This window comes from Pirellulales bacterium, assembly GCA_035939775.1.
In the GTDB taxonomy this organism is placed as follows: domain Bacteria; phylum Planctomycetota; class Planctomycetia; order Pirellulales; family DATAWG01; genus DASZFO01.
In genome coordinates, this window is sequence record DASZFO010000380.1 from 1 (window position 1) to 94,267 (window position 94,267).

At 61.8% G+C, this 94,267-nt stretch carries 58 protein-coding genes and 1 tRNA gene; 39 read left to right on the forward strand and 20 right to left on the reverse strand.

Annotated elements, in window-relative coordinates; translation table 11 throughout:
- From VGY55_25165 to VGY55_25175, 3 genes are all read left to right on the forward strand, one after another.
- Positions 1-686 (forward strand): ThiF family adenylyltransferase (locus tag VGY55_25165; GenBank protein ID HEV2973282.1); only part of this gene is annotated, 686 nt, incomplete at its 5' end.
- A 9-nt stretch (positions 687-695) separates the two neighbouring features.
- Positions 696-1,409 carry a PTS sugar transporter subunit IIA gene (locus VGY55_25170; GenBank protein ID HEV2973283.1) on the forward strand — a complete coding sequence of 238 codons (714 nt, stop codon included), beginning with the start codon at positions 696-698 and terminating at the stop codon, positions 1,407-1,409.
- A gap of 120 nt (positions 1,410-1,529) precedes the next feature.
- The gene (locus tag VGY55_25175) at positions 1,530-2,384 is read left to right on the forward strand and encodes a hypothetical protein (protein HEV2973284.1); all 855 of its coding nucleotides are present in this window, start codon (positions 1,530-1,532) and stop codon (positions 2,382-2,384) included.
- An 18-nt stretch (positions 2,385-2,402) separates the two neighbouring features.
- On the opposite strand, the gene VGY55_25180 is transcribed toward VGY55_25175, so the two are convergent.
- Both VGY55_25180 and VGY55_25185 read right to left on the reverse strand, forming a co-directional pair.
- On the reverse strand, positions 2,403-3,608 hold the full coding sequence (locus tag VGY55_25180; protein HEV2973285.1) for a 2,3-bisphosphoglycerate-independent phosphoglycerate mutase: 1,206 nt from the start codon (positions 3,606-3,608) through the stop codon (positions 2,403-2,405).
- 94 nt (positions 3,609-3,702) lie between these two features.
- Positions 3,703-5,247 (reverse strand): hypothetical protein, encoded by a 1,545-nt coding sequence (locus VGY55_25185; protein ID HEV2973286.1) that lies wholly within the window; start codon positions 5,245-5,247, stop codon positions 3,703-3,705.
- A gap of 70 nt (positions 5,248-5,317) precedes the next feature.
- On the opposite strand from VGY55_25185, the gene VGY55_25190 reads away from it, so the two are divergent.
- Positions 5,318-6,736 carry a hypothetical protein gene (locus tag VGY55_25190; GenBank protein HEV2973287.1) on the forward strand — a complete coding sequence of 473 codons (1,419 nt, stop codon included), beginning with the start codon at positions 5,318-5,320 and terminating at the stop codon, positions 6,734-6,736.
- Here the strand turns inward: VGY55_25190 and VGY55_25195 are convergent.
- On the reverse strand, positions 6,703-7,050 hold the full coding sequence (locus VGY55_25195) for a Rieske 2Fe-2S domain-containing protein (GenBank protein HEV2973288.1): 348 nt from the start codon (positions 7,048-7,050) through the stop codon (positions 6,703-6,705). The genes VGY55_25190 and VGY55_25195 overlap by 34 nt on opposite strands.
- A 125-nt stretch (positions 7,051-7,175) precedes the next feature.
- Between VGY55_25195 and VGY55_25200 the strand changes: the two genes are divergently transcribed.
- The 4 genes from VGY55_25200 to VGY55_25215 all read left to right on the forward strand — a co-directional run bounded on the left by VGY55_25200 (position 7,176) and on the right by VGY55_25215 (position 12,740).
- A complete protein-coding gene (locus VGY55_25200; protein HEV2973289.1) occupies positions 7,176-9,026 on the forward strand; it encodes a TIGR03960 family B12-binding radical SAM protein in 1,851 nt (616 codons plus the stop codon).
- A gap of 3 nt (positions 9,027-9,029) precedes the next feature.
- Complete coding sequence (locus VGY55_25205) at positions 9,030-9,869, forward strand: Cof-type HAD-IIB family hydrolase (GenBank protein ID HEV2973290.1); 840 nt, start codon at positions 9,030-9,032, stop codon at positions 9,867-9,869.
- Between the two features lie 19 nt (positions 9,870-9,888).
- The gene (locus tag VGY55_25210) at positions 9,889-12,378 is read left to right on the forward strand and encodes a tetratricopeptide repeat protein (protein ID HEV2973291.1); all 2,490 of its coding nucleotides are present in this window, start codon (positions 9,889-9,891) and stop codon (positions 12,376-12,378) included.
- 98 nt (positions 12,379-12,476) lie between these two features.
- A complete protein-coding gene (locus VGY55_25215; protein HEV2973292.1) occupies positions 12,477-12,740 on the forward strand; it encodes a MazG nucleotide pyrophosphohydrolase domain-containing protein in 264 nt (87 codons plus the stop codon).
- Between the two features lie 74 nt (positions 12,741-12,814).
- Here VGY55_25215 and VGY55_25220 read toward each other — a convergent pair whose 3' ends face one another.
- The gene (locus VGY55_25220; GenBank protein ID HEV2973293.1) at positions 12,815-13,096 is read right to left on the reverse strand and encodes a hypothetical protein; all 282 of its coding nucleotides are present in this window, start codon (positions 13,094-13,096) and stop codon (positions 12,815-12,817) included.
- 277 nt (positions 13,097-13,373) lie between these two features.
- Here VGY55_25220 and VGY55_25225 point away from each other — a divergent pair, with 277 nt between their 5' ends.
- The 6 genes from VGY55_25225 (at position 13,374) to VGY55_25250 (ending at position 19,333) form a co-directional block, all read left to right on the forward strand.
- Positions 13,374-13,598 carry a hypothetical protein gene (locus VGY55_25225; GenBank protein ID HEV2973294.1) on the forward strand — a complete coding sequence of 75 codons (225 nt, stop codon included), beginning with the start codon at positions 13,374-13,376 and terminating at the stop codon, positions 13,596-13,598.
- Positions 13,576-13,701, forward strand: coding sequence for a hypothetical protein (locus tag VGY55_25230; protein HEV2973295.1), 126 nt, complete (start codon positions 13,576-13,578; stop codon positions 13,699-13,701). The genes VGY55_25225 and VGY55_25230 overlap by 23 nt, the downstream gene beginning before the upstream one ends.
- Before the next feature lie 212 nt (positions 13,702-13,913).
- Complete coding sequence (locus VGY55_25235) at positions 13,914-16,127, forward strand: hypothetical protein (GenBank protein HEV2973296.1); 2,214 nt, start codon at positions 13,914-13,916, stop codon at positions 16,125-16,127.
- 73 nt (positions 16,128-16,200) lie between these two features.
- Positions 16,201-17,127 (forward strand): ABC transporter ATP-binding protein, encoded by a 927-nt coding sequence (locus VGY55_25240; GenBank protein ID HEV2973297.1) that lies wholly within the window; start codon positions 16,201-16,203, stop codon positions 17,125-17,127.
- A 119-nt stretch (positions 17,128-17,246) separates the two neighbouring features.
- Positions 17,247-18,035, forward strand: a complete 789-nt coding sequence (locus tag VGY55_25245) for an FKBP-type peptidyl-prolyl cis-trans isomerase (GenBank protein HEV2973298.1) — start codon at positions 17,247-17,249, stop codon at positions 18,033-18,035.
- Between the two features lie 41 nt (positions 18,036-18,076).
- Positions 18,077-19,333, forward strand: a complete 1,257-nt coding sequence (locus VGY55_25250; protein ID HEV2973299.1) for a protein-L-isoaspartate(D-aspartate) O-methyltransferase — start codon at positions 18,077-18,079, stop codon at positions 19,331-19,333.
- Positions 19,334-19,486: 153 nt separating this feature from the next.
- On the opposite strand, the gene VGY55_25255 is transcribed toward VGY55_25250, so the two are convergent.
- Positions 19,487-20,539: an FtsW/RodA/SpoVE family cell cycle protein gene (locus tag VGY55_25255; GenBank protein ID HEV2973300.1), complete on the reverse strand. Its 1,053-nt coding sequence runs from the start codon at positions 20,537-20,539 to the stop codon at positions 19,487-19,489.
- Positions 20,540-20,849: 310 nt separating this feature from the next.
- Between VGY55_25255 and VGY55_25260 the strand changes: the two genes are divergently transcribed.
- A complete protein-coding gene (locus VGY55_25260; protein ID HEV2973301.1) occupies positions 20,850-21,797 on the forward strand; it encodes a TIGR03000 domain-containing protein in 948 nt (315 codons plus the stop codon).
- A gap of 76 nt (positions 21,798-21,873) precedes the next feature.
- On the opposite strand, the gene VGY55_25265 is transcribed toward VGY55_25260, so the two are convergent.
- Positions 21,874-22,224: a hypothetical protein gene (locus VGY55_25265; protein ID HEV2973302.1), complete on the reverse strand. Its 351-nt coding sequence runs from the start codon at positions 22,222-22,224 to the stop codon at positions 21,874-21,876.
- A 1-nt stretch (position 22,225) separates the two neighbouring features.
- On the opposite strand from VGY55_25265, the gene VGY55_25270 reads away from it, so the two are divergent.
- From VGY55_25270 to VGY55_25300, 7 genes are all read left to right on the forward strand, one after another.
- The gene (locus VGY55_25270; protein ID HEV2973303.1) at positions 22,226-22,837 is read left to right on the forward strand and encodes a hypothetical protein; all 612 of its coding nucleotides are present in this window, start codon (positions 22,226-22,228) and stop codon (positions 22,835-22,837) included.
- A complete protein-coding gene (locus tag VGY55_25275) occupies positions 22,834-23,811 on the forward strand; it encodes an HTTM domain-containing protein (protein ID HEV2973304.1) in 978 nt (325 codons plus the stop codon). Before VGY55_25270 ends, VGY55_25275 begins: the two co-directional genes overlap by 4 nt.
- Positions 23,812-23,930: 119 nt before the next feature.
- Complete coding sequence (locus tag VGY55_25280; protein HEV2973305.1) at positions 23,931-24,980, forward strand: aspartate-semialdehyde dehydrogenase; 1,050 nt, start codon at positions 23,931-23,933, stop codon at positions 24,978-24,980.
- Between the two features lie 56 nt (positions 24,981-25,036).
- A complete protein-coding gene (gene truA, locus VGY55_25285; protein ID HEV2973306.1) occupies positions 25,037-25,855 on the forward strand; it encodes a tRNA pseudouridine(38-40) synthase TruA in 819 nt (272 codons plus the stop codon).
- A 120-nt stretch (positions 25,856-25,975) separates the two neighbouring features.
- Positions 25,976-27,133 (forward strand): glycosyltransferase family 4 protein, encoded by a 1,158-nt coding sequence (locus VGY55_25290; protein HEV2973307.1) that lies wholly within the window; start codon positions 25,976-25,978, stop codon positions 27,131-27,133.
- 170 nt (positions 27,134-27,303) lie between these two features.
- The gene (locus VGY55_25295) at positions 27,304-28,161 is read left to right on the forward strand and encodes a serine/threonine-protein kinase (GenBank protein ID HEV2973308.1); all 858 of its coding nucleotides are present in this window, start codon (positions 27,304-27,306) and stop codon (positions 28,159-28,161) included.
- 246 nt (positions 28,162-28,407) lie between these two features.
- A complete protein-coding gene (locus VGY55_25300) occupies positions 28,408-29,403 on the forward strand; it encodes an acetyl-CoA carboxylase carboxyltransferase subunit alpha (GenBank protein ID HEV2973309.1) in 996 nt (331 codons plus the stop codon).
- Positions 29,404-29,653: 250 nt separating this feature from the next.
- Here VGY55_25300 and VGY55_25305 read toward each other — a convergent pair whose 3' ends face one another.
- Positions 29,654-30,220 carry a CvpA family protein gene (locus VGY55_25305; GenBank protein HEV2973310.1) on the reverse strand — a complete coding sequence of 189 codons (567 nt, stop codon included), beginning with the start codon at positions 30,218-30,220 and terminating at the stop codon, positions 29,654-29,656.
- Between the two features lie 237 nt (positions 30,221-30,457).
- On the opposite strand from VGY55_25305, the gene VGY55_25310 reads away from it, so the two are divergent.
- Positions 30,458-31,171: a metal-dependent hydrolase gene (locus VGY55_25310; GenBank protein HEV2973311.1), complete on the forward strand. Its 714-nt coding sequence runs from the start codon at positions 30,458-30,460 to the stop codon at positions 31,169-31,171.
- Between the two features lie 4 nt (positions 31,172-31,175).
- Here the strand turns inward: VGY55_25310 and dtd are convergent, their stop codons facing one another.
- Positions 31,176-31,625, reverse strand: a complete 450-nt coding sequence (gene dtd, locus VGY55_25315; GenBank protein ID HEV2973312.1) for a D-aminoacyl-tRNA deacylase — start codon at positions 31,623-31,625, stop codon at positions 31,176-31,178.
- Positions 31,626-32,189, reverse strand: a complete 564-nt coding sequence (locus tag VGY55_25320) for a hypothetical protein (GenBank protein ID HEV2973313.1) — start codon at positions 32,187-32,189, stop codon at positions 31,626-31,628. It lies immediately after the preceding gene.
- A 169-nt stretch (positions 32,190-32,358) separates the two neighbouring features.
- Here VGY55_25320 and pdxA point away from each other — a divergent pair, with 169 nt between their 5' ends.
- Positions 32,359-33,402 carry a 4-hydroxythreonine-4-phosphate dehydrogenase PdxA gene (gene pdxA / locus VGY55_25325; protein ID HEV2973314.1) on the forward strand — a complete coding sequence of 348 codons (1,044 nt, stop codon included), beginning with the start codon at positions 32,359-32,361 and terminating at the stop codon, positions 33,400-33,402.
- A gap of 67 nt (positions 33,403-33,469) precedes the next feature.
- On the opposite strand, the gene VGY55_25330 is transcribed toward pdxA, so the two are convergent.
- Positions 33,470-34,432 carry a hypothetical protein gene (locus tag VGY55_25330; GenBank protein HEV2973315.1) on the reverse strand — a complete coding sequence of 321 codons (963 nt, stop codon included), beginning with the start codon at positions 34,430-34,432 and terminating at the stop codon, positions 33,470-33,472.
- A 330-nt stretch (positions 34,433-34,762) separates the two neighbouring features.
- Between VGY55_25330 and VGY55_25335 the strand changes: the two genes are divergently transcribed.
- From VGY55_25335 to VGY55_25345, 3 genes are all read left to right on the forward strand, one after another.
- A complete protein-coding gene (locus VGY55_25335) occupies positions 34,763-35,956 on the forward strand; it encodes a hypothetical protein (protein HEV2973316.1) in 1,194 nt (397 codons plus the stop codon).
- Positions 35,957-36,123: 167 nt separating this feature from the next.
- Positions 36,124-36,888, forward strand: coding sequence for a hypothetical protein (locus VGY55_25340; GenBank protein ID HEV2973317.1), 765 nt, complete (start codon positions 36,124-36,126; stop codon positions 36,886-36,888).
- Positions 36,885-38,123, forward strand: a complete 1,239-nt coding sequence (locus VGY55_25345; GenBank protein HEV2973318.1) for a hypothetical protein — start codon at positions 36,885-36,887, stop codon at positions 38,121-38,123. The genes VGY55_25340 and VGY55_25345 overlap by 4 nt, the downstream gene beginning before the upstream one ends.
- Positions 38,124-38,469: 346 nt before the next feature.
- Here VGY55_25345 and VGY55_25350 read toward each other — a convergent pair whose 3' ends face one another.
- A complete protein-coding gene (locus tag VGY55_25350) occupies positions 38,470-38,634 on the reverse strand; it encodes a hypothetical protein (GenBank protein ID HEV2973319.1) in 165 nt (54 codons plus the stop codon).
- A 604-nt stretch (positions 38,635-39,238) separates the two neighbouring features.
- Here VGY55_25350 and VGY55_25355 point away from each other — a divergent pair.
- Complete coding sequence (locus VGY55_25355) at positions 39,239-39,856, forward strand: DUF922 domain-containing protein (GenBank protein HEV2973320.1); 618 nt, start codon at positions 39,239-39,241, stop codon at positions 39,854-39,856.
- A gap of 54 nt (positions 39,857-39,910) precedes the next feature.
- Here VGY55_25355 and VGY55_25360 read toward each other — a convergent pair whose 3' ends face one another.
- Positions 39,911-41,275, reverse strand: a complete 1,365-nt coding sequence (locus VGY55_25360) for a C2 family cysteine protease (GenBank protein HEV2973321.1) — start codon at positions 41,273-41,275, stop codon at positions 39,911-39,913.
- A gap of 174 nt (positions 41,276-41,449) precedes the next feature.
- On the opposite strand from VGY55_25360, the gene VGY55_25365 reads away from it, so the two are divergent.
- Both VGY55_25365 and VGY55_25370 read left to right on the forward strand, forming a co-directional pair.
- A complete protein-coding gene (locus VGY55_25365; protein ID HEV2973322.1) occupies positions 41,450-42,667 on the forward strand; it encodes a hypothetical protein in 1,218 nt (405 codons plus the stop codon).
- A gap of 76 nt (positions 42,668-42,743) precedes the next feature.
- Positions 42,744-43,850 carry an aminotransferase class I/II-fold pyridoxal phosphate-dependent enzyme gene (locus VGY55_25370; protein ID HEV2973323.1) on the forward strand — a complete coding sequence of 369 codons (1,107 nt, stop codon included), beginning with the start codon at positions 42,744-42,746 and terminating at the stop codon, positions 43,848-43,850.
- Between the two features lie 133 nt (positions 43,851-43,983).
- Here the strand turns inward: VGY55_25370 and clpX are convergent, their stop codons facing one another.
- Together clpX and VGY55_25380 are read right to left on the reverse strand one after the other, a co-directional pair.
- Positions 43,984-45,267, reverse strand: coding sequence for an ATP-dependent Clp protease ATP-binding subunit ClpX (clpX, locus tag VGY55_25375; protein HEV2973324.1), 1,284 nt, complete (start codon positions 45,265-45,267; stop codon positions 43,984-43,986).
- A gap of 176 nt (positions 45,268-45,443) precedes the next feature.
- Entirely contained in the window at positions 45,444-45,647 is a 204-nt protein-coding gene (locus VGY55_25380) for a hypothetical protein (GenBank protein HEV2973325.1), read from the reverse strand.
- 404 nt (positions 45,648-46,051) lie between these two features.
- Between VGY55_25380 and VGY55_25385 the strand changes: the two genes are divergently transcribed.
- The 3 genes from VGY55_25385 to purB all read left to right on the forward strand — a co-directional run bounded on the left by VGY55_25385 (position 46,052) and on the right by purB (position 50,611).
- Positions 46,052-47,824, forward strand: coding sequence for a hypothetical protein (locus tag VGY55_25385; GenBank protein ID HEV2973326.1), 1,773 nt, complete (start codon positions 46,052-46,054; stop codon positions 47,822-47,824).
- A gap of 146 nt (positions 47,825-47,970) precedes the next feature.
- On the forward strand, positions 47,971-49,170 hold the full coding sequence (locus VGY55_25390; protein ID HEV2973327.1) for a hypothetical protein: 1,200 nt from the start codon (positions 47,971-47,973) through the stop codon (positions 49,168-49,170).
- Between the two features lie 13 nt (positions 49,171-49,183).
- Positions 49,184-50,611, forward strand: coding sequence for an adenylosuccinate lyase (purB, locus tag VGY55_25395; protein ID HEV2973328.1), 1,428 nt, complete (start codon positions 49,184-49,186; stop codon positions 50,609-50,611).
- 65 nt (positions 50,612-50,676) lie between these two features.
- Here the strand turns inward: purB and VGY55_25400 are convergent, their stop codons facing one another.
- Positions 50,677-51,177 (reverse strand): transcriptional repressor, encoded by a 501-nt coding sequence (locus tag VGY55_25400; GenBank protein HEV2973329.1) that lies wholly within the window; start codon positions 51,175-51,177, stop codon positions 50,677-50,679.
- Positions 51,178-51,579: 402 nt separating this feature from the next.
- Here VGY55_25400 and VGY55_25405 point away from each other — a divergent pair.
- Positions 51,580-51,652: transfer RNA gene (locus VGY55_25405), tRNA-Gly, on the forward strand.
- Positions 51,653-52,425: 773 nt separating this feature from the next.
- Entirely contained in the window at positions 52,426-75,060 is a 22,635-nt protein-coding gene (locus VGY55_25410; GenBank protein ID HEV2973330.1) for an autotransporter-associated beta strand repeat-containing protein, read from the forward strand.
- A 168-nt stretch (positions 75,061-75,228) separates the two neighbouring features.
- On the opposite strand, the gene VGY55_25415 is transcribed toward VGY55_25410, so the two are convergent.
- From VGY55_25415 to VGY55_25430, 4 genes are all read right to left on the reverse strand, one after another.
- Complete coding sequence (locus VGY55_25415; GenBank protein HEV2973331.1) at positions 75,229-75,744, reverse strand: CBS domain-containing protein; 516 nt, start codon at positions 75,742-75,744, stop codon at positions 75,229-75,231.
- A gap of 35 nt (positions 75,745-75,779) precedes the next feature.
- Positions 75,780-76,253 carry a CBS domain-containing protein gene (locus VGY55_25420; GenBank protein ID HEV2973332.1) on the reverse strand — a complete coding sequence of 158 codons (474 nt, stop codon included), beginning with the start codon at positions 76,251-76,253 and terminating at the stop codon, positions 75,780-75,782.
- A 175-nt stretch (positions 76,254-76,428) separates the two neighbouring features.
- Positions 76,429-77,517, reverse strand: coding sequence for a hypothetical protein (locus VGY55_25425; protein ID HEV2973333.1), 1,089 nt, complete (start codon positions 77,515-77,517; stop codon positions 76,429-76,431).
- 83 nt (positions 77,518-77,600) lie between these two features.
- The gene (locus VGY55_25430) at positions 77,601-79,202 is read right to left on the reverse strand and encodes a PQQ-binding-like beta-propeller repeat protein (protein HEV2973334.1); all 1,602 of its coding nucleotides are present in this window, start codon (positions 79,200-79,202) and stop codon (positions 77,601-77,603) included.
- A gap of 202 nt (positions 79,203-79,404) precedes the next feature.
- Here VGY55_25430 and VGY55_25435 point away from each other — a divergent pair, with 202 nt between their 5' ends.
- The gene (locus VGY55_25435; protein ID HEV2973335.1) at positions 79,405-79,848 is read left to right on the forward strand and encodes a hypothetical protein; all 444 of its coding nucleotides are present in this window, start codon (positions 79,405-79,407) and stop codon (positions 79,846-79,848) included.
- A 124-nt stretch (positions 79,849-79,972) separates the two neighbouring features.
- Positions 79,973-80,692: a hypothetical protein gene (locus tag VGY55_25440; GenBank protein HEV2973336.1), complete on the forward strand. Its 720-nt coding sequence runs from the start codon at positions 79,973-79,975 to the stop codon at positions 80,690-80,692.
- A 46-nt stretch (positions 80,693-80,738) separates the two neighbouring features.
- Here the strand turns inward: VGY55_25440 and VGY55_25445 are convergent, their stop codons facing one another.
- Positions 80,739-81,347, reverse strand: coding sequence for an XRE family transcriptional regulator (locus tag VGY55_25445; protein ID HEV2973337.1), 609 nt, complete (start codon positions 81,345-81,347; stop codon positions 80,739-80,741).
- A gap of 320 nt (positions 81,348-81,667) precedes the next feature.
- Between VGY55_25445 and VGY55_25450 the strand changes: the two genes are divergently transcribed.
- Together VGY55_25450 and VGY55_25455 are read left to right on the forward strand one after the other, a co-directional pair.
- Positions 81,668-92,596 carry an autotransporter-associated beta strand repeat-containing protein gene (locus VGY55_25450; protein ID HEV2973338.1) on the forward strand — a complete coding sequence of 3,643 codons (10,929 nt, stop codon included), beginning with the start codon at positions 81,668-81,670 and terminating at the stop codon, positions 92,594-92,596.
- 378 nt (positions 92,597-92,974) lie between these two features.
- A partial coding sequence (locus VGY55_25455; protein ID HEV2973339.1) for a hypothetical protein occupies positions 92,975-94,267 on the forward strand: 1,293 nt, incomplete at its 3' end.

The window sequence follows — 94,267 nt, forward strand, 5'->3', positions numbered from 1 at the left end:
AATTATGCGCCGGCGTCGATCTAGTGCTCGACGGGACCGATAATTTCGAGACCCGGTTTCTCGTGAACGAAGCGGCGCTCAAGCGCAGATTGCCGTGGGTCTACGGCGGAGCGATCGGGGCCTCGGGACAGACGATGACGATCTTGCCCGGCGAAACGCCCTGCCTGCGATGCCTCATTTCAGAGTCTCCGCCGCCGGGGACAATGCCGACTTGCGACACAGCCGGCGTGCTGGGGCCGATCATCGGAGTCGTCGCATCGATTCAGGCTTGCGAGGCGATCAAGATCCTGAGCGGCAACCGCGCCGCGACGAGCCGCTCCCTGACGGTGATCGATCTCTGGGAGAACCGCATCCGGCATGTCGGTCTCGATCGGCTCCGCGAGCGCGGCTGCCCGACCTGCCGCGACGGAGATTATCCTTGGCTTGCCGGCCGCAGCGGCAGCCAAACGGCCATCCTCTGCGGCCGCAACGCGGTGCAAATCCGTCCCGCCGCCGGAAATATCTCGCTCGAGGCGTTGGCGGAAAAGCTATCCGCAGCGGGCCAGGTGATGCGCAATCCGTACTTGTTGCGACTCGCCGTCGACGATTACCTTCTAACCATCTTCCCCGATGGCCGCGCGATCATCGGCGGCACCGACGACATTTCGACTGCCCGAACACTGTATGCAAAATACGTCGGGCTGTGAGGACGGACGATGGCCGACTACGATTTCGATATCGAAAGTCTCGCTGTCTATTTGCACCTTGCGCCGCCGCAGGTCGCGCGGCTGACAGAGCGCGGGAAGCTGCCGGGCCGCAAGGTGCAGGGGGTTTGGCGATTCTCGCAAGCTGAGATTCACCACTGGCTTGAGAACCGGATCGGGTTGTCCGACGAAGAAGGGCTGACCGAATTGGAAGGCTTCTTGCGCCCCGCTGTTGCCGACGAGGAGGCGCTGCCATCAATCGCCGACTGTCTACCGGTCGAGGCCATTGTCGTGCCTCTCGGTGCGCGCACGCGCGGCTCGGTCGTCAAGGAAATGGTCGACGCGGCCGCCCGCACGGGGCTTGTCTGGGATCCTGCGCGGATGACCGACGCCGTTCAAGCGCGGGAAGAATTGCACTCGACGGCGCTCGAGAACGGCGTGGCGCTGCTACATCCGCGGCGGCCGCTGGCGAGCATCTTGGGTGGGCCAGTGCTCGCCTTCGGCCGAACGGATCGCGGCATCCCCTTCGGCGGCAGCGTGCTAACTGACCTGTTTTTTTTGATCTGTTCGGTGGAAGATCGGGGCCACTTGCAAACGCTGGCCCGGCTCAGTCGTTTGGTTGGCAATGCAGAGTTCTTGACCGACCTTCGCGCCGCGGCCGATGCGCTGGCTGTGCATGAATTGCTCGAACGAGCTGAAGAGGGACTGCCGGAGAGTGGCAAGTGACAAGTGGCGAGTGGCAGGCGGGAATGTAGGGCGTACTGTGCATGCCGAATCCAGCGGGATGTTATGATCGTCGTGGTTCCGGCACGCACAGCATGCCCCACGTCGCATGGAGGACACTAGATGGATCGCACGGCTGTGTTGTTCATCGGCGACGCCGATTGGGCGGAGTTCCGCGAGGTGCGTAGCTGGCTTGAAGCGCACGCGGAGCTGCGTACCGCCGCGGAAATCCAAGGCGCGATCGAGTCGCTGCACGGCGGCTTCGATCCGGCTTTGATCGCCTTGGCCGATAGATGGCCGGGCGAGTTTCCTGAGCGCCAGGTGGACGGATTGCGGCGGATGGCGCCGCTGGCACGGATCAGCGAGGTCCTGGGAAGTTGGTGCGAGGGACAGACCTGTTCGGGCGAGCCGCTCGCCGGAACGCTGCGGCATTACTGGCATCAATGGATTGCCCGCATGGCCCCCGAGTTTGCCCGCGCGGCGGCGGGCGAATGTCCCGTCTGGGGATTGGCACCGACGGCGACCGACGAGGACCGGTTGCTCGCGCTGCCCGGAGTTCTGCTCCCTCTACCTCTGGGAGAGGGGACCTCGCATGCGAGTCGGCGGCGCGATCGGCCGAATTCGGCGCACATCTCTAATCGAGGCCTGCTCGCAATTCACACCCGTAACGCGGAAACCGCCTCGGCGCTCTGCGACGCAGCAGCTCGCCGTGGATTTGGCGCGGTGTGGGTTCGCAGCCGGCCGATGCCGTTTATCTCGGGCGTTCGCGCCGCGATCTGGGAAGCTACCCGCGGAACGCTGGACGAAGCTCGCGAGCTTGCCGCGTGGCGATCGGCGCTGGGGGGCGTTCCGCTGGTAGCGCTCTTGGATTTTCCACGCCTCGAGGATCGCGATCTCGCTCGTGCGGCCGGAGCGACGCTCATCGTATCCAAACCGTTCTGGCTCGACGATCTCTTCGGCCAAATCGAGCGAATGTGACCCCGACGGCGAATACCCTCACGCGCCATACTTCGCCAGGCGTCCAGCATTTGCCAGCGCGAGCGGCATGAGATACTTGGCCTCGAATTGTCCGAGGCCGCCCCGCAGTGCATCGCGTTCGCCGAATTTCGTCGAGCCGTCCGAGCGGCAGCAGTCGGAGACCAATAGCGTCGGCACGGGATGCCAACTGTGGCTCTTCAAGAAGCTCGGCGTGCTATGGTCGCCGGTTACGATGAGCACAGTCGGGCCGAGGGCCGAGATGCCCGGCATGGCCGCATCGAGTTCTTCGATCCGCTTCACTTTGGCGGCGAAGTTGCCATCCTCGCCAGTCGAATCGGTGTACTTGTAATGGAGGAAGAAGAAATCGAACGAGTCCCAGTTTTCCTTGAGAACCGCTACTTGCTCGGCGAGCGTTTGGGCCTGCCCGACGATCTGCATCCCGACCAGTCTGGCCAGCCCCTTGTACATCGGATAGACGGCGATCGCGGCCGCTCGCAGGCCATAGACCTCCTCGTAACTCGGCAACGCCGGCTTGGCGGAGAAACCGCGGAGCGTCACGCCATTGGCCTTCTTCTCGCTCGCCAGCAGCCTGCGGGCCTGGGCGATCAACTGCTTCGCGACCTCGACCGTTTTCTCGCTGCCCGGTTTGGCCGCGACCGGATCGAGCGGCGGCACGCCAGTCGCCTGCGGATCGGTGTCATGCACGTCGCCACCGAGTCCCGCTGCTCGGAGCACAACCACGAACCGATGCTCCTTGACCGGCTCGACGAACACCTCGACCCCCTGAATCTTCACTTCGCGCAAACGGATCGCCAACGGCTTGCTTTCCTCGGACGAAATCCGTCCGGCGCGGCGATCGGTGATCCGCCCCTCGGCATCGAGCGTGCAGAAATTGCCGCGGATCGCCACGTCGTGCGGGCCAAGATCGAAGCCGATCCCGGTGGCCTCGAGCGCCCCGCGGCCGATCACATACTTCAGCGGATCGTAACCGAACAGTCCCAAATGCCCCGGCCCGCTGCCGGGCGCGATCCCCGGCTTGACCGGAATGCTCAGCCCCAGCACGCCGCGCGCGGCCAGCGCATCGAGATTCGGCGTTTGGGCCGTCTCCAACTCCGTCAATCCGCCCGGCTGCATCGGCAACCCGCCAAGCCCATCGGCCACGATCATCACGATCTTGGAATCGTTCTTATGCTGCAACTCGCGGGTCAGTTCGTGCATGTCCATAATCCGTCTCCGCTTTCCTAATCTGCGTCAATCTGCGAAATCGGTGGATGAACTTCGCGGACATCAGCGACGGACACGTTCCGCGATCCAAAGTTTACGGTTTTTTCACGGCGCTGTCAGGGGGCTGCTGCCGCGATACGCGCACGACGACATCGTCGCCCGGCGGATTGGAAGCGTCGTCGCGCCCGTTTTCGTCGGTTCCATTCGGGCCGACGCTGTAGAGCAAGTAATCGCGATCGGTTGATTGGTAATGCAAATCGTCATCGGAGAAAATGTCCTTCGGTATCTCGGAGACGTACTTGGGTGCGAGATCGGCGAGTTTTGGTGGGAATCGGCCATGGTCGGCACGGTAAGCACCAAGTGCGAACGCGACATATACCAAGTCGATACTCTGTCGATCCTTGTTCACGGCTTGCACGGCGATTCCGGCCGCAGGAAAGAGCAGTCCCACGGTTTTATCGCCCATCCTTTTCGACGCTTCGCCGTTAGCGACGTCCGCCACTCCGGACGGCGCATTTGCATCTGAGTCCATCTGTCGTAAATCGCGATCGAATGCCGCACAAGCTTCACGGCACCTCAGCCAAGTCGGCTGACTGGCGGCCTCGGCCATTCGATCAAACCATTTATTTCCGCTCCGAAGCGCGTCGTTTGGATCGATGAAGGCGTCAGCCGCGAATAAGTCAAGCTTCTGGAAAAAGCCCGATCGCTTGCCACCCGGCCTGCCCGCCAGCCCTTCCGCGATATTTTGATCAATCGCGGCCACTGCGTCGAGAAATAACAGCCTTTCGGCCCACGTGACTTTCTCGTAGACATTCGGTAACGGAGGCAGATTCTTCAGTTCGGCAGTAAACCGCTGCGCCTGGTCCGCCGTAAGGCTCTCGTTTTCCGCAATCGCAAGATCGACGCGCCTGGCGATTTCGTCCAAGCTTATCGCGACCAACAATTCACAGAACGACGGGCCTTGCCCGACCAGTCGCCCCAAGCGATGGCAAGCCAGCGAATCTTGGAATGCGTCGTCAACCTTCCCGCCGTGAATTCTTAACATCGCTCGCGCGGAGAGCGAGTACGCCAACTCTCGCGAACTCTGTGCGGCCGGCAAGGGTGAACTCATCACGCGAGGTCGCATTTCGCCAGGGACAAGCGGCGAAAAATATCGCGTGCGGCGCGAACACTCGTGAAAGTTTTCGATGTACTTATCGTTCGCTGTGAGCCATGCCGCCAGTTCCGGAAAGTCGGTTTCCGACCAGGGACGCTTCATTGCCTCCTTCCGCTGATTGTCCAGGGCGTCGGACGGAGGATTATAGTAATCTCCATTCTCCGGCAACATCGCCGTCCCCAGCAGACTAAAATACGGATCGCGAATCGTCAGCGGCACGTCTCTCGGACCCAAGGTCTGCCAGAGCAACACGACCGCGTTGTTCTCGGTCGTAACGCCTTTGCGTGCCGCCTCATTAATTGCGGAGACGTAGTCGATGTAGCCATGGCTGTCCAATGGTGCGAGTAGGTACGTCGTTTCCTTCGAGACGATGATTTTGGTGTGCGCGCGTCCGCGTTTTTCGAGAAGATGATCAACAAAGACCAACCCGCAAACGAGCAAGGGCAGTAAAGAGACGATTAACACGATAAGCTTTTTTCGCATTGATCTGTCGCGTAAAGTTTCAAACGATCCGCGCGATAGTAAGCCGCCATTTTCGCCCACGGTGAGCCGCGTGTCGAGTAATAAGTTCGATCCAAAGTCTGCGCCAATTCGGTTTGACCCGGCGGCAGCGTTCGTTTCCGCGGGACTGAGCCGGGACAATCAGGTTGCGCTGGTACCGCGGTTGGAAGCTGCGCGGCGCGAGGTTTTGGCGGAATTGGATCAGGCGCGATCAAAGTCGGCGATTGGCGCGGAAGGGCAGGGGGGCGCGGCGGAGATTATCGATTTGCCGGAGCGGATGCTTGGTGATTATCGGCAGCGGCGCGGCAAGAGCGAGTTGGGGCGGATATTGGCAACCGCGAAACGGCTGCGGGAGACGGTGGATCGCGTAGTAACCGTTGGGAGCGAGAGCGATTGTCTGGCAGCTCGCGCGTTGTTCGAGGCTTGCTGCCATCCGTATCACAATGAGCAAGGGCGCGGTGACCGCGGCGGGCGGCCGCGGATTTATTTTGCGGGGAGCGAGTTCGACAACGATGCGCTGCAAGGGTTGCTCGACTTGCTCGGGCACGGCAGGACGGCTTCGACGATCGACGATCGATGGGGTGTGATCGCGATCGGGGCGGACGGTCCGGCAACTGAATTAGCCGTACGACCGGCGGAAGTTTCCACCGACGAGCCGGGCGGCGTCAGCCCCCGGACTGCGGCAACTGAACCAATCGCGCGACCGGTGGGGCAGATTGGAAACGCGGAGGACGCGGAGATCGCGGAGAACCTGGAGGCGAGTGCAACTCTGAAAGTGCTTCTCGATGCGCTGCGGCAATCGTGCGGCGGCGAGGATGAGGCGCAGGCGCGGCTGTTCGTGCCGGTGAGCAGGGCAGGGGGGCCGGCGGTTTTTTCGGCAGTTGGCCTGTTGCCCGGTTCGGTGATGGGATTGGACGTTGTGCGGCTTCTGGAAGGAGCGGCCGCGATGAACGAGCGATTTCGGACCGCGCCGATCGGTGACAACCCGCCGCTCGACTTCGCGATGGTTGGCCAGTTGATGCGAAATGCTCACGGGACGGCGGCGAGGCGGTTCGCCATGTGGGGCAGGGGGCTGATGACGCTCGTTACATGGTGCGAGCGGATGCGCGAATCTCGAATCTCGGATTTCAAACCTCAGATTTCAGATTTCAAATCGGAGATTCACGGATTGAGAATCAACCTTGTAGTCGAATCGGTGCGCCGCGATCGAATCGTCGTCGGCGCGACCCAGCATGACGACGATCAGGTCGACAATCTCGCTGGAAAGACGCTGCCCGAATTAAACGCGGCGGCAATTCAAGCGGCCAAGGCGGCCGACAAAGCCGCCGGCCGACCGAGCGTAGATATCCGACTCCCCGCGCTTGATGAGGGCGCGCTCGGCCAGTTATTCCAAATGCTGATACTGACTACCGCGATCGAGCGACGCTTAGCGGGCGTTCAAGAGCGCGCGCCATTATCGGGCCGCGGTTGAACGTCGCGCGGGCGGACTTGGATTTCGTCGCCGACCACGCGCGTCTCGAAGCTGTCGATCTTGATCCGCGGGTTGTCGCACCAGGTGCCGTCGGCCACCTTGAATCGCCAAGCGTGCCACGGACAGGTCACGACTCCTTCATCGACCTCGCCCGCTCCGAGCGAGGCGCCCATGTGCGGGCACAGATCGTCAATGGCGAAATACTCGCCACCGGAGTTGAAAACCGCCACCAGCCGATCGCCGAGCACGACCGTGATGCCTTGGCCTTCCGGGATCGATCCGGTTTTGGCAACGGTGGTGAATTCAGATGACAAGGTGGCCGGGTGACAGGTGACAAGGTGACCGACGCGGGCGTCATATTCTATTCAGCGATGGTTGCTAGCGGCCAGGGGGCCGTTATCCTCTGTCCTTTGGCCACCGCATTCGGCATACTATGGTGATGTTAAATTCACAACTCAAAGAACGCATCACCAGCCGCACCTTGCCGCGCGTGCAGACGCCGGCTCAGTACGTCGGTGGTGAGTTGAACATGGTCCGCAAGGACCATCGCGCCGTGCGCGGCAAGCTCTGTTTGGCGTTTCCCGATACTTATTCGATCGGGATGAGCCATCACGGGCTGCAAGTGCTCTATACGCTGATGAACAATCGGGCCGATTGGGTCTGCGAGCGGGCGTTCACGCCGTGGGACGATATGGAGCGAGCGCTCCGTGAAGCCGGCCTGCCGCTTTACAGCCTCGAGACGTTCACGCCCCTTTCGGATTTCGACATCTTCGGTTTCACGCTTCAATACGAAATCTGCACGAGCAACATCCTCACGATGCTCGACCTGGGCGGCATCCCGCTCCGCGGCGCCGAGCGGACGATGGAGCATCCGCTGGTGATCGCCGGCGGGCCCTGCGCCCAGAACCCCGAGCCGCTCGCCCCGTTCATCGATCTGTTTGTCACGGGTGACGGCGAGCCGAGCTTGCCGCTCTTATGCGACGAGTGGCTGCGATTGAAAGACGAATGCCGTGCAAGTGGCGGCTTCGCTCGTGGCGAGGCGGGCGCACGGCAGCGAGAAGAGATGTTGGCCCAAATGGCCGCGCGGCTGCCGTTTGCGTATGTGCCGCGTTTTTACGAGCCGGAATACTATGCCGACGGCCGGCTAGCGGCGCTGAACCGAACGCGGTCCGACGTGCCCGAGACGATCGAGCCTTCGATCATCGGCGATTTCGACGGGACGCCGCTGCCGGCCGCGCCGATCGTGCCGTTTGTCGAATGCGTTCATGACCGGATCGCGATCGAGATTATGCGCGGCTGCCCGTGGCAATGCCGCTTTTGCCAGAGCACGGTGATCAAGCGGCCGCTGCGGGTGCGTGAGGTCGAGACGATCGTCAAGGCAGCGCTTGAGGCGCATCGCAATACGGGCTTCAACGAGGTTTCGCTCCTTTCACTTTCGACGAGCGATTATCCGAATTTCGAGCAGCTCATCCGGCGGATGCAGGAAGTGTTCCGGCCGCTGGGGGTGAGCATTTCGGTGCCGAGCCTCCGCGTGAACGAGATCTTGAAGAGCGTTGCCGCCCTGATCGGCACCGATCGACATTCGAGCCTCACGCTGGCCCCCGAAGTCGCCCGCGACGACATGCGGGAGCAAATTCGCAAGAAAATCAAGAACGAGGACCTTTACGAAGGATGCCGCGAGGCGTTTGCCAACGGGTTCGACAAGGTGAAGCTCTATTTCCTCTGCGGGCTGCCGGGAGAGCGCGAGGTCGATCTCGACGGCATCGTCGACATGGCCGAGACGATCGCCCAGATCGGCCGCGAAGTCCGTGGACGGTTCCCCAAGGTGACGGCGAGCGTTTCGAACTTCGTACCCAAGGCCCACACTCCCTATCAATGGAACGGGATGCAGACTCGCGAGTATTTCCATTGGGCCCATCAGCACATGCGGCGGCGGCTGAAGATTCGCAGCGTGCAGTTGAAATGCCATCCGGTCGAGACGAGCTTGCTCGAAGGCTTGCTCAGCCGCGGCGATCGGCGACTGGCCGACGTGGTCGAGCTGGCCTGGCGACGCGGGGCGCGGCTCGATAGCTGGGCCGAGCGGCTTGATGCGGATTTGTGGTGGAAAGCGCTGGCCGATGTGGGGCAGGGGAGGGCAGGGATGGATTTCGCATCGCTCGTGCATCGCGCGTCGCCGATTGGGGATCGCTTGCCCTGGGACCACATCAATGTGAAGAAAGGGCGGACGTATTTGGAGAAAGAGCAGCTTCGCGCGGTCGTGCAACTCGAGGCGATGGCCGGGGCGGTGTGAGCAATGCCGGCATTTCGCCTTTTGGCCCTCGACATCGACGGTACGCTGATCAATAGCCGCGAGGAACTCACGCCGGCCACGCGGGAAGCGATTCGGCGGGCGCGGCAGGCCGAGATTCAAGTGGTGCTCGCCACTGGCCGGCGCTATAGTCGATCACTCCAATTCGTCGACCGTCTCGAACTCGATCTGCCGCTGGTGACGGCCAGTGGGGCGCTCGTCAAACGGCCACTCGATCATCAGACGCTCTATCGCGCCGAGTTTCACCCCGCAGCGCTTCGCGGCACGCTCGCGCATTTAATGCGATCCGGTTACGACGCCGTGCTTTATACCGATAGCTATGCCGAAGGGTTCGATTTCTACTGTCCGCGACTGGAAGTGGAGCAAGCGGAATTGGCGGAGTTTTATCGACTCAATCCGGAATGTGGCCGTGTCCTGCCCGAACTGATGACCGCGCCTCCCGCCGCCGTTTTCGCCGGCTTCGCAATGGGAACGAAATCGCAAATGCTTCGCGTGGCCGACGAATTGCAGGCCAAGTGGAACGAAGACCTGACGATCCACGTGCTCCGTAGCCCGCGATATACGGGCTTCATGTGCGAGATCGCCCCGGCGGGCGTGAGCAAATGGTCTGGCGTGCTGCACGTGGCCGAGCAAAGCGGAATCGCCCGCGAGGAAATCTGTGCCGTCGGCGATGACGTGAACGACATTCCGATGATCCTCGGCGCCGGCTTAGGCGTGGCGATGGGCAATGCCTTGGACGAAGTCAAGGCAGCAGCCGACCGAGTGGCGCCGGGGCACGACAGCGATGGGCTGGTGGCCGTGGTCGATTGGCTGCTGTTAGACTAGAGACAGGATAAGTCTCTCAATGGAAATGCGCAAAGCTCATCAACTCTCAGCAGCGGCGCTGTTACTGGCCGCGATAACCGCCACCGCTCGCGCGGCCGACCCGTCGCTAGCCGATGCGCAGCGACTATTTCTCAGAGGCGCGTACGCCGAGGCTGGTGAGATGTTCGGCCAATTGGCGGAGAAGGAGCCGGCGGCGGTGGTTGGAGCCGCTCGCTGCCTATCGTCCGTCGGTAAGACGGACGAGGCGGTGACGCTCCTTGAAGCAGCAGCGAAAAAGCGTAACGCAAACGGCGAGATTCATGCCGAGTTGGCCCGATTGGCCTTGGAGCGAGGGGATTACAGGGAAGCCGAAGATCGGGCGCTCTTCACGATTTGCGGGTGGCCCAATGAGATGCCTGCCGCCGCCCAAGCGAAATGGACCCTTGCGGAACTGCGTTGTCGCGAAGGTCGGCTCGATGAGGCTCAGAGAATCTACAAGCGGCTCGTGGATTTCCACAATTCTGCGGATGAGATCAAGGACCCAGACGCGCTGCGGTACATTGGCTTGTGCGCCGCTCAATACGCCCGCTGGACTCGGCAGAGCGACCAATTCCATTTTCTTGTCAACGAACTGTATCCCGACATTCTCAAGCTCGACAAAGACTATTGGCCGGTCCATTACGAGGCGGGGCTGCTCTATTTGGAGAAGTTCAATCAGGCCGACGCTGCCGCAGAATTCAAAGCGGCGTTGGCGATCAATCCGCAGGCGGCCGAAGTCCACGCCGCCCTCGCCAGCCTCGCTTTGCAGAATTTCGAACTGTCCGAGGCGCACGCATCGATCAAGCGAGCGCTGGAAATCAATCCGCGGCTCCTCTGGGCGCGGCAGCTTCAGGCCGATGTGCAACTTGCCAATTTCGAGCCGGCGGAAGCAGTCGAATCACTCAAGGAAACGCTCAAGCTCAATCCGCTCGACGAGCGAACGCTCGGCCGGCTCGCGGCTGCGTACGCCGGAATGGACGGCGTGCCCGAGAAAGTCGCCGGCACTCGGCTCGGCCGGCTGATCGACGAAGTTTCCACCCACAATCCGCACGCCGGAGAGTTCTTCACGGCGCTGGCCGACGGGCTGGATCGACTCAGCCGCTATCCGGACGCCGCCCGTTTCTATCGCGCGGCGATCGAGCACATGCCGCAGCTTGTCGCTCCGCGCGGGCAATTGGGGCTGGTCACCATGAGACTCGGCAATGAGATCGAGGCCGACAAGCTGCTCCGCGAATCGTTCGATATCGACCCGTTCAATGTCCGCGTGAGCAACACGCTCAAGGTACTCGACGTGCTTGCCGGCTACGCCACGATCGAGACGGACCATTTCGTCATCAAGTTCGACCGCGCTCAGGACGAATTCCTGGCGCACAATGCGGCGAAATACCTCGAAGGCGAGGTCTATCCGCAGTTGGTCAAGAAATTCGGTTTTCAGCCCGAGGGGAAGTCGCTGTTCGAGATTTTCAGCCGCGCGAAGAATACTAACGGACACGGCTGGTTCAGCGCTCGGATGGTCGGCCTGCCGTACATTGGCACGGTCGGGGCCTGCGCCGGGCGAATGGTGGCCATGCAATCGCCGAACGACGGGCCGCACAAGTTCAATTGGGCGCGTGTGCTGCGGCATGAATTCGTGCACGTCGTGAACCTCCAGCAAACGAACTTCAACATCCCGCATTGGTTCACGGAGGCCCTGGCGGTGCAGAACGAGGGCTTTCCGCGGCCGCCGCAGTGGGATAGTCTGCTCGTCGATCGGATGGCGAAAGGAAAGCTCTACAACCTCGAAACAATCGACTCGGGGTTCATTCGTCCGAAATCGAGCGACGACTGGGCGATGGCCTATTGCCAGGCGGAGTTGTATGCCGACTACATGCTCGACCGCTTCGGGCCCGACGCACTGGCCAAGATGCTCGCCGGCTATTCCGACAATGTGAACACGCGCACTGCCATCCGCCGTTCGTTCGGATTCGAGCCGGCCGATTTCGAGAAGGGATACGTCGAGTATCTGAAAAAGATTGTCGCGGGCATTGGGCAAAGCCGGCGAGGCGTCCAGTCGCTCAAGGCACTCGCGCGGGAGTATCTGAAGGCGGGCGAAGATCAGAAGCTATTCAACGTGCTCGTCAAGCTGGTGGAATTGGATCCCGACGATTTGCCGATGCGGAAGAAGCTGGCGCAATTGGCTCTCGCGGAGAAAAACTACGATTCAGCCGCCTGCTGGGCCAAACAAAGCCTGTTTATCGACGTACAAGATGTGGATTCGCACGAGACGCTTGCCGAGGCGCTGCTCGGTCGGCAAGAATATGCAGCCGCCGTGGAAGAACTCGAAGCGGCGGTCAAGCTGGAGCCGAAGACCCTCAGCCTGCAACTCTCCCTGGCCGACGCATACGTCCGCGCCGGTCAAACTGAAAAGGGCAGGGGAGCGCTCAACGCGATCCTGGCAGTGGACGCAAACTTTCCCGGCGCCGCCGAAATGTTGGAGAAACTGAAACCGTGAGCGGCGCATCATTCGGCGATTCTGCCCCTGGAAGCGCAGCGCGCGGCGACTCGCCGCATGCCTTCACGCTGTCGAGCTTTCAGCAATTGATCCGCGACATGTACCTGAAAAAGGACCTCGCTCGCGGCGTGGACGGCACCTTCATGTGGCTGATCGAAGAGGTCGGCGAGTTGGCCGGGGCACTGCGCAGCGGCACCCACGAAGAGCGGCTCGGCGAATTCGCCGACGTGCTCGCCTGGCTGGCCACGATCGCCAATGTCGTCGGAGTCGATCTGAGCGAAGCCGTCGCTCTAAAGTACGGCACGGGCTGCCCCGGCTGTGGCCAATTGGTCTGCACCTGCGCCGATGCGGAGAAGCCATGAACTCGCCGGTTGTGGCGTCCGTCGGCCAGTAGTGGGTGAATCTTGTGTGCAGGCCATACCAACGCGTAAATACATTAAGCGGACTTGCCCGGCCCCCATTCATCGCGCCGCACCCCAAAGCTCTCCTCGGCTGAAGCGTAAGCCTCGGCGAGTGTCTCGTGCCACGTGTCTGCAACATACACGCGGTCGGACGAATAGTAGACCAGCAGATAATTGCCCGCCCCGTCGTCCGTGATGTCGAATCCGAACGGCAGTTGCTTGGCCTCGGCATCAGTTGGGTCTGCACCCCGCCAGCCACTATGGGGCCAGCCGGTGATCCTCGTTGGTCGATCCCGAATTGACGCGAATACTTTCATGGCACTTCGGCTGCGGCGGTTAAGGTGCCCCACGGCGTGACGCCGATCAGCAGTGTCGGCAGGCTGAATCGGAAGCGGCTGGGAGTCATTTTAGGATCCCATACAACTCCGAGCCGCCTGAACACACAGACACTTAAACCTCACCCCCCTCTATAAGACTGCCCGATGGCCGCTTGAGTTGCTGCGGTCCGTTTTCGCCGGTAGAATTTGAGGGTACTCGTGGTCAATGCGTCTCCGATCCCGTGCCATCCGATTGCGATTCTGAGAGATTCTAGAAATGATAACGATCACTTTTCCCGACCGCGAAACTGAGAAGCGTGCGTTGGCGTTCTTGATCGGCCGCTTTTCCGGCCGCGCGAATCGCGCGGGCGACCATTTCGTGCCCGAGGCGGCGCTGGAAGCGTTAGCCGACCAGAATATCCCATTTACTGTCAAGGGCAAGACAACCTATGAGCAACAGGTGGCGGCGGTACGAGGTGATGCTTCCGCTCCGATTCAATGACGGCCGCGAAGTGCCGGGCGAATGGTGGGCCGAGGCGTTCATCGAAGTGGTGGAGCATTTCGGGGCCGGCAGTTATGAAACACAAGTGGTTGAAGGGCGTTGAAGACAAAGCGGCGTGACGTATCGTGACGATTTGACGCGACTTGTGGTGGACGTCCCAGACACCGCCGTGAACCGAGCCTGGGTTCGTGAGTTCAAAGAGCGGTGGAAGATCCGGCTCGAACAACTCGAACTTTGGGTAGTGAGTTATCGGATTGAAATCGAATGAGTGCGAGACCGCGAAATGGAAATATGCGCCTCGCTGCTCCACATCTGATGTTCACGTTGTTGGCGGTGACATCGCAAATATCACTTGCGCGAGCCGCCGAGCCCGCGCCGGCAACGATTGAATCCATTCGCGTCGGATTCGCTGGGCACTACAAAGTCGGCTTTTGGACGCCGATTGAGGTGATCCTCTCGGCTGGCTCTCAGGGCATTCATGGCGATCTCGAGGTCGTCGTTCCCGACGGCGATGGGGCGCCGACGCGAGTCGTCGAGCGCGGAGTTTCGCTGAAGGCGGGTGAAAAAAAGGGGACGCGACTCTTTATCAAACCCGGTCGGCCGCACGCGCCGATCGTGGTCGCGCTGCGGGCGACTGAATACGGCGCGGCCATAGCCGAGCGGACGTTTTCGGGTGATGAAGTGCCGGCGGCGCTCGGGTCGAAGAGCAAATCAGGCGCGGCCAAGCTGATTCTCGAGCTGGGATCACCACTGCAACTGGGCCCCTCGGTCCGCTTTAGCGAGGAGGGAGACCCCGAGGACACAGCGGTCGTTTATCTCGATGATCCGAACCAATGGCCCGACCGTTGGTTCGCCTACGACGGCGTCGATCTCATCGTGATGACGACCGGAAAGGCAGGGGTTTTCCATGGGCTTTCCGCGGCAACGCTCGACGCGCTCGGGCGCTGGCTGCGACTGGGAGGGCGGATGCTGATCTCGGTGGGCGCCAATGGGTCCGATCTGCTGACCACCGGAAAGCCGCTCGCGCGCTTCGCGCCCGGGAAGTTTATCACGACGATCCAACGACGACCGTTCGCCGCGCTGGAGAATTTCGCCGGCACGTCGGCGCCGTTGGCGGCCGAGGAAGGCGGCGATCACGCAACGATCGACGTTGCAAAGTTGGAAGCCATTCGTGGCGAAGTCGAGGCTTCGGACGATATTCCCCTCGTGGTGCGATCGGGAGTTGGCTTTGGCTTGTCGACTTTCGTGGCGGTCGATCTCGATGAGCCGCCAATTAGTCGCTGGAAGGCGCGGTCCGAGTTCCTTGACGCGCTGCTCGGGCGATCGTCGGGCGGCTCGTCGGCGCCGGCGGCACGAGAACCGAGAGGGCAGGGGATGCAGTACGGTTATGACGATCTAATCGGGCAGCTTCGTGCCGCACTCGATCAGTTTCCCAATGTGCAACTGGTTCCGTTTTGGCTGGTGGCCTCGCTGGCGGTCGGATATGTGCTTCTGCTCTTCCCGCTCGATTATCTCCTGGGCGTCAAGCTGTTGGGGCGCCATTCGCCCGGCGGCGCGACGTGGCCTTGGATTCGACTAGGAATCATTGTCGGATCGGTTTCACTTGGCGCTTGCCTGCTTGGATCGCGCTGGAAAGGGGATCGGCCGCACGGCAGCGAAGCGGACGTGCTCGACGTCGATGTCGAAACCGGATTGGCTCGCGGCAACAGTTGGCTCAGCGTCTACAGCCCTTCAAGCCAAACCTATTCCCTCGATCTTCGCCCGAGCTGGCCTGGTCCGCACGGCGAGCCCGTCGAAACACAATTGAGCTGGCTCGGCTTGCCCGGCAACGGGCTGGGCGGAATGAATTCGCCGCCGACGGAGTTGCCGCTGTTCACTCAGCCGTATCAACTTTCGCCCAGATCCGGCGCCCTCGGGCCGGTGCCACTGGCCACCTGGTCGAGCAAATGCTTTGCCGCCCGCTGGACCTCGCCAGGCAATTGGATCGTCACGGGCGATCTTCACGAGAACGCTGATCGGCAGTTAACTGGCACAATTCGGCTGGCCGAGAGTGCCGCCAATCCATTCGAGCTGACCCATTGCGTTCTGTTCTACGACCGGTGGGCTTACGTGTTCGATTCGTTTTCCGCCGCCAAGCCGATTGATGTCGAACGGCTCGATCCGCGCACCGCCGAGACCTACCTCACCGAACGCCACGTCGTCAACGAAAAGGACCAGACCAATCCCTACGATCGCAATAGCTTGGATCGCGCGCGGATCCTTCAAATCATGATGTTCTACAAGATGGCTGGAGGGCGGAAGTACGCGGGGCTTTTGAATCGAAATCAGCACGAATTGGATTTCAGCGACGAACTGGCGCTGGGGCGGGCCGTGCTGGTGGGGTTCGGTCCGCCGGCGGCAGTGCTAAGCGTCGACGGCCAGCCGCTCCCGCACGATTCCTCCGCCGAGCACCTCGCGATCTACCGCTTCCTATTGCCCGTACAGAAAGTGATGCCGGCGCAGACTCTGGGCGAGCGATTAAATCCGTAACTGCCGTCCGCGCTCCGCCGGCGCGTCTCGGCTAAACAGACTTGCTCCGGCCTCCGACCTCCGGCTTCCCCCGATGATTGAAACTCGCGATCTGACGAAAAAATACGGCGAGCTGTTCGCCGTCAAGTCGCTCGACATCAAGCTCGAGCCGGGGGACGTGTTCGGCTTCATCGGACCCAACGGGGCCGGCAAGACCACGGCGATGAAGATTCTGGCCACGCTCTTGAACCCCACCTGGGGCGAGGCCTACATCTGCGGCAACTCGATCTACACGCGGCCGAAAGAGATTCGCCGGCTGATTGGCTTCATGCCCGATTTCTTCGGCGTCTACGACGACATGAAGGTGATCGAGTATCTGGAGTTCTTTGCCGCCGCCTATCGCATCAGCGGCCCAAAGCGGCGAAAGATTTGCAACGAGGTGCTCGATCTGGTGGGACTGGACTACAAGCGCGACGCGCTGGCCACGAGTCTCTCGCGCGGCATGACGCAAAGGCTCGGGCTGGCCCGCGTGTTGCTGCATGATCCGCAAGTGCTCCTGCTCGACGAGCCGGCCAGCGGGCTCGATCCGCGGGTGCGGATCGAGATTCGCCGAGTGATCAAGCACCTCGGTCAGTCGGGCAAGACGATCATGGTCTCCAGCCACATCTTGCCCGAGCTGGCCGACATGTGCAATAAGATCGGGATCATCGAAAAGGGAGAACTGTTGGTGAACGCGGACGTGGGCGAGGTGATGAAGCTAGTCCGCCGCCAGGTGGTGCTGCAAATCTCGATCGCGGGCGACCAGCAGCCCGCCGCCCGCTTGCTCGAGCAACATCCGCACGTCCAGCAGATCGAGCTGCGCGACGGCCTGGTTTCCGTCACTCTTCGCGAAGGAATCACGGACTACAGCGATTTCGCCGGCTTGTTGATCTCCGCCGGGCACAAGCTGACACTCTTGCGCGAAGACGAATTGAACCTTGAGACCGCCTTCATGGCGCTTACCAAGGGAATCACGGCCTAGTTTTGCCCATATCCCCCAATCCGCATACCCCGAACCGTGGGCGATACGCTAGAATTCGATGTGGAGCGATCGTGGCTCCGAACAGAGGCAAGCGGCCTATTTCTCAAAGGAAACGAACCATGCAGTTACGCTGGATTTTAGGATTTGCAATAGCGTTGTCGACGATCGCGGGAGTGACCAAGGCTCAGCAGCCCCAAAGGTCCGGACCAGCCGATACGGCGGCACCTTCTGGCGGCGCGGACAGCACCGCCCCGAAAACTGGCAAAGAACGTTCCAGTTACGCTGTCGGCATCGATATTGGCCGCGGTCTGAAGGCTCAGGGCCTGGAAGTCGATGCCAATTCGCTGGTCAGGGGACTCACCGACGCCTTGGGGGGAAGCAAGCCGATGCTCTCCGACAAGGAATTGGCCGCGGCGATGGCCGACCTTCAGAAGACGGCCACCGCGCGGGCACAAGAAATGATGACAAGGCTGGCCGAGAGGAATAAGAAAGACGGCGATGCCTTTCTCGCCGACAACAAAAAGAAGGAAGGGGTGAAGACGCTCCCCAGCGGACTTCAGTACAAAGTGGTCAAGGAAGGGAACGGGGCGACGCCGCGAAAGACCGACATCGTCACGACGCATTATCGGGGCACTTTCCTCGACGGCACCGAGTTCGACAGCTCCTATCGCCGCAACGAGCCGGCCAAGTTTCCCGTCAATCGCGTAATCAAAGGCTGGACGGAAGCGTTGCAGTTGATGAAGGTCGGAGATAAGTGGCAGCTATTCATCCCGTCGGATTTGGCCTACGGCGAACAAGGGATGGGCCAAGACATCCCGCCGAATGCCACGCTGATCTTCGACATCGAATTGTTGGACGTGAAGCCAGCCGCCGCCAACGGGGAGACATTGCCCGGACAGAACCAATGAAAAAAGTAGAAAGTAGACCGCCGATTGACGCTCGCGTGGGCATGGCACCCGTGCGTTGGCCTTTCGTTCTTGCCGTCGCGGCTGCCATCGCGTTGCCGCCGAATCTCTCGCGCGCGCAAGTCAAGCCGACGGCCAAGCTTTCCAAGCAGGGATTGGAGGAAGCCCGTAACCGGATGGTCGATGAGGAGGTGATTGCCGCGGGGGTCAAGGATCCACGCGTAGTGCAGTCGATGCGGGCGACGCCGCGGCACGAGTTCGTTACCCAATCGCAATGGCCGCTGGCCTATTACGACATGTCGTTGCCGATCGGCGACGGGCAGACGATCTCGCCCCCCGTGATCGTGGCCTATATGACCGAGCAGCTCGATCCCCAGCCAAACGACAAAGTGCTTGAAATCGGCACTGGCAGCGGCTATCAGGCGGCGGTGCTCAGCCCGTTGGTCAAGGACGTCTACTCGATCGAGATAGTCGAGCGACTCGGCAAGCATGCCGAGGCGACGCTCAAGCGGCTCAAATACGCGAACGTTCACACCAAGATCGGCGACGGCTATCTCGGTTGGCCCGATCAAGCCCCTTTCGACAAGATCATCGTCACTTGCTCTCCGGAAAAGGTGCCGCAGGCGCTAGTCGATCAACTCAAGGAAGGGGGCCGGATGCTCGTTCCGGTCGGCGAGCGATACGAGCAGGTGCTGTATCTGTTCAAGAAGGAGGAGGGCAAGCTCAAATCAGAAGCGCTGCTTCCGACGCTCTTTGTTCCGATGACCGGCAAGGCGGAAGATCAGCGGCAGGTGAAGCCCGATCCGCTTCATCCGAAGCTCGTCAACGGCAGCTTCGAGGAAATCACGGGAACGGCCGGGGAGCCGGTCGGCTGGTATTACTGCCGGCAAATGAAGGTCGTGACCGACAAAGCCGCCCCCGACGGCCAGCGCTACGTGACTTTCTCGAACACAGAGCCAGGACGCGGCTGCCGAGCTATGCAAGGTTTTGCGATCGACGGTCGCCAGGTTCGCGAGATCGAGGTTTCGAGCATGGTCCGCGGCAGAAACATTCGCTATGGACCGTCGCGAGAAAACGATCAGCCGCAGGTATCCGTCACTTATTACGACGAGAATCGCAAAATCCTGGGGCGCGATTTCATCGGCGATTTCCCCGCCAATTTCGGGTGGCAGAAGAAACAGGCTCGATTCAAGGTGCCGGCCGCGGCGCGCGAGGCGCTCATCCACATCGGCCTCTTAGGGGCGACGGGGGAAGTCTCCTACGACGATGTTCAGCTCCACGCGATCAGTAGCGCCAAATGAAGCGCGCGGGCTGACGAAAGAGGTAGGATGTGTCAAGCGAAGCGCCGACGCACCGATGTTGACCGCGCAATCGAGCCCACGGTGCCTCTGCGCGGAGGACCGCTTGACACACCCTGACGAAGTGAATTCGCTTCTGACGGTTCCGTTCATGGTTCATTGATATCCGGGCCGCGAGCCGACGTTGACCACTAACCCCAGCCCGAGCGCATTGGCGATCAACCCCGATCCACCATAGCTGATGAGCGGCAGGGGCAACCCGGTAATTGGAAAAAGTCCAGCGAGCATCCCGGTGTTGACTGCCGCCTGGAACGCGATCATCGCCATCACTCCCACCACGAGGAGCCGGCCGAACGCTTCTCGTGTCTCTTGCGCGATTGCCAGTCCGCGCCAAACCAATAGAAAGTAGAGCAGGAGAACGATTCCGCAGCCGATGATCCCATATCGTTCGCCAAGCACGCTGAAGATCGAGTCGGTGTGCGGTTCGGGAACCCGGCGGTCGATCGCTGCGTCGTCCACGTCGGTTTCAATCGCGCTTCCCCGCCAGCCCCCCAACGCAAACATCCGCTTTGCCTGATGCAGATGATAGCCGGCCGGGGTCGGCGACTGCCGGGGGAGGTTCTGTTCCCAAAGCGCCGTCACCCGCGACCGCTGATCGCCGCTCATTTGCGACCAGAGCGCAGGAATCGTTGCCACGCCGAGCAAGATAATGGCAACCAGATGCGGCAGCCGCGCACCGGCCGCAAGCGTCATGGCCAGCAGCACCGGCACGAAGACGAGCGAAGTTCCTAGATCGGGTTCTTTGAGAATCAGCCACAGCGGCACGAGCGTCATCGCCAGCGGCGCGACCAGACCGCTAAACTGCCGACCCGTGTCGCGATACGCCAAATAGCGCGCCAGCGCCACCACGAACGCGATCTTCGCGAACTCGGATGGCTGGAATCCAACGCCGCCGGCGCGAATCCAGCGATGAGCGCCGTTAACCGGCGCGAAAAAGTAAACTGCGGTCAGGAGCAAAAGCATCGTGACGAACCCAGCATAGCTCCAGCGACTTGCCAGCCGATAGTTCGGGACCGCCACAGCGAACATGACCGTTAGCGCCAGGATTGACCAGACCGTCTGATGGCATACGGTTCCCGGCGCCACTTCGGCGATTTCTTCGCAGCGGGCGACCCCAAGCCAGCCGCACGCCATAATCAAGCCAGCCACGAGTGGAATTGCCCACGGGATCCGTCGCCAGGAAACCATTGCTAACCAGGGTGTTTGAGCCGTAAATCAAGAAACGATCGCGGCGACCGGTCGTGCGGATTATAGGAGCGCAAGCGAGCGGGCCCAATCGCAATCGCTTATGACGCTTGAGATTGCGCCGTGCTAGTCAAAGTTTATGTAGAATTTCCAGACTTTCCCTGCGGAAAAAAACCCCCAAACTACTTGAATTAAGAAAAGTCCTCTGTATCTTTGCTTGTAGGCCCGTGGGACTATGGATTCCGTTTTACCTTTACAGGGGGAGCGAGACACGATGTTGCGACTGAAACTGACAAAGTGGCTGGTTGGATTTGCGGTATTGGCCGGCACGCTCGCGCTGGGCGCGGGCCGGGCCGATGCTCATCTCCACCATGGAAGTTGGGGATCCTGCGGTTCGTCTGGCGGAAGCTGGGGATCGCACGGCTCCTGGGGAAGTTGCGGTAGCTGCGGGTACGTAGTGTCGTGCTATTCGAGCGGCGGTAGCTGGGGATCCAGCGGCGGCAGTTGGGGATCGAGTGGCGGAAGCTGGGGATCAAGCGGCGGTAGTTGGGGATCGAGCGGCGGCAGTTGGGGATCAAGCGGCGGCGTCTATTACTCCGCTCCGGCCGCTCCAGATTCGGCACCGATGGCTCCCACGCCTCCGATGGGCCCTGGCGCTCCGGTGGCGCCCAAGCCCCCCACTCCTGGCAGCACCTACGCTCAGCCTGATGCCGGCTATCTCTTGGTAAGTGTTCCCACCGACGCCAAAGTGTTCGTCAACGGCCATGCGACCACTAGCACTGGCGCAGAACGGCAGTATGTTTCACGCGGGCTGGAAGACGGTCAGCGTTACTCGTATGAAGTGCGAGCCGAGATCATCCGCGATGGCAAGACGGTGACCGAAACGAAGATCGCTCAATTGACGGCCGGCGGCATGGCTAACGTGTCGTTCTCATTCGCGGGTGCTCCGCAGACTGCTTCGACCAAAGCCCCGCGGACCGCGCTGAAAGTGAATGTGCCGTCCGATGCGAAAGTGTTCCTATCGGGCAAGGAGACTAGTTCGACCGGTCCGGTTCGTGAGTTCAGCACGACGGCGCTGGCCGATGGTTCGACTTGGGACAACTACACGGTCCGTGTCGTGAGCCAGGGCGAGACTAAGGAACAAACAATCTCGTTGAAGGCCGGCGAAAGCCGCGAATTGAGTTTCGATTTTGGCGCGTCCGAAGTCGCTTCGGCCCGCTAGATTTCGCGAGAGCGACTTCGTAGACAACTTGACAGTTTGGACCACCCTCGCGCAGGATGTCTGCGCGAGGGTGTTTTCATTTGGCGAACATTGAAATGCTGAGGACGCGGACAGCGCTGCGACGATAGCGGACGTCGATCCTCGGCACCATGAAAACCCTTGTGCCGGTTTTGCAGCTTTCGACAACCATTTGGCCGCGCACAATCCGGGTCATTCGGCGTACCGGCGGCCGTCGATAAAGTGTATTGATGGGGACGCCCTCACCAATCCGATCCCAGCCAGAAAAGCGTTCGACCACGCAATCGGCGCGCACACAGGATGCGGATCCGTCTCCGGTAGCACGCGATCCCAATGCCAAATCAGGACTGGCGCCACGGGCCGCCGACGAATCGCTCAAGGCATCGTGGCCGCCCGCGGTGCGCGGCATCGTGAGCGCGCTCGTCCTGTTTCATTTGACGGCCGCGATCGTGGCCGCGTTGGTCGCGGCGCCTCCCTATAGTGAATTGTCGTTGGAGGCGGCCCGCATCTTTCGCCCCTATGTGAATGCCGCCGACCTAAACCACGGCTATCGCTTTTTTGCCCCCGATCCGGGTCCGAGCCACCTCGTGCGATATCATCTGGAATTCGCGGATGGATCGAAACGCGACGGCAAGTTTCCCGATCTCGATCAAGAGCGCCCGCGGCTGCTGTATCACCGCTACTTCATGCTCAGCGAGCACCTTTTCGGCCTCTACGGCGCGTGGCAGCAACTCCTGGAAAACAGTCGAGGGGATGTGCCATTGGCAGAGCGCCAAGAGATGAATAAAGCTGCCCGCGATGCAGAAGCGCTTTACCGAGCGTTTGCCAAATCCTACGCCGATGAACTTTTGCGCCGCAACGGCGCGAAGCGAGTTACGCTGGAACTCGTCGAGCACGTCATCCCACGTCCCGATGACGTGGCCGCGGGACGGCAGCGGCTCGATGACCCGGCGCTCTTTAGCGTCAAGGACAAGCTGGGGCCATTCAGTGAGGGTGGAGCGCTCGAGGAACTGCAGCCGTGAAACTGCTCGCCGATTATTTCCGCGACTTATTCCGCGCCACGGTCGCCGGCTGGGACCGCTTCTGGTTCATGCCCGCCGATCCGGCCACGCTGGGCCTGATTCGCATCCTCGCCGGAAGCATGCTCTTCTACACGCATCTGATCTGGTCGCTCGATCTGGAATCGTTTTTTGGCAATCGCGGCTGGTTGTCGCCGGACGTGCTCGGACGGATGCCGGAACGAGTCGGCGCATGGACTTACTTCGATTGGATTCATGCGAGCGGCACCCTCTGGACTGCGCACATCGCGGCACTCATGGTGTTCGCAATGTTGACCGTCGGCTTGTTCAGCCGCACGATGTCAGTGCTTGCCTATCTGATCACCGTCTCGTACGCCAACCGAGTTCCGCTGGCGTGGTTTGGCCTCGACGACATCAATGCGCTGTTGGCGATGTATCTGATGGTCGGTCCCAGCGGGGCGGCCTTTTCGCTGGATCGTCTCTGGGCGCGGGGCAGGGCAGGGCCGCCGCTAGCAGTCCAGCCGAGCGTCGGGGCCAACTTGGCGATTCGGCTGATTCAGATCCACATGTGCATCGTGTATCTGTTTTCGGCAATGGGTAAGCTTACGGGGGAGAGTTGGTGGGCAGGATCGGCGATCTGGCTCTCGGTTGGGAATCTCGAATATCAGTCGCTCGACATGACATGGCTGGCCGGTCATCTCCTCTTGGTCAATTTCCTGACGCATGCGACCGTCTTTTGGGAACTCTCGTATTGTGTGCTCGTCTGGCCGCGGCTGTTGCGGCCGCTGGTGATCGCGATGGCGGTGCCGATCCATCTGGGAATCGCCGTTGCGCTCGGCATGCCAACCTTCGGCCTGGTGATGCTGATCGGCAACGCCGCCTTTATCTCACCGGCGCTCGTCCGCAAGCTCCTCGATCGCCGAACGGAGCAGGGCAGGGGAGGGGAGGCGGTTGAATTGGAACCCGTGTCCGCGTGAGTCGCGGACTCGACCCCGGAATCGCTTCGGCTTATACTGAAAAACCGTTCGGTTGCAGATACTCTCACGAATCGAACGGCGTTTTCGGTGGTTGATTAGAGTCATTCAGGGAGCGCACGGTGTTTGAATCGATTGCTGTTGTCGGGGCGACCGGGGCGGTCGGGCGGATCATTCTTAAGCTGCTCGAGGAGCGGAACTTCCCGTTCGAGCGGATCAAGCTACTCGCTTCCGAGCGGTCGGCAGGAAAGACGGTCACGTTCGCTGGTCGGCCATATAAGGTCGAGGAACTGACGCCCGAGGCTTTTGCCGGCGTCGGCCTGGCCATTGGCAGCACGCCGGATGAGGTCGCTCGCGATTTCGCTCCTTGGGCCGTCGAGCGCGGCTCGGTCGTGGTGGACGAGAGCGGCTACTGGCGGATGAATCCGGAGGTGCCACTGGTGATTCCAGAAGTGAATCCCGATGCGGCCTTCGCGCATAAGGGAATCATCGCCAGCCCAAACTGCTCGACGACGCAGATGGTTGTGGCAATCAAGCCGCTGCACGATGCGGCGCGCGTCCGCCGGGTGGTCGTGAGCACATACCAAGCCACCAGCGGCGCCGGGCTTGGCGGCTGCCGCGACCTCGAATCCGGCACCCGGGCCCATTTGGCCGGCGACGATTACGTTTGCCAGACATTCGCCCACGATATCGCGTTCAACCTCATTCCGCAGATCGGCTCGTCGAAGCACGAGGGCTACACGTCGGAAGAAATGAAGATGGTCCACGAGACCCGGAAGATCATCGGGGACGACACGATCCAGATCTGTCCGACGTGCGTGCGCGTGCCCGTGAGCAATTGCCATAGCGAGAGCATCCTGGTCGAGACGCAGCGCAAGCTCACGGTCGCCGAGGCCCGCGAGTTGTTCGCGCAAATGCCGGGCATCGTGGTCGTGGACGATCTCGACGCGAAGCGCTACCCGATGCCGAAGAATTGCGACGGCCGAGACGAGGTCTTCATCGGCCGGATTCGCGAGGATCTGTCGAGTCCCAACGGTCTGGCGTTCTGGTGCGTCAGCGATAACCTTCGTAAGGGAGCAGCGACGAATGCCGTGCAGATCGCCGAGCTGCTCGTGAGCAAAGGGGCCAGGGACGAGGGGAGAGGCGTGAGGGGCGCGAAAGTCGGCGTTTAGCTGTGGCTCTGCCATCAAGCGAATCTGTCCATCGGGGCCTGCCGTGCCAGTTTTCGATGCGCACGCTCAAATTGACGATCGCGTACGACGGAACTGATTTCCTCGGATGGCAGTTTCAACCGGGCCGGCGCACCGTCCAGCAAACGCTGCAAGACGTGCTCGGCAAGATCACGGGCGAGACAATTTCGGTGGTCGCCAGCGGCCGGACCGACTCCGGAGTGCATGCCCTCGGGCAAGCGGTCAGTTTTGAGACCGGCAGCCGTTTATCCGATGACGTGCTCGCGCGGGCGTTGAACGCGGAGTTGCCGGACGATATGGCCGTGATTGCCGTCGAAAGAGCGCCGTACGATTTCCATGTGATTCGCGATGCCGCGCGAAAGCGATACCGTTACGTGTTGCAAGATGGACTCGTTGCCGACGTTTTCAGCCGCCGCTACGCCTGGCACGTTTTCCGCCCGCTCGATGCTGGCGTGATGCACCGGGCAGCGCAAGCATTGGTGGGCCGGCACGATTTCTCAAGCTTCGAGACGAGCGGGTCGGAACGCACGACCACCGTTCGCACGGTTTTCGAACTAACTGTTGCCCGCCAGGCGATTCAGAGCGGTTGGCGCGGTGGTGCCGGCGCGGATGAAATTCATATCGAGGTGGCGGCGGACGGGTTCCTATACAATATGGTTCGCAACATCGTCGGAACGCTGGTCGAAGTTGGCCGCGGCGTTCGCGACGAAACCTGGCCCGCCGCGGTCCTCGCCGCGCGCGATCGCCGCGCCGCCGGCCCGACCGCGCCCCCGCAGGGATTGTTTCTGGTTAGCGTGGAATTTGAGGGACGAGGGGCGAGGGACGAGGGGAAAGGGGAGGTTGCGATTGAGCCATGACGACAACCTGATCGCCTGGCATCCGGAGGCAAAAATGCCGGGGAACTGCACCCACTAAAGGCTGCTCAACGATCGTCCCTCATCACTCGTCCCTCACCCCTCACCGCTCGTCCCGCCCCCGTGCGAATCGCCCACGTCATCACGCGAATGATCGTTGGTGGAGCGCAGGAAAACACGCTGCTTTCTTGCGAAGGGAGCATGCGCCGGCACGGGGCCGAGGTGCTGCTCGTGACGGGACCCGCGCTTGGGCCAGAGGGAAGTTTGCTCGAGCGAGCCAGGGCAGGGGGGGTGCCGCTGGAAATCGTGCCCGAGCTGCGCCGATCGATCCGTCCTCGGCTCGATTGGCAAAGTTATTGGAAGATCAAACGATCCCTGAGGGAGTTTCGTGCCGACGTCGTCCATACGCACAGTGCAAAAGGGGGCATTCTGGGGCGCGCCGCGGCGTCGAAGCTCGGCGTTTCCGCGATCGTGCACACGGTGCACGGCGCGCCGTTTCACTCGTATCAAAACGCCTTGGCTCGCGAGTTTTCCCGCCGTTGTGAGTGCTGGGCCGCCCGACGATGTCATGCACTGGTCAGCGTGTCGGATGCTATGACCGACCTGATGGTCGAAAATCATATCGCGCCGCGCGAGAAGTTCACGACGATTTACAGCGGTTTGGAGGTTGAACCGCTTCGAGCCGCCGATTCCAAGCGCGATGCCGTTCGCGCCGAGTTGAGCTATTCCTCCGAGCATTTCGTGATCGGAAAGATCGCACGGTTGTTTGACCTCAAGGGACATGAGTTTCTTGTGCGGGCGGCCCCAGCGATCGTCGCGGCCTGGCCCAACGCGCGGTTTTTGCTAATCGGCGACGGCACCCTCCGCAAGCAGGTTGAATGCCAAGTGGCCGGCGTCGGATTGACGGATCGATTTACGTTTCTCGGTCTCGCAGCGCCGGAGCGGATTCCCGAATTGATCGCCGCGATGGACGTGGTGGTTCACGCGAGCCTGCGGGAAGGCCTGGCCAGGGCCGTGGTGCAAGCTCTGCTCGTCGGCCGGCCGGTGGTGAGCTACGATGTCGATGGGGCGCGCGAAGTTGTGATCGACGGCGAGACGGGCTATCTCGTGCCGCCCAAATCGATTGACGAATTGGCGCAAGCGGTGAGCCGGCTCGCAGCCGATCCCGCGTTGCGAGCGCAGATGGGGTCGGCGGGGCAGCGGCGCTTCGCCGATCCCTTTCGCCAAGAGCGGATGGTTGATGAGCTGCACCGGCTCTATGAGCGGCTCTTGGCGCGATAAGTACGAAGTACAAAGGACGAAAAGGGAGCTTCCACGTGCCTCGCGCTTGGTCGCTCGTCGTTCGATGCGTTGGTTGTCGCCCCGCAAGATGCCGATTAAACTGAATCAGCAGTGGAGAATTCGCCGCGATTTACCAAATCCTTGGCGCAGAGAATCTGAGGCCGCGTGACGTGACGCAACAGGGCAAATATCTCGGGCAATATCGGCTGCTGAATCTGGTCGGCAATGGTCGGCACTGTCAGGTTTGGGAAGCCATGCACGACGGACGGAACGAACGTTACGCGCTCAAGGTCCTTCACCCCGATTATCGAAACGACGGCGAGCAGCTCAGTCTGATGAAGCACGAGTTTGCCGTTGGGAAAGAGATGGATCATCCGCGGGTGGTGCGGATTTTCGAGTTCGACAGCTCCCGGATCGCTCCGTTCCTGGCGATGGAGTTCTTTGCCTCGGCGACGAACTTGAAGAAGCTGATCGCGCAAGGAGTCGACGTCATCGCCCGCCAGGTCCCCAAGATCATCGAGCAGGCCGCGGAGGGCCTGGCTTACTTTCATCAACAGGGCTGGATCCATCGCGACATCAAGCCGAACAACTTCTTGGCCAACCCATCAGCGGACGTGAAGCTCATCGACTACGCGATCGCCGAGCGCCGCCGTGGCTTGCTCAGCCGCCTGTTCGGCAAATCGAAAATCCAAGGGACTCGCAGCTACATGTCGCCCGAGCAGATTCGCGGCCAACCGCTCGACCACCGCACCGACATCTACAGCTTCGGCTGCGTGACGTTTGAGTTGTTGGCCGGCAGGCCGCCCTTCACGGGCAACTCGGAGAACGAGCTGCTCAACAAGCATCTGAGGTCCCCGGCGCCCTCCGCCGAAACGTATAATAAATATCTCACCTATGAATGCGTCCAATTGGTGAAGTCGATGCTGGCAAAGAAACCGGATGATCGTCCCGCGTCGATGGACGAGGTGCTCGATCACATTCGCGCCTACCGCGTCTACCGCTCGATGCCGGCGGCGCCGAAGGCCTGACGGCAAGTACGAAGTACGAAAGGGGACGGTGCTGGGCGCCACGATGACGGATTCATCCGGCCGGCGGTGCAATGTAAAGCGTGCTTGCCTTGATGTCGCAATTCAACTAGCCTATCCCCTCATAGAGTTGTTTCACAACGATAATAGAAGTCTGTTTTCGTTCTCCCAACCCTGGGATATCTCGGCCGACAGCCACTAGACGACTTTCGCACTTCGTCCTTTGTACTTCGTACTTCGAACATTTCCGTGTCTTCCGGCCATCGACTTGCGTTTGAACGACCAATCTACGATCTGGAGTCACGGATCGCGGATCTAGATGCCGCCGCGCGCGAGGATCCCGTCGCGCGCGAGGAGCTGCGCCGTTTGCGGCGCGAATTGGTCGAGTTGACGCGGAAAGTCTTCAGCCACTTGACCCCTTGGGAAACCGTCGAGGTGGCCCGCCATCCCGATCGGCCGATGACGACCGACTACATCGAATTGGTATTCGATGAGTTCGTCGAGCTGCACGGCGACAAGGCGTTCGGAGACGATCGGGCGATCCGCACCGGATTCGCCAAGCTCGATCAGTTCAAGGTGATGATCGTTGGACATCAAAAAGGACGGACGGTCAAGGAGCGGAGTCTCTGCCATTTCGGTTGCGCGCATCCCGAGGGTTATCGCAAAGCGATGGAAAAGATGCGGTTGGCGGCGAAGTTCGGCCGGCCGGTGATTTGTCTGATCGACACGCCCGGGGCTTATCCCGGTGTCGAAGCGGAAGAGCGAGGGCAATCTCAAGTGATTGCCGACAGCATGTTCCAGATGTCGCGGTTGCCGACCCCGATTGTATGCGTCGTGATTGGTGAAGGGGGATCCGGTGGAGCGCTCGGGATCGGGGTGGGCGACAAGGTAGCGGTGCTCGAGCACGCATATTACTCGGTGATCAGCCCAGAGGGGTGCGCCGGCATCTTATGGAAAAGCCACACCCACAAGGAAGAGGCCGCAAAAGCGTTACGACTGACCTCCCGCGACTTGCTGGGGTTAGGAGTCGTGGACGACGTGATCGACGAGCCACTCGGCGGCGCGCATCGAGATCATCCGCGAATGGCCGCCCGACTCAAGATGTATCTCATCAAGGCGCTCCGCGAGTTGACGCCGCGGCCACGCGAGGAACTTTTGGCGGCGCGCTACGAGAAGTTTCGCCAGATGGGAAGCTTCCTTGAGAACGGCGCGCTTCAAAACGGGGCGGGGGAAACGTCGCCATAGCTCCGCGCCCGGTCGTCTTGCCGCCGAATCGCTCAAGCCGAGCCAGCGGTGACGGAGATCACTTCAACGGCTATTGCCACCGGCGCCGCCTAGTCAATCGAATGCGGCGAAACCGCCCCCGAACGTCCGATAATGTCTGTTATGTTCGGTAGCCGGGCCGGTTTTCTTCGGGAAATAAGCGGTTTTAACCGCGCTCGATCGTCTCGCGACGCTGCCGCTGCGTCGCGCCGCGAGCCTTCGGTCGGCATATTCAACTGCCGCTTCGCGGCGGCACAGCGCCCGGCGCATCCGGCGGCTTCGCGCCGTCGGGCTGAAGCTCCGTTTCCAGCCGATTCAAATACGGGTCGAGCACTTTGTGAATCTCGCTCGGGATCACCGGATCCGCTCGATTCAGGAGCAGGGCGATGTAATGGCCCGAATTGGATTGGAGCACCGAGTCGCGGCCGGAGGGAATTAGCGTCACGGCGAAAAATGTGATCACGACGCAGAACAAGACTCCCTTGCCCGCCCCGACAACAGCGCCGATCTGGTGATCGAATTCCTGCAACCGTAACCGATTGATGAAGCTCTTGACGAAGTGGAACATCACCCAAACCACGAGCGAGGTGCCCATGTAGAGCGCAAACATGGCGACAAATCGGTTCAGCGGGGCCTCGGATCCAAACATCGGCGCCAGCGGCTCGCTGAACCGCAAGGCCAAGAAGTAGCTTGCTACGATCGCGGTGAGCGAAGCCAACTGCCAGGCGAGCCCTTTCCAGGCTCCCCAGAGGGTCGTGCCGGCGAGCACGAGGATCATGATCAGGTCGTAGGAATCCATCGAGGAGCGGGGACGAGGATCATGGGAAGAAAAAACGCGGCGAAAGTATAGCGATCGCCGCACCAATCATGAAGAGCATTTCGGAATCCACGCAGAATAAAAAGGTGCGGCGAAATGGCGGCCGCCGTCTCCAGCCGTTGCTCTTTTCCGGCATGCGGGATTCCGTTACAGTCCCGCTCGCCGAAGTCCCTTTTCCTGAAATCCCCGCGATTATCCTCGGAAGGATGGAGCGTATCCATGGCCGGTTTTAAGACGCACATCACCACCAGCACGGTTTTGGGCATCGGCTACGGCGCGGCCGCCTATGGGTTTTACCACGTCCCGATCCCGACTTGCGTCTTGGCCGGCGGGCTATGCAGCGTGGCGGGGATGTTTCCCGATTTGGATAGCGGACCCGGCCGGCCGCTGCGTGAAAGCCTGGCCTTTGCGGCAGCCGTGGTGCCGATGATGCTTTTGCACCGAATTCAACATCTCGGCTACGCCCCTGAGACGAACATCATGATTGGCGGGGCGATCTATTTGGCGATTCGCTTTGGCGTCGGCTGGTTGCTGCGGCATTACACCGTTCACCGGGGCATGTTTCATAGTTTGCCGGCGGCGGCCATCGCGGCCGAGCTGACATTTTTGATCTGCGGGCACGAGCAAGAAGGACTATGGTTGCGGTTCTTCAACGCCGGGGCGGTGGTGCTAGGCTTCATGTCGCATTTGGTGCTCGACGAAATCTGGAGCATCGAATTCAAGACCGGCATCCCGCGGTTCAAAAAATCGTTCGGCACGGCGATCAAGCTCTGGAGCGACAGCCTGTGGGGCAATCTGTCGGCGTATGGCAAGCTGGCGATCCTCACTTGGCTCGTGATCCAAGACCCGATCTGGAAAGCGCCGCCGCCGAACTCGAACCCGGCCGCGCAAAACCAGATGAGCAGCGTGCGCCCCACGAAGCCGCTTTTTTGACGATTCAGAAGAGCTTCTTCGAGTCGAGCAACAACGTGACGGGACCGTCGTTTACTAAAGCGACATCCATGTGCTGACGGAATCGACCCGTCGCAACTCGGATCCCCTTTGCCGCGACGGCCGCGACGAATTCCAGATAGAGCCGCTCGCCCAATTCGTGATCGGCGGCGGATATGAAGCTTGGCCGGCGGCCTTTGCGGCAATCGCCCAACAGCGTGAACTGGCTGACGATCAGCATTGCCCCGCCGCTCTCCACGAGCGAGCGATTCATCTTTCCCGCATCGTCGGGAAAGATCCGCAGCTCGACGACCTTGTCGGCCAGAAGCTGCGCGTCGTCGCTCGAATCGTCGGCCGCCACGCCAAGCAGTACGACCAGCCCTCGGCCGATCTCTCCGACGACCTCACTTGCGACGGTCACCCGCGCCTCGCTGACGCGCTGAACGCAAGCCCGCATTCACACCTCGAGACCGCGCTCGGCGCGGATGCGTTTCACTTCACTGAGGATTTCAGTTATCACTTCGTGATGAGCGCGGATTCGTTGGGCTTCGATGACGAATGTCCAGACGATGAACGCCAGTCCGACGAGCGCGCCGATCAAGTGCGGAATCACCCAAGTCTCGGTCCCGGGATGCCCAGTTCCCGGATCGGCGGCGGCGCCCAGCGCGATCACGCCCACGATGGCGAGCATCGCCAGAACCGCCCAGGGAAAGGTCCGTCGCTTGAGAATCACGCTCTGGCGGAGCAATTCCCGGTCGAGCGAATACGTCTCGACCACCTCCTTGCACCAGCGACTGGTGCCAATGAAATAGGTCACTACGATGCTATTCACGAACACCACGGCGAGCGCCGAGGCCAGGCCGAGCATCTTGTGAACGATCGCCAGATTCAGCAATTTCGGAAGCTGCGGGCTTTGCCGGATCCCAGGTTCGTGCAGGTCGCCGATGTACAGGCCCAATAGCAACGTCACCGCCAGAAGGGCGAGGGTAAACAGAGCGAGCGTGGTGAAGATTCGTATCATGTATTCATAGTTTAGCCCGATCGCGTGCGCGGTACAGGGGAAGCAACGTAGTAGGCACACTCCATGTGCCGTCCGCGGAGCGATACAACACCGCAGGCGAACGGCACACGGAGCGTGCCTGCTACGTACGGCGTGGACGGCGCGACGGGCCGTTCGTAGAATCAACTTGATGCAAATCAAGCGACCTCTGCTTGCAATCACGATGGGCGATCCCGCGGGGGTGGGGCCGGAAACGATCGTCGGCGCTTGGGGCGATCCGCGGGTTCATGAGTGGTGTGACGCGGTTGTCATCGGGCATCCCGTCGTCTTGCGGCGGGCCGTCGATCTGCTGAGAAGCCGCTGTGAAATCGTGTCCATCGAAGACGTTGCAGACGCACGTTCTTCACCCGAATGCATGCCCTGTCTTCCGTGCGGATCGACTGCGGCGCTCGACGTTCCTCCGGCGACGATTGATCCGCGCTCTGGCGAAGCCGCCTACGAAGCGGTGGTTCGGGCGGCGGAATTGGCGCTTGCGCGACGCGTCGGTGGAATCGTGACCGCTCCGCTGCACAAGGCAGCGCTTTGGCAGGCCGGGCATCATTATCCCGGACATACCGAGTTGCTGGCCGAACTTTGTGGCGTGCACGATTTCGCAATGATGCTCTATCTCGGTCCGGACGAGACAATCCGGGGCCCCGCCGGCCTCGGCGTCGTGCACGTCACGCTGCACATGGCGCTGCGGGACGTTTTTGCGCATCTGACTCGCGAAGCGATTGTCGCGAAAGCCAATTTGGCGGACAAGGTCACGCGATTGTTGCGCAGAGCCTACGGGTTAGCCGCGGAGGTATCCCGCATCGGAGTTTGCGCTCTCAATCCTCATGCCGGCGAGGAAGGGCTATTCGGCGATGAAGAGCGAACGATCATCCGGCCGGCAGTCGAAGATGCGCGGGCCGCGGGCTTAAACATCACGGGGCCGCTGCCGACCGACACGCTGATGGTTCGCGCTCGCGACGGCGAGTTCGACGCGGTGGTTGCCATGGTTCACGATCAGGGACATATCGCGCTGAAGCTGCTCGGAATGCACCGCGCGGTGAATATCACGCTCGGGCTGCCCATCGTGCGCACCAGCGTCGCCCACGGCACCGCGTTCGATCTGGCCTGGCAAGGTCGCGCCCAGACGAGCAGCATGGTCGAGGCAATTCGCGTTGCCGCCGGATTGGCGAGTGCGCGATGATCGTAGCGGATTTCGCAAGAATCTCGGCACCCTTACGGAATTCTTGAGAATTCAGCTACGAAGGTCATCACTTCGCGGGCTCGCCCCGCAGCATTTTCAGATACGCGTCAGTCGTATCCGTCGGTTTGAGCCCGTTCGGCTGAGTCAGTCCACTGGGTTGATAGACGAACTCGCGAGCATCCATCGGCGCATTTAACCGAACATCGAAAAACTCCGTGGTCACGATGGCGCGATATCCTGGAAGGATCCCCCCCTGCCCTTCCACATCCGATTTGCCGATGCGCCGCAAATACTCGATGCGATAGGGAATCCAGTCGGACTGACCGACATAGAGCACGACATGCTCCGGCAAGTGGGCGGGGAGTTTTTTCCATTCGATCGGTCGTCCTGCTTCGATCGCGCCGCGCAACTCAGGCACGGCTGCGGCCAACTGAGCGGGCCGCCATTGGCCGTCGACGACCCACACGAGATGGTCTCGGAGCTGCGTCTGAGCAGCACGGTCGAATTGAAAGTTTTGCCGTAGTCCCGCGATCATCTTCGAGAGGCCTCCAATCGACATCGGACCTGGCGAGACGTTGGATGCTGTTCGACCGTCACTTTGAAGCTGAACCTGAATTCGGTCCAGATCGACCCGGTTCAAACTGCGTCCGGTGGGAAGCTCGCGAAAGGTCCAGAAGAAGTGACCGTCGCTGATCTCGCGCAGGGTGTACGTTGCGTCGCCGACTTGGCTCTTCAATTCGAATCGCGATAACTGTCGCAGCCCGCTTCCCTGTTGAAGATAAATCCCCGTGCCTATTACTTGTTGCTCGAACAGATCAACCTGATTGCGGACCTTGGCCGACAGCGATTGGAGCTGATCGATCGTCTGCTCGACGCGCTCGACCAGTGCTTCAGCCTCCTGACTCGAGCTTCCGGACTGAGATGCGGAGGCTCCTCCCGATTCCACAACACTCGATGGGGTCTCGGCTTGCGCCGGCATGACGAGGACCGTGGCGATCGCAAATGAGAAGATAGGGCAACTTATCTTCATTTTCGGGTTTTGCCGGATTTGCCAAAGAATCCCGTTGTAGCACGCCGACCAATTACGTCAGAGGCACGCCCCAAGCGCGGAAGGCAAGCGTATAGCTCGCAATTTCCGCGATTAGGCGGTCTTGACCGAACAGTCAGTCCAGCCTGGAAAGACCCGGCGGCGGGGCATTGTAGGACCGAGGGGAGACTGCGGTCCACACCAATTGTCAACGGTCGCAACCGGCCGCCGCTCGCGGCAGCCGGCATACGACGGGCGTCGATTACCAATCTTGCAGTGGGCTTGGGCGACTCGACCCAAGCACTCGCGAGAGTGACTCTGAGGGGGGAAACCATGAGACTTTCGTTGGATCGTTGGACGCTGCTGCTGGCGTCGGCCGCCGTGGCGACCGGCTGCACGCTGCCCTATGAGTCGCAGCATCAGCATCTGGCCAAGTTTGAGACCACCGTGCAGCCGGCCACCAAGGTGCTGCCGCCCGCCGCCATGCTGCACCATCCGGGTCCGGGCGTCGATGGCCCAGGGCCGGGTGTGTTTGGCGTCGGCGCGCCGCCGATGATGTATGGCGGCCAGCCCGACACTTCGCAAATCGGCTTCCGTGGCAACGACGGTATGAAGATCTTCTGGGATGTCGGCGGGCACGGCCTGTTCGACTCGGAGCCGCTCGTTGAACCGGGCCGTTACAACTTCCCACAAGGGGCCATCTACCGACTCAAGCTGACGAACATTCCAGGCCGCCCTGGCGTGGAACTCTATCCCACGCTGGAACTCGCCCTGGCGACCCCGCGGACGGAAGCGTTCCTCGCGCACAATTTCATCCCCTTCGAGTTGACCGCTGAAGACTTCGAGCAAGTGCTCTCCGGCAACTTCGTGACCAAGGTGATCTATCTCCCCGACGCCGAGCACCAAGAAGCGGTGTTGGCGGGAGCGGAAACCTTGGTGAGCACGCGGCTTGAGCCGGGCAAAGACCCGATCATGGAAGCCGAACGACGCGGCTCGATCATGGCGATCATCCGCATCGGCAACAAGGATTTGCAAGCTCCGGGCGCCGAAGGCGGCAATGGCATCATCCAAACCGGATTCCATAGCCCGCTGCTTGGCACGACCGGCAACTGCGGTCCGGAAGGCTGCGGCGGCGGAGTGCCGGGCGGTTATCAAGTAGCCGGGGGGATGCCCCCAGGATTTGTGGCCGGCGTCACCTCACCGCTCTATGGAATGCCGATCACGGGCACGCCAATCGGACTGGCTGGCCCGCCGCACGTGCCGCTTGGCGTGCCGGCCGGTTTGCAGGAACACATCATTGCGAACCACACGCACATGTCGATTCCCGACACGACCAAGAGAGTCAAGATCGATGTCAAGCAAGAACCGGGCTTGTCGTATCCGAACCCGGTTCACCACGTAGTCATCGTCGAGGCGACGCACACGCCGCCGGTCGAGTATCACCAGCCGCTGGTGGACCACCACCAGGAGGCGCCGGGCGTTCCCGACAATTGCGACAACTGCGGCAACTGCGGTCCCGGACACTAAGGAGCGCAGCCAGTCGCAAACGGAAACGCAGAACAGCGATCTCAAGCCCAGGGGCGACAACCCCTGGGCTTGACCGCTGTGCAGAGAAGCGGCGAGCGGCACGTGACAGTCGATAGCGGCGCGACCCGCTGAATTAGTCCTATCCTTCGTACTTCGGACTTCATACTTTGTACTTCGCGCTTATCACGACAATGGTCGACATGCACCGCAGCCGAGCGAATTGCCCGGAGGTCTTCCGACCGCAAACTGCCGGCAAGTGGCTTGCTCTGGTGATCGCGGTGTGGGCTCACAGCTCGATTCTACTGGCCCAGCAACCGCCGGTTCACTACGAACATGCAGGAGCGCTGCCACCGGGAGCGATTGGCAGCCGGCAGCTTGAGCGAGGCGGACCATTGCCGGGATATTTTCAGCCGGTTGAGATCGAGGCGCCCGCGGGCGCCTCGGTCTCAATGGCCGTGGACGATCAATTCAGCCCGCCAGCCGCTGCCCCGCTGAAAGCCGGTATGCTGATCGGCTCGGTCTATCGGCTGCGCGTGATGGGGATTCCGCGACACGAAGGGGTCGAGGTGTTCCCGACGATCGAAGTCGTCAATCGTCTTTATCCTCCGCCGGGACAGGAAGTGCGATTCCCCGTGCCGGTCGAAGTGACGCTCGAGGATCTGGAATTGGCAATGGACGGACATTTCGTCACGCGGATCGTCTATTTGGAGGATCCGAAGCTGGCACTGCCCGCCGCCGCCGACAAGGAGCATCAAAACTGGTTCGAGGTCGGACCGCACGACGATCCGCTGGCCGTGGCCGACCGCTTGGGCCGGCCGATGGCCATTCTCCGAATCGGCGGCCGCGTGCCAACCGATCCCGATCGACCAGGAGGCGAATTCATGTACCACTCCCCTCCCCTGCTCATGCTTTCGGGTCACCAATCGCAATGAAGCTGCGCCGCTTCCAAATTGTGATCGCCCTGCTCTGCCTCGCGGGTTGCCAGGCGCCGCAGTCGCACGGACCGATTCCGACGGGCGCTGGCGATGCGATGGCTGTCGGCGCTCCGTTGCCCGTCGGTCCCAAATTCGCCGCTGGCGCGCCGAAGTCGCAGCTCCAGCCGCAGCAGCCGGGATTGCCGACCACCGCCTTCACCGGCTATCCGGGGGACGGTTATACTCAGCCCGGCAATGTGCCCGAATTCATGCAACAGGCGGGCGATTGCACGCCATTGCCCACTGCGACGTTCGGCCCTTGGCGTCCGCCCGGAATCGGCGGCACTTGGCCGCCCGATGAATACATCTGCGATGGCGGCGGCTCGCCGCAAACCGTCGTTCGCTCCGATTGGCGGATCGAGGGACTCAAGCCCGAAGAGACGATCGCCCACTTCGACACGATCGACGGCCGGACCGTGGTCGAGCCGACGAACAAGGTTTGCCTCTACGCTCCGCGATTCGCCGCGGTTCGCAAAGTCGATACTCCGTTCGACGGCCACCAGCTCGAAGAGGCCAGCGGCATCGCGATCCGCGAAGGGTTGCACCAAGCCAATGAGGCGAATCTCGCTCGATCCGCCATGCAGCCGCTCGAACCAATCGGGGCGATCGAAGACAAACAGAGCATCGCGCTGGTGAAGCAGCAGCCAGGCATCGACCTCTCGAATCGGATCGGCGCCGGCGCCGTTCAAGATCGCGTCAGGCCGTATGAAGATTTTCTGTACATCCGTTCGGGCGTGATGCAAGATGAAGAAAAGCCGGTCCTCGCCCAGCGAATTCAAGCGGCCATCACATGGACGAGCGACCGAGGCGTGCAGGTCACGCTGAGCGGTCGTCGGGCAACGCCCGTCATTGGCGATCAGCGGGCGAGCGCCGTCTATGAAGTCGATGTGCCCAATCATCCGCGGCTGCAAATCTGCAAGATCGCCTCGACCGACAACGCCCAGCCGGGCGAAACGGTCGATTTCACGATCCGCTTCGACAACGTCGGCGATCAGAAGATGGGGAACGTCACGATCGTCGACAATCTCACCACGCGGCTGGAATACGTGCCCGACTCGGAGCAAAGCTCGGCTAAGACCACATTCTCGACGCAGCCAAACGAAGTCGGCTCGCTCGTCCTGCGCTGGGAAATCACCGACCCACTCGCCCCCGGCCAAGGCGGCGTTATTCGCTTCCAGTGCAAGGTGCGGTAGCGCCAGGACCATCCGAATCGCGATCCGCCTCCGAGCAGTTCTTCCGTGCTTCGTTGCGTATATTAGAATGACGCGTATGGAGCGTGCGAACTACAAGCGATTCTATGCTTTGTTATTCAAGCCAATTGCAGACCGGCTCGGTCCACTTGACACCGAGACGCTGATGGCGATCCTCGGATTCGACTTCGGCGGACCGGTAAGCCTTTGCACCGTCGGGCATTCACGCGAGCGGTTTGTCACATACGTTTCGTGCGAATTAGCAGTGCGTGATGGCCAACAGTCGGGCAAAACGGGTCCGTACGAGGTGATGATGACTTGCGACGATGAGGACTGGGCGAGAAGGATCCTAACACGAGTTGGACGCATGTCGTTTAATAGCCTGTTCGAGCATGGCCACAGCATCGACCTTGGCGAGATTGTCGGAGCCGAGTGCCCAATGCAGGGATTGGTCGTCGAAGAGTATGCCCGTGTTCCGATTGACGGTCGAGCCTACGGCATCCTTCGTATTCACGGGGTGACTCGCCCTGAGTTAGAATTTGCAATGATGTTTGGCACGAATCGGTTGCTTGACTGCGTTAAGCGAGGAGGAGTGTATCCGCGAACAAGCATTCACCGGAGGGAGTCTGTCGAGACCGGAGTTTAATCGAACCTCGTGGAAAGAATTCTGGCGATTTCGCATATGGGTACAACATTGTCGGCCATTGAGCGGGTTCGACGGGCACTTGTATCTCCGACCCGTGGGGTCATCGGGATCGCCGACGACTTGGTGGTTTCGGCGTCGGAGCTAGGCCTTGGAATCGAATGGCGCGAAGGACATTGCCGTCTCCGGTGGGGCGAGCCCGATTCGAAGGTAACCGCCAGGATGTACCTTCCGAAATCGGTCTTCCGTGCTGTGCTGGCGCGCATCGCAGCCCTTTGCAACGAGCGATACCCAAACTCTGTTTCGTCGTACGGTGGCTCCGGAACATTTTCGACGGGCGCTAGAGCCGAAATCGTGTATCAGGTTACGTTCTCAAACACGCCTGCGGACCAGAGATTGGAACTTAAGCGTGAATCCCACGCTTCGTGAATCTTGTATGCACTCCTGGATTCGCCGGCCCTTTGTTGTGGTCTCCTTGGTCGCGATTTCCTCGCTGGGGATAGTTAAGGCGGCGGACAAGGCTGGCGATTCCTCGCGGAAATACGCCGATGGCCCGATCGTGCCGGGGGATTTCAAGGCTGCGGTGCCTGATCCGACGCCCGTCAAGGATGGCGTCAAGTTGCGGGCGATGACGCATACGGACATCCGATATTCGACCCGTTATCGCTGGGACGAATCGAACCCTGGAATGGTCTCGGCCTGGCTCACGCGGTTCGATTGCTACGCGGCGCTCGTTTGCGACAAATGCTGGATCAAGGAGCCGATGGACTTGCGGCTCATTGACCACGAGCAGGGGCATTTCGACATCACTGAGATCAACGCCCGGCGAGCCCAGAAGAAATTCGATCAGTTGATCGCCGAGAAGGGTCTAGTCGGCCACGGCCACGAAGAAGCGTCGGCCGTCGCTGATCTCAACAGGCAAGTTGACGACCAAATGCAGCAGGTCTTCGACAAGGAACGCGACGAGCAAATCGAATACGATCGCGTCACCAATCACGGCCGGAACCATTCCGCTCAAGCCGAGCAGCGCCAAATTCAACTCGATCGACTTAGAGAACTCGACGCGAAGGATTTGAACACGACCGACATGTGAAATAGAGAATCCAAAATCGAAAATCAAAATCCGTACTCCCCTGCCCTGCCCTTCTCAGTTTCCTCGCACCGTCTGCTCGCCGGTCGTTCGATTCGGTACGTTCTTGGGCGACGTGGCCATGCGTGCGGGATTCTTCGCTAGACCCGCAGCAACGGCTCCTCCCTTGACCGGAACGTGGTCGATCGAGCCGAAGTCGGCCCAGAAATCTTGCCAGCTCACGCTGAACGTGCCGTACTTGATATTCTTGTTGTTCCCGCGCAGCCCCCAGGGATTGTAGAGCGTCACCTGCTCGCTCGCCGGATCGTAGCCGACGATCACGTAGCTATGATGCGGCACCAAGGAATCGGGAACTTCGTTTTTGGAATTCGCCAGTTCCAGTTCTCCTTTGGCCAGGGAGGCAATCGTGTTTAACCCGTCGCGTGAAGCGGCCACACCGGTCAATAGCGGCAGCGTGGTCGTGCTCTTGCCGCCGCGGCCGATCTCTGCGAACGAATTGACTCCGGCGGTGCCCTTGGTGGTTAACCAACCGGATTCATTCAACTGGGCCAGCGCCTTCTCCGCCAGAGCTAGCCAGAGGACATTTTTGGCGTTGGCGGCCAAATCACCGCGATTCTCGTAGACAAAACGCCCCTTCTCGTCTACCGGCAGGAAGCGATCGACGGTCAAGAAGACCGGTTTGCCTTCGCGATAAAACCGGACGGTGAAGGTGCCGTCGCGATTGTCGCCAAACATGCGTTGAATCTGTTCGGGATTCCGCAGCGCGACTTCGCCCAAGGCCGCCAGGAAAAAGCAGTCGCCGAGATCACCCTGATGCAGGTCCGACAACTTCGGCGCGCCGTCGAACAGTACGCCGGCCGTCCGCTGATAATGGAATTTGGAATCAATCTGCGGGCGGTCGGCGCCGAAGAACCATTTTTGCACCAGGGCTTCGAGATGCTTTCCGCTGCTGCCCGGCTCGAGATCGCCGAGCGGCTGTCCCTGGAAACGGGCATTCGCCGGATCGGCGAGAACCACTTTTCGCGCGAGATCGGCGACAAATGGGGGCATCCCGAGGAGCTTGGCGTTTTCGGCCAGAGCGCGCAGCGTTTGAAATTGATCGTCGTCAATCCGATCGCCCTCGGCCGCCGAGTGAAAGATCGCGATCATGTCCGAGCGGGTAAGATGATGGTGGTCGGCGAATCGCGCGGCCGCCAGATCGCGCAAGTCCGGATCGGAGAGATGCCGTTCGAACCATTCTGGCGACAAGCTCGTTGCCGGTGGCGCGGACGGCGTCTGGCCGCGAGTTGCTGACCGTCGCGTCGGAACACCACTCGGCGAGGCATCGGCCGCGAATGCAACGCGGCCGATGCCGGTCAGAGCGACCATGACCGCGAAGTTAAGCAAAGTTTTGACTGTCGAGTTGATGGTAGGCCAGGTCATGGCATGTCCTTGCGCTCGCGGTGATCTTGGTTCAGCCTTAATGAGCGCAGATTCCGCGGCTTTGTTACGCGGAAGCGATTTGCCTTGACCCGATTCGCACGGTCGCGGTACAGTTCCGGCCGGGAGGTCGTACTTTGCTCCCCTGCCCTGCCCGCGCTTTAGGTTGCTTTGCCAATGGATCTCGAAACGGTTTACCGATGCCCGGGTGAAGCGTATGACATCAGCCGCTGGGTCCATCTCGGTCGCCTGGCCAGCTTCTATCCGGCTTGCGGCGACTGCCCACATCGCGGCGACACGGCAACCTTGTCGGCTCGCCGCATCAGGATGTTGACCGTCGTTCAGCGGCAGGCCGGCAGGGCGAACCCGCCTTTCCACGCCGAGGGCATCTCAGGCGTTTATTTGAACGAGGTCGGACCCGAACTTGCTCGCCGCGTCGGGCAAGCTCTGGGGACGTACCTCTCGCACTACGATTCGGACACTGCGCCGCGCGTCGTTTTAGCCAATGATGGCCGCCCATCGACGATCGAACTCGCGACCACCGCCGCGGACGGCCTGCGCTGGACGGGTTGCTCGGTGGCCGACCTCGGCGCCGCGACGGCCCCTTGCTTGGCGCTCGCCGCCGAGCGGCAAGAGGCGGACGGCGCGCTGCTCATTGGGAACCCCGGAGGCAAACAACAAGAAGTCGGGCTGACGCTCTGGGGGCGATGCGGCGAACCGCTTTCCGCGCCGGGAGAGTTGGATTCCGTCCGTCGCCTGGTCGACTCCCCTGCCCCGCGGCCACGGCGAGCTTTTGGCGGCATCGAGCAGATTATTGCGGGCGACAGCTACTTGGCGCAGCTCGAAACGCATTATCACGCGTTGCGGCCACTGCGGTTTTTCGTCGATACGACGTCATTCGCGCTCGTCGAATATATCAAGCGATTGACGAGCAAGGTCGCGCTGAAGATTCACTTCGAGTCACGGATTCTCCAACGGCTCCGCCCTGGCGAGGCGCATTTCGGCATTTGGATCGACGGCGACGGCGAACGCTGCCGCATCGTCGACGAGCGAGGAGAACCGGTATCTGTCGAGGCGCTCGTAGTACTTTTTGCTCGCGAGTCTCTCGCCGCACGGCAGAGTGTGAAGATCGTGCTGTCTGAGTCGATCAGCCAACTCGCGCCGACGTTGAACCGCCTGGGAGTTGAGACCTTCACGGCCGCTTCCAACCGGCAGGCGATTTACAACGCGGTGGTTCAGCATCAGCCCGACCTCGCGGCGGATGAGCATGGCCGGATCTGGTTCGCGGGCCAGTCAAACTGCGCCGATGCGCTCAAAGTGCTCACGCTGCTTCTGACGCTCCTGAGCCGCAGCGATCAGCCATTGTCGGAGCACATCGCTTCGGAGATACTCTGAGTTCGAGCACTGGTCTCCTATGCAGCGCCTCACAAGCGAGGCGGCTAACGATCTCTCGCCATTTCCCCTGGCGCCTATGCAACGTTCATGGATCGCAAACCGGACCGCCTTGTTCGACAGCTCGGGCATCCGCAAGGTCTTCGAGTTGGCGGCCAAGATGCGCAATCCAATCAATCTATCGATCGGCCAGCCCGATTTCGATGTGCCGGAAGCCGCGCGGCAAGCGGCAATCGAGGCCATCGGGAGCGGCAAGAACGGTTATGCGATCACACAAGGAATGCCCGTGCTCCGCGAGAAGCTGCAAGCCCAGGTCGACGCCGAATACGACCATGCGGACCGTAAGCTGTTCGTTAGTAGCGGAACCAGCGGCGGGCTGGTGTTGGCGATGCTGGCGCTCGTGAATCCCGGCGACGAAGTGATCGTATTCGATCCGTATTTCGTGATGTACGAGCCGCTGGTGAAGTTGGTCGATGCCGTGCCGGTCGTGATCGACACGTATCCGCACTTCCACATCGATCTGGATCGCGTGCAAAGTGCAATTACTAAGCGCACCAAGCTGATTCTTTTCAACAGCCCGGCCAATCCGACCGGCGTCGTGGCGGATGAGGCGGAAATTCGCGGGCTGGCGGAATTGGCAGCGAAGGCAGACGTGGCGCTTGTAAGCGACGAAATCTACCGGATGTTTTGCTACGACCGGCCCTTCGTTTCGCCCGCTCGTTTCAATTCGAGGACGCTGGTGCTCGACGGTTTTTCCAAGTCCTATGGCATGACCGGCTGGCGGTTAGGTTTTGTTCATGGCCCGGCCGAATTGGTCGAGGAGATGATCAAGCTGCAGCAGTATTCGTTCGTCTGCGCCCCGCAGCCATTTCAATGGGCAGGCGCTGCGGCCCTCGATATCGACATGCGACCGCACGTCGAGGAATATCGGCGCAAGCGCGATCGAATCGTCGCCGGACTGCGCGAGCATTACGAATTGGAAACGCCCGGCGGGGCCTTTTATGCGTTTCCGAAAGTTCCTCGCGGAACCGCCTGCGAGTTCGTCGCTCGGGCAATCGAGAACGAGCTGCTCATCATCCCCGGCAACATTTTCAGTCGCCGCGACACGCACTTCCGCATTTCTTACGCAGCGACAGAGGAGACGATCGAGCGCGGGATCGATGTACTGCGGAAATTGGCAGGATAATGCGCCAAACTCATTCGAAGAACTGTCGGACTGGAAACGCCGCGAGCCCGCGACCGGGCTTGCCGATCGCGGGCTCGATAGGAGAGAGCGCGAACTCAACCCCCGCGGCCGTTTCTGGGCGCGGGCTTGAACGTTACGCGCTTTTGTTCTTGGCTTCCACGATCGGGAACGCTCGCTCGCGCCCCAATACGTTCGCCTCGCTGATGAGGTACGAGGCGCCGGAATTCTCGGGCAGATCGAACATGATGTCCAGCATCACCTCTTCAATGATCGACCGCAGACCCCGTGCGCCTGTTTCCTTTTCTTGGGCTCTTTTGGCAATTGCCCGAAGTCCCTCTTCGGTGAACTGCAAATCGGCCCCTTCCATGGCGAACAACTTCTGGTATTGCTTGACCAAGGCGTTCTTCGGCTCGCGGAGCACGCGAACTAAAGCCTCGCTGTCCAGCGGCTTGAGGGCCGAAATGACCGGCAGCCGCCCGACCAGCTCGGGAATCAGGCCGAATTCGAGAATGTCGTCCGAATCGACTTGAGGCAACAATTCCGAAACGTCCGCGTCGCCGCGCATGCCGCTCTGCTGACCGAAACCGATCGTCCGCTTGCCGAGCCGCTTGGCGATGATTTTCTCGATCCCGACGAATGTCCCGCCGCAGATGAACAAGATGTTGGTCGTGTCCATCTGAATATACTGCTGCTCCGGATGCTTGCGGCCCCCTTGCGGCGGCACGTTGGCCACCGTGCCTTCGAGCATCTTGAGCAGCGCCTGTTGCACTCCTTCGCCGGAAACATCGCGTGTGATCGAGACGTTCTGGCTCGTCTTGCCGATCTTGTCGATCTCGTCGATGTAGAGCACGCCGCGCTGCGCCGACTCGAGGTCGAAATCGGCCGCGTGCAAGAGCTTCAGCAGCAGATTCTCGACATCTTCGCCCACATAGCCCGCCTCGGTCAGCGTCGTCGCGTCGCCGATCGCGAAGGGCACAGTGAGAATCTTGGCCAACGTCCGGGCCAAGAGCGTCTTGCCGCAGCCCGTCGGACCAAGGAGCATGATGTTCGACTTATCGACCTCGATATCCGAGCCTTCGGCGCCGAGCGTCAGCCGCTTGTAGTGGCTGTGCACGGCCACCGCGAGCACTTTCTTGGCGTGCTCCTGGCCGATCACGTATTCGTCGAGATGCGCAACGATCTCACGAGGCGAGGGGATGCGCGTGAAGAGCTGTTTGCTCGTGCCGCGCCGCCTCCGCTCCTGATCCAGAATCGATTGACACAGCTCGATGCATTCACCGCAGATATATACGTCGCCGGGGCCTTCGACCAACGGCCCGACGTCGCGATAACTCTTTCGGCAGAAAGAACAAAAAGCGTTCTTTTTGGTCGTTCCGCCGCCGCGCCGGCCAAGATTAACGTCCCTACCGGAGGGCATGCCAGGTCCTTTCTAATTCGCCCAAATCCGCGCTGCAATCTCAACACACGCGGCGTGGGCCATCGATCCAAAAGTAGTCGCTCGAGTGGCTAGAACCACCGTCGGTCTTTGCTTTTGCCAGGGGCGCATCCTTGTCCGCACTCGCATCGAGCCGCATCAAAAACGCTTTCTTCCTCTTAACCCTTGTCGCTAGTATCCTTTAACTCGTCATGGAGCCGCTGGGCTAACAGCGTCTTTATAGTTCGGAATTCCTCGTCGCTCAGCCCACCTTGCGAGTGCATTTCGCGGAATTTAGTCAGCAGGTTGCTGGCTGGTGGTTGATCCTCCTCCGCACGACCGCGAAACCTTCCCAGCAGATAAACCGCCAAGGCGATTAACAACGCAAGAACCGTACACCATACCAAAGCCGCCGCGATATGATGCCAGTCGACCATCGTCCTAGCCGCCCCGCTCAGGCCGCGTTGCAGGCTCACCCTCACAAACGGTCGCCTGGCCCATGCGACTCTATCCACGCCGCTTCGAACAGTCCATTATGCCTCTGTCCGGTGGGAGAGTCCATGATTTACCAATCGCGAATTCTGACGACTTGGCTGCAACTTGGCAGTTGGGGCAACGCAAGCAAACTGGCAATTGATTGGCGAGAGTGTGCTCGCCCGCAGACTACGCCCAGATTCTCCACTCGCTGTCAGCAAATTCCCCTGCTCAAGCGGCTCGTTCAGCAATTCCGATACGTTGATTACGGTCGCACTCTCTGAAGGATCGATCAGCGGCCGAAGGGGGGGAAATGCGGAAGTTTCGGATCATATTGCTGCCGCTTTGCGCTCTGGCGATGTTCATGTCGCGGCCGGCTTTTCCAGCGCTGAACGGTATCGGGCAGACGAACGATTCTCCGGCGCCGATGATCACCCGTATCACCCGGCAAACGTCGTTCTCGGTCCCGTTTATTCCGCCGAACGATCAGGATGCAGTTGAGATTCGGCTGTTTGTTTCCAGCGATGGCGGCGCCAGTTGGCAGTTGGTCGACAGAGTCGGACCACAGCAGAAAAGCTTCACCTTTCGCGCTCCGCACGACGGTGAGTATTGGTTTCTAATCCAAACGGTTGACCGCCAAGGACGCCTGAAACCGGAAGATATGCGGGCACCTAGACTACGGGTGATCGTCGATACGATGCCGCCGCGACTGGAACTCGCGGCGGCGCGCTCACCATCGGGCGAAATCGTGGTTCGTTGGCAGGCGGTCGATCCGCTGTTGAAGGCCGACAGTCTCAGGATGGAATATCAAATCGCCGGCGAAAACGGCTGGCGTTCGGTTCAATTCCAATCGCTGCGCGACGACCCCAGCCGCAGCACCGCTACCGGCGACGTCGCCTGGCGACCTGCGGGCCCCGGCGCCGTCATTTTGCGCGGCGAGATTTCAGATCGGGCCGGCAATACGGCGGTCACGCAGGCAACTGTGGCAGACGGACCGCCGGCCGCGGAGGGTCCGGCACTCGGAGCGCCGGCTGGTCGGCCCACGGCCACGGAGCCGCCCCGTGCCTCGCCGCAAACCAGCGAACGGCATGATCTAACGGCCGGACGAAAATCGCCGCGGCGCCCGGCGGCGAGTTCGAATTCCGGCTCGGCGATGGCCGATTCGTCCGGCGGTGCGGCTTGGCCTGCGGATCAAGTGGCCTCGCGTCCACTTCAGACTTCTGCCCTTCACGCCAGACAAAGTGACGAAGACGCTCGCGGCGGAGAATTCATCCCGACCGGCCAATCCGTATGTGCGCAGGCGACGCCGCCGGCAACCACCGAGCCAGTCGAGAGCCGTGTCAATCCACCGATCACGGAGCATGTGGTGGCTCCGCCGGCGTCGGGCAATATCTTCACTCAGGGGCTGCCGCCCGGCGAACGACCATACATGGTCAACTCGCGGAAATTCGCGCTCGAATACGAAGTCGAGTCGGTCGGCCCCGCTGGAATCGCAAAGGTCGAGATTTGGGGCACGCGCGACGGCGGCCGGACGTGGGACAGTTATGATGTCAGTGAGCCAAACGGCGAAGGGCCGGTCCGCGTGAGCGTCGAGGGAGAAGGGCTGTACGGATTCCGAATCACCGTGCAAGATCGAAACGGATTCGGCGGCCGACCCCCGCGAAGCGGTGATGTACCCGAGCTGTGGGTCGGGGTCGATCTCACCAAGCCCATCGCCAAGCTGACGGGCATCGACCTCGGCGCCGGCGAACACAGCGGAGAGCTGGTCATCCGCTGGGACGCGAGCGATGCACTGCTGGCGGCGCGCCCCGTTACGCTCTCGTTCAGCGAGCGGCCCGATGGCCCCTGGTCGACGATCGCCGCCGGACTGGAAAATACGGGTGTCTTTAACTGGCGATTCGACAATCGCGTGCCCGACCGCATCTATCTGCGGTTAGAGGTTCGCGACGAAGCGGGCAATGTCGGCGAATTCCAAACGCCCGATTCCATCTCGATCACCCCAAACCGGCCTCAAGGCCGTCTCCGTAGCGTCCGCCCGATGGAAGACGAAGCATCGCGCGTGCAGGTCTACCATTTCTATCAGTAGGCGATCGCCTGCCGACTGACCCCATCCCCTCCCCTGCCCTGGTCCGATATACTTGGCGCATGGGGTTGTGAGCTTGGCTAATTTCCGGACGCCGCCGGGGAGCGCACCACAGAGACGGCGCCACCGCTTGGACGCCGCGTGTTTCAATGGCCAAATCGAAGGCTGCATCCGGACGCGAAGCGATCGCCGCGCTCGACTATTTGGCTCACGCGGCGGACTATCCGCCGCGGGCGGTATGCGTGCTGTTTGGCGACGAGCCGTTCTTGAAGAGCGAGGTTTTGGGTGCGCTCAGGTCGGTCGTCCTATCTGACGACCAGGCAGAGTTTTCCTCGCGCACGTTCGCGGGCGACGAAACGGAGCCGCGATCCGTGTTCGATGAATTGGCCACCGTAGCGCTCTTTGGCAGCGTCCGGCGTTTCGTGGTCGTTGCGGAAGCGGATGATTTCGTGAGCGCCAATCGGCCAGTGCTTGAGGATTACGCCGCCAAACCTTGCGCGACTGGTGTGCTCGTGCTCGACGTAAAGACATGGCCAAGCAACACGCGGCTCTTCAAGCAATTGGCCGAAACCGGTCTGCAGATCGACTGCAAAGCGCCGGCCGACGCGGCATTGCTCCCCTGGCTCCGCGACCGCGCCGAACGACAGTATCATGCGGCTTTCGCACGCGGAGCGGCGGAGCGTTTGCTCGAAATCGTCGGCCCTCAAATGGGGCGCCTCGATCAAGAAACGGCGAAACTCTCGCTTCTATCGGCGGCCCCTGCGCTGCCCTCCCCTGCCCCTCCCTCGGCTTCTCGGGTTCCCGACGCCCGTCCGGTGCCCCCTCGATCCACGAACCCTCCGCCGATCACCGTGCAACTGATCGAGGACGCAGTCGGCGGCTGGCGGGCAAAAACGGCTTGGGAGATGATCGACGCCGCAGCGGCCGGCGATGCCCGTGAGGCGCTCATCCAACTCGACCGCTTGATTCTGGCCGGCGAGAGCCCGGTGGCCCTGATGGGGCAAATCGCCTGGAGATTCCGGCAGCTTGCCGCCGCCGCGCGGATCGCCATGCAAGCCCAAGCCGTGGGTCAACGTGCTAATTTGCGTCACGCGCTCGAGCAGGTCGGCGTAAAGACCTGGCAAGGAGCCATGGACAAAGCCGAGGCAAATATGCGGCAGCTCGGCGCCCGCCGCGCCGGGCAGCTTTATCACTGGCTGTTGGAGGCCGACCTCGCGCTCAAGGGATCCAGTTCCTCCGGCGACCGCGCCCGCCTCGTCCTCGAACAGCTATTTGTCCGCATGTCGCGGCAACTCGCCCCGGCCCAGCCTGGTGCGCATCCTCGAACACCGGCGTCTAGAATTGGATGATAATAGAAGCAGCATGTCGCACGAGTTCTATGAGAATCCGCTGACCAATCGCTACGCCTCGCGCGAGATGAGTGCGCTGTGGGGCTCCGAGCGCAAGTTTCGCACCTGGCGGCGGCTTTGGGTCTGGCTGGCCGAGGCCGAGGCCGAACTCGGGCTGGATATTTCCGCGCTGCAGATCGAGCAACTTCGCTCGCATATCGACGCGATCGACTTCGCCGCGGCCGACCGTTACGAGCGCAAGCTCCGCCATGACGTGATGGCCCATGTGCATGCCTTCGGCGATCAATGCCCAGAAGCGCGGCGAATCATTCATCTTGGCGCCACGAGCTGCTATGTCACCGACAACACCGATTTGATGTTGATGCGCGACGGGTTGAAGCTGCTGGCCGGCCGCTTGGCTTCGACGATCGATCAACTCGCGGCGTTCGCCGAATCGCATCGTACCCTGCCCTGCCTCGGCTTCACGCATTTGCAGCCGGCGCAGCCGACAACAGTCGGCAAGCGGGCCTGTTTATGGGCCTACGACCTCGCGCTCGACCTCTCGGAAATCGAGCGCCGGATCGACGAACTCAAGGCCCGCGGCGTGAAAGGCACCACCGGCACGCAGGCCAGCTTCTTGCAGCTCTTCGGCGGCGACCACGAGAAGGTCCGCCAACTGGACGAACTCGTGGCGCGAAAAATGGGCTTCGATGCAACGTACCCGGTCACAGGACAAACGTACTCGCGCAAGGTGGATTCACAAGTGCTCGCGGCGCTCTCCGGGATCGCCCAGAGCGCGCACAAGATGGCAACCGACCTGCGACTCTTGGCCAATCGCAAGGAATTGGAGGAGCCCTTTGAGGAAGAGCAAATCGGCTCCTCCGCAATGGCCTACAAACGAAATCCGATGCGAGCCGAGCGCATCTGCGGGCTGGCCCGATTCGTGATGAGCCTCGAATCGAGCACCGCCGCCACGGCATCGACGCAATGGCTTGAGCGCACGCTCGACGACAGCGCGAATCGCCGGCTCGTGCTTCCGCAGTCCTTCCTGGCCGTCGATGCTCTGCTGTTGCTTTACCAGAACATCGCGTCCGGCCTGGTCGTATATCCGCAGGTCATTGCTCGCAATCTGGCCGAGGAGCTGCCATTCATGGCGACGGAGATGATCTTGATGGCGGGCGTGGCCGCTGGAGGGGATCGGCAGGATCTGCACGAGCGAATCCGCCGGCACAGCCAAGCCGCCGCCGCACAAGTGAAAACGCAGGGCGCAAGGAATGATTTGCTCGAACGGCTCGCCGACGATCCGGCTTTCGCGGCCGTCGATCTCAAGCGAGCCGTCAACAGCGCGCACTTCATCGGCCGCGCGCCTGAGCAGGTGGATGAATTCCTTGCCGAAATCGTCGCCCCCATCCGACGCCGCTACTCGGATTCGCTTGGCACAGCCGCCGAAGTGAACGTTTAGCCGTGAGCGGCGTGCCAGACGCCCGTCCTTGCGAGTCCCGAGCCCCGAATCCCCTGCCCAGGGGCCTAAACCAGTTCCAATCGCCGCATCTTCTGCCGTGCCTGGCGGCACTCCGCGCAAATCCCGGTGATGATGAGGCGATGGCCGACGACGCGGAACTGGTGCTCGCGCGCCACCGCGTCACGAATGCGCTGCACGTCTTCGCTGGCGAATTCGATCAGCTTATGACACTGCTGGCAGTAGAGATGATCGTGCTGCGGATAGCCGTAGTCGTGCTCATAGACGGCCCGGCCGGCGAGGTCCATTTTCCTGAGCAATCCCGCTTCGACCATTTCGGCGAGCGTGCGATAGACGGTCGGCCGGCTCACCTTGCGATGATCGACCACCTTGGCCAGATCGACGAGCAATTGGTCGGCATCGAAATGCTCGTGCCGCAACGAGACCTGCTCGACGATGATCCGCCGCTGCACGGTGATCCGCTTGCCGCGACTTTGCAGAAACTCGGCAAACCGTTCGAGCGGCTTGAGCGCCACCTCAACGGTGCCCAATGAGAAGTCTTGCGACATTTGCTCTGACCCGGAAAAAGGACCGAGAATTACCACTGAATTCTAGATCATCCCGCGACGGTAACAAGTGTTGCTCAACCTCCGCGGCCGGGCTTCAGCGTGCCGAAACAGACCCATTGAGACAACGAGGGACCACCGGGCAGGGCTTTTGCTTTTTTCACAAAGGGAGACTTGCGCAGGTGCAAGCATCGCTATCCCCGGTCCACCAACAAACGACTTGCGCTGATTTCAGGTCTATCACCGCCCACGCAAATTGAAACAATCAAAAGCCCTGGACCACCGGGAGGCCCGATAGACCGAGCGAGCAAGCCACGTTATACTCGATCGAGTTGGACGATCCCCAAGCCGCCTGCACCAACCGCTTTTTTTGGTGCCGGCCGGATGGCGATCATCGACCTCCCCGCGGGCGTAGCTCAGTTGGCAGAGCGCTAGCTTCCCAAGCTGGATGTCGAGGGTTCGAGTCCCTTCGCCCGCTCTTTCTCAATGCATAACCGTTTCTGGTTTTGCCAAACGCAGCTTTGTCACCCGTTCGTCGGGTCTTGCGCTGTGATCCGCTCATTCAAACCGCGAATCAGTTCCTCCCTGAACGAGATTATTGCCGCGTAGCTCAGCCGGCGATGCCATCGGCAACTTCAATGACCCGCGGCACTTGCGGGATTATCGCCGCGCGCCTGCTCGCCGAAAAACGCTCCGGCCCGGACGGCCTTTTTAAAAATCTCAATAATCCCTAAAAAACTCAATCAAAATCGTTGCAGGGGATGGAGCTTTGTGGCACACTGCGACAACGCGCCTCGCGAAGCGGGACGCGTGCGCGGGTCGGCGTTTTTTGTCGTGCCCGGGGGCGGAATTCCAGGTCGGCTCGTGTTTCCCGCTCGGCAGCTTGCTTTGAGCGCCGGCCCTAACTATTGTATTTGAGACCTCTTATCTATTGCTTTTCGCTCCCGGTTTGGGAGTTGCGGAGACAGCGGCCGCCGGTTCTTGCAGAGAGACGCCGGCCCGGCGCGTGCGCGGTTTTGCGGAGAGAGCGGTTAGTTGACGCAAACTTTTTCGCCCACCAGATTCATTTCCGGTCAGGAGCCTTTGGCTATGTGCGGACCTTCCCTCGACAGGCGTCCCGATTCTAATCCCGGGCTTTCCACACCAAATGACGGGTGTGGCAAGTTGAATGCGCCTTGGTCGTCACGGACCCATTGCCGGGCGTCGCGCTTTTTGCCGCGGGCGACCGACCGCGGGCGTTTTCCGCGGGTTTTGGCCGTCGCTGCAATCCTCGTATTGCTCGGCGCTGCGACCGCGCAGGCCGCCAGCCAGATTTGGAACGGCAACGGCGCTGACAACAACTGGTCGACCACCGGCAACTGGGTTGGGGGCGCAGCACCGGGCTCGACTACCGTCGTGAATAATCCCGACGTGGCCACTTTCAATGGCACCGGAACCTTCTCCAACTCGACGGTCAACATCAATTCCACCACGCAGAACATCGGCGGCATCACTTTCGACACGGCCGCCGCTCCGGCGTACATCATCGGTGCCAACGGGTTTAACTCCGGAAACACGCTGCTCTTGACCTCCGGCGGCACGATCCAGATGACGAGTACGGTCGGCGCGGTCACGGAGACGATCAACTCTCCCATCAATATCGAGGGGAGTTACACGTTTACGGATAACTCGGCGAATCCGTCGGCATTGCTGCTATTCAGCGGCAACGTCGCCATGGCCAGCGCTGTGACGACCAACTCGGCGCTAACGGTCAACGGGGCCGGCAATACCCTAATGATGGGAGTGATTTCCAACGGCGGTAACGGGACCGCGACTCTCGCCGTGACGAAGTCCGGGACTGGCACTCTGGCCCTGCTGGGAACGAATACGTATACGGGCGGCACGGCGATTAACGGCGGCACGCTAACCCTTGGCAGCGGCGGCGCCCTCGGCACTACCGGCACGATCAGCTTCGGCGGGGGGACCCTGCAATACTCGATCGCCAACCAAACCGACTACTCCGGCCGCTTCAGCACGTTGGCAAACCAAGCGATTAGCGTCGACACCAACAGCCAGAATGTGACCTTCGCCACCGCGCTCACCAGCACCGGCGGCAGTCTTACCAAAATCGGCGCCGGCACGTTGACTCTTTCCGCGGCGAACACCTATTCCGGCGGCACCACGGTTTCAGGCGGCGTCCTCCAGGGGACGACCGTCACGCTGCAGGGCGGCATCACCGATAACGCCAACGTTACGTTCAATCAGAGCATCACAGGGACCTATGCCGGCGCTATTACTGGTTCCGGTGGGGTGACGGTCAACGGCAGCGGCGTCGTAACTTTTTCGGGCGCGAGCAGCTACGTCGGCCCGACCACGGTAACAAACGGCGGCACTCTCAATATCACCGGCAGCTTGACCGGTAGCGCCCTGGTGCTCGCCAACGGGGCTTTCAACGGCGCCAACGCCACCGGCACTCAAACCATGAGCGGCTGGACCGTCAACTCCGGCGCGTCCACGATCGGTGAGACGGCCGCCGGCGCCCTCGCGCTGGGCACTGCCGCGCGCAACGTCGGCGGCACGGTGAATTTCACTCCGCCCGCCGGCGGCGGCAGCATCAGCACGACCTCGACCGGCAGCAACGGCATCCTCGGCGGTTGGGCCACTTGGGGTGGCACCGATTGGGCCGTCGGCGGCGGCACGATCGGACCTTTGGCGCCTGCATCCTACACACCCGACACCTGGAGCGCCGGCAATAACACCACGGTGACGCTGGCAACCAATTCGCCGTACAACAACGTGACGACCAACAGCCTGCAGTTCGCTGCCGCGGCGGCCGACACCGTCAGCCTCAGTGGAACGAACGTCATCACCTCGGGCGGCATTCTGGTCAGCTCCGCCGTCGCGAACAATGCCACAGCCATCACCGGCGGGAGCTTGACCAGCGGAAACGGCACAGACCTGATCGTCAATCAGTTCGACACGTCCAGCTCATTCACAATTTCCTCGAATATCGTCGACAACGGCACCCCGACCGGCCTGACGTTGGGTGGGGCGAGCGGCGGCACGGTGATTCTCAACGGGGTGAACACTTATTCGGGTGGCACCATGGTCGCCGCCGGCGCCGGCACGCTCCAAGGCACCACGTCCGGCCTCCAGGGCAACATCACCGATAACGCCAAGCTGGTATTCAACAACCCGGCAGGCCCGACCGGAACGTACTCGGGCGTCATCTCCGGCAAGGGAACTGTTACGGTTAATACCACTGGCACCGTGGCCTTCTCGGGCGCCAATACGTACACCGGCGTGACAACCGCAGCGGGCGGCGTATTGGAACTCACGAGCCTCACGGCTTTGCCCGGCGGCATCGCCAACTCCGGCGGAGTCAGTGGGCTGACCGTGAACGGCGGCGTAATCGGTCTCGGGCTCCCCACCGCCAATTTATTTGGCCGTTCGCTTGGCGCCGGCGCCAATCAGGTGCAGTTCACCGGCAACTCGGGCTTCGCCGGATACGCTCCTGGCGCGGTGGTCAACATCGGCGCCTCGATCAGCAACACCGGCGGGACGGCGATTACCTGGTCTGCTGCGCCAACTGGCAGTTGGATTCCAAACGGCAGCACGTTGACCCTGGGGGCTGCGGATGCGACAAGCACGATCGTGTTACAGAACGCATTTGCTTTCGGCACCGCCAGACAAACAATCAACGTGATCCATGGCGCTGGGATTCCCGCGGGAGTTCCTGACGCGATTATGAGCGGCGCTTTGAGTGCCACGAACCAGGCAGGCGGCGCAGGGATTACACTCACTGGCAACGGCACCCTGCAGTTGGTCGGTACCGCCGACAACCCCTCTTTCACCGCCATCGTCAATAGCGGTGCAACCCTCATTTTGGCCAAGACCAGCCCGGGCGTACACTCGCTCGGCGGATCGGGTGCCGGGTTCGTCGTATTGACGATCAACAGCGGTGGCACGGTGCAATTGGGGAACATTGTTGGCGCATTGCCGATCGGCGGCGCCGGTGGCGACCAAATCTTTAACGGCGGCACCGATGGCGGTGTTAATAACAGCGGCACCTTGGATCTCAACGGGACGAGCGAAGCGATCAACAATCTCTTAGGCGCTAGCACCGGGGTCGTCACCAACACACTGGCAGGCACGACCAGCGTCCTGACCGTAGGCACTTCGGTCAGCCCTGGTTCGGTTTCGAATTACGCAGGCGTGATCCAGAACGGCGGCGCGACGAAGATCGCCGGCCTCACGGTCGGGGCCGCCTCGCTCACGCTTTCCGGAGCCAACACCTACACCGGCTTGACCACGGTCTCCAATGCCAATCTGACGGTTACTGGCAGCTTGACTGGCACTGGATTGGTGATCGGAAACGGAGCGTTCACCGTCAATAGCGCCGCCGCCACAACCATGAATAACTGGTTGGTCGGTTCCGGCGAAGCCGTCATCAACAACAACGGCGCGGGAAACTTGGCCCTCGGATCGCTTTTCGGTCGCCTCACCGGAGGCACTGTGAATTTCACCGTTCCCGGTGCGGGCGGCGGCAGCATCAGCACCACTTCCACGGGTAGCAACGGCATCCTCGCCGGATTCGCGACCATCGGCGGCACGGATTGGGCGGTCGGCGGCGGCACAATCACGGCCCTGAACGCACCCGGTGGCACGGTTTGGGTCGACGGCACGACAAACCTAAATCTGAACGGCAACAGCAGCGCCGGTCCCGGCGCTAGCGTCAACAGCCTGCTCTTTAGCACGGCCAATTCTTACACGGTGACGCTGACAGGCGCTAACTCGATCACCAGTGGCGGCATCCTGGTCAGCTCGGTCGTGGGCGCGAACGCCAGCGCGATCACCGGCGGCAGCCTCACCAGTGGAAACGGCGGGGACCTGATCGTCAATCAATTCAATGCTGCCGGTTCGCTCACGATTTCCTCGGCAATCGTCAACAACGGCGTCACGCCCATCGGCTTGACGGTAAATGGACCGAGCGCTACGGCCGGCATGGTGGTCCTAGGCGCCACGAACACCTACACCGGCCCGACTTTTGTCAACGGCGGCGCGATCCAAACCACGGCGGTCGGCGGCCTGCCGCGCACCACGGACGTGACGCTCAACGGCGCGCTCGACTTGGCTGGAAATGCGCAAACCATCGCTGCGCTCACCGGCGGCTTCGGCTCCCTCACCGGCGCCACGAGCGGGACGGTCACCAATTCCGGCGCCGCGACCGTGTTGACGTTCGGCGGCGGCGGCCTGAATCTTTCGACGACCTTCGGCGGCACAATCAAGAACGGCGCCGGCACGCTCGGTGTGACAATGCAGGGCTATGGCACTCAGACGCTCAACGGCGCCAACACCTACACCGGTCCGACGACCGTCAACGCCGGGGTGCTCTCGGTCCCCGGCGGAGACATCAGTGCGTCGAGCGCTTTGGTGCTCGGCGGTGGAACGTATAGCGACAGCGGCACCCAAACCGTGGCTGGCTGGAAGGTCAACGCGGCCGGCTCGACGATTACGAATACAACAGGTTCGACGACTCTCACCCTTGGCGCCCTGGCGTCGCGGGCCGTCGGCGGCACGGTCAACTTCGGCTCCTCGACCGCCAATCCGGGCGGCACGATCAATACCAGCACCGCCAGCGTCAACGGCATTTTGGGCGGCTGGGCCACGTTCGGCGGCAGCAATTGGGCCAACAGCGGCACGGGCGGCGGCAATATCGCCGCGGCGGCGCTCACCAACGGATCGGCCTTCACTTCCGCGACGGTGAACTACAACGTCAACGCCACCGCCACCGCCGGCGGCCTGACAGCGAACTCCATGATTATCAACAACGGCGGCAACGCCGTCACCCTCAGCTTGGCCTCCGGGACGACGACATTTACGTCCGGCGGCATTCTGATGACCAACAATACCGGAAACAATCTTCAGACCATTCAAAATAACTCATTGACCTCCGGGAACGGCACCGACCTGATCGTCATCAACAACGACACCAACAACGGCACGAACGACGCGTTGCTGATCAATTCACAAATCACCGGCACGATCGGTCTGACGAAATCCGGTCCCGGCGCTGTAGTCCTTGGCAGCGGATCCAACAATTTCAGTGGAGTAACCACGGTCAACACGGGTGTCCTCCAGTACAACGTCGCCGGAGCCGTAGGTCTCACTTCCGGCATCGCGATCAACTATGGCGGCACGGTAATCCCCGGGTCGGGATTTAGCGGGACGCCCCCCACTTACACGCCGCTGGCCACGTTGAGCCCATTGATCACTGCGTCCTCGACCGGCACGATCGCCCTGGCGATTAACGACGGCGAGAATTTCACGCCGACTGCGCCCATTTTCCTCGGGGCCGCCACGAATGTTGTGTATTCCGGGACGTTGGGCGCTGTGAATGGCGCTTACCGTTTTGGGGGAGGCGGCTTGGGCACGCTCACCGTCACCGGCCCGCTTACCGGGGCCAACAGCGTGATCGTGGCCGGGAATCCCACGTCGCAGACGAACGCGAACGGCACCGGCGTGGTCAACGGCCTGATCACCAACACGACCGTCGGAAACTCGGGCGGGATCGTCGGTCTCTACAATCAAAACACTTATAGCGGCGGCACGTTGGTACAGGGTGGATTCTCAGTCGCGCAGGCCGTCTTGACGGCCGACGTGAGTTCGATCGTTTCCGGGGGCGCGCTGGTCAGCGGCCCGATCGGAACCGGCACGCTCACTTTGAACGGCAGCGGATTTCAGGATGGCAGCATGCCGATCACTTTGGCCAACTCCGTCGTGATCAATGGCACTACCACTCTCGGCAGCGCCGGCAACGGCACGTTGACGTTCTCAAGCGCCGGCTTGACGACCCCATCCACGATCGCGCTGGAAGCCAACTCGACATTGACCGTCAACAACATCTCCACCACGTTCGCCGAATCGGTCACCGGCGCGGCGACGCTGACGAAGAGCGGCATCGGCAATCTGGTTCTCTCGGGCACCAACACGTACAGCGGCGGGACCATTGTCAACGGAACGCTCGGATTTGGCACGTTGGAATTCCTCTCGCCGGCTTCGATCGCCGGCAGCGGCGCGAATGTCACGGTCAATGCCGGCGCCGCCGTGGCCGCCGGCCCGATCTACGGCAACCTGCAATCGACTTTCTTCAATCGCATTCTCTACAACTCGGCCGGCACGATCGCGCTATCCGGCAGCAGCATCGACAACTACGACTGGAGTTCCAGCGGCGCGAATTTCATAACGGCCGGCTTGGGCGCGCTTTACGGCAACAACGTCACCTACGCCGGATCGCTCACTCCCAACGGGGTCTATCGTTTGGGTGGCGGCGGCGGCACGCTCAATTTCGCGGCGCCCTTGACCGGCGCGAGCAGCGTCACCCTGTTCAACGACAATATGGCGGGCACTGTCGTGCTCGGTGGAGAAAACACGTACAGTGGCGGCACCACCGTCAACGGCACAATCGCCGCGTCATGGTTCAGCCCAGGTCTGGCCAGCCAAACGGTCGGCAAGTTTGCCAGCGTCCTGCAGGTCAACTCGAGTTCGGCGGTGAGCGGCGGGGGCCTGCAAAGCGGTCCCGTGGGAACCGGCCCGATCGTCTTCAATAATTCGCCGGCCGTGAGCGATAACGGCGCCAACATCACGCTGGCCAATTCGTTGGTCCTCAACGCGTTCAATACGCTCAGCCTCCAATTCATGAACAACCCGTCGGCGTTCACGAGCGCCGGCAACGGCAGCTTGATTCTCGATGGCGGCCCAGGGACCACGATTTCGTTTGGCTCGCTCGCCGCCGCCCAATCGATCGCCGTCAACAACACCACGATCATCAAAGACCCAATCGTTGGAACGTTGAGTATGGCCAATGCGGCGGGCAACCCGTACGTCACGATCGGCGGCACCGGCACGTTGATATTGGCCGCGCAGAGCACCTACTCGTTCTCCGGCACCAACAACGGCACCAACGTGAACTTCGGCACGCTCCTCTTGGCCGGGCCCTCGCTACGGTTTGCCGTTGGCTCGACGGTTGCCGGAACGTTCGGCAGCCAAACGTTGGTCAGCGGTCCCGTCGGGACCGGGGCCTTGTCCATCAACGGCGCCGGCAACACTGGGTCGTTCCTCCAGGACAACGGCACTAACATCACGCTCGCCAATTCGGTGGTCATGAACCTGGCCAATCCGGTTAACTTCGACAGCACCGGCGCCGGCAGTCTCACCTTCGACGGCACCGGCTTGAGCGCCCCTGCCTTTTTCAGCCTGCTCAACAACAACGTCACTTTAATCACGGATAACACCACCACGATCAACGATCGAATCATCGGCACCGGCACGGGCGCGATTCTAACGGTCGGCAACAACAACAATAAGTATCCCTATGGCACTCTGGTTTTGAACCAACCGGCGAACGCCAGCATCACGATTCCGGGTTCGAATTTCAGCGGTGGCACGGTGCTCAACTTCGGCACTCTGGTGGTCGGGGCCAGCACGATCGTCTCGGGATCCGCGCCGATTCAGTCACTAGTGAGCGGCCCGCTCGGCACCGGCACGCTGACCTTGTCGATCAACTCTCCGATCCTGGAGGATAACGGCACGAACATCACGTTGGCCAACAACGTGTCGATCAACGCCGGCCAAGGCGGCTTCATCATCGGCAGCACCGGCAACGGCAGCATCACCTTCGACGGCACCGGGCTGACCAGCAAGGCCACTCTCAATATGACGGGGAGTGCGACCACGACCGCGGTGAGTTGGATCGTAAACAACACGGTTACGGTCAATGATCGAATCACCGGCACGCAGTCAATCATCATGGGGGGCAACGGCAAGTTGATCCTCGGCGCGCCGCCGGCTGCCAATTCCTACTTCAATGCAATCGCCGAAGCGGGAGTGCTCCAGCTCAATGCACTTAGTTCGTTCGGCAATGGCACGGTCAGCCTCGGAGGCGTGAGCGCGACTCCGCTGAGCCTTGCCGATTTCGGCGGCACGCTGGCGGCCGGCCCGGCTTACACCAATCTGCAGGTTTCGTTCTTTAATCACATCAGCAACACGTCGGCCGGCACCATTGCGATCACGGCCAATAGTTCGGAGGCTTTCAATTGGTCGAGCAGCGGCGGATCGAATTTCGTTGCCGCCAGCCTCGGCGCCGTCGGCGGCACGTTGGCCAGCCCGGTTGTCTATAGCGGCGCGTTGACTCCCAACGGCACGACCTATCGCCTGGGTGGCGGCGGCGGCGCCCTGTCGATCACTGGGGCACTGAGCAGCGCCGACAGCCTGGTCGTTGGCGGCGGCGGCTCCGGCGGCGCCGTGATCATCAACAACGGCAGCGCGTTCACCGGCGTCACCACCGTCAGCGCCGGGACGCTGCAATTGAACACGGCGCCCGGCGTTCCCGCGAACTTCCCCGGCATCATCACCGTCGGCTCCGGCGCCGCGGTCTCCGCGGGCGCAAGTTATGGATCGATCACGACGAATCTTCTACCGCTGCTCAACGTCAGCTCGACCGGCGCGATCGCCTTGAGCGGCAGCAGCTCCGAGAGCTTGAGCTTTAGCGGCGTCCCGTCGATGAGCCTCGGCGCCGAAGCGACCACGAGCGTGACCTACTCCGGCACGCTCACGCCCGCCAATTCAACCTATCTCTTGGGTGGCGGCGGCGGCACGCTGACCGTCTCCAGCAACCTGACTGGCGCGAATAGCCTGGTTATCGGCGGCAACGGCGCCGCCGGGACGGTGATTCCCACCGGAACCAATACATTCAGCGGCGGGGCCACGCTGAGCGGCGGCAAGCTCCAATTGAGCGCCGGCACCGTAAGCGGAACCACAATTACCAGCGGCCCGGTCGGCACCGGAACACTCACCCTGGCCAATGGAATCCTCCAGGACAACGGCTCTGGGATCACGCTTGCCAACTCGGTTGCGCTCGTGGGAAGCACGACGCTAACCAGCGCCGGCGGCGGCAGCTTGACCTTCGACGGCACTGGCTTGACATCCCCGGCTACCTTCACCATCGCGAGCAACCCTGTCCTTACCGTGGCCAACACGACCACGATCAACGATGTGATTTCGGGCAGTTCGGGCTTTACCAAGGCGGGGAGCGGCACATTGGTATTGGGGGGCACGAATATTTACACCGGCCCGACCAACATCCTGGGGGGAACCGTTCGCGCCACGGCGGCCGGCGCGCTGCCTGGCGGCACCACGGTGAATCTGAGCCTGGCTGGCACCCTGGACTTGAACGGCAACGCCCTCGGCTTCGATCAGTTGACCGGCGCTGGAACCGTCACGAACGGCGGCGCGGCTACTACTTTGACGTTGGGCGGCAGCGGCGGATCGAACAACTTCGCGGGCACGATCCAAAACGGCACGGGAGCCGTGGCGTTGACCAAGAGTGGAGCCGGCACCCTCACCCTGAGTGGCGCGAATACCTTTAGCGGCGGGACAACGCTCAGCGGCGGCACGCTGCGAGTTGGCAGCGGCAATGCCGCCGGCACATTGCTGGGCGCCGCCCCCGGCACCGTGCTCAGCAATGCGACCGGCACGACCACGATTGCCAGCGGCCCATTTGGCACCGGCGCCCTGACGCTCGGCAGCGGAACGACCTTGCAAGACAGTGGTTTCGCCACGGCTTTGGCCAATCCAGTTTCGCTGGGCACGAGCGGCGGAACGTTCACATTCTCCAGCCCCAGCGCGTTGGCTGCCTTCGCCAGTCCCAATAGCGGCAGCCTGACTTTTGACGGCACCGCCTTGGGCACGAAGGCCACTGTCAATCTCACGGGCGCCACGATCCTGACGGTGAACAACGCGTTGACGATCAATGACCAAATCACCGGCGCGTCCGCGCTGACGATGTCGGGCAGCGGAACCTTGGTTCTGGCCAACACGAGCGGCCTGGCCAACGGCTACACCACCATGAACGTCACTTCGGGCGTGGTGCAATACAACGGGATGTCGTCCGTCGGCAGCGGCCTAGTCACCATTGGCAGTGGTGGCGCCGTGGCCGTCGGTCCAGGAATCGGCGTTTCTGGGGGCGCGACGACGACAGGAACACCCATCTCGTCGATGCTTTCATCCATCGCCACGGGCTCGTCCGGAACCATCGCGTTGACTGAGAGCGATAGCGAGAGCGTCAGTTTTGCTAGTTACCCGAGTCTCAGCCTGGGCACGACCGCCAACGTAGTTTTCTCCGGCTCGATTACCCCGGCCGGTTCAACGTATCTGTTGGGCGGCGGCGGGGGCACGCTCACGGTCGCCGGTGGCGTTCTGAGCGGCGGCAATGGTCTGACGGTCGGCGGCGCCGGCGGCGGAACCGTGGTCTTGAGTGGAAGCGATAGCTACAGCGGCCTGACGACGGTCAACGCTGGCGTGTTGCAACTGGGTGTGGTCGGGGCCAACGGCAGCAACAATATCACCGTCAATGCGGGCGGCGCCGTTGCGGCCGGTCCCGGCTATAACGCGTCCAGCGCCACGCCGGTTTCCAGTTTGCTCTCGTTGATCACGACCGGATCGCAAGGCACTTTGGCCCTGGCCTCCAGCACGAGCGAGAACCTCAACTTCAGCAGCTATTCCGGCTTGAGCCTCGGCGCCGCGGCCGGCCCCGGCGTAGCCTACAGCGGGACGCTCACACCCAACGGCAGCACGTATCGCTTGGGTGGCGGCGGCGGCACGCTCAACTTCGCTAGCCCCTTGACCGGCAGCAATGCGCTCGTCGTCGGGAGCGGTTCCGGCGGGTCTGTGATCCTCAGCAACGCAACGGCCACTCCGAACAACTACAGCAATGGCACCATCGTCGCCAAGGGCAATTTGGCCGTCGGACCCACCAGCAGCGTTTTCGGCAGCGGCCAGGTGCAGGTGAACAACGGCGCCACGCTGACGCTGCTTGCCCCGATCGCCCCGGTGGCGACCACCGGCTACACCCAGGACGTGATTTGGGGGCCAGGCGAGGCCAGTCCGCAATCGGGCACGACCGCCGGATTTGGCGACGGCCAGAACGCCTTGTACCAGAAGGGAATGCCCGGCTCTCAGGCCGTCGGCAACATCGGCTTGCCCGCCACACGGTCCTTTGTCAGCCTTGGCAATCCCAATGCCGTCTTCCAATTGCAGCCATACAACGCCAAGAACGACTTGGCACTGGGATCGGGCGGAATTGCGAATAACGCGGACAATCGGCAGAATACCACCCCGACCGGCACGTTGACCTTGGCCAACCCCGGCAGCTATTCGAGCATCGCGATCTTGAACGGAACCAGCAACGGCAACAACTGGTTCAGCGCCACGCTGAATTTCAGCAATGGCACGAGCTTCACCCAACAAGGGCTGTTCGCCGGCGACTGGTTCACGCCGTCCAACTACAACGCCCCAGTCAATGGCGTCAATCCGATCTACACCATCGCTTACAGCGGGGCTGGCTATGTGACGATGGGGAACAACAACGGGACATTCCTCGGCGGCGGAGCTTCGAATACGAACGGCTCCCAAAATGCAGGCGGCGGACCGAACTTCGCGTTGCCTCGAACGACCCTCTACGAGACCGATGTCCAAGTGCCGCTGGCCGACCAGAACTTGACGCTCACCTCGGTCACCATCACCCACACGGGAAGCTTCACGGGCGCGAACAACGGCAGCGGAACCGATGCAAATGCCGGCGCCGGTCCGAATGGCCATATGAATATCATGGGCCTCAGCGGCACATTGACGGGATCGATCACCTCCGGCTCGGTTAGCTACTCAAACGACGTCAGCATCCCGGCGAGTGCCACTTCGACGATCGACTTGCAGAACGCCGAAGGGGCCACGTTCTCCGGCCAGTTGCTTATGGGCAACAACGCGACGCTGAACGTCACCAACTCCACCGGCGCGGTCTCCGACGGTCAACTTCCCTCTGGCGGGCAACCGTTCAATCTGACTCTTGGCTCGGGCACCGTGCAAGTCCCCGCGACGAGCACGTTCAACGTCTCGTCGGGCGCGGCGGGCGGCTTGGTCAACCTGACGCTCGGCCAGTTGAATGCCGCGTCGTCCGGCGCCGTGTTGAACTTCACCGGTTCTGGGACCGTCACGTTGGGTGCCGGCACAAGCGGCCTTTCCGGGGCCCAAGTGAACATCAGCAACGGCGGCACGCTGATCGACAATTCCCAGAACGGGCTCGGCAGCACCGCCGCGGTGAACATTGCGACTGGGGCCACGCTCGCCGTGGCCGACGGCGGAAGTCAAACGGTCAGCATGCTCGCTGGTAGCGGCGCCGTGCGGCTGGGGACTGGCGCCGCGCTGATCGTCGGCAGCTCGGACAATATGTCCAACGCGGTGACGGTCGGGTTGACGGGCAATGGCGCGGTGGGCAACGGCGGAAACGGCACGTTGACCCTGAACGGCGGCAATTTCGCCAACACCACGATCAACTCGAACGTCAACTCGCCCGCCCCCGGCGTGGTGTCGGGCAACACGACGGCCCTGGGTGGAACGGTGACGTTCAGCGGCGGCGTCTTGAAAATGCTTCCCGCGCCCGGCTCCGCTTCCATGTCGGGATTCGGCAACAATTGGGGCATCGCCCCGACGGGCGGCACGACGCAAACTTCGACGCAATCGAACGGCTGGACGATCACCGACAATCCGCAAAACATCGCCTTTAGTAACGGCTACTTGACTTCCATTCCGAACTTTAATCTAAGCACCAATCCGTATACCGTCTTTCCATCGGTAAATGTTCTTCAATTGACCGACGGGGGGACCGCTAACGAAGCCCGCAGCGCGTTCTATTCCACTCCGGTTCCCTATGCCAGCGGCAGCAGTGGTTTCTCGGCATCGTTCACCTACACTCCGGGGCTCACCAAGGGGGGCAACGGCGTCGCTCTGGTACTGCAGAACGATCCGCGCGGCGCCGCCGCGCTGGTTGCCGCGGGTTCGGGCACGCCGGTCGGTTTGGGACTCGGCTATCAGGGTATTACGAATAGCGTCGCGATCGAATTGAATATCTGGAATGGCGCTCTTGGTGGCGTTGGCACCGCACTCGGAATCAATGGCACCGTTCCCGGCACGATTGCCGCCAGCAACGGGCTGACTTATACGCCGGTCAAGTGGCTCAACGACGGCGATCCGATCAATGTCAGCGTCAGTTATAGCCCCACGGCGCAAACGCTCACCGAGACGGTGACCGATTCTCTCGTCCCGGCCAATACGTTTAGCACCGTGTATACCGGCGTGAATCTGGCCTCGGTGTTGAACGGCCCGTCGGCTTACGTCGGCTTTACCGGCGCCAGCCAGAATTCGCAATCGCAGCAGCTCATTAGCAATTTCTCCTACTCGCTTTCCGGTGGCGCGGCCGGCAACTATGCCACTAACGTGGCCGTGACCGGCAGCGGCGGAACAATGGATCTGGCGGCCACCGTGGCGACGCCCAACTTCACGATGGGCGGATTGACCACCAACTTTGGCGGGGCATTGACGATTTCCGCGCAGACCGCCCCAGGCACTCTGAACTACGGAGTGACCTTCAAGGGATCGTCGGCGCTGCCGGGCAACGTTACGTTGAACGTCTATCACGCTGGCGCGCTCAATGGCGGCGGCACCGACGGCACCGGCACGGGCCTTGGCACCGTGACCATCGCCGGGCAGATCACCGGAAGCGGCGGGATTACCAACAACGGACCGGGCATCGTCCAGCTCACCGCGCTGAATCGAAATACGGGTGGCGTTGGCGCTGCGGGAGGCACGATCGTGGCGGGCGCCGTAGGGGCTCTCGGCTCCGGAACTGTCACCCTGGGTGGCGGCACGCTGCAGTTGAAGACCGCGCAGCCCTACGCTTCGGCCCAGCTCGCGAACTTGACGCCGGTCGCCCTCACCGGATGGAACCAGGATTCGATCCTGGCGGCCAATCAAGCGACCCCGGCCACGATCGTTCCCCTCATGGCCGCGTTCGACGGCGGCGGGCCGTCCCACGCCGCTGGCAGCGTGCTGTTCGAACATGGCGCTGTTGGTTCCGGCGGCACGGGAGGACTCCCGGCTGCGCCGTCGCCAGGGGCGCCGGCATCGTTTACCAGCCTCGCCAATTCGAACGTCACCTTCCAATTCCAGCCCTACTCGACAGCCAGTGGCGGCCTGGTTAACAACGACCTGCAGTTGAATAGCTCGACCACGACCGCCAAGCTGACGCTGACCACCCCGGCTCAGTTTGATTCGATCAGTGTGCTGCACGGGACCGGCAACGGGCCGGGCGGCTTCAACATGATCTTGAACTTCGCCAATGCCCCCAGCCTCACGGTCGGCAGCGCTGCGCCCGACTGGTTTAGCAACCCGAACTTTGCGATCAACGCGAGCTACCGCTACACCACCGGCGCAAATCCTCTCTATAACGCAGGCCCGGCCAATCCGAACCTCCTGGAATCCGACTATACGCTGCCGGCCGCCTACCAAGGCGCCACGCTCCAGTCGATCACGTTCAATGCAGTCGCCGCCGGCGAGATAAATATCATGGCCGTCAGCGGAACCACGCTGACCACGTCCAACCTAAACGCCACCAATGTCACGGCGAGTTCCACGATCGACGTGACCGGGACTGCCTCGTCCGCCTTGACCGGCACGATGACGATGGGCAACTTCAACGCCGTGCCGATCACGCTTTCGGTCACCGGCGGAAGCACCGCCGCGAACCAGAACTATACTCTGAATCTCGCTACCGGCGCGGCGTCGACCGTGTCGTTGACGGGCAGCAACACGCAGTATGTCTTCAACGTGTCTAGCAACGGTTCCGGCATCGGCGCGCTGGTTCTTGGCCCGTTGAACGACCTCGGCACCGCTCGCAATCTCGCGTTCAATGGCACCACCAACACGACCACGACTCTCGGCACGGTTGCGACCAGCCTCGTCCAGGGGACCACGGTCAGCATCGGCAGCAACGCGAATCTCGTTTCCAGCGCGGCCGGCACGAACTTGGTCAACGGCTCGCTCGGCCGTTATGCCCAAGTGACCGTGGCCAGCGGGGGCACGCTCACCGTCGGCGCGAATCAGACGATCAGCTCGTTGAGCGGCTCGGGCAGTGTTGCGCTCGGCAGCAACACCCTGTCGATCGGCAACGATGATAACCTGTCATCTACTTTCTCGGGTGTGATCAGCGGCGCCGGCTCGATCAACGTCGGCATTCCGCTGTCGAGCGGCTCGTTGACTTTGTCGGGCGGCACCAACAACAGCTATCTGGGCAGCACCACGGTCAGCGGCGGCACGCTGAACTTGCAAACCACGGGGTCGAACAACATCCCCAGCTCCGCAGCGATCAACGTGTTGGGGGGCACGCTCAACGTCACCGGGGTAACCGGCAGCGGCGGGTTCACCGTGGCCAGCGGCCAAACGCTTCAGGGCGCCACCGCGCTGGGCAGCGGCCCAGGGGGAACGGTCGTCGGTAGCGTCACCGTCGGCTCGAGCGGCCACATCGGCGGCTGGAGCATTTCGCCGAAATCGAGCCCCTCGATAACCCTTAACGTCACCGGCGCCGGTCCTTCGCTGACTCTTCCCACGGGTTCCATCAGCGACTTCACGCTCGATGGATCGCTGGCAAACAACACCGCCGGGCTGATCGCGACGACGAGCGGCAGCGGAACGAGTCTTAGCGTCAGCGGGGCCAACACGGTCAACGTCACCAATGGCAGTACGCTGCCCACCGTCAATAGCACGTATGAGTTGTATAGCTATAACGGCACGCTGACCAACACGGGCAACGGCACGAATGCGCTGTCGTTTACCGGCGGCGGTAGCATGACATTGGGCAACCTGCCGCAAAACGCTCTGTATCAGTATTCATTGAGCAATGTCACGTCGGGCACAACTCATTTCATCGACTTGACGGTGAAGCCGGTCGCCTTGACCTGGAGCAATTTGTCGGGAGACATGGCTTGGAATACCACGAGCATCAACTGGGTCGACTTGAACAACAACAACGTGGCGTTTGCGAACACCAAGCAAGTGATCTTCGGGGATGTCTACGGCGCCGGAAATACGCCGCTGTCGAACCCGCAGACCGTCATCGTGCAAGCTGCCGGCGTCCAGCCAGGCAGCGGATTGACTGGCGTCACGTTCGGCAACAACCTCGTGAACTACACCATCCAGAACCAGAGCGGGACGATCGGAATCGCCGGTGCCACCGGAATCCAGCTCGTCGGCGACGGTGCTGCCGGCGGCCAGGTGACGCTCGATTCCCCCAACAGCTTTAGCGGCCCGGTATCGGTCAAGTTCGGCCAGCTCAATCTGGGTGATGGAACCGCGTCGGCGAACGCCGGAAACGCTCTGGGCGCCTCGTCGGGCGTTACGGTCGGCACGGGCACTAGCCTGAATTTGAATTCCGTGTCCGGTTCGCACGTCACGTTCGGCAACAGCACGTCGTCTGGCACGATTCCGCTGGCAATCAGTGGCATCGGCACCGGGTTGCCGAGCGTCGCGGGCGCTCTGAACAGCCAGAGCGGCATCAACACCTACACCGGCCCGATCACCATTGCCGGCGGTGCGGCGACGATCGGTTCGACTTCGATTGCGGCGACCGACGGACTGATTCTCAGCGGTCAGATTAACAATGCGAGCAATACGTCGCCCGCCAGCATCACATTCCAAGGGGCGGGAAGTTCGGCCGCGAATGGGGCGATCGTTGATCTTGCCACTGGCGTCAATGCCCTGTCGATCGTCGTCGCCGGTCCCGGCGACGCCACGCTCGGCGGCCCAAACACATACCACGGCACCACGACCGTCAGCTCCGGCCTGCTCATCCTCGCCTCGCAGAATGCCTTGGGCAACACGACCGGCGGATTGACGATCGGCGGCGCAGTCGGCCTGGTGCTCAACAATAGCGGCCCGACCGGGCTCAAGGCTACGGGCGGGGCGGGGATCCCGCTCTCGCTCTCCGGCACCGGCACGGGAGCTACAATTCCTGGCACGTCGGTCAATTCCAATGGCGCGCTGACGGACGTTGGCGTCAGTGGTTATGGCGGTCCGATCAGCCTTCCGACCGATGCGACGATCGCCACCACCGGCCTTACCGACGTGCTGACGCTTAGCGGCGCGGTGACGATCGGCACCAATGCCAATCCGCAGACGTTGACGTTCGTCGGTCCCGGCGGCACGGTTGTCAACGGCGCTATTGGCGACGGCGGCGTCAGCGCCGCGGGCTCGATTGCCGTTAACGGCGGAGCCGGCGGGATCGTGACGTTCGCTGGAGCGAATACCTATCTGGGAACCACCACGGTGAACTCCGGCGCGCTCGCTCTGCAAAGCGCCACGGCGCTGGGCAACACGTCTGGCACCGTCACTGTCAACTCCGGCGGCGCGCTGGTTTTGACGAACAACACGAACAACAGCGCCACCACGTTTGGCCTGACTGCCGCCAATTCATCCCCGATTCCGCTCAGTCTTGCCGGCGGCGGGGCTACCGGCAATACGGCAGCCAACGGGGGAACCGGAGCGTTGACCGCGGCCGGCACCGGAACCAATGCAAGTGTGACTTGGGCGAGCCCGATCACGATCAATTCGGGCGCGTCGATTGCCGCGGCCGCCGCGAACAACGTGCTGAATCTTTCCGCCCTCGTCAACAGCACCGGGGCAACGACAACCTTGAACGGCCCAGGGACCATCAATGTCAATGGCGGGCTTAATATTAGCACCTCCGGTGCGCTCGTAGTCCCTGCCGTGAACGGCGGCGGAACGTATACGATCGGCAATGGCCAGCCAATTAGCGACGGTGGCACCAGCGGCACGGTTTCAATGTCCGGCAGCGGCACGTTGAACCTGGCCACGTCGAATTTCTATGCCGGCGGCACGACGGTGGCGGGCGGCCTTACGGTGGCAAGCACTACGTTCTCGCTCGGCACCGGGCCCGTAACACTCGGCGGCGGGACCCTGCGGCTCTCCCCGACGAGTCCCGTGGTCAGCGGCTTTGGCGGCGGGGTGGGCGCAACCAGCCCCGGTTGGTCGGTCAATAATGCCAACGCCAACTTCACCGTCCAGCCCTTCCCGATCGCCAACGTATTGCAACTGACCGATGCCGGCGCTAACACGACCAGCGGCACGGCTCGCAGTGCATGGTATAACGCCTCGACCGTGCCGATCGCCAACGGTTTCACGGTATCGTTTACTTATCAGTCAGCCGGGGGCGCCGATGGCGGCTCGTTCATGCTTCAAAACGACGCTCGCGGCGTGAGTGCCTTGGGTGGAACCGGCGGCGCGAAAGGCGCTTCCGGCATCACACCCAGCGCGGAACTGGTATGGAACATCTACACCGGGGGTGCGGGCAACATTGTGGGAACGGCGCTCGACACGAACGGAACTTTGACCGCCGATACGGCCTTTACGCCGACGACGCCTGTCAGTATCAACTCGAACCACCCGATCAATGTCGTCTTGTCATACAACCCCACGACGAACGTCGTCACGGAGACGTTGACGGACACGAACAATAACAATACCTTTTCCACGACCGTCGCCGCCAACTTAACGGGCTCCGTGGGGAACGTCGCCACAATCGGCTTTACCGGCGGGACGGGCGGCGTCGCCTCGAACCAGACAATAAGCAATTTCTCGTTCGTAGCCGGTCAGACGGCAACCTACTCCAACAGCCTGACGATGAATTCCGGGACGATCTCGGGGATCGACGTCGCCGCGACGGTTGCCAATCCCGCGATCACGGTCGGTCCTCTGACCGTTAACAGTGGCGCGGCCTCGACCTTAAACGTCACCGCCACGACGGCGCCCACGGGCGTCGCTTACGGATTGAACGTCGGCGCCGTGACGCTCAATGGCGACGCCATCTTCAATGTGGCCAACAACACGGTCGGAGCTGGCAACGCCACTGGCACTCTCACTCTCGGCGCCTTGAGCGACGGCGGCGGCGGTCGCACGATCTCTGTCGCCGGCGCCGGAAATGTGTTTCTTGGAACCGTGGCGACGAGCATGCAATCGAGTTCGACCGTGAATGCAGGTCTCGCCAGCGGTGGACCCAACGGCGGGAACTTGGTTATCAGCAGCACGACTGGATCGCCCACCGGCACGGCCGCCGTTAACGTGAATAATGGCGGCTCGCTTTCTGGCGCATTCTCCGGCGCCGGCTCGATCGCAGGTCTGGTCACCGTCAATGGCGGCGGCACGATTCGAGGCTCGAACGCCGCCGCGCTGGCCGGGACGCCGCTCATTTTGACCGGCGGACTGACCTTTGCCGCGACAAGTCCCAGCCCAAGTTTCTCCAGCTTCAGCCTCACCACGACCCCCAACGGGACCACCAACCCGATGATCAATGTGAGCGGCAGCACCTTGGCCTTCGTTAGCAATGCCGCTGATACGGTAAAGCTGACCGGGACGGTTCCGACGACGCTGGCCACTTATACGTACGACTTGTTCGCTTATGCCGCGGGAACGGTTACGAGCACGCAGAATGGCACTGGCCTGACATTTACCGGCGCCAACAGTGGGTCCATGAGTCTGGATGCGATCGCGAACCTGCCGCTGTCCGCCGTCTATAGCTACCAGTTGGTCAACAACACGGCACTGAGCCAGATCGACGTAGTGCTCACGCCGGCTCCGCTGACTTGGACCGGCAAGAACTCCGGCAATTGGGACGTTAACACCACGCAGAACTGGGCCAACGGCACGACGCCCGTCAACTATCTAAACGGCGCGGCCGTTTCGTTTGCCGACAAGAGCACGGTCTCTCCATTCCCCACGATTACCAATACGACCGTGACGATCACGCCGACGGCCGGCGTCCAGCCGGCGGTGGTCGTGTTCAGCAACACCGGTCCAGGCAATGGTGGCGTGAATTATGTGATGCAAAACGGCGCCGGCAATAACGTCGGGATCGGCGGCTCCGCCGCGGTCACAGTCCAAGGGGCTGGCGGGCAGGTGACTTTTTCTGGAGCCAATAGCTTCACCGGCGCGTTGCAGGTCGCGGCCGGTCAGCTCAACTTGGCCGACACCGAGACGATTGGCGGCAGTAGCTATTCGTTGGGCCTCGGCAACGCTTCGAGCGCGGCCGCCGGCACCGGCGCCACGCCCGGCACACTGCAACTGCAAGCCGCCACCGGCGTCGCGGTCTCCTTCGGTAATGCCTATAACGGAGGTGGACTTGTTGCCGGGTCGCTCACCGGGCGCGCCATTGGCTTGACTCTGGGCGGGGCGACGAGCGCCGGCACGCTAAATAGCACCACCGGAAACAACACGTATGTTGGTGCGATCACTCTCGGCGCCGGCGGTGGAATCGTCTCCGATACGTCCGTTGCAACTGGCGATGCCCTAACGCTCAGCGGCGCCATCGGCGACGGTGGCGCAGGCAGCCCCGGCTCGCTCACGAAGTCCGGCGCTGGGACCGTAAATCTCCCGGTGGCCAACTCCTACTTCGGCACGACCGCGGTCAGCGCCGGTACGCTCGTTCTCTCCAATTCGTCGGCGCTAGGAAACAGCTCGGCCGCGACGGTCACCTCGGGCGGCACGCTCGCGTTGACCGGTGGCACGGGTGGCAGCCCGCTTACTTACGGCAACCTTGTCGGCGGTGGTGGCGGAACGATTCCGCTGACGCTCAATGGTAACGGCGCCGGCGCTGGGATCTACGGCGCGGGGGCGTTGGCCAACTCTGGCGTGAACACTTGGGCCGGCCCGATCACTCTCGCCTCCAATTCGACGGTCGCCACGACCGCGGTCGGCGACGCGCTGACGCTTAGCGGCGCGATCGGCGGCAGCGGCGCCCTTGCTGCAAACGGCGCCGGCAAGGTGACCTTGAGCGCGGTCAATTCGTATGCCGGTGGCACGATGCTGAACGCTTCGCTGGGCACGACGGGGACGGTGGCCTCGGGCACGACGTTCTCCCTGGGCTCCGGCCCAGTTACGCTCAACGCCGGCACCTTGCGCGTCGCGCCGTTTGGCTTGGCGAGCGGGTTCGGTGGAAATGGCATCGGCTGGCAGCAGAATGGCACCGGCGCTCCTGGTTTTATCAACTCGAACGTGCTGGAATTGACAGTCAATCCAGTCGGCGCAACGCGGAGCGCGTTCTACAAGACGCTTGTGCCATATCAGAATAATGGTGGCACCGTGGGCTTCAGCGCGTCGTTTACCTACCAGTTCCAGAACGGGTCGAATCCGCCAGCGGACGGGATTACGTTCGTGTTGCAGAATGACACCCGAGGCCCGTCGGCAATCGGCGGCGGCGGTGGCCTGTTGGGCTATGGCGACACCAATACCGGCATCAAGCCAAGTGCTGCCGTGGAACTCAATATTTATCCGCCGAACAATCCGACTCTGGCCTCTGGTGGGACATTCTTCGGCACCAACGGCACGATTGGCAATAACGCGACCAATTTTTCGACGGCCCCGGTTGTGCTTGCCAGTCCCACCGGGTCACCCGCCGGCAACCCGATCAATGTCACGCTGGCGTACGATCCGGTCGGTCAGACTCTAACCGAGAACCTCGTCGATCTGATCGCGGGCACCAACTTCAGCCACACCTACACTGGCGTCAATATGTCTACGATTTTGGGCGGCGCGAATAGCACCGCCTACGTCGGATTCACGGGGGCCACCGGGGGTTCATTTGCAACTCAAGATATCACGAATTTCCAATACACGGTCGGCGCCGCGGCCACCTATGCGAACAACGTGACTCTCGCTGGTGCCGATACGGCGACGATCGACCTGTCCAGCATGTCGGCCGTGAACCCAGCCATTACGATGGGCACACTAACGGTCGGCGTCGGCGGCGCCGCCACCTTGAACGTCACCGATGCCACCGATGCCGCTGGGTCGCCCTTTACGTTGAACCTCGGCGCCACGACGCTCAATAGCAGCGTCACCTTCAATGTCGTTAACGGCCTCCTCAGCAACGGAGCGGGCACGTTGACGCTCGCCGGCCTCACAGAAAGTGGCGGCAGCTTCAGTGTCACCAAGGACGGTGTCGGCACCCTTGCTGTGACCGCTCCCAGCGCGTATACCGGCGGCACGACGGTCTTGAACGGCACCTTGACGACGACATCGACGGGATCGATCGGCAACGGTTCGCTGATTCTCAGTGTAGCCACTGGAAAGACTTCAGTTGTAAACCTTGGAAGCAACCAGGCCATCACCAGTCTCGCCACGACGGGGACGGGAACCGGCTCGGCCACGCTGAACGTCGCCAGCGGCACAACGCTGACCGATACCCAAACGACGAACACTACATTCCCGGGCAAGGTGGCGCTGGCCAGCACTGCAACGATGACCAAGGCCGGAATCGGCACACTCGAAATTGACAAAGCTCCGTCGCTCGGCGCGGGCAGCATCGTGAACGTGAACGCCGGGAGCGTGAAGTTCAACGTGGCGACTGGCTCGGCCACGGTCGGCGCCGGCGTGACCCCCAACGTGAACGTGAACGGCGCGGCCACGCTCGAATTAGCCAACTCGGTCTCGGCCCTTTCGGATGGCACCGCGGCCCATTCGGCGCAGATCAACAACAACAGCTCTGCGGCGGCTGGCCTGCTCGTCTCCGGCACCGCTAGCGTGCAACGAGTTGGCGGAATCGATGGCACCGGCACCACCCAAGTCAACGCCGGCGACAGCCTGACCGCCAACCATATCGTCCAGGGGGCGCTGATTATCGGCGGTACATCGACTTCGGCCGCATTGGTGACAATCGACGCCTCGGACGCCAGCGGCAACCCGCTAGTCGCATCGAGCGGATTGGCAGTGGCAAGTTCCTTGGATTCCAACGAGCCGTTCGCGTCCGGCACCACATCGAGTTCCACGAGCCTATTGGCCGACAATGGTTCGTCATCGACTGCTGGTTCGACGTTGACCGGTTCCGCCGGGGCCGGCGGTGCATCGCTCGGCGCTGCTTCCGTCCCCGAGCCTTCGTCCGTGCTGCTGTTGGTCCTCGGGAGCTTGGCCTGCTTGGTTCCGGCTTGGCGCCGACGGATTGCCCGTAAATAGGATCGTTTGCGAAATCGCCTTTAGCGACCCGGGGAATCGTGTTCAATCTGTAGGGAACCGGGCCGCGGCGGGTGCCGTTCCGGGGAGTTGTCGCAGATTTGGAATGCCCCTCGGAACGCCGTCCGCCGCGGTGGATTCCCTACGGAATCTCGTCCCCACATCGCGCAATTAGCGGCTCATGATCTCCGTGAGATACCGCAGAATGTCGCGCGCGGAGATCACGCCGACGAGGTCGCCCTGTCCGTCGACGATCGGTAGATGCCGAAAGCCCCCCAGGTCCATGCGCTGAACGGCGAAGGCGATCTTGGCGTCGGCCATCAGGGTCTGCGGATTGGGGGTCATGAATTCGCGGACTGGGCGGGCGGCGAAGCCCGCGGAGTTCACGTCGATCTTGCGCAGCGCATCGCGTTCGCTGAAAACGCCGATCGGCTTCGCGCCCTCGGCCACCACGACGCAACCGATCTTGCGCTCGACCATCAGCCGCAGCGCCTCGCCCACCGGCATCGCCGGGGCAACCGTCACTGGCCGCTTAGGATCGAGCGCGCTGACGCGATCGCCCAACAGGCTGCGCTCCGCCTCGGTGCGCGGCGGACGCAAATGCGCATCGTCGAGCGGCTGACCACAATTCTCGCAGTCTTCGGCGCCGTCGATGTTCTTGGTTTTGCAATGCCCGCAAAGGATCATGACGTCACCCAGGGTTCGCTGGCGTCGGTATGGCCCTAAGCGCCTTCGCGCTGCCGCGTGGTGTAATGTGGTTCGGGGGGCAGGTTGTAAATCACGGTCGGGAAGTGCTCGACCAGGTAGTGGAGGATGCCTTCCACCTTGACGATCCCCACGGGCTGTCCGTCGCCGTCCACAATTGGCAGCCGCCGGTAGCCGCCGTGCGTCATGGCGGCAATGGCGGTGCCGACCGTATCCTGAGCGCGCAGCACCACGGGATTGGGTGTCATGACTTGGTCGATGGAGACATTGAAGTCAGCGCCGGCGGCCATCATCTTGAGCACGTCGCGCTCCGTGAAAATTCCCGCGATGCGCCGATCGCTGCAGATCAACACCGCGGCACAGTTTCGCTGCTTCATTTGCTGGAGCGCCTCGCGCACGGTGGTCGCCGGCGAAAGGCACAAAGGCTCAACGAGCGGGCATTTGTCCACGGTCTCCGACTCGAATTGGAGCTGAAAATCCATCTCGGTCATTCTCCAATCGCCAAATATCTGGCGTGCGCGGTAGGTGGCCGCGGCCGGACCGAAGGGAAGTCACGGTTCGCTGGCCCGCCGGGGCTTCGGCTGCGCCTCCAGCCCCGGCCACCCCTTCACACCTCGATTTGCTCGGCACACTCAATATCCGACGTGCGCCGCCCGCAAGCAAGGGTCAAAGTCGCAAGAAAATCTGGCGACGGTAGAGAAACCGGCAGATCGCCATGCACAAGGCGATGCTCACCAGCGCGAGCACCAGGCCGCCGAGCCCCTGCCACTGCGTGTTCAGCCACTTGGCCACGTCCCCTCCCGCGAACCTTGCGGACAGCTTTCCGAAATCGACGACGTTGCTGATGATGTAAATCGTCAGCGCATTGGCGCCGATCCAGACCAGCGGCATGGCCCATGCCCGCAGCTTCCACACGTCGATCACCAAATAGAACCCGGCCAAGAGCAGCGCGCTAAATCCGCCGGCAACGAGGACGAATGATGAAGTCCAGATCTTCTTGATTACGGGAAACTCCTGCCCCCAGGCGTATCCGAGCGCGACGAGCGCCGCGCCCGCGACCGCCAGCCAAACGACCTTCTGCCGCTCGCTGCGCGCGGGGTCGCGCAGCAACAACCCGGCAAACACGCCCAACAGGCAGGATGCGATTGCTGGCAGCGTGCTCAACAGGCCCTCGGGGTCGTGGTCGCCGTCCCACTTGCGCCAGGGCAAGTACATCCGGTCGAGCCAGTTCGTCAAATTGTGCCGCTCGGCGAAGTCCCCCGCGCCGAATTCGGGCACCGGCACGAATGTCAAGAGCGCCCAATAGCCCACCAAGAGCGCGAGGCACACCACCACTAGCCCGCGCGGCCGCAGATAAATGAACAGAATCCCAGCGAAGAGGTAGCACAGCGCGAGCCGCTGCAACACACCGAGCAGGCGGATATGGTCGATGTGCCCGCTCAATCCGCCGTAGTAGAACAAACCGAGCACGTAGAGCGGCAGTGCCCGGCGCAGCACGCGCTTGAGCGCGGCGGCCCGTCCTTCGACCGCGACTAGCCGGCCGAGCGAGAACGTGATCGCCACGCCGATCATGAATACGAACAGCGGAAAGATCAAGTCGTAGAAATGGAAACCTTCCCAACGAGCGTGATCGAGCTGTTTTGCGACAAGCTCGGTGATCGGCGGGCCGTCCTTGAAACTCGCCAGCGCCTCGCCGAGCGCATCCGCGCCAACGATCCAGAACATGTCGAACCCCCGCAGCGCATCGAGCGACATCAGTCGCTGCGATGCGGGCCCGGCAATAGCGGACACCGTGGGTAGTCGCGTGGTCTCGGATTCCGGGTTCGTTCGATCTGCCATTATTTCTCGGCGATGCAGTACAAGTAGTCGTGGCCGCGGAGGAAGAGTTCTTTTCCCGCCAGGGCCGGGGAAGCGTCGAAGCGCTCGTCGAGGTGGTTGGTGGCCAGGATTTCGAGCGTGTCTGCGTGCTTAATGACGACCGTCGCGCCGTTGCGGCCGACCAGGTAGACGCGGCCGCTCGCGCCGACGGGCGAGGCGTAGACCCCTTGCAAATCCTCGATCCGCTTGCCGTCGTAGACTGGCTCGCCCGATTTGGCGTTGATGCAGGATAGAATCGCGGTGTTGCCCGAGAAAAAGTAAAGCCGGTCGTCGTAGAGCAATGGCGAGGGGACGTAGGGCGTTCCCTTTTTGAGCGTCCAGGCGACCGCGTCGGTACCGGTCACGTCGCCATTTCCCTCGGGGCGGATCGCCAGCATCACGTATCCGCGAAAGCCGGTCGTCGCGTAGACCAGCCCGTTGCCGGCGACCGGGGTTGGAATTGCGTTGGTCGTCAACCCGGCGCATTCCCAAAGCAGCTTACCGTCGGCCAGATCATAGCTGCGGATTTTTCGCGTGGCCGCGGTGATCACTTCGGCCTTGCCGGAACGCTCGACGACGATCGGCGTGGTCCACGAGGTCTCTTCCTCGCGAGGCGTCCGCCAGAGTTCGTTGCCGGTCTCTTTATCGAAGGCGGCGATGAAGCCGGGGCCCTCGTGATCCCAGTTGACGACGACGGTGTTGCCAAACAGCGCCGGCGAGCTGCCTTCACCAAACGAGAGCTTCGTTTTCATCCGGCCGAGGTCTTTCTCCCATTTCAGATTCCCTTGCATGTCGTAGCAGTGCAGCCCGCGCGAGCCGAAATACGCGACGACGCATTTGCCGTCGGTCACGGGCGAATTCGACGCAAAGGTATTGTCGAACTGGGTCCCTTCGTGCGGCACCTCTTCGCGGGCGACCTTTTGCCAGAGACTCTTACCGGTCGCGCGATCGAGGCAGAGCAGGACGAATTGGTATGGGTCTTTCGGCGGTCGCGACATCATGCCGCCGCGACCGAAACCCCGCGGCGGTCCGTTGCCTCTACCACTCGGCGGACCTTCGCCCCGACCGCCAGGCGGCGGGCCATCGGCGCGGCCGCCGGGAGGCGGTCCGTCGGCTCTGTCGCCAGGCGGCGGACGATCGGCGTTGCCATCGCGCGGAGCATCGCCTTTCGCAGTGACCGGCGCGGAATCCGGCTTGTCTGCTTTATCGTCTGCCTTTGCATCCGACGAGTCAGGTTTGGCGGCCTGCTCGGCATCGCTCTTGGCAACCGGAATCGCCGTTTGAATGAATACTTGATTTCCCCAGATCAAGGGCGTGCTTAGCCCGCGGCCGGGGATCTTCACCTTCCATTTGATGTTGGTCTTTTCGTCCCAGGTGACCGGCGGATCGGCGCTAGGGCTCACTCCCGTCATCAACGGCCCGCGCCACTGCGGCCAGTTGCCGTCCTCCGCTTGAACAGGCGCGATCGCCGTTGAATGGATTGCTACGGTCAGGGAAATCAACAACCCGCACGGAGCGAGCAGGCGAACAGCATCGCAAATCTGACGTAGCCGCAGGTCGATGCGGTCGATCGAATCAATCATGTCTCTCTCCGTCGAATTGGTCGTACTCGAAATCCGGACCAAAAGCCTAGATTATGAGGTGATCACTGAGTCCCTTGCAATCCAGAGTCTCGCAAAAGTTTGTTGCTCGGCCGGCGATTCGATATGATCGAGGCTAGGTTTTCCGTGCCGCCGCTGGCTACCAGCGAGTTCAAGTTTGTCGACCAAACCAAGGAGAACTGCTATGCGCCGCGCTCTGATACTCGGGTTCATTTGCGCCTTCGCCGCGTGCTACGGCGCGAGATTGTCTGCCGATCAAGCGGAATCTGTCCAAAGCCTGCGAGACGACAAGCTCAAGGCTGCCCAAGAGTGGTGGGACGTGGTGGCGGAGAGAGATAAAGTGGCCTCGCCACCGGCTACTCCGGCCGCGGAGTTCGCGGCCGCACGCGCCGTGAAGGACGCTCAACTCGACGTTCTAACCGATAAACAGGAGCGGCTCCGCGCGCTGACAGTGTACCGTGACCGAATGCAATTGGTTTATGACAAGATCAGTGTGTTGTCTCAGGCCGCTAGCGCGGGCGGTGAGGCTGAAAGAGTGGCGGAGGCACGGATTCATTTGCTTGAAGCAAAGATTTGGCTGAAAGAAGAAGAGAAGGGACAAAAACTCGGACGCTTGATTGGGAACTAAGGCGACATCATCGCGTGAGACAGCCGTCGGGCGGCTTATTGCACTCTGCCCCGCCGGGCGTATACTCACGGGCTCCATGCTGTTCCTTCGATCTCGTCAATTTTCTAGCACGCGGAGGTCTCCCATGTTTCAGCGAATGCTATTTGGCACGGTTGCGGCGTTGGTTGTTCCAGTGTTGGCGCTCGGCGCCGAGCCGAAGGACGATCTTAAGGCCGCGGTGAAGAAGCTGTCGGATAGCGCCAGCTATAGTTGGACGACCAAGGTCGAGGGAGGTTTCGGCTTCGGGGAGAGCGAGGGCAAGACCGAGAAAGATGGTCACACCAGCTTCTCGTTCAAAATGCGCGACGACTCTTACAACGTGATCATGAAAGGAGACAAGGCCGCCATCAAGGGGACCGGTGGCTGGGCGTCGGCCGCCGAATTAGCGAAGGAGGCCGAGGACAACGGCAACGGTTTCAGCCCCGAGCGATTTCTGACGATGATGGTCAAGAATTTCAAAACACCGGCTGAACAGGCCAGCGAATTGTGCGGCAAACTCGAAACGGTGACGAAATCCGGCGATGCGTATACTTCGGAACTCAGTCCGGAAACTGCCAAGCAATTGCTTACTTTCCGGCGGCGAGGCGGCGACAACAACGCTCCGCAATTCGAAGTCAAGGACCCAAAGGGTTCCGTGAAATGCTGGATCAGCGACGGCGTGCTGTCAAAAACAGAACTTCATCTGCAGGGCACGGTCAGCTTCAACGGCAACGAAAACAAGATTGACCGCACGACCACGACCGAGATCAAGGACATCGGCTCGACGAAAGTCGCCGTTCCCGACGAAGCCAAGGCGAAGCTCTAGCCGCTCCCGGCAGATTTCAGGAACCGCTCACAAAACCGGCTGGGAGTCAATCCTGCGTGTAGGTGACCACAAGAAACAGGATCGCGTCTTCTTTGCCGGTGTTTTCGATGGCATGAGGGACATCGGCTCGATAATAGGCCGAGTCGCCGCGGCCGAGGTCCTCGGCACTCTTGCCCGACGTGATGTGGGCGGAACCCTGCTGGACGGTCAGGAGTTCGCGGGCGCCCTCGAAATGGGCGGCGCTTCGCAGCGCGCCGCCGGGGCGCAAGACAATTTCGTAATATTCGACCGCCTTTTCGAGCCGCAGCGGAGAGAGAGTCCGGATTCGGCAGTCCCCGTCCGAGCGATAATGATGGCTCCGGTCGTCAGCACGGATCACCTCGACCTGTTGTGCGCCGGCTGGAGCGTGAATTAAATCCCCCAGAGGCATGCCGAAAGCCTCCGAGATGCGAAACGCCACCGCCAAAGTGGGGTTGGCCCGACCGCGCTCGATATCGCTGAGCATCGAACGACTAACGCCGCACGCCGCCGACATCTCTTCGAGCGTCCAGCGCCGCTTCTTCCGTAACTCATGGACGCGACGGCACATCTGATTGGCGATGTCATCCGCCGATGAGGTTTTCTTGCCGGGTCGCTGGGAGTTCTTCTTGGACATTATCCGAATCCGGCGTGGGGAAAAGGGCGGTGCCAAACGACCAGCCCAACTTGCCAATATAACTCGGTCGCGGCGCCGCCTCAAATTGCGCCGCGGGGAGCGCGGCCAGCCACCAAGTGAGTTTTTTACGATCTTGGTAAAAAATCGTTTGCAATTCCGGTAAATCGGATTTATATTCCGCCAAGATCAACGGCGGCACGATGCCAAAAATCGAGAGGCGGATTCGGTTAATTTCTCAACTCTGATTCCTACCAATTCGTCAATCAGTGAGGTGCGCGATGCAATGCCATGCCACAGTCGTCTCATCGGCCACTCCGTCCATGCCTCATTCGTCGCGGCATTGCGGGTTGCGCGTTCGGCACATGGCGTTGATCGGTTTCGTGATCGGTTTGGCCTTGGCCGTTGGATTCTTGGCTCCCCACTCGGCGTCCGCACAGATCGCCCAAGTCGATATCGGGTCGTTTACAAACACCACGTCTCAAGCGAACAACACCAACTTCACTGTTACTGCGGCGGCAAACAATGTCCTCGTCGTGAACTTGGCTTGGCGATCGGGCACTTCGATTTCGACGGCCGCTCCGATCGTCACATACAACGGTGTTGCCTTGACCGCTGCTTCTCTTTCCCAGGACTCTAACGCAAACTATTCCAACACGGCTGTCTACTATCTTTTCAACCCGACTGCGGGAAGCAACACTCTGCACGTGGATTACGGCGCGAGTCTCGTGGCCGGCTCGGCCGCCGGATTCGACGCTTTTACGCTCGGTGGGGTAGACACCACCCAAGCTCCAGAGGCGATATCGGGCCACAACGCCGCCGCGGCCAACGACGGCCCCGACTCACTTTCCGTTTCGTTGAGCAATGTTGCTTTCGGCTCTTGGGCCGATGCATCCGCGAATTACCGCCAGGGCGGCAATGGCACAACGACGCTCCTGAACGCCTCGATTGCGAGTGGCGCTGGCGCGCTCATTACCAACGGCAGCGGCGGCACCGTCGGAAATGGCAATTTGTACGATCAAATCGTCGACGGCCAGATGATAACCGCTGGCGCGCTGGTCTCGAATATCACGACGCCGAACTTGACCGTCCAGGAAACAGGGCCGGGGAGCGCCAACCACCGCTTTACTTTGGCCTCGGCCGTCTTCGCCGCGTTGCATCCCATCTCGACTTGGAACGGCGGCGCGACAACCAACAATTGGACCGATGGAGCCAATTGGGGCGGCACCGCGCCGGTGGCCGGCAACACGCTCGATTTTGCCGGGTCGACCCGCCCCGGCCCGGTCAATAACTTCACCTCCGGCACCAGTTTCAGCTCGATCACATTCGATAGTACGGCGACGGTCCCGTTCACGTTGACCGGGGCCGGCATCACCTTGACCGGGGATAATTCGTTCAACGCCATCGTCAATAACAGCACGCAGCAGCAATCCGTCAACCTGAACATCGCGCTTGGCTTCGACAACCTCAAAATCAATACCGGCAACGGCGGCCTCTCGATCGGCGGGTCCATCTCAGGCAATCATTCGATCACGCTCACCGGCAACTCGCCACTCGTGCTCGCCGCCGCGAACACTTACACCGGCCCAACCAACATCAGTTCCGCCCAACTGCAGCTCAACAACGCCAACGCAGTCCAGAACAGCACCGTGAATGTCAATCTCGCCAATTCGTTGCTGTTTGGTCCCGGCATCGGCTCGTTCAACTTGGGAGGCTTGTCGGGGACCGCTGGCGTCAGCATGAATGCTACCGACAATAGCCCCGTGAGCCTCGTCATTGGCGGCAACAACGCGAGCACGGGCTATCTTGGGAACCTCACGGGCGGCGGCGGCATTACGAAGGTCGGCACCGGCACGCTGAGTCTCGGCGGCACTAACAGCTATGCCGGGCCCACGCTGATCCAAGGTGGCACCCTCAAATTGTCAGCCTCCTACCGCTACTATCAATTTCAGGCGACTACCTTAAATAACAACGCCGCCGCCAACTCGATTCAGCTTTCGGAAGTCCAATACTTCGATGCCACCAACACTTGGGTTCCGGCCATCGCGGTCACGAACCCTGGCGGGAACAATTCGGGCGATGGCGCTCCCGCGAATGCCAACGACGCCAATTTGGCGACCAAGTGGCTGGATTTCAACAAATTCCAGCCGCTCGTTTACGACTTCGGCGCTCCGACCGCTCTGCCACATTATAATCTGGCCACGGCCAACGATGCGCCCGAGCGCGACGCGACGGGCTGGACAATTTCGGGAAGCAACGACGGCATCACCTTCACGCCGCTGGATACGCAATCCAATATCACCGACCCAACCAACCGACTCACTTGGTACAACGGAGGCGGCACCGGCAATCATCCCACCACCTTTTTCAATATCTCGCTGGCAGCCAACAACGCCATCCCCAGTACGACCGCGGTGGTCATGTCGAGCAACACCACGTTGGACATGACCAACGATTCTGTGACGATCGCTTCATTGGCCGATGCGGCCGGGCCCACTCCGACGGGCTCTCACGTGCTGCTCGGCAACGGCACGCTCACCACTGGCGACAACACCAACACCGTATTCTCCGGCGCTATCAGCGGCGCGGGCGGAAGCCTGGTCAAGGTGGGAAGCGGCAATTTCACGCTCGCCGGCGTGAATTCGTACAGCGGCCCGACGACGATTTCGAACGGCACGTTGAGCCTGACAACCAGCAGCAACAGCAACATAGCCAGTTCCCCAACGATCACCATCGCCAGCGGTGCATTTCTCAACGTCACGGGCGTCACGGGGGCGGGGGGATTCACCGTCGGCGGTTCGACGCCCCAAACCCTGACGGTCTCCGGCGCTGGCACCAGCACGGTCACGGGAAACCTCGCCATTGGCAGCGCTGGCACGCTCATCCAGTCGAGTTCGAATTCGCTCGCCGTCGCCGGCGGGCTGACTCTCGCCGGTGGTTCGACTTCCAATTTCACCATCACATCGACCGGGGCGGCACTGGTCGCCGCCACCGGGAGCCTGTCGATAGCGCCAACCGGCGGCATCAGCACCGTGAATATCGGTAGCGGCAGCACGTTTCCGCATGCGTCAGTCACCTACGATCTATTCAGCCACGGCGGCTCGTCGCTGGCGTCGGGCTTCAGCTCGTTGAAGCTTGGCACGGTGCCCCCGCTGTTCACGTACACTTTGCTCAACAATCCCAATGAGGTCGATTTGCAGGTGGTGCCATTTGAGTTCGCTTGGACCGGCAAGGACAACGCAACCGGCGGGTCGCCCGGATCCTCAGATAGCGTCTGGACCTCGTCCCCGGGCCCCTTTCCGGCAAATAGCAACTGGGTGAATACCTTGACCGGCGTCTCCACCCAATACGCCGACGGCTCGCGCGTGATTTTCGGAGATAACTATCCAAATACCTCGGCGGGCACCAACAATGTCTTGAACAGCACCGTCACCATTCAAGCGGGCGGCGTTGCACCGGGCGCGGTCGTCTTCACCAACACCGGCGCTTCGCTCGGTGGAGTGGATTACACGGTCGGCAACGCGGGAGCGGCGGGCATCAGTGCGGCCGCCAGCGGAATCCAGTTGCAGGGGAGCGGGCAGGTCACTTTGGCGGGGGCCAACAGCTTCACTGGCGCGGTGACCGTGAGCGCCGGCACGCTGAACCTCACGAATTCCGCTGCCCTCGGCAATTCGTCCGGCGTCACGATCGCTTCTCACGCCGGCCTCGTTCTGAACAATCTCACGGCCGGCCTGACGGTCACGGGTTCCAATCCAATCCCGCTCTCGATCGACAACGCAGGCACGCCATCGGGACCTGCCGCGAACGGAGTGCTAACGGCGAACGGGACTAGCGGATATGCCGGTCCGATCACGGTCGTCAATAGCACCGGCAGCAGCACGATCCACACCGTGAATAGCGCCGATAATCTGACGCTCAGCGGCGGCATCAATCTGCCCAACGGCGGGACGCTCACATTCAACGGTCCGGGCACGACGACCGTCAGCGGCGGTCCGATCGCCGAGGGCAGCTCGCCTGGAACGATCGCCATGAACGGCACCGGCAGGTTGAACCTCAGTTCCGCGGCGAATTACTACGCTGGCGGCACGCAGATCAACAGCGGACTCGTCGTTCCATCCAGTTTCGCCGCATTGGGGACCGGCCCGGTTATCTTCGCCGCTTCCAGTGGCACTCTGCGGATATCGCCGCCGAGCGCGAATAGTCCGTTCTTGGGTGGCGCGGGGACGGGCGCCAATCAATGGACCGTCAACAGCGGCGCGGCCTACACGCCCGCGCAGCCGTCGTTCAGCGGGAACACGCTGACCATGACGAATAACCAGGGCGGCGAGAACACCAGCGCCTGGTTCAACACGCCGGTCTCGATTAAGAACGGATTTGCCACATCCTTCAACTTTCAATCCTTGCCGTCGGGTGGCGCCGACGGTGTGACATTCGCATTGCAAAGCGTCAACAATGCCACTCCGCTGAATAGCCTTGGCGGCGGTGGCGGCTCCTTGGGCTATGCCGGTATTGGGAACAGCGCGGCGTTTCAGATTGAGGTTTTCGGCAACGCCGGCGTCCGCTGGGCGAGTAACGGTACCACCGGCGGCGACACAGCCACCGGCGGCGTGGGATTGAATAGCGGCGATTTAATCAATGTGGCATTGTCGTACAATCCCGTCAGCACCACGTTGACGGCTAACCTGACCGATACGGTCACCGGAGCTGCGTTCACGTATACGAACAGTTCTTTCAATTTGGCGGGCGTCTTGGGAGGCAACAACGCGTATATCGGCTTCACTGGCGGGACAGGTGGCGCGGCCGCTGTCAATTCCGTCAGCAACTTCTCATTTCCCGGCCCAGGCAATCCGCCACCGATCGTCGTCAATCCGGGAAACACGGGCACGGTTGACGTTGCCGCTACGGTCGCCAGTCCGACGATTGCGGTCGGACAATTTACGGGCGGCGCCGGCTCGCAGTTGAATGTCACCGCCACGACCGTCATCACCGGCGGCCAAGCGTACGGTCTTTCAATCCCCAGCGCGGTTCTAATCGGCACAACCACGTTCAATGTGGCCAATGCCGCGGGCGGCGGCGCCGGGACCTTGACGCTCGCGAACGTCGCCGACGGCGCAAGCCCCGGCGCTATCACCAAGATCGGGCCCGGCACGCTGCGCGTAAACTCTGCCGTAAGCAACGTCGTTTCCGGCACTGGGTTCAATCAGATTTCCGGTAATTCGTACACCGGAGGGACCACGATCAGCCAGGGGACAGTGGTTGTCGGAGGCGCCTTTTTGAGTCCGTTAGGCGCCGGGACGGTGACGCTCAATGGCGGTCGGCTCCAGTTGCAAGGCGGACCGGTCGGGACCTTTCCACTCGCCACGACGGGCTACACTGGCGACGTGATTTCGGATGCCTCCGAGCCGACCACCACCCCTTACGGATCGAACACTACGCTCGAGGGAACGCGAGTCTTATACTCCTCGGCGATAGCGGGTATTGCCGCCGGCGGGGGGGGTCCCGGCCTACCGGTTAATGGAACGATCGTCGACAACAGCAACCCAAGCACCGTTTTTCAATTGCAGTCGTACACGGCGAACAACGTTCTCCAGCTTTCCAATAGTCCTCCCAATACGCCGCCCACCAGTTCGGGGGTTGTCTCGACAGGAAACCTGACGCTCACCAATCCTGGAAAATTCCAGACGTTGGCCATTTTGGAAAATGCCGGCAATGCGAATCAGACTTACAGCGCGACACTCAATTTCGCCGGTGGGAGCACTCTGACTTTCTCGGGGCTCACGGCCGTTAACTATATGAACACCGCTCCGCCGACTGTCATCGTCCCCGGGCGACATCGACAGGACACGGGCGCCTTCAGCACAGTCGCGGCCATATTCGAAACTGACATCAACATTCCTGTCGCCGATCAAAACCTCACTCTCAATTCGATTACGTTCACCTCGACAACCGCGACCGGAAATAACTTTGTGAATATTTACGGCGTAAGTGGAACTGCTACCGGCGCCGTCGCCGGGTACAGCCAAACGGCGAGCGTCGCGGCAAGCTCCACGATCGACGTGACCGGCACGGCCTCGGCGGGCTTGTTGGGCAACGTGACGATGGGCAACGCCAGTGCCGCTCCCATAACGCTGGCCATCACAGGCGGTAGCACCGGCGCGGGCGCCGCCTATTCCCTGGGGCTCGGATCCGGTTCCGGAAGCAGTGTGTCCCTGACAGGCAGCAACACTCAATACGTGTTGGACGTGGCGAACAACGGCGCGGGCGCCGGTACCTTGGTTCTCGGTCCGCTTGGCGACGGCGGCACGGCCCGTAATGTTCTGGTGCAGAACGGCGGCACGGTCAAGTTGACGTCGGCGGGCAGCTTGGTGGCCGGCTCGTCGATCGCCGTCGGCGGCGGCGCCAGCGGAGGTAACTTGCGTGTGACCAATGCCGGCGGCTCAGCGACCGGCTCGGCGCCGGTCAGTGTCAACAGCAATGGCACGCTCGGCGGCACCGGCGCCATTGGGAGCCTCGTCACTGTGAACAGCGGCGGCACGGTGCTGGGCGTGAATGGCGCCACGCTTGCTTTGAGCGGTGGCCTGAGGCTGACCGCGGGCTCGAGTTCCAGCATCAACCTGAGCGGCACTCCCAACGGCACGACGACGCCTGGCACCATCGACGTCACGGGTGGAACGCTCAACGTCGTCGGGGCCAGCACTGTAAACTTCACGGGATCGCCGCCGGCAACGCTGGCCAATTACACCTACGATTTATTCAGTTACTCGCCGGGGTCGGTCTCCACGACGCAGAATGGCAGCGGCTTGACGTTTGCCGCCGGCAATGGTGGCGGCAGCATCGCGATTGGCTCGCAGCCTTTATCCGCGGGCTATCAATACAGCCTGGTCAACAATACGGGTCTCAACCAGATCGATCTCACGTTGACCGACATTGCCTTGACTTGGACCGGCCAGACGGACGGCAGTTGGAATCTCAGTTCGACCAACTGGGCCACGGTCACGCCGACCGCAACCAGTTTCTCCAACGGCAAGGCGGTGGTTTTTGCCGATAAGAACCCGCTCAATTCTCCCAACAATGTCACCAACACCACGATCACGGTGCAAGCGGCGGGCGTGCAGCCGGCGTTGATCAACTTCACCAATACGGGCGTCGCGCATGGCGGCGTCGATTACACCATCACGAATGCCAGCGGGACGATCGGCATTGCCGGCACAACCACCGTTTCGCTCAATGGCACGGGAGGCGTCGGAGGACAGGTCACGCTGCAAGGCGCCAATAGTTTCACCGGTCCGGTGGCCATCAACGCCGGGCAATTGAATCTGGCCAATGCCGCGGCGCTGGGGAATGCAACCGGCGTAACGGTCGCCTCAGGCACCACATTGAATCTGACTAACCTCGGCGGCGTGACCATTTATGGCCTCACAGCCAGCGGCGCCACGCCGATCCCGTTGAGCCTGTCGGGCACGGGATTGTCGCTCACTGGCGCTCTCACCAGCGGCGGAACGAATACGTACTCGGGTCCGATTGCGATCGTGTCGGGCGGCGCCACGATTGGCACGATCGCCAGTAGCGATCAGTTAACCCTCGGCGGGGGCGTGAGCATCGCTAGCGGCTCCACGCTTACATTGATCGGCGCCGGCACGACGATCGTCGATCCAATAAGTGATGGCGGCGTCTTCGCGCCTGGCTCGATCACCGTGGCGGGCACGGGCACGGTGTCGCTGCCCGACGCGAACTCATATTTTGGTAGTACGACCGTGACATCCGGGACTCTGAATCTCGGCAATGGCGCGGCGTTGGGCAACTCGTCCGGCGCGACCGTCGCCGCTGGTAGTTCGTTGTCGTTGACAATCCCGACCGGCGCATCAGCGACGTTTGGTAATCTTGCCGGCGGACCCGGCACGATCGGCTTGACGATCAACGGCGCGGGCACGACAGGAAGTCCGGGCGCGCTCAACAGCGTCAGCGGCATCAATACTTACGCCGGTCCGATCACGGTGGGGGCCAGCAACGCCGCCACGATTAATTCGATTTCAACGCTCAACAACGACGGTTTGACTCTCAGCAACACAGTGAGCGTTGGCACCGGCGCCACGCTCACCTTTGCTGGCGTGGGAAATACTACCGTCAGCGGCGGAGGTTCAATCACCGGCGCGGGAGGGATCGCCAAGATTGGCGCCGGCACCCTCACGTTGAACACGCTCGGCAATAATTATGCCGGCGGGACCAGGATTACGGCCGGGATGGTGGTGGCCAGCAATAGCGCTTCCTTGGGCGGCGGAACGGTCACGTTCGCCAACAGCGGCAATAGCGGCACTTTGCGCGTGAACCCCGCGCTTATCCCGGCGGGATTCGGCGGCAATGGCAATGGGTGGAGGGTCAATAGCACCGGCATTGCAACGGCTCCGTTCCCCTCGCCCAATGTTCTTCAACTGACCGATGGGGCCGGAGGCGAAGCCCGCAGTGCATTTTACGGAACCCAAATCCCGTTTCAGAATGCCGCTGGGACCGGCGGGTTCAGCACCTCGTTCGTTTACACGCCGAACGGCGGCGCCGATGGTGCGACGTTCGTGCTGCAGACCGATACGCGCGGCGTGAACGCGATCGGCGACACCGGCGGCGGTATGGGCTTGGGGACCGGAGGCGGCACCACTGGGGCGATCGCGATTGCTCCCAGCGCCGAGTTGGAAATCAATATCTACGGCGGCCATCCCCAAGGTACGGCCTTCGATACCAACGGAGCTAACATCGCCAACGGCGGCCCCGAATTGTTCACGCAGCCGGGTACCCTGAACGTTGCCAGTGGCGATCCGATCCGCATCAATCTGAGCTACAATCCGTCGACCACGACCCTGAGCGAGACTGACACCGACCTGACGACCAACGTCACGGGCGCCAAGACCTATTCGGTCAATATCTTCAGTGCGCTCGGCGGGACGTCGAACACGGCGTTCGTCGGCTTCACGGGTGGCACCGGCGGCGTTTCCTCGACGCAGCAGATCAGCAACTTCCAGTACACGGTGCCGGTGGGATCGCCCAGCGATTTCGGGAACAACTTGGTGCTCAATGGCGGGGCCCTCGCGACGATCGATGTTGCGCCATCTCCCGCCGCTGCCGTCTTTGGCACGTTGACGATCAATAGCGGCGGCCCAGCGACCTTGAACGTCACCGAAGCCCTCGACACCGTCGGGGCGGGGCAGGCCTATAGCCTTATCACGGGCAACGTCAGCCTGGCCAGCAATGTCACGTTCAATGTAGCGAATAGCTCTGCCGGGGGCGTCGGCACGTTGACCTTGGGCGCCGTGAGCGATACGGGCGTCGGCGCCGGCCAATCCGTCACTAAAACCGGCGCCGGCACGCTTGTGCTGGCCAGCTCGACGGGAAGCACGTATCTCGGCGGGACGACCATCAGCGGCGGCGCAGTCCGAGTCGCGAATGCCAGCGGTTCTGCCACCGGTAGTGGTGCCGTGACGGTCGGCGGCACAAGCACATTGGGTGTCGCGGCTGCACTCGGCGCGGCTTCCATCAGCGGAAATGTGTCGGTCAGCAGCGGCGGCGGCTTGGTCAGCGCCAGCGTCGGCAGCCAAACGAGCGCCTCGCTTACCTTGAGTAGTGCCCTTGGCCTTTCGCTGGCGGCGGGCACGACCTCGAGTTTCGCGCTCAACGGCATCGGCACGAACAATACGACTAATAGCAATGCGTTGATTTACGTGTCTGCCGGTCCTTTTTCGGTTGCTGGCACGAATGCGGTCTCGATTTCCGGCCATCCGGCCACCGGTGTGTACGACCTCTATGGTTACACTAGCGGCCCCACGTCAACCACCAACTTCACTACTCCGGCAGCTCCCGCCGGCTATGCCTGGTCGCTCGCCGTGAGCGCCAACGGGTCGGGAATTGGCACGTCGAACCCGAGCGCAAACCAACTCGATCTGGTTGTGACTCAAGTGCCACTCACCTGGAACGGCGCGGCCGGCGGCGGCGGCATTGGCGTGTGGGACACGACATCCCAAAACTGGGCTGCAGGGTTGCCCGGAATCGCCGCGATTTATGCGAACGGGGATGCCGTTAGCTTCGGCGATACCGATGCCATTACCGGAAGTCCGGTGACCAACACCGCCGTCACTGTTCGGGCGGGAGGAGTGACACCATTGTCCGTGACGTTCACGAACACCAGCGTCACCTACACGTTCAGCGACGCCACCGGTGATACAGTCGGGATCAGCGGTGGTACGGCCGTGGTTGTCAGCGGCGGAGGCTCGGTGACATTCACCAACCCCAATACTTACACCGGGGGAACAACCGTCACGAGCGGCACGCTTGTCACCTCCGGCACCGGCACCCTTGGCAGCGGCTCCCTGGAGGTAGACGGCAATGGCGTCAGCGCCTCGGTGGTTAGCGTGCAGAATAATCTCGCTGTTCCCAGCTTAACCGGCAGCGTTTCGGGCTCTGGGTCCGCGACAGTCAACGTTGGCGCCGGCAATACGCTCACTCTCAATGCGGCGTCCGGCACGGCGACTTTCGCCGGCAGCGTCGCCTTGGCTGCGGGCGCGACCGCCAACTCGGGTGGAACGCTCACTAAGTCGGGCGGCAGCGCTCAGGTTTTTACGGGCGCTCCGCAGCTTGGCAACAATAGCGTCCTGAATGTGGGCGGTGGCAGCCTTAAGTTCAACGTAGCCACCGGTTCAGCCACCGTCGGCGCCGGAGTAACCGCCAACGTGACCGGCGCCGCTACGCTCGAACTGGCCAACGCGGTTTCTGCTCTCTCGGACGGCACTGCCGCCCATTCGGCGCAAATCAATAACAGCAGCACCGCGGCAGCGGGCTTGCTTGTCTCCGGCGCCGGGAGCGTTCAACGCGTCGGCGGCATCGACGGCATTGGGACCACGCAAGTCAACTCGGGCAACCGCTTGACGGCCAACCACATCGTTCAGGGATCGCTGGTGATCGGCGGCACGTCCACGAGTGCCGCCCTAGTGACGATCGATGCGTCCGACGCCAGCGGCAATCCGCTGGCCGGTTCGGACGGATTTGCTTTAGCCGGCTCACTCACGCCGACTGCTCCCTTCGCCTCGGGCGGCCCCAGTTCGCCGGACCTGCTAACGGCTGGCGGCTCATCGTCGAGTGGATCGTCGCTCAGCGGCGTGAACCCCAGCGTCGGATTGTCGGCCGTGCCGGAGCCTTCGAGCGTGTTGTTGTTGATATTGGGTGGCTGCTTGTCAGTTCTGCTGCCGGCGATTCGGCGCCGGAGGCGCTAGAAGTCGAATTGAATCAATTGGCCGGGTGGCGTGCGTCGAGGGCCGCCGCCTTGGCAAACCGCTCCGTCGGTCAGCTCTCTCTCTGGCCGGCGGGGCTTTTTTGCTTGTTTGAGTTGGCCGGCCTCCTATTGAACGGTAAGCAATTCACATACCCCGTCGAATTGCGGGGGCTGCAAGAGCCCATCTGAACTGCATTTGCAGTATAATCGGGTCTTCATCCGCAACGGCGGATTCCAACCGCTGGGCGACGGACCGCCGCCCGTTTATCGGCGCGCCGAGGTCGCGGCGTCAGGCGGAAAGGACTGTCGCCTGCGCTAGTGAAACGATGGATCGCGTGCTCAGCGACATGTTCGCCAATCGGCTTAGGAGTGCTCATCGATGGGTCAACCGCGGATCGTGGCTCGCTTTTCGCACTTCGCGGTTAGCTCCGCAATTCTGGTCTGTTTGATCGTTTTCGCGTGCGCGCGGCGTTCGAGCGGACAAACCATTGTTTGGGACCCGTCGAAGAATACCTTGGGCTCCGATGGCTCCGGAAATTGGGACACCACCACGGGCAACAGTATTTGGGCCAGCGGCGGCGCTGACAGCATCTGGGTGAACGGGGACGTCGCAGCCATCGGCGACGGAACAGTCAACGTCACCACGAGCCCGATCATCACGCTCGATGCCGCGGGAGGCGTCACCGTTGGCGGGATCACGTTCAACGCGCTCGGGTCCGGTTCGACGGTCGGCTATACGATCAACGACGGGAGCGGCACTGGCGCCGATCCGCTGGTGGTCAACTCCGGCTCGGTGATTGCCGACAACAACACTCGTGGCGTAACAACGATCAACGCCAATCTAACCAACTCGGCGGCTTTTGGGATGACGATCGCCGGCAGCGGCAACCTCACGTTCGGCGGTAACGTCGGCATCGTCAATAGCGGCGCCGCGGCCTTGACCATCGGCAACACGAGCAACGTCAGCCCTCTGTTTTTCTCCGGTACGCTCAGCATCAATAGCGCGACCGCAAACCATTTGAGTGCAACGACGATCAATAGCGGAACGGTGGTCGCGGGCAACACGACTGCATTCGGGGCCGGACCGGTGACGATCAATGGGGGCAGCCTCCGCCTCAATGCCGCGACGGCTGCCGGCGGGACGATCTCCGGCTTCGGAGGCACGAGCAGCAGCGCCACCGGCGCCGGCACGCCTTGGACCGTCTCGAACACCGTCATCACGTCAAATCCAATCAATTCCAACGTCATGACGTTGACCGACGGCGCCAACGGCGAAGCCCGTGCCGCGTACTACAACACTCCCATAGCGTATGCCGGCGGTTTCACCGCTTCGTTTCAATACACTCCCGTGACGACCGGCGCCGATGGCTTCACGTTCGTCCTTCAGAATGATCCTCGCGGCGCCGGCGCACCGGTGGGCGCCACGGGTGGCGGACTCGGGTATTCCGGCATCGGGCCGGCCGCGGCGGGAGGCGCCAGCGGCAGCGTGGCCATTCTGTTCAACATTTTTAACGGCAACGACCGCGGCACGGGCTTGGCCATGAACGGTGGGGTGCCTGGAGTGAACTTGGTTACGACGAACGCCACGAACAATCTCTACACCAATAATGGCGCATCGAATAACACGGCCGCCCAGCAGCTATTCGTTCCGGTCGCGTTCCTCGGGGCCAAC

Coding starts and splice junctions, on each gene's coding strand:
- VGY55_25170 (HEV2973283.1), top strand. CDS start 696: ATGGCCGACTACGATTTCGATATCGAAAGTCTCGCTGTCTATTTGCAC.
- VGY55_25175 (HEV2973284.1), top strand. CDS start 1,530: ATGGATCGCACGGCTGTGTTGTTCATCGGCGACGCCGATTGGGCGGAG.
- VGY55_25180 (HEV2973285.1), bottom strand. CDS start 3,608: ATGGACATGCACGAACTGACCCGCGAGTTGCAGCATAAGAACGATTCC.
- VGY55_25185 (HEV2973286.1), bottom strand. CDS start 5,247: ATGCGAAAAAAGCTTATCGTGTTAATCGTCTCTTTACTGCCCTTGCTC.
- VGY55_25200 (HEV2973289.1), top strand. CDS start 7,176: ATGTTAAATTCACAACTCAAAGAACGCATCACCAGCCGCACCTTGCCG.
- VGY55_25205 (HEV2973290.1), top strand. CDS start 9,030: ATGCCGGCATTTCGCCTTTTGGCCCTCGACATCGACGGTACGCTGATC.
- VGY55_25210 (HEV2973291.1), top strand. CDS start 9,889: ATGGAAATGCGCAAAGCTCATCAACTCTCAGCAGCGGCGCTGTTACTG.
- VGY55_25215 (HEV2973292.1), top strand. CDS start 12,477: ATGTACCTGAAAAAGGACCTCGCTCGCGGCGTGGACGGCACCTTCATG.
- VGY55_25220 (HEV2973293.1), bottom strand. CDS start 13,096: ATGAAAGTATTCGCGTCAATTCGGGATCGACCAACGAGGATCACCGGC.
- VGY55_25225 (HEV2973294.1), top strand. CDS start 13,374: ATGATAACGATCACTTTTCCCGACCGCGAAACTGAGAAGCGTGCGTTG.
- VGY55_25230 (HEV2973295.1), top strand. CDS start 13,576: ATGCTTCCGCTCCGATTCAATGACGGCCGCGAAGTGCCGGGCGAATGG.
- VGY55_25235 (HEV2973296.1), top strand. CDS start 13,914: ATGTTCACGTTGTTGGCGGTGACATCGCAAATATCACTTGCGCGAGCC.
- VGY55_25240 (HEV2973297.1), top strand. CDS start 16,201: ATGATTGAAACTCGCGATCTGACGAAAAAATACGGCGAGCTGTTCGCC.
- VGY55_25245 (HEV2973298.1), top strand. CDS start 17,247: ATGCAGTTACGCTGGATTTTAGGATTTGCAATAGCGTTGTCGACGATC.
- VGY55_25250 (HEV2973299.1), top strand. CDS start 18,077: ATGGCACCCGTGCGTTGGCCTTTCGTTCTTGCCGTCGCGGCTGCCATC.
- VGY55_25260 (HEV2973301.1), top strand. CDS start 20,850: ATGTTGCGACTGAAACTGACAAAGTGGCTGGTTGGATTTGCGGTATTG.
- VGY55_25265 (HEV2973302.1), bottom strand. CDS start 22,224: ATGCCGCGCACCGCGGGCGGCCACGATGCCTTGAGCGATTCGTCGGCG.
- truA (HEV2973306.1), top strand. CDS start 25,037: ATGCGCACGCTCAAATTGACGATCGCGTACGACGGAACTGATTTCCTC.
- VGY55_25305 (HEV2973310.1), bottom strand. CDS start 30,220: ATGGATTCCTACGACCTGATCATGATCCTCGTGCTCGCCGGCACGACC.
- VGY55_25310 (HEV2973311.1), top strand. CDS start 30,458: ATGGCCGGTTTTAAGACGCACATCACCACCAGCACGGTTTTGGGCATC.
- dtd (HEV2973312.1), bottom strand. CDS start 31,625: ATGCGGGCTTGCGTTCAGCGCGTCAGCGAGGCGCGGGTGACCGTCGCA.
- VGY55_25320 (HEV2973313.1), bottom strand. CDS start 32,189: ATGATACGAATCTTCACCACGCTCGCTCTGTTTACCCTCGCCCTTCTG.
- pdxA (HEV2973314.1), top strand. CDS start 32,359: ATGCAAATCAAGCGACCTCTGCTTGCAATCACGATGGGCGATCCCGCG.
- VGY55_25330 (HEV2973315.1), bottom strand. CDS start 34,432: ATGAAGATAAGTTGCCCTATCTTCTCATTTGCGATCGCCACGGTCCTC.
- VGY55_25335 (HEV2973316.1), top strand. CDS start 34,763: ATGAGACTTTCGTTGGATCGTTGGACGCTGCTGCTGGCGTCGGCCGCC.
- VGY55_25345 (HEV2973318.1), top strand. CDS start 36,885: ATGAAGCTGCGCCGCTTCCAAATTGTGATCGCCCTGCTCTGCCTCGCG.
- VGY55_25360 (HEV2973321.1), bottom strand. CDS start 41,275: ATGACCTGGCCTACCATCAACTCGACAGTCAAAACTTTGCTTAACTTC.
- VGY55_25365 (HEV2973322.1), top strand. CDS start 41,450: ATGGATCTCGAAACGGTTTACCGATGCCCGGGTGAAGCGTATGACATC.
- VGY55_25370 (HEV2973323.1), top strand. CDS start 42,744: ATGCAACGTTCATGGATCGCAAACCGGACCGCCTTGTTCGACAGCTCG.
- clpX (HEV2973324.1), bottom strand. CDS start 45,267: ATGCCCTCCGGTAGGGACGTTAATCTTGGCCGGCGCGGCGGCGGAACG.
- VGY55_25385 (HEV2973326.1), top strand. CDS start 46,052: ATGCGGAAGTTTCGGATCATATTGCTGCCGCTTTGCGCTCTGGCGATG.
- VGY55_25390 (HEV2973327.1), top strand. CDS start 47,971: ATGGCCAAATCGAAGGCTGCATCCGGACGCGAAGCGATCGCCGCGCTC.
- purB (HEV2973328.1), top strand. CDS start 49,184: ATGTCGCACGAGTTCTATGAGAATCCGCTGACCAATCGCTACGCCTCG.
- VGY55_25400 (HEV2973329.1), bottom strand. CDS start 51,177: ATGTCGCAAGACTTCTCATTGGGCACCGTTGAGGTGGCGCTCAAGCCG.
- VGY55_25415 (HEV2973331.1), bottom strand. CDS start 75,744: ATGATCCTTTGCGGGCATTGCAAAACCAAGAACATCGACGGCGCCGAA.
- VGY55_25420 (HEV2973332.1), bottom strand. CDS start 76,253: ATGACCGAGATGGATTTTCAGCTCCAATTCGAGTCGGAGACCGTGGAC.
- VGY55_25425 (HEV2973333.1), bottom strand. CDS start 77,517: ATGTCGCTCGATGCGCTGCGGGGGTTCGACATGTTCTGGATCGTTGGC.
- VGY55_25430 (HEV2973334.1), bottom strand. CDS start 79,202: ATGATTGATTCGATCGACCGCATCGACCTGCGGCTACGTCAGATTTGC.
- VGY55_25435 (HEV2973335.1), top strand. CDS start 79,405: ATGCGCCGCGCTCTGATACTCGGGTTCATTTGCGCCTTCGCCGCGTGC.
- VGY55_25440 (HEV2973336.1), top strand. CDS start 79,973: ATGTTTCAGCGAATGCTATTTGGCACGGTTGCGGCGTTGGTTGTTCCA.
- VGY55_25445 (HEV2973337.1), bottom strand. CDS start 81,347: ATGTCCAAGAAGAACTCCCAGCGACCCGGCAAGAAAACCTCATCGGCG.
- VGY55_25450 (HEV2973338.1), top strand. CDS start 81,668: ATGCCTCATTCGTCGCGGCATTGCGGGTTGCGCGTTCGGCACATGGCG.